This window comes from Roseinatronobacter sp., assembly GCF_051859525.1.
Classification (GTDB): domain Bacteria; phylum Pseudomonadota; class Alphaproteobacteria; order Rhodobacterales; family Rhodobacteraceae; genus Roseinatronobacter.
The window spans coordinates 174049-289391 of record NZ_JBHYFM010000001.1 but is presented as its reverse complement, the minus strand read 5'-3'; the positions used below and the strand labels follow the sequence as shown (position 1 = coordinate 289391).

Annotated in this window: 104 protein-coding genes and 4 tRNA genes (1 of these 108 running past the window's edge); 46 read left to right on the top strand and 62 right to left on the bottom strand. The window is 59.3% G+C overall.

Translation table 11 applies throughout. The features are described 5' to 3' along the window. Positions 1-11 precede the first annotated feature (11 nt). The 4 genes from ACTIE1_RS01395 to ACTIE1_RS01380 are packed head-to-tail and all read left to right on the top strand — an operon-like array spanning position 12 to position 3197. On the top strand, positions 12-1160 hold the full coding sequence (locus ACTIE1_RS01395) for a Ppx/GppA phosphatase family protein (protein ID WP_439560166.1): 1149 nt from the start codon (positions 12-14) through the stop codon (positions 1158-1160). Between the two features lie 17 nt (positions 1161-1177). Beyond that, entirely contained in the window at positions 1178-1915 is a 738-nt protein-coding gene (locus ACTIE1_RS01390) for an RlmE family RNA methyltransferase (protein WP_439560167.1), read from the top strand. After that, positions 1912-2388, top strand: coding sequence for a TrmO family methyltransferase domain-containing protein (locus ACTIE1_RS01385; protein ID WP_439560168.1), 477 nt, complete (start codon positions 1912-1914; stop codon positions 2386-2388). The genes ACTIE1_RS01390 and ACTIE1_RS01385 overlap by 4 nt, the downstream gene beginning before the upstream one ends. Positions 2389-2405: 17 nt before the next feature. After that, a complete protein-coding gene (locus tag ACTIE1_RS01380; RefSeq protein ID WP_439560169.1) occupies positions 2406-3197 on the top strand; it encodes a hypothetical protein in 792 nt (263 codons plus the stop codon). Between the two features lie 26 nt (positions 3198-3223). Here the strand turns inward: ACTIE1_RS01380 and ACTIE1_RS01375 are convergent, their stop codons facing one another. Both ACTIE1_RS01375 and ACTIE1_RS01370 read right to left on the bottom strand, forming a co-directional pair. Next, positions 3224-3613 carry a cell division protein ZapA gene (locus ACTIE1_RS01375; protein ID WP_439560170.1) on the bottom strand — a complete coding sequence of 130 codons (390 nt, stop codon included), beginning with the start codon at positions 3611-3613 and terminating at the stop codon, positions 3224-3226. Next, a complete protein-coding gene (locus ACTIE1_RS01370; RefSeq protein ID WP_439560171.1) occupies positions 3606-4103 on the bottom strand; it encodes a hypothetical protein in 498 nt (165 codons plus the stop codon). Before ACTIE1_RS01370 ends, ACTIE1_RS01375 begins: the two co-directional genes overlap by 8 nt. A 218-nt stretch (positions 4104-4321) precedes the next feature. Between ACTIE1_RS01370 and tkt the strand changes: the two genes are divergently transcribed. Beyond that, positions 4322-6340, top strand: coding sequence for a transketolase (gene tkt / locus ACTIE1_RS01365; RefSeq protein WP_439560172.1), 2019 nt, complete (start codon positions 4322-4324; stop codon positions 6338-6340). 209 nt (positions 6341-6549) lie between these two features. Here the strand turns inward: tkt and ACTIE1_RS01360 are convergent, their stop codons facing one another. Next, positions 6550-7311, bottom strand: coding sequence for an NAD kinase (locus ACTIE1_RS01360; protein ID WP_439560173.1), 762 nt, complete (start codon positions 7309-7311; stop codon positions 6550-6552). Positions 7312-7534: 223 nt separating this feature from the next. Between ACTIE1_RS01360 and glyA the strand changes: the two genes are divergently transcribed. Beyond that, the gene (gene glyA / locus ACTIE1_RS01355) at positions 7535-8830 is read left to right on the top strand and encodes a serine hydroxymethyltransferase (RefSeq protein WP_439560174.1); all 1296 of its coding nucleotides are present in this window, start codon (positions 7535-7537) and stop codon (positions 8828-8830) included. 39 nt (positions 8831-8869) lie between these two features. After that, positions 8870-9634, top strand: coding sequence for an alpha/beta fold hydrolase (locus ACTIE1_RS01350; protein ID WP_439560175.1), 765 nt, complete (start codon positions 8870-8872; stop codon positions 9632-9634). Here the strand turns inward: ACTIE1_RS01350 and ACTIE1_RS01345 are convergent, their stop codons facing one another. Together ACTIE1_RS01345 and ACTIE1_RS01340 are read right to left on the bottom strand one after the other, a co-directional pair. Beyond that, positions 9635-9817 (bottom strand): CTP synthetase, encoded by a 183-nt coding sequence (locus tag ACTIE1_RS01345; RefSeq protein ID WP_439560176.1) that lies wholly within the window; start codon positions 9815-9817, stop codon positions 9635-9637. 104 nt (positions 9818-9921) lie between these two features. Then, positions 9922-10107, bottom strand: a complete 186-nt coding sequence (locus tag ACTIE1_RS01340) for a hypothetical protein (protein WP_439560177.1) — start codon at positions 10105-10107, stop codon at positions 9922-9924. 220 nt (positions 10108-10327) lie between these two features. Between ACTIE1_RS01340 and ACTIE1_RS01335 the strand changes: the two genes are divergently transcribed. Beyond that, positions 10328-10403: transfer RNA gene (locus ACTIE1_RS01335), tRNA-Val, on the top strand. Between the two features lie 120 nt (positions 10404-10523). Here the strand turns inward: ACTIE1_RS01335 and ACTIE1_RS01330 are convergent. The 7 genes from ACTIE1_RS01330 to ACTIE1_RS01300 all read right to left on the bottom strand — a co-directional run bounded on the left by ACTIE1_RS01330 (position 10524) and on the right by ACTIE1_RS01300 (position 20085). Continuing rightward, positions 10524-12863: a mechanosensitive ion channel domain-containing protein gene (locus ACTIE1_RS01330; protein WP_439560178.1), complete on the bottom strand. Its 2340-nt coding sequence runs from the start codon at positions 12861-12863 to the stop codon at positions 10524-10526. Between the two features lie 241 nt (positions 12864-13104). Beyond that, the gene (locus ACTIE1_RS01325) at positions 13105-13536 is read right to left on the bottom strand and encodes a PaaI family thioesterase (RefSeq protein WP_439560179.1); all 432 of its coding nucleotides are present in this window, start codon (positions 13534-13536) and stop codon (positions 13105-13107) included. A 611-nt stretch (positions 13537-14147) separates the two neighbouring features. After that, positions 14148-16358, bottom strand: coding sequence for a methyl-accepting chemotaxis protein (locus tag ACTIE1_RS01320; RefSeq protein ID WP_439563233.1), 2211 nt, complete (start codon positions 16356-16358; stop codon positions 14148-14150). A gap of 97 nt (positions 16359-16455) precedes the next feature. Further along, the gene (locus tag ACTIE1_RS01315; protein WP_439560181.1) at positions 16456-18111 is read right to left on the bottom strand and encodes a methyl-accepting chemotaxis protein; all 1656 of its coding nucleotides are present in this window, start codon (positions 18109-18111) and stop codon (positions 16456-16458) included. Beyond that, the gene (locus ACTIE1_RS01310; RefSeq protein ID WP_439560182.1) at positions 18102-18452 is read right to left on the bottom strand and encodes a hypothetical protein; all 351 of its coding nucleotides are present in this window, start codon (positions 18450-18452) and stop codon (positions 18102-18104) included. The genes ACTIE1_RS01315 and ACTIE1_RS01310 overlap by 10 nt, the downstream gene beginning before the upstream one ends. Before the next feature lie 110 nt (positions 18453-18562). Further along, positions 18563-19081 carry a chemotaxis protein CheD gene (locus ACTIE1_RS01305; protein ID WP_439560183.1) on the bottom strand — a complete coding sequence of 173 codons (519 nt, stop codon included), beginning with the start codon at positions 19079-19081 and terminating at the stop codon, positions 18563-18565. Then, the gene (locus tag ACTIE1_RS01300; RefSeq protein WP_439560184.1) at positions 19078-20085 is read right to left on the bottom strand and encodes a CheB methylesterase domain-containing protein; all 1008 of its coding nucleotides are present in this window, start codon (positions 20083-20085) and stop codon (positions 19078-19080) included. The genes ACTIE1_RS01305 and ACTIE1_RS01300 overlap by 4 nt, the downstream gene beginning before the upstream one ends. A 213-nt stretch (positions 20086-20298) precedes the next feature. Here ACTIE1_RS01300 and ACTIE1_RS01295 point away from each other — a divergent pair, with 213 nt between their 5' ends. The 8 genes from ACTIE1_RS01295 to ACTIE1_RS01260 all read left to right on the top strand — a co-directional run bounded on the left by ACTIE1_RS01295 (position 20299) and on the right by ACTIE1_RS01260 (position 26164). Beyond that, on the top strand, positions 20299-20574 hold the full coding sequence (locus ACTIE1_RS01295; protein WP_439560185.1) for an STAS domain-containing protein: 276 nt from the start codon (positions 20299-20301) through the stop codon (positions 20572-20574). After that, complete coding sequence (locus tag ACTIE1_RS01290; RefSeq protein ID WP_439560186.1) at positions 20571-20939, top strand: response regulator; 369 nt, start codon at positions 20571-20573, stop codon at positions 20937-20939. The genes ACTIE1_RS01295 and ACTIE1_RS01290 overlap by 4 nt, the downstream gene beginning before the upstream one ends. Positions 20940-20944: 5 nt before the next feature. After that, on the top strand, positions 20945-23047 hold the full coding sequence (locus ACTIE1_RS01285; protein WP_439560187.1) for a chemotaxis protein CheA: 2103 nt from the start codon (positions 20945-20947) through the stop codon (positions 23045-23047). Between the two features lie 4 nt (positions 23048-23051). Beyond that, positions 23052-23522, top strand: coding sequence for a chemotaxis protein CheW (locus tag ACTIE1_RS01280; RefSeq protein ID WP_439563232.1), 471 nt, complete (start codon positions 23052-23054; stop codon positions 23520-23522). Between the two features lie 5 nt (positions 23523-23527). Continuing rightward, on the top strand, positions 23528-24373 hold the full coding sequence (locus tag ACTIE1_RS01275; protein WP_439563231.1) for a protein-glutamate O-methyltransferase: 846 nt from the start codon (positions 23528-23530) through the stop codon (positions 24371-24373). A gap of 116 nt (positions 24374-24489) precedes the next feature. Then, positions 24490-24879: a response regulator gene (locus tag ACTIE1_RS01270; RefSeq protein ID WP_439560190.1), complete on the top strand. Its 390-nt coding sequence runs from the start codon at positions 24490-24492 to the stop codon at positions 24877-24879. Further along, a complete protein-coding gene (locus ACTIE1_RS01265) occupies positions 24876-25277 on the top strand; it encodes a hypothetical protein (protein ID WP_439560191.1) in 402 nt (133 codons plus the stop codon). The genes ACTIE1_RS01270 and ACTIE1_RS01265 overlap by 4 nt, the downstream gene beginning before the upstream one ends. Before the next feature lie 389 nt (positions 25278-25666). Continuing rightward, the gene (locus ACTIE1_RS01260) at positions 25667-26164 is read left to right on the top strand and encodes a Hint domain-containing protein (RefSeq protein ID WP_439560192.1); all 498 of its coding nucleotides are present in this window, start codon (positions 25667-25669) and stop codon (positions 26162-26164) included. Between the two features lie 48 nt (positions 26165-26212). Here the strand turns inward: ACTIE1_RS01260 and tpiA are convergent, their stop codons facing one another. The 12 genes from tpiA to ACTIE1_RS01200 all read right to left on the bottom strand — a co-directional run bounded on the left by tpiA (position 26213) and on the right by ACTIE1_RS01200 (position 39736). Then, the gene (tpiA, locus tag ACTIE1_RS01255; protein WP_439560193.1) at positions 26213-26947 is read right to left on the bottom strand and encodes a triose-phosphate isomerase; all 735 of its coding nucleotides are present in this window, start codon (positions 26945-26947) and stop codon (positions 26213-26215) included. Between the two features lie 54 nt (positions 26948-27001). Beyond that, entirely contained in the window at positions 27002-27391 is a 390-nt protein-coding gene (locus ACTIE1_RS01250; protein ID WP_439560194.1) for a HesB/IscA family protein, read from the bottom strand. Beyond that, on the bottom strand, positions 27391-27957 hold the full coding sequence (locus ACTIE1_RS01245) for a sugar O-acetyltransferase (RefSeq protein WP_439560195.1): 567 nt from the start codon (positions 27955-27957) through the stop codon (positions 27391-27393). Before ACTIE1_RS01245 ends, ACTIE1_RS01250 begins: the two co-directional genes overlap by 1 nt. Beyond that, on the bottom strand, positions 27957-28313 hold the full coding sequence (locus tag ACTIE1_RS01240) for an SUF system Fe-S cluster assembly protein (protein WP_439560196.1): 357 nt from the start codon (positions 28311-28313) through the stop codon (positions 27957-27959). The genes ACTIE1_RS01245 and ACTIE1_RS01240 overlap by 1 nt, the downstream gene beginning before the upstream one ends. 96 nt (positions 28314-28409) lie before the next feature. Continuing rightward, entirely contained in the window at positions 28410-29714 is a 1305-nt protein-coding gene (hslU, locus tag ACTIE1_RS01235) for an ATP-dependent protease ATPase subunit HslU (RefSeq protein WP_439560197.1), read from the bottom strand. Beyond that, positions 29711-30262, bottom strand: a complete 552-nt coding sequence (gene hslV, locus ACTIE1_RS01230) for an ATP-dependent protease subunit HslV (protein WP_439560198.1) — start codon at positions 30260-30262, stop codon at positions 29711-29713. The genes hslU and hslV overlap by 4 nt, the downstream gene beginning before the upstream one ends. A gap of 109 nt (positions 30263-30371) precedes the next feature. Next, entirely contained in the window at positions 30372-30692 is a 321-nt protein-coding gene (gene trxA, locus ACTIE1_RS01225) for a thioredoxin (protein WP_439560199.1), read from the bottom strand. Positions 30693-30729: 37 nt separating this feature from the next. Then, positions 30730-34095 (bottom strand): double-strand break repair helicase AddA, encoded by a 3366-nt coding sequence (addA, locus tag ACTIE1_RS01220; protein ID WP_439560200.1) that lies wholly within the window; start codon positions 34093-34095, stop codon positions 30730-30732. Then, positions 34092-37046, bottom strand: coding sequence for a double-strand break repair protein AddB (gene addB, locus ACTIE1_RS01215; protein ID WP_439560201.1), 2955 nt, complete (start codon positions 37044-37046; stop codon positions 34092-34094). Before addB ends, addA begins: the two co-directional genes overlap by 4 nt. Beyond that, positions 37043-37552, bottom strand: a complete 510-nt coding sequence (gene tsaE / locus ACTIE1_RS01210) for a tRNA (adenosine(37)-N6)-threonylcarbamoyltransferase complex ATPase subunit type 1 TsaE (protein WP_439560202.1) — start codon at positions 37550-37552, stop codon at positions 37043-37045. Before tsaE ends, addB begins: the two co-directional genes overlap by 4 nt. A 42-nt stretch (positions 37553-37594) precedes the next feature. Next, entirely contained in the window at positions 37595-39331 is a 1737-nt protein-coding gene (locus tag ACTIE1_RS01205; protein ID WP_439560203.1) for a PAS-domain containing protein, read from the bottom strand. 81 nt (positions 39332-39412) lie between these two features. Then, entirely contained in the window at positions 39413-39736 is a 324-nt protein-coding gene (locus ACTIE1_RS01200) for a 2Fe-2S iron-sulfur cluster-binding protein (protein ID WP_439560204.1), read from the bottom strand. A 150-nt stretch (positions 39737-39886) separates the two neighbouring features. Between ACTIE1_RS01200 and ACTIE1_RS01195 the strand changes: the two genes are divergently transcribed. After that, entirely contained in the window at positions 39887-40357 is a 471-nt protein-coding gene (locus ACTIE1_RS01195) for a peptidoglycan-binding domain-containing protein (protein ID WP_439563230.1), read from the top strand. Positions 40358-40478: 121 nt separating this feature from the next. On the opposite strand, the gene ACTIE1_RS01190 is transcribed toward ACTIE1_RS01195, so the two are convergent. From ACTIE1_RS01190 to ACTIE1_RS01160, 7 genes are all read right to left on the bottom strand, one after another. Next, positions 40479-41954 carry a Do family serine endopeptidase gene (locus ACTIE1_RS01190; RefSeq protein WP_439560206.1) on the bottom strand — a complete coding sequence of 492 codons (1476 nt, stop codon included), beginning with the start codon at positions 41952-41954 and terminating at the stop codon, positions 40479-40481. A 225-nt stretch (positions 41955-42179) separates the two neighbouring features. Continuing rightward, positions 42180-42380 (bottom strand): DUF2065 domain-containing protein, encoded by a 201-nt coding sequence (locus ACTIE1_RS01185; protein WP_439560207.1) that lies wholly within the window; start codon positions 42378-42380, stop codon positions 42180-42182. A 12-nt stretch (positions 42381-42392) separates the two neighbouring features. After that, positions 42393-43397, bottom strand: a complete 1005-nt coding sequence (hflC, locus tag ACTIE1_RS01180) for a protease modulator HflC (RefSeq protein ID WP_439560208.1) — start codon at positions 43395-43397, stop codon at positions 42393-42395. Continuing rightward, positions 43397-44524, bottom strand: a complete 1128-nt coding sequence (gene hflK, locus ACTIE1_RS01175; RefSeq protein WP_439560209.1) for an FtsH protease activity modulator HflK — start codon at positions 44522-44524, stop codon at positions 43397-43399. Before hflK ends, hflC begins: the two co-directional genes overlap by 1 nt. 70 nt (positions 44525-44594) lie before the next feature. Continuing rightward, positions 44595-45962 (bottom strand): glutathione-disulfide reductase, encoded by a 1368-nt coding sequence (gene gorA / locus ACTIE1_RS01170; protein WP_439560210.1) that lies wholly within the window; start codon positions 45960-45962, stop codon positions 44595-44597. Positions 45963-45971: 9 nt separating this feature from the next. Beyond that, positions 45972-46760 carry a ribose-5-phosphate isomerase RpiA gene (rpiA, locus tag ACTIE1_RS01165; protein ID WP_439560211.1) on the bottom strand — a complete coding sequence of 263 codons (789 nt, stop codon included), beginning with the start codon at positions 46758-46760 and terminating at the stop codon, positions 45972-45974. 79 nt (positions 46761-46839) lie between these two features. Then, entirely contained in the window at positions 46840-47271 is a 432-nt protein-coding gene (locus ACTIE1_RS01160) for a c-type cytochrome (protein ID WP_439563229.1), read from the bottom strand. Positions 47272-47402: 131 nt separating this feature from the next. Between ACTIE1_RS01160 and ACTIE1_RS01155 the strand changes: the two genes are divergently transcribed. From ACTIE1_RS01155 to ACTIE1_RS01115, 9 genes are all read left to right on the top strand, one after another. After that, positions 47403-48773, top strand: coding sequence for an L-serine ammonia-lyase (locus ACTIE1_RS01155; protein ID WP_439563228.1), 1371 nt, complete (start codon positions 47403-47405; stop codon positions 48771-48773). A 129-nt stretch (positions 48774-48902) separates the two neighbouring features. After that, positions 48903-49892: a hypothetical protein gene (locus tag ACTIE1_RS01150; RefSeq protein ID WP_439563227.1), complete on the top strand. Its 990-nt coding sequence runs from the start codon at positions 48903-48905 to the stop codon at positions 49890-49892. A 90-nt stretch (positions 49893-49982) separates the two neighbouring features. Beyond that, positions 49983-50924, top strand: coding sequence for an Hsp33 family molecular chaperone HslO (locus ACTIE1_RS01145; protein WP_439560214.1), 942 nt, complete (start codon positions 49983-49985; stop codon positions 50922-50924). Next, a complete protein-coding gene (locus tag ACTIE1_RS01140) occupies positions 50914-51525 on the top strand; it encodes a CoA pyrophosphatase (RefSeq protein WP_439560215.1) in 612 nt (203 codons plus the stop codon). The genes ACTIE1_RS01145 and ACTIE1_RS01140 overlap by 11 nt, the downstream gene beginning before the upstream one ends. Continuing rightward, positions 51513-52649 (top strand): CCA tRNA nucleotidyltransferase, encoded by a 1137-nt coding sequence (locus ACTIE1_RS01135; RefSeq protein WP_439560216.1) that lies wholly within the window; start codon positions 51513-51515, stop codon positions 52647-52649. Before ACTIE1_RS01140 ends, ACTIE1_RS01135 begins: the two co-directional genes overlap by 13 nt. A 121-nt stretch (positions 52650-52770) precedes the next feature. Further along, the gene (locus tag ACTIE1_RS01130) at positions 52771-54603 is read left to right on the top strand and encodes an ABC transporter ATP-binding protein (protein WP_439560560.1); all 1833 of its coding nucleotides are present in this window, start codon (positions 52771-52773) and stop codon (positions 54601-54603) included. Between the two features lie 49 nt (positions 54604-54652). Next, the gene (locus ACTIE1_RS01125; RefSeq protein ID WP_439563226.1) at positions 54653-55867 is read left to right on the top strand and encodes a class I SAM-dependent RNA methyltransferase; all 1215 of its coding nucleotides are present in this window, start codon (positions 54653-54655) and stop codon (positions 55865-55867) included. 37 nt (positions 55868-55904) lie between these two features. Continuing rightward, complete coding sequence (locus tag ACTIE1_RS01120) at positions 55905-56684, top strand: ion transporter (RefSeq protein WP_439560218.1); 780 nt, start codon at positions 55905-55907, stop codon at positions 56682-56684. 94 nt (positions 56685-56778) lie between these two features. Continuing rightward, a complete protein-coding gene (locus ACTIE1_RS01115; RefSeq protein WP_439560219.1) occupies positions 56779-57360 on the top strand; it encodes a L,D-transpeptidase family protein in 582 nt (193 codons plus the stop codon). An 81-nt stretch (positions 57361-57441) separates the two neighbouring features. Here the strand turns inward: ACTIE1_RS01115 and ACTIE1_RS01110 are convergent, their stop codons facing one another. The 4 genes from ACTIE1_RS01110 to rnd all read right to left on the bottom strand — a co-directional run bounded on the left by ACTIE1_RS01110 (position 57442) and on the right by rnd (position 62026). After that, positions 57442-57681, bottom strand: a complete 240-nt coding sequence (locus tag ACTIE1_RS01110) for a sulfurtransferase TusA family protein (protein ID WP_439560220.1) — start codon at positions 57679-57681, stop codon at positions 57442-57444. After that, complete coding sequence (locus tag ACTIE1_RS01105) at positions 57678-57929, bottom strand: hypothetical protein (RefSeq protein ID WP_439560221.1); 252 nt, start codon at positions 57927-57929, stop codon at positions 57678-57680. Before ACTIE1_RS01105 ends, ACTIE1_RS01110 begins: the two co-directional genes overlap by 4 nt. Continuing rightward, positions 57913-60732, bottom strand: a complete 2820-nt coding sequence (gene glnE / locus ACTIE1_RS01100) for a bifunctional [glutamate--ammonia ligase]-adenylyl-L-tyrosine phosphorylase/[glutamate--ammonia-ligase] adenylyltransferase (protein WP_439560222.1) — start codon at positions 60730-60732, stop codon at positions 57913-57915. Before glnE ends, ACTIE1_RS01105 begins: the two co-directional genes overlap by 17 nt. 127 nt (positions 60733-60859) lie before the next feature. Continuing rightward, positions 60860-62026 (bottom strand): ribonuclease D, encoded by a 1167-nt coding sequence (gene rnd / locus ACTIE1_RS01095; protein ID WP_439560223.1) that lies wholly within the window; start codon positions 62024-62026, stop codon positions 60860-60862. A 151-nt stretch (positions 62027-62177) separates the two neighbouring features. On the opposite strand from rnd, the gene ACTIE1_RS01090 reads away from it, so the two are divergent. From ACTIE1_RS01090 to ACTIE1_RS01075, 4 genes are all read left to right on the top strand, one after another. After that, positions 62178-62254, top strand: a tRNA-Pro gene (locus tag ACTIE1_RS01090). A gap of 116 nt (positions 62255-62370) precedes the next feature. Further along, the gene (locus ACTIE1_RS01085) at positions 62371-63375 is read left to right on the top strand and encodes an aldose epimerase family protein (RefSeq protein WP_439560224.1); all 1005 of its coding nucleotides are present in this window, start codon (positions 62371-62373) and stop codon (positions 63373-63375) included. 144 nt (positions 63376-63519) lie between these two features. Beyond that, the gene (locus tag ACTIE1_RS01080; protein ID WP_439560225.1) at positions 63520-63777 is read left to right on the top strand and encodes a PepSY domain-containing protein; all 258 of its coding nucleotides are present in this window, start codon (positions 63520-63522) and stop codon (positions 63775-63777) included. A gap of 450 nt (positions 63778-64227) precedes the next feature. After that, on the top strand, positions 64228-64941 hold the full coding sequence (locus ACTIE1_RS01075; RefSeq protein ID WP_439560226.1) for a response regulator transcription factor: 714 nt from the start codon (positions 64228-64230) through the stop codon (positions 64939-64941). A gap of 48 nt (positions 64942-64989) precedes the next feature. Here the strand turns inward: ACTIE1_RS01075 and ACTIE1_RS01070 are convergent, their stop codons facing one another. The 5 genes from ACTIE1_RS01070 to ACTIE1_RS01050 form a co-directional block, all read right to left on the bottom strand. Continuing rightward, positions 64990-65601: a response regulator transcription factor gene (locus ACTIE1_RS01070; RefSeq protein ID WP_439560227.1), complete on the bottom strand. Its 612-nt coding sequence runs from the start codon at positions 65599-65601 to the stop codon at positions 64990-64992. Between the two features lie 98 nt (positions 65602-65699). Further along, positions 65700-69425, bottom strand: a complete 3726-nt coding sequence (locus ACTIE1_RS01065; RefSeq protein WP_439560228.1) for a PAS domain-containing protein — start codon at positions 69423-69425, stop codon at positions 65700-65702. Continuing rightward, positions 69422-71527: an ATP-binding protein gene (locus tag ACTIE1_RS01060; RefSeq protein ID WP_439560229.1), complete on the bottom strand. Its 2106-nt coding sequence runs from the start codon at positions 71525-71527 to the stop codon at positions 69422-69424. The genes ACTIE1_RS01065 and ACTIE1_RS01060 overlap by 4 nt, the downstream gene beginning before the upstream one ends. A gap of 131 nt (positions 71528-71658) precedes the next feature. Continuing rightward, on the bottom strand, positions 71659-72165 hold the full coding sequence (locus ACTIE1_RS01055; RefSeq protein ID WP_439560230.1) for a molybdopterin-dependent oxidoreductase: 507 nt from the start codon (positions 72163-72165) through the stop codon (positions 71659-71661). 128 nt (positions 72166-72293) lie between these two features. Continuing rightward, positions 72294-74558 carry a response regulator gene (locus tag ACTIE1_RS01050; RefSeq protein ID WP_439560231.1) on the bottom strand — a complete coding sequence of 755 codons (2265 nt, stop codon included), beginning with the start codon at positions 74556-74558 and terminating at the stop codon, positions 72294-72296. A 319-nt stretch (positions 74559-74877) separates the two neighbouring features. Between ACTIE1_RS01050 and uvrA the strand changes: the two genes are divergently transcribed. After that, on the top strand, positions 74878-77730 hold the full coding sequence (gene uvrA / locus ACTIE1_RS01045) for an excinuclease ABC subunit UvrA (RefSeq protein WP_439560232.1): 2853 nt from the start codon (positions 74878-74880) through the stop codon (positions 77728-77730). 123 nt (positions 77731-77853) lie between these two features. Here the strand turns inward: uvrA and ACTIE1_RS01040 are convergent, their stop codons facing one another. Then, positions 77854-78423 (bottom strand): TIGR00730 family Rossman fold protein, encoded by a 570-nt coding sequence (locus tag ACTIE1_RS01040; protein ID WP_439560233.1) that lies wholly within the window; start codon positions 78421-78423, stop codon positions 77854-77856. A 119-nt stretch (positions 78424-78542) separates the two neighbouring features. Between ACTIE1_RS01040 and ACTIE1_RS01035 the strand changes: the two genes are divergently transcribed. Both ACTIE1_RS01035 and ACTIE1_RS01030 read left to right on the top strand, forming a co-directional pair. After that, positions 78543-79799, top strand: a complete 1257-nt coding sequence (locus ACTIE1_RS01035) for a LysM peptidoglycan-binding domain-containing protein (RefSeq protein ID WP_439560234.1) — start codon at positions 78543-78545, stop codon at positions 79797-79799. 106 nt (positions 79800-79905) lie between these two features. Then, positions 79906-81759, top strand: coding sequence for an ABCB family ABC transporter ATP-binding protein/permease (locus tag ACTIE1_RS01030; RefSeq protein WP_439560235.1), 1854 nt, complete (start codon positions 79906-79908; stop codon positions 81757-81759). Between the two features lie 36 nt (positions 81760-81795). Here ACTIE1_RS01030 and galU read toward each other — a convergent pair whose 3' ends face one another. Further along, complete coding sequence (gene galU, locus ACTIE1_RS01025; RefSeq protein WP_439563225.1) at positions 81796-82764, bottom strand: UTP--glucose-1-phosphate uridylyltransferase GalU; 969 nt, start codon at positions 82762-82764, stop codon at positions 81796-81798. Positions 82765-82783: 19 nt separating this feature from the next. Next, positions 82784-82859 (bottom strand) — tRNA-Thr (locus tag ACTIE1_RS01020). A 174-nt stretch (positions 82860-83033) separates the two neighbouring features. On the opposite strand from ACTIE1_RS01020, the gene ACTIE1_RS01015 reads away from it, so the two are divergent. After that, complete coding sequence (locus ACTIE1_RS01015) at positions 83034-83909, top strand: hypothetical protein (RefSeq protein ID WP_439560237.1); 876 nt, start codon at positions 83034-83036, stop codon at positions 83907-83909. Positions 83910-84026: 117 nt separating this feature from the next. On the opposite strand, the gene ACTIE1_RS01010 is transcribed toward ACTIE1_RS01015, so the two are convergent. Then, complete coding sequence (locus ACTIE1_RS01010) at positions 84027-84284, bottom strand: DUF2312 domain-containing protein (protein WP_439560238.1); 258 nt, start codon at positions 84282-84284, stop codon at positions 84027-84029. A gap of 200 nt (positions 84285-84484) precedes the next feature. Here ACTIE1_RS01010 and hpaR point away from each other — a divergent pair, with 200 nt between their 5' ends. After that, positions 84485-84967: a homoprotocatechuate degradation operon regulator HpaR gene (hpaR, locus tag ACTIE1_RS01005; RefSeq protein ID WP_439560239.1), complete on the top strand. Its 483-nt coding sequence runs from the start codon at positions 84485-84487 to the stop codon at positions 84965-84967. Positions 84968-85101: 134 nt separating this feature from the next. Here the strand turns inward: hpaR and ACTIE1_RS01000 are convergent, their stop codons facing one another. The 3 genes from ACTIE1_RS01000 to ACTIE1_RS00990 form a co-directional block, all read right to left on the bottom strand. Continuing rightward, positions 85102-86313, bottom strand: coding sequence for a beta-ketoacyl-[acyl-carrier-protein] synthase family protein (locus ACTIE1_RS01000; protein ID WP_439563224.1), 1212 nt, complete (start codon positions 86311-86313; stop codon positions 85102-85104). Beyond that, positions 86310-86597: an acyl carrier protein gene (locus ACTIE1_RS00995; protein ID WP_439560241.1), complete on the bottom strand. Its 288-nt coding sequence runs from the start codon at positions 86595-86597 to the stop codon at positions 86310-86312. Before ACTIE1_RS00995 ends, ACTIE1_RS01000 begins: the two co-directional genes overlap by 4 nt. A gap of 150 nt (positions 86598-86747) precedes the next feature. After that, the gene (locus ACTIE1_RS00990) at positions 86748-88295 is read right to left on the bottom strand and encodes a L,D-transpeptidase family protein (RefSeq protein WP_439560242.1); all 1548 of its coding nucleotides are present in this window, start codon (positions 88293-88295) and stop codon (positions 86748-86750) included. Between the two features lie 492 nt (positions 88296-88787). Here ACTIE1_RS00990 and ACTIE1_RS00985 point away from each other — a divergent pair, with 492 nt between their 5' ends. The 3 genes from ACTIE1_RS00985 to ACTIE1_RS00975 all read left to right on the top strand — a co-directional run bounded on the left by ACTIE1_RS00985 (position 88788) and on the right by ACTIE1_RS00975 (position 92057). Then, positions 88788-89357 (top strand): YcbK family protein, encoded by a 570-nt coding sequence (locus tag ACTIE1_RS00985; protein WP_439560243.1) that lies wholly within the window; start codon positions 88788-88790, stop codon positions 89355-89357. Positions 89358-89557: 200 nt separating this feature from the next. Further along, positions 89558-90211: an ABC transporter ATP-binding protein gene (locus ACTIE1_RS00980; RefSeq protein ID WP_439560244.1), complete on the top strand. Its 654-nt coding sequence runs from the start codon at positions 89558-89560 to the stop codon at positions 90209-90211. Beyond that, positions 90195-92057 carry a capsule biosynthesis protein gene (locus ACTIE1_RS00975; RefSeq protein WP_439560245.1) on the top strand — a complete coding sequence of 621 codons (1863 nt, stop codon included), beginning with the start codon at positions 90195-90197 and terminating at the stop codon, positions 92055-92057. Before ACTIE1_RS00980 ends, ACTIE1_RS00975 begins: the two co-directional genes overlap by 17 nt. A gap of 72 nt (positions 92058-92129) precedes the next feature. Here the strand turns inward: ACTIE1_RS00975 and ACTIE1_RS00970 are convergent, their stop codons facing one another. The 5 genes from ACTIE1_RS00970 to queA all read right to left on the bottom strand — a co-directional run bounded on the left by ACTIE1_RS00970 (position 92130) and on the right by queA (position 98063). Continuing rightward, positions 92130-93308: an NAD(P)/FAD-dependent oxidoreductase gene (locus ACTIE1_RS00970; protein WP_439560246.1), complete on the bottom strand. Its 1179-nt coding sequence runs from the start codon at positions 93306-93308 to the stop codon at positions 92130-92132. A gap of 99 nt (positions 93309-93407) precedes the next feature. Continuing rightward, positions 93408-94802 carry a dihydrolipoyl dehydrogenase gene (gene lpdA / locus ACTIE1_RS00965; RefSeq protein WP_439560247.1) on the bottom strand — a complete coding sequence of 465 codons (1395 nt, stop codon included), beginning with the start codon at positions 94800-94802 and terminating at the stop codon, positions 93408-93410. 123 nt (positions 94803-94925) lie between these two features. Next, positions 94926-95504 (bottom strand): DUF924 family protein, encoded by a 579-nt coding sequence (locus ACTIE1_RS00960; RefSeq protein WP_439560248.1) that lies wholly within the window; start codon positions 95502-95504, stop codon positions 94926-94928. A 137-nt stretch (positions 95505-95641) separates the two neighbouring features. Beyond that, positions 95642-96895 (bottom strand): MFS transporter, encoded by a 1254-nt coding sequence (locus ACTIE1_RS00955; protein WP_439560249.1) that lies wholly within the window; start codon positions 96893-96895, stop codon positions 95642-95644. 115 nt (positions 96896-97010) lie between these two features. Then, positions 97011-98063 carry a tRNA preQ1(34) S-adenosylmethionine ribosyltransferase-isomerase QueA gene (gene queA / locus ACTIE1_RS00950; RefSeq protein ID WP_439560250.1) on the bottom strand — a complete coding sequence of 351 codons (1053 nt, stop codon included), beginning with the start codon at positions 98061-98063 and terminating at the stop codon, positions 97011-97013. Positions 98064-98152: 89 nt separating this feature from the next. Here queA and bcp point away from each other — a divergent pair, with 89 nt between their 5' ends. From bcp to ACTIE1_RS00930, 4 genes are all read left to right on the top strand, one after another. Beyond that, positions 98153-98614: a thioredoxin-dependent thiol peroxidase gene (gene bcp / locus ACTIE1_RS00945; protein WP_439560251.1), complete on the top strand. Its 462-nt coding sequence runs from the start codon at positions 98153-98155 to the stop codon at positions 98612-98614. Then, positions 98611-99423: a ferritin-like domain-containing protein gene (locus ACTIE1_RS00940; protein ID WP_439560252.1), complete on the top strand. Its 813-nt coding sequence runs from the start codon at positions 98611-98613 to the stop codon at positions 99421-99423. The genes bcp and ACTIE1_RS00940 overlap by 4 nt, the downstream gene beginning before the upstream one ends. A 286-nt stretch (positions 99424-99709) precedes the next feature. Beyond that, entirely contained in the window at positions 99710-101035 is a 1326-nt protein-coding gene (locus tag ACTIE1_RS00935; RefSeq protein WP_439560253.1) for a DUF5930 domain-containing protein, read from the top strand. After that, entirely contained in the window at positions 101025-101621 is a 597-nt protein-coding gene (locus ACTIE1_RS00930) for a bactofilin family protein (RefSeq protein WP_439560254.1), read from the top strand. The genes ACTIE1_RS00935 and ACTIE1_RS00930 overlap by 11 nt, the downstream gene beginning before the upstream one ends. 158 nt (positions 101622-101779) lie before the next feature. On the opposite strand, the gene ACTIE1_RS00925 is transcribed toward ACTIE1_RS00930, so the two are convergent. Beyond that, positions 101780-101863 (bottom strand) — tRNA-Leu (locus tag ACTIE1_RS00925). 226 nt (positions 101864-102089) lie between these two features. Here ACTIE1_RS00925 and ACTIE1_RS00920 point away from each other — a divergent pair. Further along, the gene (locus ACTIE1_RS00920) at positions 102090-103538 is read left to right on the top strand and encodes a DEAD/DEAH box helicase (RefSeq protein WP_439560255.1); all 1449 of its coding nucleotides are present in this window, start codon (positions 102090-102092) and stop codon (positions 103536-103538) included. 82 nt (positions 103539-103620) lie between these two features. On the opposite strand, the gene ACTIE1_RS00915 is transcribed toward ACTIE1_RS00920, so the two are convergent. The 5 genes from ACTIE1_RS00915 to ACTIE1_RS00895 form a co-directional block, all read right to left on the bottom strand. Continuing rightward, positions 103621-104712, bottom strand: a complete 1092-nt coding sequence (locus tag ACTIE1_RS00915) for an ABC transporter ATP-binding protein (protein WP_439560256.1) — start codon at positions 104710-104712, stop codon at positions 103621-103623. Between the two features lie 22 nt (positions 104713-104734). Then, positions 104735-106387, bottom strand: a complete 1653-nt coding sequence (locus ACTIE1_RS00910) for an alpha-amylase family glycosyl hydrolase (RefSeq protein ID WP_439560257.1) — start codon at positions 106385-106387, stop codon at positions 104735-104737. Between the two features lie 14 nt (positions 106388-106401). Continuing rightward, positions 106402-107553 (bottom strand): carbohydrate ABC transporter permease, encoded by a 1152-nt coding sequence (locus ACTIE1_RS00905; RefSeq protein ID WP_439560258.1) that lies wholly within the window; start codon positions 107551-107553, stop codon positions 106402-106404. A 20-nt stretch (positions 107554-107573) separates the two neighbouring features. Beyond that, a complete protein-coding gene (locus tag ACTIE1_RS00900; RefSeq protein ID WP_439560259.1) occupies positions 107574-108551 on the bottom strand; it encodes a carbohydrate ABC transporter permease in 978 nt (325 codons plus the stop codon). Between the two features lie 130 nt (positions 108552-108681). Beyond that, the gene (locus ACTIE1_RS00895) at positions 108682-110034 is read right to left on the bottom strand and encodes an ABC transporter substrate-binding protein (RefSeq protein ID WP_439560260.1); all 1353 of its coding nucleotides are present in this window, start codon (positions 110032-110034) and stop codon (positions 108682-108684) included. 279 nt (positions 110035-110313) lie between these two features. On the opposite strand from ACTIE1_RS00895, the gene ACTIE1_RS00890 reads away from it, so the two are divergent. Both ACTIE1_RS00890 and ACTIE1_RS00885 read left to right on the top strand, forming a co-directional pair. Beyond that, positions 110314-111339: a LacI family DNA-binding transcriptional regulator gene (locus tag ACTIE1_RS00890; RefSeq protein ID WP_439560561.1), complete on the top strand. Its 1026-nt coding sequence runs from the start codon at positions 110314-110316 to the stop codon at positions 111337-111339. A 215-nt stretch (positions 111340-111554) separates the two neighbouring features. Beyond that, on the top strand, positions 111555-112523 hold the full coding sequence (locus ACTIE1_RS00885; RefSeq protein ID WP_439560261.1) for an ROK family protein: 969 nt from the start codon (positions 111555-111557) through the stop codon (positions 112521-112523). Here ACTIE1_RS00885 and ACTIE1_RS00880 read toward each other — a convergent pair. Beyond that, positions 112505-113131 (bottom strand): Pr6Pr family membrane protein, encoded by a 627-nt coding sequence (locus tag ACTIE1_RS00880; RefSeq protein ID WP_439560262.1) that lies wholly within the window; start codon positions 113129-113131, stop codon positions 112505-112507. The two genes, ACTIE1_RS00885 and ACTIE1_RS00880, sit on opposite strands and share 19 nt — an antisense overlap. A gap of 104 nt (positions 113132-113235) precedes the next feature. On the opposite strand from ACTIE1_RS00880, the gene recO reads away from it, so the two are divergent. After that, positions 113236-113946 (top strand): DNA repair protein RecO, encoded by a 711-nt coding sequence (recO, locus tag ACTIE1_RS00875; protein WP_439560263.1) that lies wholly within the window; start codon positions 113236-113238, stop codon positions 113944-113946. 35 nt (positions 113947-113981) lie between these two features. Here recO and acpS read toward each other — a convergent pair whose 3' ends face one another. The 3 genes from acpS to ACTIE1_RS00860 all read right to left on the bottom strand — a co-directional run. Beyond that, positions 113982-114389 carry a holo-ACP synthase gene (gene acpS / locus ACTIE1_RS00870; protein ID WP_439560264.1) on the bottom strand — a complete coding sequence of 136 codons (408 nt, stop codon included), beginning with the start codon at positions 114387-114389 and terminating at the stop codon, positions 113982-113984. A 6-nt stretch (positions 114390-114395) separates the two neighbouring features. Continuing rightward, entirely contained in the window at positions 114396-115151 is a 756-nt protein-coding gene (locus ACTIE1_RS00865) for a pyridoxine 5'-phosphate synthase (protein ID WP_439560265.1), read from the bottom strand. Positions 115152-115235: 84 nt separating this feature from the next. Then, positions 115236-115343: the 3' portion of a DUF2062 domain-containing protein gene (locus ACTIE1_RS00860; protein WP_439560266.1), read on the bottom strand. 519 nt of this gene lie beyond the right edge of the window; 108 of the gene's 627 nt are visible here — the last part of the coding sequence; its start codon lies off the right edge, out of view; it ends in the stop codon at positions 115236-115238.

Sequence of the window (115343 nt, the reverse complement as noted above, 5' to 3'; positions counted from 1 at the left end):
GAGGGCGAAATATGACGCCCGAGCGTCCCGCAGGCGTGGGCGCTTTCCCGAACTCGACACACGGCGCGGCACCCGCTGCCGCTGCCCGAAAATCGGCAAAGGCACCGCGCCACCCCAAGCCAAGGCCGCCGCAATTATATGCGGCACTTGATTTGGGGACGAATAGCTGTCGCATGTTGATTGCCCGCCCCCATGGCGGGCACTTCGAAGTGGTGGACAGCTTTTCAAAAGCAGTCGAACTTGGCACCGGCCTGAAATCGTCGGGCCTGCTGTCCTATCACCCCATGCAACGCACCTTGCAGGCGCTGCGTATCTGCCGCGCAAAGCTGGAACGCCACAAGGTGACGCGCATGCGCCTTGTGGCGACCGAAGCATGCAGGCGGGCGCGCAACAGCCGCGATTTCATTCGCCGCGCCCAGGCTGAAACGGGCTTGCGTCTGGACATCATCACCGCCGAGGAAGAGGCGCGCCTGGCCGTGGTGTCCTGCGCATCGCTGGTGGCGGTTGAAACCGAACAGTTGCTGGTGGTCGATATTGGCGGTGGGTCAACCGAACTGGTCTGGATCGACCTGTCACGCGTCGCCCCCGAAAAGCGGCGCAACGCCATCATGGGCATGTATCGCGGCGCGTTCAACCGCGACCCCGTCCCCGACAAACCGCAGGTCATTGACTGGATCAGCGTCCCGCTGGGGGTGGCAACACTCAAGGATTACTTCGCGGATGTGGACGATGACGCCGCCCGCTTCGCCTTGATGAGCTGGTATTTCGAAGAACAACTTGAAGCCTTCACCCCCTATAGCGACCTGAAACAGCATAAAGGGTTTCAGATCATCGGCACATCGGGCACAATCACGACAGTTGCGGCGTCCTATTTGCGGCTGAAACGCTATGACCGCTCCAAGGTGGACGGGCTGGTGATGAATTCGGGGCAGGTTGACAAGGTCATCCGCGAATATCTGGCGCTTGGGCCCATCGGGCGCAGGCAAGACCCCAGCATCGGGCGCGACCGGCACACGCAAATCATGTCGGGGGCCGCGATTTTGACCGCATTAATGCGCGTCTGGCCCACAGAACGCATGTCCGTGGCCGATCGCGGGTTGCGCGAGGGGTTGCTTTACGCGCAGATGAGCCGCGATGGCGCGCTTGACATGAAAGCCTGACGAAAGGCGCAAGACAAATGAAAACACCAAATACATCCGGTCGCGGAAGCCGCGAATTGAAGGTCAAGGTCAAGACCGCGCGCGGGCGCAAATTGTCGTCCACGCGCTGGCTGGAACGGCAGTTGAACGACCCCTATGTCGCGGCAGCGCGGCGCGACGGGTATCGCGGGCGGGCGGCCTATAAGCTGCTGGAACTGGACGACAAGTATCGTTTTCTTGTGCCCGGCGCACGGGTCGTCGATCTGGGCTGTGCACCGGGCGGCTGGCTGCAAGTGGCTGTCGCGCGGATCAACGCCCTGGGCGAGAAGAAGGGCAAACGCATCGGCACTGTGCTGGGCGTGGACTTGCAAGAGGTTGAACCCCTGCCCGGTGCCGAAGTGCATGTGCTGGATTTTCTGGACGAAGGCGCGGACGATCAGGTCAAGGAATGGCTTGGCGGTCGGGCGGATGTCGTGATGTCGGACATGGCGGCCGCGTCCAGCGGACATAAACAAACCGACCATATGCGCATCATGGCCCTGTGCGAAGCTGCGGCCCATTTCGCCTTCGATGTGCTGGAAGATGGCGGGACATTCGTGGCCAAGGTTCTGGCAGGCGGCGCTGAAGGGGAATTGCAGCACCTGTTGAAGCAGAATTTCAAGAAGGTTGCCAATGTCAAACCCCCCGCCAGCCGGTCGGACAGTTCGGAAAAATACGTTGTTGCCCAAGGGTTTCGCGGTCGTTCTGAACGTGATGATGAAAGCGGGGGCGAATGACGGGCCGCTTTGCCACACGTCCGGGCGAAGAACAGCTTGACGCGCCTTTGGGCATGCAGGCCGAAATCACCTTTATCGGCCATATCGATAGCGGCTGGTCACTGGAGGATTGCCCGAAAAACATCGCCCAAGCGCGCGAAGCGGCCAAACCCGCCCTGCTGCGGATAAAGCCGCAATTCATTGCGGGGCTGGACGGGATCGCGGCAGGCGACGGTCTGGTGCTACTCTATTGGATGGACCGCGCGCCGCGCAACCTGATCCGGCAGATGCCGCGCCACCGTGATGCGGCCACTGGCACATTCAACCTGCGTTCACCGGCACGCCCGAACCCGATTGGCATGGGCGTGGTGCGGGTTGTTGCCGTGGACATGGCGGCAGGTCAGGTCACGATTGACGCCATAGATGCGATTGACGGCACCCCGTTGATTGACATCAAACCGCATATGCCCCGCGCCGACCAGCTTCCGGCCTAGCCGGAATGGGCGGGGTCGTGAAACTGGTTCTGGTTGCGGTCGCGCTTTATGCGGTGGTCGTGACCTGCCTTGCGTTGTTCCAGACTGCCATGATTTTTCCGCGCGCGCTGACGGGGGCGGCCCCGTCCCTGCCCGTTGACACCACACGCATGACACTGACAACCCCTGACGGCGACACGCTGCATGGTGTCGCCATACCGGGCCGCCGCAATGATACGGCCCTGCTGTTGGGGTTTGGCGGCAACGCATGGAACGCCGAAAGCATGGCATTGTTTCTGCACCAACACGCCCCCGATCACACGGTCGCGGCATTCCATTTCCGCGGCTATGCCCCCAGCACCGGCAGCCCGTCTGCGCGCGCCTTGCGCGATGATGCTGTGCTGATTTATGACCATCTGGCACCTGATGCATCAGGGGTTATTCCCGTTGGATTCAGCATTGGCGGCGGGGCGGCTGCATATCTGGGCGCGCACCGAGATGTGAAGGGGCTGGTCCTGGTCACCCCTTTTGACAGCCTGCGCAATGTGGCACGCGACAGCCTGCCATGGGCCCCCGTGAAATGGCTGCTGCGCCATGACATGGACCTGCTGGCCGATCTGCAGGGCACGCGGCTGCGGATTGCCATCCTTGCCGCCACCCGTGACGAGGTGATCCCCCCTGCCCGCACCGATGCGCTGGTGTCGGGACTACAGGCACCGGACCGTGCCGTGCTGCAGACGGCACGGATTGCGGCAGGGCATAACGATATTTATTCCCATCCGGATTTCAGTACAGCATTACAGGATGCCTTGCGCCATATCGCGCAATAGCCCCTGCATAATACCAGAATAGAAGTTTACTTGCCCTGCTCCAGATCATCGGCAACCGCTTCGGCGCGCGCTGCCAGTTCGGTCAGCGCGTCCGTTATGTCCTGCGGCACAACCGGCACTTCGATATGACGCGGTTCCGGCATGGGGCGCGCATGCAACCGCGAAATTTCTTCGCGCAGGGACGCCAGCTCGGCCTCGGCGGCTTTCAGCTTGTCTTCGACGCCCGCAGTGCGGTCGGCCAGCATCAGGCCCGACATCAACAGCATGCGTTCTGCGGGAACGCGGCCGATCTGGTCAAGAAGGGTCCGCGCCTCGGCGTCCAGCATCTCGGCGGCGGCCAGCAGGAACCCTTCCTCGCCCGGTTGGCAGGCGACCTGAAATTCCTTGTGGCCAATAATGATTGTCTGCTCAGGCATGGTCATCCCCTGTCGCGATCAAGGGCTTCAATTCCCCAAGTACATCTTCCATCTCGACCATGTCAGCCGCGCGCTCGGCGCGCAAGGCTTCCAGTTCAGCCAGAAGCGACCGGTTGATTGCGCTGGGTTCGATCACCATGGCCTCATGCCCGTCGCGCAACTGGCGGTTCGCCTCTATCAGTTTGGTATTGGCCTTTTTCAGTCGCAGCATTTCAAGGCTTTGCAAATCCAGTTGTTCGGTCATGCGGGCCAGACGGCGTTCCAGCGATGTAAAGGAACTTTCCTGACGCTGGCGGACCGCGTTGACACGTTCGGTCAGTTGGGCATTCTTCGCGCGTTCCGCGTCCAGCTGGGCGCGCAAGTCCGACGTGTCCTGCGCGGGTGGCGGGGTCTGCTGTTGGACCGGCGCGGCGCGCACGGCGTCCACATTACGCGAAATCCGGTCGAGCGCGCGAAGAATGCGCTGCTCCAGATTTTTTATATCGCTCATATATGTCCTGCTTTCTGTCGCCCTGTTCCGAATTTTCTTTTTGTCATGCCGAATCACGTCTGGCAAGTCAGGCCATGCTATCTTCCGGAGCCTACAACCAAACCGGCGATTTTCCAACATTGCCCTGCCAATACTGCGCGTCTTGCTGCCTTTGCTTGAACTTGCGGCCCAGACTGCTATTGAGAGCGCGAACATTGCCCCAATAAGGACCGATGCCTGTGGATATTGCCGCCCTTCGTCAAGCCAACCCAGACCACTGGAAAAAAGCCACCGCAATTCGCACGCTGGCCATGGATGCGGTGCAGGCCGCGAATTCAGGCCATCCCGGCATGCCCATGGGCATGGCCGATGTGGCGACCGTGCTGTTTGAAAAGCACATGAAATTCGACCCCAAAGCCCCTGATTGGGCTGACAGGGACCGCTTCATCCTGTCGGCCGGTCACGGGTCCATGCTGATCTACGCACTGCTGTTTCTGACCGGCTATGAAGACATGACGCTGGAGCAGATCAAGAACTTCCGCCAGTCGGGGGCGATTACGGCAGGCCACCCCGAATATGGCCATGTGAAGGGCGTGGAAACCACAACCGGCCCGCTGGGTCAGGGCATTTCCAACGCTGTGGGTTTCGCCATGGCCGAGGAAAAGCTGCGCGCCGAATTCGGCCCCAAGATCGTGGACCACTACACCTATGTCATCGCGGGTGACGGCTGCCTGATGGAAGGGATCAGCCACGAAGCCATCGGGCTGGCAGGCCACCAGAAGCTGGGCCGCCTGATTGTGCTGTGGGACAATAACGACATTACCATTGACGGGCGCGTCAGCCTGTCGGATTCCACCGACCAGCGCGCGCGTTTTGCCGCCGCTGGCTGGAAGGTGCTGTCGTGTGACGGGCATGACCCTGCCGATATTGACCGCGCCCTGACCGATGCCAAAGGGTCGGACCGTCCCGTGCTGATTGATTGCAAAACCATCATCGGCTTTGGCAGCCCCAAGAAGGCCGACACCAACGGCGCGCACGGTTCCCCCCTTGGCGATGCGGAAATTGCCGCGACCAAGGAAATCTATGGCTGGCCGCATGGCGCATTCGACATTCCTGCCGATATTCTGGACGCATGGCGCAGCATTGGCGCCAAAGGGGCCGAGGCCCGTGCCGCATGGCAGGACCGCTTTGCCAAACTGTCCGGCACCAAACAGGCCGAATTCACCCGCCGCATGGCAGGAGAGGCCCCCAAGAAGCTGGAATCGGCCATCCGCGCGCTGAAAAAGCAGATCAGCGAAACCGCCCCCAAGGTTGCCACGCGCAAGTCATCAGAAATGGTGCTGGAGGTTGTCAACGAAATCATGCCCGAAACCATGGGCGGATCAGCCGACCTGACAGGGTCGAACAACACCAAGACCGCTGGTCTGGGCGTGTTCAGCGCCGATGACCGCAAGGGGCGCTATGTCTATTACGGCATTCGCGAACATGGGATGGCGGCGGCCATGAACGGCATGATGCTGCATGGCGGCGTGAAACCCTATGGCGGCACATTCATGTGCTTTACCGATTATGCGCGCGGGTCCATGCGCCTGTCGGCGCTGATGGGCGCGCCTGTGACCTATGTTATGACGCATGATTCCATCGGCCTTGGCGAAGACGGGCCAACCCACCAGCCGGTCGAGCATCTGGCCATGTTGCGCGCCACGCCCAACACCTATGTGTTCCGCCCCTGCGACACGGTGGAAACCGCCGAAGCCTGGGAAATCGCGCTGACCGCACCGGCCACGCCGTCGGTGCTGGCGCTTAGCCGCCAGAACCTGCCCACGCTGCGCCTTGATCACAAGGTCAAGAACCAGACCGCGCAAGGGGCCTATGTGCTGGCGGACGCTGAGGGCAAGCGTCAGGCCATCCTGATGGCAACAGGGTCCGAGGTGGAAATCGCCATGGCCGCGCGCGACTTGTTGCAGGCCGAAGGGATCGGCACGCGGGTGGTGTCCTTCCCCTGCTGGGAATTGTTCGAGGACCAGCCCGAATCCTACCGCCGCAAGGTTCTGCCCGCAGGCCCCGTGCGCGTGGCAATCGAGGCTGGCGTGCGCTTTGGCTGGGACCGCTGGTTGTGCGATGAACGCGGCCGCCGCGAGAAGGCCGGTTTTGTGGGCATGCAGGGCTTCGGTGCCTCTGCGCCCGCGCCCGAACTTTACAAGCAGTTCGGCATCACCGCCGAAGATGTGGCCCAAAAGGTCAAGGCGCTGTTGTAAGCCGCCGCTGCGGGCGCGTGCCAGTCATGCGCCCACAGACTGCAACAAACATGAAAGCCCCGCTGCACCTGCGCGCGGGGCTTTTTACAGCATGTTGCCCAAAAGTGGGAACCGGTTTTGAGCTTCTCGAACATGCAAAGCCAATATGTTAGAGCATGTCGCGTGAATACGAATGAATGCGACACGCTCTAACGGCCTGCGTTGGGGGATCAGACAAATTGTTCGCGGATCAGGCGTTCTTCCAGCCCGTGGCCGGGGTCGAACAGCAGCTTGTGCGAAATCCGGTTGTCAGACCTGATATCGACACTTAGCACATTGCGCACCGACCGGCTGTCGGCATCGGCCATAACGGGGCGTTTGGCGGGGTCGATAACCTCAAAGCGCACATGGCTGTCCTTGGGCAACAACGCCCCGCGCCACCGCCTTGGCCGGAAGGCGGCCACCGGCGTCAGGGCCAGCACATCGGACCCGATGGGCAGGATCGGCCCATGTGCGGAATAATTATAAGCGGTCGAACCGGCAGGTGTGCTGAGGATGACACCATCACAGACCAATTCATCCAACCGCTGGCGGCCATCCACCACGATCCGCAGCTTCGCAGCCTGCGCGCCCTGCCGCAACAACGACACTTCGTTAATGGCCAGCACATCGGCGCTGGTCCCGTCAATGCGTGTCGCACTCATCCTCAGGGGGTTCAGCACGGCCATTTCGGCCTGTGCCAGCCGCGCCAGCAACCCGTCTGTGCGATAGGCATTCATCATGAAGCCCACAGTCCCGCGGTTCATGCCATAAACAGGCGTGTCCAGCGATTGTGTGGAATGCAGCGTCTGCAACATGAACCCGTCACCGCCCAACGCGACAATCACCCCCGCGCTGTCCAGCGGGCAATTCCCGTATTGCGCGCTCAACTCCGATAGCGCGGCTTGCGCGTCAGGGGCCGCGCTGGCCAGAAAGGCGATTTGTGCAGACATGCTATCCTCTGCGGTGTCGGGGTCCGTCGCGCCATGTGACCTGTAACCGCACCGATTGGCAAGGGCTGGTTCCCATGCCGGACCAAGCGCGCCAATAGGAAACCCGCGCAGGCAGATGGGTCGCTGAACCGCACCGTTGCGCCGCAATCAAGCCTTTCCCAATGGCCACTCTTGCGCTAATTGATCCCCAAACCCCTGACCAGACCCTGCCGGAGGCTGCATAATGGATACGACACCACGCGATACAGGCTTTTTCACCGAAACAATCGAAAGCCGCGATCCGGAACTTTTTGCCGCAATGCAGTCCGAACTGGGCCGCCAGCGCGACGAGATCGAACTGATCGCATCAGAGAACATTGTTTCCAAGGCCGTGATGGATGCTCAGGGTTCGGTGATGACAAACAAATATGCCGAAGGGTATCCGGGACGGCGTTACTATGGCGGGTGCCAATATGTGGACGTGGCCGAAAATCTGGCGATCGAACGCGCCTGCAAATTGTTCGATTGCAGCTTTGCCAATGTGCAGCCCAATTCGGGATCGCAGGCCAATCAGGGCGTGTTCACTGCCCTACTGAAACCGGGTGACACCATTCTGGGCATGTCGCTGGATGCGGGCGGTCACCTGACGCATGGCGCAAAACCCAACCAGTCGGGCAAATGGTTCAATGCCGTGCAATATGGCGTGCGGCAGGAAGATTACGCCATCGATTACGACCAGATCGAAGCGCTGGCCCTTGAGCACCAGCCCAAGATGCTGATCGCGGGCGGGTCTGCCATTCCGCGCATCATCGATTTTGCGCGCATGCGCCAGATTGCCGACAGCGTGGGCGCGATCCTGCTGGTCGATATGGCCCATTTCGCCGGTCTGGTGGCTGCGGGGCTGTATCCCAGCCCGTTCCCGCATGCCCATGTGGCCACCACCACCACGCATAAAACCCTGCGCGGCCCGCGCGGCGGCATGATCCTGACCAATGACGAGTCCATCGCCAAGAAGGTCAATTCGGCCATTTTCCCCGGCATTCAGGGCGGCCCCCTGATGCATGTCATCGCGGCCAAGGCCGTCGCCTTTGGCGAGGCGCTGCAACCGGGGTTCATTGATTACCAGAAACAGGTCATCAAGAACGCACAGGCACTGGCTGATCAACTGGTCAAGGGCGGGCTGGATATTGTGACCGGCGGCACGGATTCGCATCTGCTGCTGGTGGACCTGCGCCCCAAAGGGGTAAAAGGAAACGCCACCGAGAAGGCACTGGGGCGCGCGCATATCACCTGCAACAAGAACGGCATCCCGTTTGATACCGAAAGCCCCACGGTCACCAGCGGCATTCGTCTGGGCTCGCCCGCGGGCACAACGCGCGGCTTCACCGAGGCCGAGTTCCGCCAGATCGGGGACTGGATCGTGGCTGTGGTGGACGGGCTGGCCGCCCATGGCGAGGATGGCAACGCCGCTGTCGAGGCCCGCGTCAAGGCCGAGGTTGCAGAGCTTTGCGCCCGCTTCCCCATCTATCCGCAGCTGTAATACAAGGGGCCTGCGCGCCGGACGCGCAGGCCGTGCCCCATGCTGAACATCCTGCGCAACGGAACCCCGACTGACCTGCCGCCCCTGCTGGTTGTGCATGGCCTGTTCGGGTCTGCGCGCAATTGGGGGGCCATTGCCAAACGGCTGTCAGACAGCCGGCAGGTTGTCAGCGTGGATATGCGCAACCACGGCGAAAGCCCTTGGTATGACAGCCACGGATATGATGATCTGGCCCGCGATCTGGCGCAGATCATCAAGGCCGAAGGCACGCGCATGGATGTGCTGGGCCATTCCATGGGCGGCAAGGCGGCAATGGTTCTGGCGCTGACGCAGCCCGATCTGGTGAACCGCATGCTGGTTGCCGATATCGCACCCGTTACCTATGGGCACAGTCAGTCGCACCTGATCGCGGCAATGCGTGCGCTGGATATTTCCGCGCTGACGACCCGCGCGGATGCTGATGCAGCACTGGCGGCAAGTGTCGCGGATGCAGGTGTGCGGGCGTTTCTGCTGCAATCACTGGACCTGCGCGCGTCACCACCGCGCTGGCGCCTGAATCTGGACGTGCTGGAGCAGGAGATGGACCGCATCACCGGCTGGCCCAAGGATGTGACAGGCAGTTTCCCCCGCCCTGCCCTGTTCCTGAGCGGGGCAAAGTCGGATTATGTCCTGCCCGAACACCGCCCCGCCATCAAGGCGCTGTTTCCGGACGCAAAATTTGCCAAGCTGCCGGACGCGGGCCATTGGCTGCATGCCGAGGCCCCGCGCCCCTTTGAAGCGACCGCGCGCGTGTGGTTCGATTGATCAGTTCTCAATCAGTTTACGCGCAATAATCCAGCTGGCAACCACACCAACCACCGCACCACCAGCAGCCCATGCAAGGATCGGCTGCAACGTGTCCTGTCCGATACTCAGCGCGACAACCACGCCAATACCTGCACAGGTCACACCGACAATACTGTAGATCAACGGAAACATTCTAATCATGGCGCCCTCTTGAAACATGAATGCCCTACAGCAACCATGATTGTGACGATGCAACCTTGATTTGGCGCAAACTGGGGTATTTTTCGTGCCGATTGCAGGGCAATCTACCCGCAATCCACCATGGCGCGCAAAACACCGCTATCGCCTTCCAGCGTGCCCTGACGGATCTGGCAGCCCGTAACATCAACAATCGCGGCAGCCATGGCAGGACGCAACAGTGGCTGGTCGCGGCGGGGCGCATAGCCATGGCGAATAACCTCGACCCGGTCACCAGCCTGCCAGACCGTCATGGCATAACCCGCCCGATGGACAGAAGTAGACGTGCCATGCGCCAACCAAGGCGAGGGGGAATCGCATGCCGCAAGACATAATCCGGCGATGATGATGCGCATAAACATGGTCAACAGCATCACAGAAGATCGTTAAAATTAAATTAACCACAATCTTGCGAAAAACAGTGACATTCCGATATTGCAGCCGCGCGCGAATCTGGCTAGATGCAGTGCGTAAGGGTGATTAGCTCAGTTGGTAGAGCGCTTCGTTTACACCGAAGATGTCGGGAGTTCGAGTCTCTCATCACCCACCATTCCCCCTACACGCATAGTTAGAACAGCTTGCCATGGCGACGTCATGCGCCTGCTGAAGTCGGCCTGTTGGCAGGCAGGCCCGGCGCGACGGCGGGTTTGGAACCGTCGCGCCTTTGGGTTCAGTTTTGTTCAGCCTCATCCGCGCCGGGTTGGTGGCGCGCGATCTGGTCACCGCTGTCGGTGCGGCCCTTGTGCTGGCGATCAGACCCCTTTGCCTGTGTGTTCTGCCCCACCGCATCGGGCTTTTCCACATCCTCGGGCGATGCAGCAATGACCTTCGGCGCGGAGGCATGATGCAGGTTCAATGGCGGGGCGCTGCCGTCTTTGTCCTGCCCCATATACAGCGTCATATGCGGGAAGGGTATTTCCACACCGGCCTCATCAAGCACCTGTTTGACAATCTCGGTATAGGCACGCCCGACCGCCCATTGCATGCCAGGTCGTGTCTTGATCCGGCCCCGCACCACAACGGCGGAATCCCCCAGCGACACCACGCCCTGAATGTCCAGCGGTTCCAGTATCGCGCTTGCGTGTTCCCCCTGGGCCAGTATGTCGTAGGCGCGGTGCATAAGGCGCCGGACCTCGGTGATATCTTCACGATAGGCGACACCGATCTCGGCCACATGAAAGGCGAAATCCTTCATGAAATTCGACACCATATCAACCGAACTGAACGGAATCAGGTGATAGGTTCCGCTTACATCCCGCAGCCCGACGGACCGGACTGTCAGCTTTTCAACCACGCCGGTTGTCCCGCCTGCGGTCACGACATCCCCCTCGTTCATGGCGTTCTCGAACTGGATAAAGGCCCCTGTGATAATGTCCTGAACCAGCTTTTGTGCGCCAAAACCGATGGCCAGACCCAACACCCCTGCACCCGCCAGAAGTGGCGCAATATTCACGCCCAGCTCTGCCAATGTCAGCATGGATGCAATCACCACAAGCGCAATGGTCAGGGCATTGCGCAGCAATGCCAGCAATGTGCGTTCGCGTGCGGTGGGAATGGTGCCCACAGCCGGATTCAGGCGGTATTCGACAAAAGATGACAGCGCAAGCCAGACCGCCATTGCCATCAGAACCACGAATGCAGCCGAGGCCAGCCGCCCCACAACATCGCGGCCAACTTCGGATGCGGCCCAACTCAGGAAGTCCATGAACTGCCAGCTTTGCGCAATGGAAATCAGCACGGCTATGACAACCAGAACCCGTACCACGCGCAAGATACTCGGGACAAAGGCGTTCAAACGGTCCTCCAGCAGGGGCAATTTGGCGCGCAGATCGGCGGGAACCCGCATTCCGCCCGTGATTGCACGCGATATGAAGGCCATCACCAGCACACCGATGACAATCGCAACCACGGAATTCAGCGTGGCCATAAGCATGAATTGCAACGCATCCGTGGGCCGCGTCACCCAGACAACGAACAACGCCACGACATATGCAATCGCCAGCCAGTGCCATATGCCTGCTGCCATCGCCTCAATACGGCCAATCACATCACTCGGGTCACGCTGATGGCGGGCGCGCAGCGCCTCTGCGACGGCATCACGGCTTTGCAGGATGATCAGCATTGTGATGACCAGTGCGGTCACAACCAGCAATATCAACACACTGTGCCCCACTGCAAATGACACCGCCGCGTTGATGATTGGCACGACCAGCAGCGCGCCATATCCCAGCAGGCTGACCAGACGCGAACTCCAGAAATACCAATAGGCGGCGGTTTCATCGCTCATGGGCGCGAAGCGCAGGTTTGCATAGCGCGGGGACAGAATGCCCCGCAGGACAACCTTGCCCATCTCGACAAGCAGGAACGCGTTCAGAAACAGGCTTTGGCGGAAATCCATACTGCCAGCCTCGCCGGTCAGCAGCGCGAACCCGTAGCCGCCGCCCCATGCCAGCAAGATAATAAGCGCGTCAATCAGGCTTGACCCGACCAGCCAGACCGCAGACAGCACCCAGCCGCCCCCGGTGCGTCGTGACATCGCCGCAAAAACCCGTTGGCCGATATGACGCAAGCCAAAGAACAACCCGATCGTGACCGCCATAACCAGCGCCAGCGCAAATGCGGCGTCAGACAATTCGGCCCAGTTCACGCGGCTTTCGCCAGTGAATACACCCAGCAGATCATTCACATTTCCCAACAAGCCAACTGCAATATTGGTGGCGTTTTCAGCCACATCCCGCGTCTGTTCCGCAACCTGCCGCGCGAATGACATCTGTTGCGGGGGGGGTGGTGCAGTGTCCTGTGCAGCCGGGCTTGCAGGGCCTTCGGCCGCCGCCTCAAGCTGCCGAAGAAGGGCATCGCGGGCCGCATCATCGCGCAGGATTTCCGCAAGCATGCCAGCAACATCGCGCTCGACCACGGCGTCTGCGCCATCATTGCTTGGCGTGAAGGCCGTTTGCGCCATAACGGGAACGGCAAACGCCAGCCACCACAAAACCACGCGCAATAACATAGGGACTCCTTGGTATTCATCATAAGTTAAGAAGAACTTAGGACAATTTTCCAGAAGTTAAAAGTTTTCGGCAAAATTGCCGTCTTTTGCTGATGAAAATCTTTGTATCTTGACGCAGCCGCGCCGGATACAGCGGTCAACTGCGCATCATGCGGGTGGGGTCTTCAGGGCTGGTCCCGTGTCTGGAAAACACGCCCCGACATGAACGAAAACAAAGCTGCGCCCCCTGACGCTGCCCCCCTCACGACCTGCGGTCTTGGGCGGTCAGTATCATCTGGGTTTGGGTGACAACCGCTGCCAGCTTGCCGTCACTGCGGAAAAACCGCGTTGTCCATATCTGTGTCCTGCGGCCACGATGGACAGGTGTCGTTTCGGTCGAAAGCGTGTCGCCGATTGCGACACCCCGCAAGAAATTGGTCTTGCTTTCAATCGTGGTTGTCCCCTGCCCCTCTGAAAGGTTCAGAAACGTCGCGGTGCCGCCCAGATTGTCGGCGATCCCCATGATGGCCCCGCCATGAAGCACACCATTGCGATTGCCCAGCGCCTCGGTCACCTCGAACTCTGCGCGCAGGCAATCAGGATGCGCTTGACGGATACGCAAACCGAAATGTTGTGCAAAAGGTGGTTGTTCGCCCGCTATTTTATCATAGCGCTGTTGATCCGGGTTTTGCATTCATGCTTTCCTTCTGCCACCTCCCGCGAAAAACCGGGGCCTTCAAGCGCAGTACAGCACGGGTCATACCTGCCCTGCTACACCAGTTAACAAGTGCAATGGAACGCCGTGAACTGCAAGCAAGCAGTGCTATCTGATGCGCAAAAGTGCCGTCAGACGCATGGCTGCCTTGCCTCTCCTTTGTGTTCCAGGCGCCTGATCACGCACGGGCAGATCCACGAGTTCATAGGAAAATGGGCAGGGCCATAGGCCATGTTACCCGCGGCCCTGCCTTGTCCATGGCACAATATCCCGCAACAGGTTCTTGCACGCCGCAACCGCCGATCCGGACGGACAGGATGTCCCAGAAGGCCAGTCTATCTTGCGCCCTTGCGAAGATTGAACAGGACTGCTTTGGACATGTCCGTAGCGCCAGACCGTTGGCCAGAATTCAGACTGCTGGTCAGAAAAATTCAAAACACGGCCACGCTATTGGTGGCATGGCCGTGTCCGTTTTCAAACGCTGCGCCGCGCTGCAACCGGCCTGTCAACCATGATCAGTGCAGATCCTGCCAGGCATTGGCCCCAGATCGCGAAGTGCCAGTCCTGACACTCCGCGGCGATGCGCGGCCTTAGAACTCAAGCAGCCGGGCCTGTGCCCCATCTGCTTGCGTTCCTCCCGCGCGTTTGGACTGGAAACCAACCACAGAGGATGCCTTTTCCGCCTTTGGCATCCGCAACACATTGGCAACCGAACCAGAGGATTTGCTGAACTTGAATTTGGACAGTTCGCCCAGCAAGATATCGGCCTGTTGCTGCAAGGAACCGGCAGCGGCGTTGGTTTCCTCTGCCACAGCGGCGTTTTGCTGTGTCACCTGATCAAGCTGGTTCACACCTGAGTTGATTTCCCCCAAGGCGCTGGACTGGTCCGCAGCGGCAATCGCGATCGAGGATGCCTGATCGGACACATCTTTTGCCTTGTGCAGAATCTGTTCCAGGCTGCCACCTGTCCGTGTCACCAAGGATGACCCCGCCTCCACCTGCTGTGCGCTCTCCGAGATCAAACCCTTGATCTCTCTTGCTGATTCCGAGGCACGCTGGGCAAGACCGCGGACTTCCGACGCAACCACGGCAAATCCCCGGCCAGCCTCGCCCGCGCGCGCGGCTTCCACACCGGCGTTCAACGCCAGAAGGTTGGTCTGGAACGCAATATCATCGATTACCCCGATGATACGGTTGATCTGGTCAGAGGACTTCTCGATTTTTTGCATTGCCGCAATCGCATCGCGAACAATCTCGGTTCCTTCTTCTGCGATATGGCGGTTGTCACGCGTCACATTCTCGGCTGTTTTTGCCAGCGCCGCCGTCGAACGCACACTTTCCGTAAGCTCGTTCAGCGCCGCTGCGGATTGCTCCAGCGTCGCCGCCTGTGTTTCAGCACGACCTGACAAATCCTGTGCAGCGGATGTAATCTCCTCCGATCCACCGCGAACCTGTTCAGCAACAGAAACGATACGCGACATCGTGTCCGCCAGATTTGCTGCAACTGTGTTGAACGCGGACCGAAGTTCCTCATACTCCGCAGGGAAAGGGTCATGCGCGGGGCTCGGGATGGCATGCGTCAGTTCGCCTTGCGCCAAGCGCGTCAAGGCATCTTCCACATCGCGCACAACACGCGTCTGGCGACGCCGCTCCTGTTCTTGTTTTTCGTTGGCCAGTGCTTCCGTGCGGCGCGCTTCCTCCTCTGCGTGAAGTCGCGCAGTTGCATTGTCTTTGAATACCGACAACGCCCGTCCCATTTGCGCAAGATCACCGGAACCATCGGCATCCGTGATCTCGACCGACAGGTCACCTTCTGCCAGACGTGTCGTCTGCTGAACAAGATTGCCCAACCGGCGCGACAGCGAATAGGACAAGGTTGCGGCAATCAGCGCACCCAAAATCACGGCAAACGCCACACCCGCAAGAACAGAGAACACAGTCCTGTCGATCAGATCATGCGCAGACTCTTTCAGCGCCGTTCCCTCGGCCAACACTTCGGCGCGCACGCGGGCCAGTTGCGCCATCACTTCTGTTGTGGTCGCATTTACAACATCCAGTGCCGCGCGGCTGGCCATTTCCACCTCGCGAATTTCACCGGTGTTTGCCCAGAACTCGGCCAGGCCGCGCTGCGTAACACCAAGAAGCGTCCGTTCGTCGCTGGTCAGGCCTGCTGTGGCCAGACGCGACAGATAGCCGAGCGTGGCCTCGTATGGCGCGGTGGCCGTGTCGAGTTCTGACGGGGGCATACCGTCAATGAAACGGTCAACCCGGACCCGCGTGACAAGAAAATTCTCGGAGGCGCGCAAGGCAAGATAGGCTGCCGAATCGGCCTCACGCTCTTCCAGAATACTGACAAGGCGGCCAAGGTTTCGACGATGCTCGATCCCCAGATCCTGCAGGTCGGATTTCAGTATCTCGCGCTGGTCGTAGAACCCGACAAAGGTCGAAAGCTCCTCCAGATGGCGGTCGTTCAGGATCGCCATGTCCAATCCGGAGCGGAAACCACTTTGCGCAAGCGCTTGGGCCGCGTCCCGAACCTGCTGCATTTCGATGGCCACGCGCTCTGCATCGGCCGGGTCGGCCGTGCGTCTGTATTGCTCCAGCGCCAGGCCAGCTTCGGTAACCTCGCGGCCCAGATCAACGGCAGATATTGTCACGTCCGTTGCGGTTTCGATTTCGGAAACCGCCCCGGTCATTGATGTCAGCCGTTGCCAGCTAAACATGCCCAATGCGACGATCAGGATGATAATAATTGAAAAACTGCTGGCGATTTGTGTAGCTGTCTTGGTGTTTTTTAACATGATGACCCTCGGGGCTTAGCTGTAGTGTTTGGTTGTTTCAGGCGCAGATTGCCGTCAGGGACGGAACCTGCCCATGTGCCGGTTGGTTGAAATGTGACTATGATGCACTCCTCGCGAAACGGATTTCGGGGGACGCGTCGGAACGGTCTGCCATATCCTCGATGTCAGACCAGTCCATCTTTCCTGGTGTGGTCAGATAGGATTGCAAGGTGGCGACAAGTTCATCAGCTTGCTTGCCAATTCTGATTGCCACTGCCTGGGTATCTTGTGCGGCATCCTGTGTCTGGGTATTGCCAGCTTCCGCCTGCACCATGACCGCGTCTGTGCGGTGCAGCCCAGCCAGCTGGTCCGTGGATGCGGCGCTGATACCATCCATAAGCACGCGCACCTGAGAGGCACGTTCAACAATTCCGGACAGGGCCTCTTTCGTGCGGCGCACCAGGCTGGACCCGTCACTGACATGACCGGAGCCTTGTGCAATAAGGGTGCGGATCTCCCTTGCGGATCCGGACGCGCGTTCTGCCAGACCGCGCACTTCTGCGGCAACAACGGCAAAGCCGCGCCCTGCTTCCCCCGCCCTGGCCGCCTCGACCCCTGCGTTCAGGGCAAGAAGGTTGGTCTGGAAGGCGATATCCTCGATCACGCCGATAATGCGCGAAATCTGCTCGGAGCTTTCTTCGATGGCGCGCATTGCCTCGACGGCGTCTTCCATGATGCTGCGCCCTGCCGTGGCCTGACTTTCGCTTTCGCGGCTTTCTTCGGTCGCTTTGCGGGAATCCGAATGGCTGGAGTCCACGAGTTCAATCACCCTCTGAAGGGCGGTGCGGCCGTCACGCAAGCTGCTGGACTGGGCTTGCGCGCGCTCGAACAATTGCTGGGCAGCGCGTTCAATCTCGACCGCTTCGGACCGAACTGCCCCAGCCACCAGATCAACGCGGACCAGAAGGTCGTCTTGCAAAAGCAATGTCTGGTTATAGGCCTGCCGGATACTCTCGTATTCCACGGGGAATGGATCATGCTCATCGCTGTCGATGGGCGTTTTCAGGTTCCCTTCTGACAACCGCAGCAGACCGGCTTCAAGTTCACGAACAACACGTTGTTGGCGTGCCGCTTCCGCCGCTTTCTGCTGGGCAAGGGTTTCAGCCTGTTCGGCCTGAACCCGTCGCAGGTTTTCTGCGTCATGACGCGCTGTTTGCGCCTTTGCGGCCGAGTCTGCGGCTTGCAGCAAGGCCCTGCGGACAAGCAACGCAATTATGACAAGCGCGGCCGCCTCGACCAGAAGAATAGCGGCATGTAGCAATACGCGCCCGATATCTGTGCCACCGGGCAGCACGGCAGCGGGCAAAGCCAGCGTCAAGGCCAGATGGTGAACGGCCACCAGCGCTGTATAAAGAACAATCGCGCGCCAGTTGCAATATATCCCCAGAACCGCCAGCGCCGCGAAAAACTGCATGTGCATATCCGGCTGCCACGGATGTCCGGCAAACTGCGCCACCGGCAATGCAACCCCGATCGCCAGCGCCGCCGCCGAGGTCAGTTGCACACTTTCGCCGGCCGGATTGCGTTTGTATTCAAAGGTCGTGACCCCAGCAAGCGCGACCATAAGCACAAGGATGTAGGTCGAGGGCACCGCCAGCACCCACGCGATTATGGCCACTTGTGCGACCATTCCCCATAACAGCAGGCAAATTCCGAATGCGCCGCGCTTGCGGATTTCAAGAAGCATGTCAGGCGCTGTAGTGGTTATCGCCATTGCTGGTTTTCCTTTGATATAGGGGGGGGCGCGCATAGCACAGCAGACCGCAGGGAAAGCTGGACGGCAGGTTGGGCAACAAGGCCCGCCAGACCCGTTTTCATATGTTCCGGCAGGTCGGATATATCGAGTTCCACCAGATAGCCGTTCCAGTGCAAATTCCGTATTGGCAGGCCAAGCGCGGCGGTTTCTTGTAAAACAGTTGCCTGTGACAGCATCGGAGAGAATAGCAGGGCTGTTACGCTGTCCTGCGGGGCGGGCGACAACTGCATTACGCCCAATGCGACAAGTCCCGTTAGGGAAACCGCGACTGGAAAAATTTTTTCAGACTGCCCAAGCATTTCTCTGGCCCTTTAACTTTACGCCATAATAGCGCCTGCATGTTAATGAGTGCTTATCGCCCACGGGCTTAGGCGCCATTCTTCGCGATGTTCAGACCAATGCGCTGCATTCAGAACAGCTCAACCTCGCCGGATTGCGGACGCACAGGCTTTTCGACAAGCGGCGGCGCCTCGTTTCCAAGGAGTTGAACCTGAACACGCCCGCTTGTCGGCCAGAACCGGACGCGCCGGGCCTCGTTGCCACATAGATCGCCATTCACAATGCGAATCCCGTCATTCTGAAGGATACGCTGGGCCGCGTCCGCATTCCGCCGCCCGATATCCGGCAAGGAGGGCATCATCCTTGCGCCACCGAACAGCTTGGCCTGCATACGAGAACGCATCGCCCCCTGGCGTAGCAATCCGTTGATCAGTGTCTCCATAGCTGCAGCGGCATACCGTATGTCGCCCGACCCGGATATCGGGTCCGGCAGCAGAAAATGGTTCATGCCGCCGATCCCCCGTTCGGGATCGAAGATGCAAGCGGCCACGCACGACCCAAGGACTGTTGTGATCACAACATCCGGCTGCTCGGAGATACGATGTTCCCCCTGGACGATATGAATGACCTTCTTGTGCAGATCAGTCATGGCATGACCCTTCCCTGACGCAGGGCCGTGCGTGACTGCGCGCGCAGCAGCGCCTTGCCAATAAATGCGAGGGGAAGCACATCGACCACCGCGCCCAGTTCAACGGCGACACGCGGCATGCCCCAGACGACCGAACTGCCCTTGTCCTGCGCAACGGTATAGGCGCCCGCCGCGCGCAGACTGCGCATGCCCGCGGCACCATCAGCCCCCATGCCGGTAAGGATGGCAGCACTGATGGAAATTCTGTCCGCAAGCTGCGCTGCCTGTTCGAACAACACATCCACAGACGGGCAATGGCCCGAAACCGCGTCCCCTTCTATCAGGCGCGCCTGCAACCCGCCGCGTTGGACAACCCCAAGGTGGCGGTCATTTCCTGCGGCCACATAGACGTTCCCAACACGCAGCGGCGCCCCGTTTCCGGCGGCAACAACATTCGGGCGGACAGTTTCATTCAGGCGGCGGATAAACCCCTCCGCGAATCCGGGGCGGATATGTTGCACCACCATCGTGGGCGGGCAATCCTCGGGGAAACCGGACAAAATTGTTTCAAGCGCGGTAATTCCGCCCGTCGATGCACCAATCAGCACCAGCTTGTTCGCCACCGGCCCCGCCGGCGCAGACATGATTCTTGTGACCTTGGGTTCTGCCGCAACGGGGCTGGCAGCCACCAGCCCTGCAGATAACAAGGTTACAAGCCGCCCGGCTGATTCGCGGCCATCAAGCCGGAACACCTTGTAGGGCGCATCAACCATCCCGTCGCCATAGATCAGCACCTGTGCTGAAATCATTTGCAGCATATCCATCAGGACGGAAAATTCCGTCACGCGCACAAAATCCGCAGCGATTGCAACACGTTTGGGCACATGCTGTTCAGCAAGCTGATAGGTTTCGCCAAGCGTGCCAGCATCAATGACGCAATCAACCCCGGCGTCGGCGCAATGTGCCAACAGCATTGCGCGTCTGGCGCGATTCGGGTCTGCAATAAGAATTACCGGATCAATCACAAGAAGCTCCTTCCGCATCTGCGTCCAAGCTACTCCAGACTGTTTAAGAAATTCTGTGCGTCGGCCTGTCATCAGGATTAAAAGAACCGACGCGCTCGAAACCAATTCTTAAGAGAGCGATGCTACCCCTCGGACAGATGCGAAGAAAACGTCGCATGTCGTATTTGGAACGACTTGTCTGAAATTATCGCCAGATTGCGAAATGGGGGTGCCATGCCAGAATTGAAACTGCCAGAGGTTCTCGACCAGCGGGGTGCGCAGCTTGTTGCCACGCAACTTCTGGACAGATTGGGAGAGGATATTGTCCTTGACGCAAGTGACGTCAGGCGGCTTGGCGGTGCCGGTTTGGAAATGCTGATCTCCGCCCATCGCCAATGGCACGAAGACGGCCTGCAATTCGAAACACGACACTGGCCCGACACCATATTGAACGCTTTTGAAATTCTGGGCGTGGACCCAAAGGTATTGAATGTAGAGGTGCAGAAATGACGGCGCGTATTCTGGCTGTTGATGATTCTCCGACGATACGCGGCCTTGTCGCGAATGTGCTGCGCAAGGCCGGCTTCGAGGTGTATCTTGCCTCGGATGGTGTTGAAGGCGTGGGAACCCTGTCAGACGCGGATCCGGATCTTATTATCACGGATATCAACATGCCCAAAATGGATGGCTTTGGCCTGATTGAGACTGTGCGCGCCACCGGAAGCTATTCCAGCATCCCGATTCTGGTGCTGACAACCGAAAGCAGCACCGATCTTAAGACGCGTGCACGCAACGCGGGCGCGACCGGCTGGATCGTCAAACCCTTCGATGATGAACGCTTGCTGGCCGTGATCAACCGCGTATTGGGGAGGTAGGCGCAATGCCCGATATGGACGAATTTCTAGAGATGTTCTTTGTCGAGTGTGATGAATTGCTCGACAATCTGGCGACCGGCCTGCGCGAGATGGAACTGCCCGATCACGAAATGGAAACCGTTCACTCCGTGTTCAGGGCGGTTCATTCGATGAAAGGGGCCGCAGCCGCATTCGGGTTGGCCGATCTGGTGACATTCGCGCATCGTTTCGAAACAGTTCTGGACCTTCTGCGTTCTGACCGGCTGGTCGCGAATGAGGACGTGATGGCCGTTCTGCATCGCTCCTCGGATTTGCTGACCGATCTTGTCGCGGCCGCGCGAAACTCGGCCCCGGCAGACCAGACCCGCATTGAAGACCTGCTTGGCGAGTTGGACCGCCTGATCGGTGATGAGGGGGATGATGACGATCAGGAAATAGAATTCGTTCCGCTGACACTGGATTTTGCCCCCTTGGGCGCACCGGTCGGGCAGTCCACTTACATGATTATGTTCACTCCGGACCCGGAGATGTATCGAACCGGCAACGACCCTGTCGCCTTGCTCACTGCGATTGGGCAACTCGGGGATGCATCGGTTTCGGTGAATACCGCGAATGTCCCCAGGCTGTCTGACTGGTCGGTCGAAGAAACACGCCTGAGCTGGCAAGTCGAGCTGACCACAGCCGCACCATTGGCAGATATACAGCAGATTTTCGAGTTTGTTGTCGATTGTTGTCAGGTCGATATCAATGAACATGGCCCCGGCCTGCTGCCGGAGGATTGCGGGGTTTCAGCTGATCCACCGGACCAAATTGCAGCAAGCCCCCAAGGCGTGGAGACGCGTCTGCCGGAAACGGATGATAGCGTGAAACCTGGCGCATCTGCCGGAACACCGTCCGTTCAGAACACGCAAACCAACGCGCAATCTGCGACCATAAGGGTCAGTCTGGACCGCGTGGACAAGCTGATGAACATGATTGGCGAGTTGGTCATCAAAGAGGCAATGCTCTATCAGGTCGTGGAAACCGCAGGCTTCACAGAAGAACCCGATGTCGTCACAGCGCTGGAAGGTATTCGGCAACTGGCCGGCGACATTCAGGAAAGCGTCATGTCCATCAGGGCACAACCCCTGAAACTGGTATTTCAACGGATGCATCGCATTTTGCGCGAAGCTGCAGACGCAACCGGAAAGAAAGTAAGACTGGAAACCTTGGGCGAAAACACCGAGGTTGACAAAACCATGATCGAAAGGCTGATCGATCCTCTGACGCATATGATCCGCAACTCAATCGATCATGGTCTGGAAGACGCGGTAACCCGCCAGCGTCGCGGAAAGCCGCAAGAAGGTACGATTACCTTGTCTGCGGCACACAGGTCCGGACGTGTTCAGATCGAGGTGTCCGACGATGGCGGCGGTATCAATCGTGAACGCGTCCGCAAAATCGCCGAGGATCGTGGCTTGATTCCACCCGGTGCCGTGCTCTCGGCGAACGAAGTGGACTCCCTGCTTTTTCTTCCGGGCTTCTCGTCCAAGGAAGAAGTCTCTGCACTGTCAGGGCGCGGCGTCGGGCTGGATGTCGTGCGCCGCGAAATTATGTCGCTTGGCGGCCGCGTGATGATTCAGTCCAAAGAGGGCGAAGGAACAACCTTCTCGATCGCACTTCCGCTGACACTCGCTGTTTTGGAAGGCATGCTTATTCAGCTGCGCGACCAGACGATGGTCCTGCCGATCACTGCGGTTCAGGAAACATTGCGGCCAACTTCGGCAACCCTTCACGGGATCGGCAAGAATGGCAGGGTGCTCTCAAACCGGGGGGAACTGATTCCGATAATCGACCTGGCCTGTTCCTTCGGGCTTCGCCACACCCCCGCTACGCTTGATGGCGGCGTTCTTATTGTGGTCGAGACCGACACACATAAACGGGCCGCCTTGCATGTCGACGGAATATTCGATCAGCGACAGGTCGTCATCAAAAGTCTGGAAGAAAACTACGGACGGGTGCCAGGTGTGTCCGCCGCAACAATTCTGGGCGATGGAAATATCGCCCTGATCATCGACCCGGAAGAAATCGTCCTTTCGTCATTGTCCGAGCAAGGTCGCTCTGCAATGCCCTTCGCAGCAAACGGATAACAAGATGCTAGAAACCATGTCCCACAGTTCAGCCGGCAAACAAGAAGTTGTCGCATTCAAACTTGCAGAACAGGACTTCTGCATTGATATCAATCTAGTACGCGAAATTCGCGGATGGACACCAACCACGGTCCTGCCTCATGCACCCAGCTATGTGAAGGGGGTGATCAATCTGCGCGGGTCCGTTGTCACGGTTGTCGACCTTTCCGCGCGGCTGGGCTTCGGGCCGTCAGATCCCTCGCAACGCCATGTCGTGATCATCGCCTTCCATGAGGGCAGGATCGTTGGCCTGTTGGCAGATCTTGTGTCAGACATCGTAACGATTGAGGATGAGAACATTCAAGCTGTTCCCGATATCGCATCCGACCCGTCCCGAGAGTTCATCACGGGCATGATCACCTTCGACGATGGCCGGATTCTGCGCAAAATCGACCTTGCACAGCTGCTCCCTGCCCCGCAACTTGCCCATGCGTGAACCATATGCTTGTTGAAACACAGCCTTCACTGACGCCGGACCAATTCAACCGGATTGCAAAAATCGTACATGACGATTCGGGTATTGTCCTGACAGAAGCAAAGCGCGGTTTGCTGATGGCACGCCTGAACCGGCGCCTTCGCGTGTTGGGCCTGTCCGAGTATGGTGCATATTGCACCCTGCTGGACGGCCCTGACGGGTCAGAGGAACGTCGGAAAATGTTGTCGGCTGTCACGACGAATGTGACAGCATTTTTCCGGGAAGCCCATCATTTCGAAAGCCTGGCAAGCCAGGTCCTGCCGCCATTGATCGAAACCGCACGCAAGGGCGGGCGTGTCCGGCTTTGGTCTGCAGCGTGTTCGTCTGGCGAAGAAGCCTATTCAATCGCCATGACGGTGCTGGAAGCCTTTCCAGATGTGGCACGCTATGATCTTCTGATTCTTGCTACCGACATTGACCCGCTGATGGTTGAGAAGGCCGAAACCGGCATATATTCAGAGGCATCGCTGCAAGGGCTGGACCCGACAAGGCTACGGACACATTTCAGCCCTTCAGGAAATTCCTACGAGATACGCGCATCACTGCGCAACATCATGCGTTTTGCAGAACTGAATTTGCATCAGGATTGGCCGTTTGCGGCAAAGTTCGACGTCATTTTCTGCCGCAATGTGGTGATCTACTTTGATGGCAATGCGCGCAGGCTGCTGTGGCAGCGCTTTTCAAACCAGCTTCATCCAGGCGGACATCTGTTTATTGGCCATTCCGAACGGCTGGACGGATCGGCAAGTGCGATGTTCCGTCTGGCAGGGCCAACGCACTATATCGCGACAACGCCGGAATCGGCGCGTTAGGTCATGTCGGGCATGCACGGACCATTCGTCCCGCAGGCAGGGGCGCGAAAATTCACGCCTGCGTCGATCCATGAATAACGAAACCCGTTCCAAGACGAATAACAAAGGAAACCCCGATGCTTCTAAAATCTCAGCTTCATGTGATGGTCGTTGATGACATGTCTGTCAGTCGCGGCCTCATAGAACAAGCGCTTGACTGGGCAGGAATTTCGAATGTGCAATATGAGGCAAATGGAGAAAGCGCGCTGAAACGGCTTGTGGCATCGCCGGTTCATCTTGTGATTTCGGATTATAACATGCCCGGAATGGACGGTATCACCCTGCTTGAGGCATTGCGTTCCAACAAATCGACCCACCGAATGGGGTTCATTCTGATTACCGGCAAGGCAGATCGCGCCCTGCTGGAACGCGGCCAACGCGCGGGCATGAACAATTTTCTGACCAAGCCTTTTACCAAGGAAGCATTGCTGCGCTGTATTGAATCCGTGACGGGCAAGCTGCAATGACATGCTCAAGAGCGCTTGCCAGAAAATCCGAAGTGTCACATCCGCATGAGGAGACCCGCGTATCAATTTCCGAAGGGCTGTTGCGCGCAGTGGATGAAGCCAGGTTCCTGTCCCTGGAAGCGGAGTGTCTGGACGCCACGATCGGGGCTGCATTCGCGCAAGTCGGCAGAGCCGATGCAACGCGCTTGCAAAATGCAGACCTGTTACGTCAGGGCCTTGATGGATTGGCGCAATATCTGGAGGCGCTCACCAGCACAATCGACGACAAGGGGACCTGTTGCCCTGCGGCTGCGGCTGCGGGGTTGCTGATGGCGGCACAATCGAAACGGCTGCAGAAGGCCGCCCCTTCGGAACAGAAATCCACGGCACAAGATTGTAGCGAGTTCTGGGGGGACTGAAACGGGGTTGTCAGGCCTTGAAGCAGTGCCAACTTGCAGGCTGTAGCGAACAGATCAAGCTGCCCTGCCGGCATAGTGCTGTTTAGAAAACTTTGCAGTTGTCACAACAGTTGTCTGGTGTGACGACACGCAAGCAAAGGGTAAATTGGAACACTGTATTTCAGCCAGAATTTCCCTGCCCTGCCAGCCAAAACGCCCGTCCGATAAAGAGATCAGGATCGAAGCAGCGCGAATTAACCTTGCCAGATGGACATATGCTTTCCGCGTTTTGAACAAAATACTGCCATATTCTCGGTTGATTGTCTCTGAATTGGAAACACTTGCGAAATATGACCGTGTTAACCCTGTCCTTACCTATTTCCGGCATATTTTAGTCAGGAGATTCGAAAATGTTTGAAAATGCAGTCACATTAGCGCCGGCATTGCGCAAGCCACCGCACCCGGCGTCGAAACGGAAGGTGCCCGTCCCTGCGGGTTTGGCCGCTGGCACACATATCCGGACCATCACGGGTCCGCGCCGGATTGAAACGCTTATGGCCGGGGATTTGTTGCTGGACATTGACGATCAGATTGTCGAAATCCGGTCGGTTCGAAAATTCACAGTCCAAGGTGACGAGCTGGTCCGAATAGCACCTTCCACTTTTGGGGCGCGCGCATCACACAACCCTGCGGATACGCTTCTTGTCACCCGGGATCAGAAACTTGCGGTTCAGGATTGGCGCAGCCATATAATCTTTGGCAAGCCGGTCCTCAGCCCTGCCGATGCGCTTGTTGACGGTATTCAAGTGTGCACGGTGAGGGTTAAAAACATACAGTTCTGCGCGCTTTCTTTCGACACACCGACCGTCATCGAAGCAAACGGAATCTATGCATTGGCAAGCGCATAGGCGCCGCGCATCAGACGACCCAATCTACCGCGACGATCAGGGACGGTTTCAGGCAGCCCCCAAAGCCGCAACAATCGCGCCAAAATCGCTTGCATTCAACGAAGCCCCGCCAACAAGCGCGCCATCCACGTTCGGGATCGCAAAAATCTCGGCCGCGTTCGCGGGCTTGACCGAACCACCATACAAAAGCGGGATTGCGCCATCGGGCACATGCGCACGCAACGCATCATGGACCTCGGCAATCTGTTCCAGCGTGGGTGTGCGCCCCGTACCGATCGCCCAGACAGGTTCATAGGCCACAACAGTATTTGACGCCGTTGCCTGTTCGGGCAATGATTCGGACAATTGCGACAGAACGACATCAAGGGTTTCCCCTGCATCGCGCTGCGCTTCTGTTTCGCCAACGCATATAATCGCAACCAGCCCGGCTTCATGCGCGGCACGCGCCTTTTGTGCAACCAGTCCGGATGTTTCCCCATGATCGGCGCGCCGTTCGGAATGGCCCAGGATGACATGATGCGCACCTGCATCAAACAGCATTGCGGCCGAAATATCACCTGTATGCGCGCCCTTGGCGGCGGTATGGCAATCCTGCCCGCCCACACGGACAGAGGTGCCGACCAAACTGGCCGCCATCGCCCCGATCAGGGTCGCGGGGGGGCATAATACGATATCCACTGAGGAGGACGGAAACTCCGCGGCCAGTTTGCGGGCCTCCTGCACATCAGCGCGAAGACCATTCATCTTCCAATTGCCAGCGGCCAGCTTGCGCGGAGCATTCATACCTGTCCCTTTCGATATTTCGTCCCAGATACCGGCTCTCGGCAGATGATGCAATCAGCCGCTGCGCGCCGAATTCATGCGTTCGGTCAATGTCTCGACATCGTCGAATTTTATCGATTCACCGCATCCGCACGCATCCGTCACATTCGGGTTGCGGAACCGGAACGCGCTTTCGATCAGGCTGATCTCGTAATCGATTTCCGTCCCGAACAAGAACATCTGCGCCATGGGCGCGATGATCACGCAGGCACCGTCCTGTTCGACCAGTTCTTCATTGTCCTGAACATCCTGTGCGGCTTCCATGGTGTATTCCATGCCCGCACAGCCGCCTTTTTTCACGCCCACGCGCAGCCCTTTGGCACCTTCGCGGTCCATAAGGCGGCGAATTTGACGCACGGCAGCAGGCGTCAATGTGACAGGGGATTTACCGGGAATTGCGAACATCAGTTTCTATCCTTGCAGTTCAGGGTGCGCGCCGGATTTCCGGCAACAGTTACGCCCGCCGCGACATCACGGGTCACCACTGCGCCTGCGCCAATAATGGCGCCGTCACCGACGGTCACACCGGGAAGTATGATTGCACCACCCCCGATCCAGACATCGGCGCCAATGGTGATCGGGCGGCCCCATTCCTCAAGACGGGCGCGCGCAGCCACGTCGCGCGGATGATCGGCCGTCAGTATCTGGACATTCGGGCCAATCTGCGTGCGCGCGCCAATGCGCACGTCGCACACATCCAGAATGACGCAGTTGAAATTCACGAAACACCCTGGCCCGAAATGAATATGCGCCCCGTAATCAACATGAAAGGGCGGGCGAATGACGGCCCCGTTCCAGCTGCCCAGCAGCGCGGTCATCAGCCCTGCGCGGTCCGCATCGCCCATGATCGTCTGGTTGTAATCACGCATCAGCGATTGCGCCTTGTGGCGCATGGCCTTCAGTTCGGGGCAGCCCGGGTCATAGGGGGCGCCCGACAGCATCTTGTCACGTTCGGACAAGGCAGCATCCATTACATGAACCCCAGTTCCAGCCGCGCCTCATCCGACATCATGTCCATGCCCCATTGCGGGTCGAAGGTCATTTCCACATTGACCGATTGCACCCCTGGCACCGCACTGATCGCGTCATGCACCCAGCCGGGCATTTCACCAGCCACGGGACAGCCGGGCGCGGTCAGGGTCATGATGACATCCACCTCGCCCGCGTCAGAAATCGTGATTGTATAGATCAATCCAAGGTCGAATATATTGACCGGAATTTCCGGATCATACACCGTTTTGCACGCCTCGACGGCGGCATCATACAGCGCGTGGTCCGTGCTGGACGGTTTGATCAGCAGATCGCCTTGATTTTCTTCCATGCTCATGCGCCCCGCGCCTTCCTGACTGGCGGTTAAGAACCGCAATACCTGACCAGATATATAAGATAACTTGCCAATCCGTCCAGTGGCGATGCGCAACTGTTACAGAACGTAGCGGCTCAGATCGGTGGATCGGGCCAGATCGCCGATATTCGTTTCAACGAATGCGGCATCCACGGTTACCCCTTGCCCCGCCCTGTCGGGCGCGTGAAAGGACAACTCCTCGAACACACGTTCCATCACTGTATAAAGCCTGCGCGCGCCGATATTCTCGACCGCGTGGTTCACATCGGCGGCAATCTTGGCCAGTGCGGCGATCCCGTCTTCGGTGAAGGTCACCTCGACCGTCTCGGTCGCCATCAGGGCAGTGTACTGGCGTGTCAGCGCATTGTCGGTTTCGGTCAGAATACGCACGAAATCCTGTTCGGTCAGGGCGCGCAGCTCCACACGAATGGGCAAACGCCCTTGCAATTCCGGCAGCAGGTCCGACGGTTTGGCAATATGGAACGCACCAGAGGCGATGAACAGAATATGGTCTGTCTTGACCGGCCCGTGTTTGGTGGACACGGTCGTCCCCTCGATCAGCGGCAGCAGGTCCCGCTGCACCCCTTCGCGGCTAACATCCCCGCCGCGCATATCGGCACGCGCACAGACCTTGTCAATTTCGTCCAGAAAGACAATGCCGTTTTGTTCCACCGCTTCCAGCGCGGCGCGTGTTACCGCCTCATCATCCAGCAGCTTGTCGGCCTCCTCGGCGACCAACAGGTCATGGCTCTCAGAGACGGTCACCTTCTTGCGGGTGGTGCGCCCGCCCATTGCCTTGCCAAACAGATCGCCCAGATTCATCATCTGGCTGCCGGGCTGGCCGGGAATGTCGAACATGGCCCCCATCGGGTTCGATGTGTCGGCCAGCTCTATTTCAATCTCGGTATCATCCAGCTCGCCCGACAGAAGTTTGCGGCGGAACATCTCGCGGGTGGCTTCGCGGGCGTCCTTGCCAGCAATGGCTTCGATCACGCGGTCCTCGGCGGCTTTGTGCGCGCGCGCTTTCACGGCCTCGCGCATATGATCGCGGGTCATGGCAATGGCCGCATCGACCAGATCGCGGATGATTTGTTCAACATCACGCCCGACATAGCCCACTTCGGTGAACTTCGTGGCCTCGACCTTGATGAAGGGCGCGCGCGCCAGCTTGGCCAAACGGCGGCTGATTTCTGTCTTGCCCACACCTGTTGGGCCAATCATCAGAATATTCTTGGGATAGACTTCCTCGCGCAGGTCGGCGGCCAGTTGCTTGCGCCGCCAGCGGTTGCGCAGCGCCACAGCGACAGCGCGCTTGGCATCCTTCTGGCCAATGATGAACCGGTCAAGTTCGCTGACAATCTCGCGCGGGGTCAGGTCGGTCATGGGGTGATCTTCTCCACCGTCAGGTTGCCATTGGTATAAACGCAGATATCGGCAGCAATCGCCATGGCGCGGCGGGCCACATCTTCGGCGGGCAGGTCGGTTTCCATAAGCCCGCGCGCAGCCGCCAGTGCAAAATTCCCGCCAGAGCCGATGGCGGCCACATCATGTTCCGGCTCCAGCACATCGCCCGCGCCGGTAATCACAAACAGGTCGCGCCCGTCCGTGACAATCAGCATCGCTTCCAGCTTTTGCAAATACTTGTCCGTGCGCCAGTCCTTGGCCAGCTCCACCGATGCGCGTGCCAGCTGTCCGGGTGTGGCTTCCAGTTTCGCCTCCAGCCGTTCCAACAGGGTAAACGCATCCGCCGTAGAGCCGGCAAAACCGGCCACCACCGGATAGCCGCCGGGCGACAGCCGCCGCACCTTGCGCGCGCTGCCCTTGATCACCGTCTGGCCCAGCGACACCTGACCATCCCCCGCAACGACCACCTCACCACCGCGGCGCACCGCAATAATGGTGGTCCCGTGCCATCCCGGAAAATCGCTCATCGCGCCCTCTTCATCTTGCTAAAAATACTCTGCCGAAGGCCCCGCAGCCGGCGGGGTCGCGGGCGCGGCAAGGGGCGCGCATCATCTGCGGCCCCTTGCGGCCACAAGATCAGATTTCGCCGCTGATCCAGCTGTCCAGCGCGGATTTCGGCGCTGCACCAACCTTGTTGGACACGACCTGACCGTCCTTGAACATGAACAGCGCCGGAATGCCGCGAATCCCCATCTGGGCGGCAGTGCCGGGGTTTTCATCAACATTGACCTTGGCGATTTTCACACGGCCCGCATACTCTGTGGACAATTCTTCCAGTGCGGGGCCGATCTGTTTGCACGGGCCGCACCATTCGGCCCAGAAATCGACAACTACGGGAATATCGGACTGGCGCACTTCGGCGTCAAAGGTGGCATCGGTAACAGCAACAGTGGGCATCGGCCCCTCCAGATTTTGTGTTTCGGTTGCGCCCTAGTTATGCCTCCGCGCGCGGGGTTTCAAGCGCTGCGCGGTCCAGCGCGGCAACAACCAGATCGTCGGGCAACCACATCAGTTGCGCAGATGTCGTCCACAACAGCCCCGTGCGTATGGTCCGGCCCGGAAAAACCTGTTTCAGGGCATGGGCATAGGCCCCCATCTGGCGCAACAACCCTTCGGGCACCTCGGCTGCGTTTTGCGGGACAATCGCGTTCGATTTGAAATCAACCGCCTGCACCTCGTCCTTTGATATCACCAGCCGGTCGATAATGCCCGCAAGCGGCCTGCCAAACAGGGTTGCGGCGATTTCGACCTCGGCCAAAGTGCCTTGGGCGAATATGGGCGCAAGGTCCGGCATGGACAGGACCCTGCCCACTTCGCGCAGCATGGTGTCCAGATCGTCGGGCCGGCCTGTCGCGCTGCTTGACAGCAGGTCTGCCGCGCGCATGGACCAGTCTGCCTGCGGCCACAGGGGCAGATGCTCCAGCAACAGGTGGATCTGTTGCCCACGCGCCAAGGCCGCGTCTTCGTCAAGGCCCGCATCACCTGGCAAGGCCTTGGCCCCGCCCAACCGCGACGGGGAAACCACCGCCAGTGCGGGCGCGGCCATGCCGACCGGCGCCCACATGAAATCCGGCACCTGCGCGGCCGCTTCATCCGCCCCGCGCGTTGCGGCATCCGGCAGCGCGTCGGGCCAGTCCTGATGCTGATGGCGCATGCCCTGCCCTGTGGGCATGGCGCACGGCACGGCACCCGCATGGGCCAGCCCCTGCGCGACCATATTATGCCAGCATGCCTCGCGTTTGGTGGTCCCTGCGCCCGCGACGATCAACCAGCTTTCAGCGCGCGTCATGGCCACATATAGCAGGCGCGCATCCTCCTGGGCGCGGGCATCGGCCAGATTGTCCACCGCCGCTTGCAATTCGGGCGGCGTGTCCCCTTTGGTCCCGCGCCACGCGACGGTGCCCGCCACAGGGAAAATCTGCCTGCGTTCGGTGGGCGAGATATCGGCGGTATCGGGCAGAATGACGACAGGCGCTTCCAGTCCTTTGGCCCCGTGCACCGTCATCACGCGCAACCGCGCACCAGCGCTGTCCAACTCGCGTTTGATCTGGACATCGCCATGTTCCAGCCATGACAGGAACCCCGTCAGGCTGGGCGTTTCCAACTGCTCATAGGCCAGCGCCTGCGACAGGAACGCGTCGATCCCGTCCTCGGCCTCGGGGCCAAGACGGGCCAGCAGGCGCCTGCGCCCGTCATGGCGCGTCAATATCCGTTCCACCAGATCGAAGGGGCGCAGGAAATCGGTCTGGCTGCGCATATCATCCAGTATGGCCAGCGTACCGGCATCGCCCCTCTCGCGCAGGCGGGTCCATAAGAATGCCCCCGCGCGCCCGTGGGCCAGCCTGAACAGCGCATCATCAGACCACCCGAACAAGGGCGAGCGCAGACAGGCCGCCAATGACAGTTCATCTTCCGGCGTGGCCAGAAAGGACAGCAGCGCCGTCAGGTCGCGCACCGCCATTTCACCGCCCAGCCGCAACCTGTCCGCACCGGCCATTTCCAGCCCTGCCGCCTTGCAGGCGCTTATAATCTCATGAAACAGCGGGCCGCGACGCCGCACAAGGATCAGCACATCCCCTTCATTCATGGCCCGCGCGCCCCCCTTGGCGGGGATCGGCGTGCGCATGTCGATCATCCGGCGCAGTTCACCCGCTATGGTTTGCGCCAGCTTTCGCGTGTGGTGTTCTTCGGCCATGATATCGACCGGCTGGAACCATTCGGGGTCTTCGGGCTTGTCCGGTTTCTCGATCACCGGCCAAAGGTCAACCCGCCCCGGCATCGTGTTGAAAAACGCAATATGATCCGGCACCCCGCCCAAGCCCTGATCATGCGGCGGGCGGAATGTCTGGTCAACGCTGCGCAGCACGGCATCGGATGACCGGAAACTATGCGCCAGAAGCGCTTCGTTCAACTGAACCTCGACGGCGGCCAGCCGGTCACGGAACTGGGACTGCATGCGGTCGAATACCTGCAAATCCGCCCCCTGAAAGGAATAGATGGACTGCTTTTTGTCGCCAACGACAAACAAGGTGCGCGACCCGTCGCGCGCGCCCAGACCTGCGGTGAATTCCTGCGCCAGCTGTTCAATCACCCGCCATTGGCCGGGGCTGGTGTCCTGCGCCTCATCGACCAGAATATGGTCAACCCCGCCATCGAGTTTGAACAACACCCATTGCGCAACCGACGGGTCGGTCAGCAACTGGCCGGTGCGGGTGATCAGATCATCGAAATCCAGCCAGCCCCGCGCGGCCTTGGCCTGGGCATAGGCGGGCACAAACGCCCGCGCAAACCGGTGCAGCGCCAGACTGCGGGTCAGGCAGGCCAGCGCGACGCGGCGCGCGCGCGCGCCTTCCACGCGCGCCATCAGGTCATTTAACGGCTGCATCAGCGCGCCCAGCGCCGCTTGGGTGCCTTTGGTCGGAAAACTGCCGATCTTGGCCGTAAAGGGTTCCTTGGCACCGCTGCCCGTCAGCACGACATCTTCCAGAACCTGCAAGGCGGCGCTGCGCCCGTCATCAAGGTTCAGATTGTGCAGCTTGACCGCGGCTTTCTGGTCGGTCTTGCTGCCTGCGGCCAGCACGGGCACCACCTGCGCCAGCAATTCCTGCTCGGAGCCTAGAAACACCTCTCGCCACAACGCATCTGCATCATATCCGGCAGGCAGGCCAAAGGCGGCACGCAAATCCGCGTCTGGAACCGCGCCTGCAAACGCGTCGGCATTCGCGCAGATTTCCATCAGAAGTGCATCGATTTCAGCGCCGGTAAAGACCGCAGCCAGTTGCGCGAACACGTCCTGATCCTGCGGCATCTCGGCCAGCCGGTCCAGCACGTCGGCGCGCAGGGCATGCGCTGAACGGTCGTCCATTTCCTTGAAGGCCGGTGACAGGCCCGCTTCCAGTGGAAAGCGGCGCAGCAGGGACGCGCAGAACGAATGGATGGTCTGGATTTTCAGCCCCCCCGGTGCCTCGATCGCGCGGGCGAACAGGCGGCGGGCCTGCGCCAGACTGTCGGGGCTGGCGGCCACCTCGCCTATCTTGTGCAACTCTGCCGACAGGGCCTGATCGGGCAGCATGGCCCATTTGCCCAGCAGGTTGAACAGGCGGTTCTGCATCTCGCTGGCGGCTGCCTTGGTATAGGTCAGGCACAAAATGCGCTGCGGTGACACCCCGCGCAGCAACAACCGCGCCACACGGTCGGTCAGAACCTTGGTCTTGCCCGACCCCGCATTCGCCGACAACCATGTAGACGCAGCCGGATCTGATGCACGGTTCTGGGACAGTGTTGCGTCATCAAAACTCATGCTGTGCTGTCCTTGTCATCGCGACCGACGGGCACCACGACAGGGGCGTCCTGCATACTCCATTCACCATAGCGCGACAGATGGTCGTAATCGGATTGGTCGCGTTCCATAAACAGCATGCGGCGCGCAGCAAAGCCCTGATCAGGTGACAGATAGGCGCGCATGAGTGTTTCAAATTCTTCGCGCGTGGCGGCGTTCAACTCCTCGTTCACGTCCATTTCCTCGCGCTTGGGGGTTGCGCCAAGGCCCAGATATGTGATGCGCGCAACCGGCAAGGGGCCAAGTTCGGCGAAGGCGCCCGCCTCGACCATCACGGCCTGAAGCAGAAGCTGCTTGTCAAAATTGGCCTGCTGCGCCTGTGTGGGCGGCGTGCCGGTCTTGTAATCAATCACATGCGCCTGACCGTCAGGTCGCAAATCAACGCGGTCGGGCTTCGCGGTCAGGGTAAACCCGATTTCGGGAAACTGCATCGCGCCTTTGGTTTCCTGCAACACGATCCGGCCCTGTTGCGACAGATGGAAATCAAGAAATGCCTGCGCGGCACGGCCCAGCCGCGCCCGCCATAACGCGCGCGCCGCAGGCCATGGCACTGTGCGCGCCAGCACATCATCAGCCATGCCCAACAACTGCGCCAAGGGGTCGGGGTGCAACGGGGCTTTGGTAAAGGATTCCAGAACCTTGTGCAGGACAGTGCCGCGCAGCAAGGCATCAGCAGCAGGGTGCAACGGGTTCAGCTTGCGCAACTGCAAGACATATTTCGCATACACTTCGAACGGGTCACGAATAAGCCTGCTGATGGCGGTGACAGGCAATTCGCGCGGGCGCGCATCCGCGGGGGGGGCAGGTGCTGGGCGCTGCGCGGGCCGGTCCTGCGCAATGGTGCGAAAATCCCCCTCGAAGGCGGCGGCGATATCCAGCCAGCGTTGCCCGCGGGCGCGCATATCTTCCAGCGCTGTCTTGCCGCCCTGTTCGGGCAAGCCGCCCAGCAGGTTGGTCAGCCGGTTCAACCAGCGCGATGGCACGGTTTTTGCCTCCGCATCGCGGATGGCACGACACAGCACCACCTGCGGCGCGGCGATGGCTTGTTGAAAATCATGGGCCGACAAGCCGATCTGGCGTTCCGGCAGCAACAGCCCCGCATCAGCGCGCATGCGCCGGTTCAGCCAGGGGTCGGGGTCGGGCGCTTTTGGCCAGACGCCCTCATTCAATCCGGCAAGGATGACCAGTTCGGCCCCTTGAACGCGGGCCTCCAATGTGCCCCAGATCATGACACGCGGGTCGGCATTCACCGCCTCCCGAACGTCCTGCTGTTGCAGATAGGAGGTTACAAACCCTTCGTAATCTGCGGGTGTCATGGCCCCGCCATGCGCCGCCTCGGCCGCCAGTTCGGACATTGCTGCAAGGGCTTGTTTGCCCGCCGCCTGAAGCCACAATTCACCGGTGCCCGCTTGCAGGCCACGCGCCAGCCCCTCGGCAAGGGCAATGTGATCTGCCACCAAACCGGCCAGCGGGCGCGGTGTGTCTGACACTGCGGGCAAGACCTGCGCCAGCCAGTCGGCCCACGCCCCGGCCCCAGCCGCCTGCCCCCATGCCCGAAGATATGCGCCATCAGGAAAGGCCACGGCCTGCCGCCGCAGGTGCAATTCCAGATTGCGCGTGTTCAGCAAATGCGGCCCGCGATCCCCCGCGCTGTGACATAGCGGGTGTTTCAGCACGCCGAGCAGGGTCTGCCCCTCCAGCCGGCGCGCCATCAGACCCGCGCAATGCCGCAGAAACCGGCCCGGCGCCGACAGCGCCAAGGGGCGGCCCGCACTGTCATCGGGCACAATACGCCAGCGGTCCAGCGCGGCGGTGACCATACGGGTCAGGTTGCGATCAGGCGTGACCAAGGCGGCGGACTGCCCGTGTTGGACCGCATCGCGCAACCGTGCGGCAATGGCCTGGGCCTCCATGCGGGGGGACGGCGCTTCCAGAAGGGACAGACCCGCAGTCGCGCTTGCGATATCTTGCAGCAAGCGCCCTTCATGCATCCATTGGTCGGTCACAGGTGCTGGACGCAATGCCAATGACACCAGACGGTTGCGCGCAGGTGCCGGCGCAGGTGCCGCAGACCAGTGCCGGACCTGCGCAGGCGACAGATCCAGTTGCGACATCAAACGCCGATACCGGTATTGCGGGTGGTCCTCGCTGCTCAGGCTGTCGTCCAGACTGTCCCAGATCGCGGGCGGCATATCAAAATCGAACCCCGGCAGGAGTATGGCCCCTTGCGGCAGGTCTGCAACAGCCTGCATCAGCAAGGCCGTGGTCCCGCGTGATCCGGTAGACCCCGCAATAATGACCGGATCGTCGGGGGGCGTGGCGTGCCATTGGGCAATCAAGGCCAGTGTTTGCGCACGCAGCCGCCCCTCGGCGTCGGGCGTGTCGGATGTGATGACCGTCTGCACCAGACGGATGAAATTCAGCGAACGCTGCCAATGGCCCGAATGACTGCTGACATCAAGCGCGTCCAGCACGTCAAACGCCACCCCCTCGGCCTGCATTTCTGTAAACAGCCGCGCAAGGCTGTCGGCCAGATCATACAGCGCGGACCGCGGCGCAAGCGTCGGGTCGGCCACCAGAAGCCGGTCGACAAGCTGCGCGATTTCCAGACGCCTGCGCAACGGGGGCACTGGTGGCGGCAGACCTGCGGCCCCCGCAAGCGTCAACGGTTCAGTGACAAGCCGGATACGGGGCAAAACAGCAGGGCCATGCGCAGCAAGACAGCTGCGCAGGCGTCGTTGCATCCGGCCGGAATTGACCAGCACGGTGACCCTTGCGCGCGCTTCGGGCGCCAGCGGGGCCAGCCGTTCAACAAGGCCACTGGCCAGAAGGGCAGGAAAATCCGCGCCGGGCGGCAGGGCAAAAACCCGCGGATGGTCCTGCGGTGCAAAAATTGAAACCCCGCCCGTCATGCGAAACCATCCTTGGGCAGTTGCGCAAGAAGCCCGCGCCAGCGATCCGCAGTTGCACTGAATTCCAGATGGCGCGTGTCGGGGTCATCTGCCTGACGAAAATTCACGGTCAGCGCATCTGTCGGGGCATGTCCGGCCAGTTGGTCCGGCCATTCGATCAGGCAGATGGCGGTTTCAAACGCATGATCCAGCCCCAGCTCAAGGCAGTCATGCGGATCTGACATTCGGTACAGGTCTGCATGCCACAATTCGACCGTATCCAGATCATAGGTTTGCACCAGCGTGAATGTCGGGGACGGCACATCCTCGACGCGGCCAAGATCCGCCAGCCGTGCCTGAATCAGTGCGCGCGCGAAATGGCTTTTGCCTGCACCAACGGCGCCATTCAGCAAAAGGACATCGCCACCGACAAGCAATCGCCCCAGATGCGCAGCAAGTGTTGCTGTCTGTTCGGGACTGACTGTCGTGACTGTCAGGAATGGGGTCTGGTATCGGGTATCGCACATATCTGCGACACTGCCATGTCGCAACCGCCTGCACCAGTCCCGTCACGCACGAATACGGCTGCCCTTGTGTTTGACCGAACGGAATTTGACCGGCGTATCATGGTGCATGGACACAGGTTCGGGACCGGGCGCGCGTGCAGCGGGCGCAGCGCCCTGAACCGGCCACATGCTGCGGGGGTTTGCAGAATCGGGGCGGTTTATCCGGTCGCGGTGCTGCGCCAGTTCTGCCTTGGGCACGCCACGTTGCGCCACGAGTTGCCTGAAGGTTATGACGACCCCGCCGCCAATCAGCCTTTGGGCACGCAGCGCAATCGGCACGCCCGATTTCAGCGTGCTGGTGCCCGTCAGTTCCGCATCCGGATCTGGGCTGGCAACGAAACCGGCCAGTCGCACCCAGAAATCCGTCGCCTCGCAGCGTTGCGCCCAAATGGTGATGGCGTGTTCCAGTCCGGCATCCGACATATCGGTGCACGGGTCGTTGCCCCACAGCGCCACATAGCCCGCATTTGCAAAGATCGCCTGCCCCGCAAGGTTGAATGCGGCCACCCCGTCCGGCAGGACATCAAGGATGTTCTGTGCGGTTTCAATTTCCGCCTTGTAGCCGCGCATCAGTCCGGCCTCGGATGTGATGTCCTGAATGAAGAAGGCCAGCGCGCCGTCAGGCTGCGGTGTTGCGGTCACATGATAGATGCGCCCGGCCTCAAGGTGCCATTCCTCGCTGAAACTGCCCGAAGCGGCCGCTTGTTCCATCTTGATGATTTCATCGCGCCATGTCCCGAAATCCTTGGGTTCCGGCACCATGCGCAATTCACGAAGATTATGCAGCATTTGCCCCAGATCAGGACGTGCCGCCAGAAAAAACGGGTCCAGCCCCGTCAGGTCAACCAATGCGGGGTTGAACACCTGCAATCTGCGATCAGCGTCGAACAGGGCCAGACCGATTGGCAGCGTTGCAAAGGTGCGCGTCAGCATCTGCATCATTTCGCGTCGTGCAAATTCGGATTGAACAGTTGCGTCAATCGGTGTTGCGAAATGCAAAACCTGCTGACCCGCCGGAACGGTCGTATAAGAATACCATCGCGGGCCGTCATCGAACTCCAGTGCCAGACGGCACGGCAGGTCGCCACATGAAAATAATGCCGGCAAGGGCCATGTCAGCGCGTGCTGTTCGGTTCGTCCGCTGTCATGCAGGGCCGCGATATAGGCCGTGTTCGCCCAAGTGATTTGCCCCTGTTCATCACTTTGCCAGATCAGCAAGGGGGCCGCGCGTGTGACATCGCGCAGATTGTGCAATTCCTTATGCAGCGCCTTGTAGCTAAGCCGGTCCATCGCAACCAGCCCCCCTTCTGCACTGGTGTCGCAGATCCGCAGATGGGCCAGCCCGCACCGCCATTGCGCCTTCAACCGCAGGCCACTGTCATCAGCCGCTTGCAGTTCCAGAACGCCATTTTGTGCCAGCTGCGCAAGCTGGCCCCGCAGGTCGGGAAAATGCGGCGCCAGATAGCCCAATAGCGCATCAAGCACACCAGTGTCGGTTTGTCCGGCATCAACCATCACGCTGGCATTGCCAATTTCCGACAGCAGTTGACGGCCCCGATCAGAGCAATCAACCATAGACCCGTCACGGAACACGAACACCGCGTCCTGGTCTTCAATATCGGGCGAGAAGACAGGCGGGGTCCGTCGCCTGGACAGGCCTGACATAATCATCAGCGCGCCCAAAACGGCCAATGCAGAGCCGACAGAAACCGTCAATCCAAGAATCAGCGCTTCTGTCATGGGTCAATTCCTTCTGGAAAACCGAAACTCGTTTCCAGAAGGCTGCCAGATATTGGTTAAATCTGTGTTAAGGCAAACCTGTCAAATCTGCTTTTCGGGCATGAATACCTTCAACCCGTCCAGATCATCCGTCACCTTGACCTGACAGGTAAGGCGCGAGCGTTGCGCATCCGGTTGAAAGGCGAAATCCAGCATGTCTTCTTCCATCGGGTCTTTGGGCGGCAGTTTCTCAACCCAGTCCGGCGCAATATAGACATGGCAGGTCGAACAGGCACAGGCGCCACCACAATCCGCTTCGATACCGGGAATCCCGTTGTCGCGCGCACCTTCCATGACGGTCAGGCCCGCGGCAACATCCACCACATGTTCAGTCCCGTTGAATTCGACATAAGTGATTCTGGCCATGATACCCTCTGATAAGCTCGATACGGTACGGACATAAAATAGCACTGCCGCTTTGGCCAGATGTGAATTCTGTGGCAGCTGGGTCAAGTTTTATCGCGGTATCGTCAATTTTTTGCCCGAATCGGTTGGTATTGTTGCAGAATGAGAAACATGACCCGCACAGGCAACCATTTCAAAGCTTCTCTGCTGTCCCTGTCCACAGGGGCAAAGTTTGGTGTCTGGATGGCCGCAATGCTGGCAATTACAGCACCCGCGCTGGCCAATCCGGTGGAGACAAGCCGCGCGCGTATTGAGCAGTCCCATCTTGCCCTGCCCCAGACAAACAGCCGCTTGTGCTGGGCGCGCTATGCAACGCGCGGCGCGCAAAACAGCGATACAATCGAGGAAGTCGCTTTTCGCGTCCCCTGTCCGGAGCATATGACGCCCGAATTCATGTCCACGCTGCAACGCGCCCTAAAAGCGCGGGGCCATTATGATGGTCCGGTCACCGGCATGGCCGACGGGCCGACGCGCGACGCCGTGCGGCGGTTCCAGCGTGCGCAGGGGTTTGACAGTCCCATCCTGACACTGGACACCGCGCAGCACCTTGGGCTTATGCCCATCGAACTGGGCCGGAATTAGGGCAGTCCACCCGCTTTTGCAGTCGCTGTCCTGTTCCGGATCTGCACGTTTTGACAACATAAAAGGCGCGCACAAAGTTTGCGCGCGCCTTGTTGTTTAACACAGATGAGCCGCAGTGTCGTCAGTCGTCCAGTGACAGCGCCAGAAAGCGTGGATCGCCCCCGCGACGCAACAACACCAGCAAGGACCGGCGCCCTGCCTCGCGGGCCTCTTCGGCGCGCTGGCGCAATTCTTCCGGCGTGGTCACAGCTTGCTGGTTGGCCTCGGTGATCAGATCACCCGGCATGACACCCTTGGCTGCGGCGTCGCTGTCGTCATCGACACCGCGCACGATAAGCCCTTGTGCGGTTGCAGGCAGGTCAAGCTCCGCGCGCAGCGCATCCGTCAGGCCCTGCAATTCCATGCCCAGAACGCTGGCGGGTTCAAGGGTCTCGGACGGGGCACCACGTTCGGGCGCGGCTGTTCCTTCGGCAAGTTCGCGCTGGCCCAGAACCACACTCAGCGTGACCTCTTCGCCGCCGCGGAACACCACGACATCGACATCGCTGCCGACAGGCGCTTCGCCCACACGGCGCACCAGCATGCGCGTATCCGCCACGCGCCCCCCATCGAACCGCAAAATCACATCACCAGCCTGCATTCCGGCCTCAAGCGAGGGGCCTTCCATGACTTCGGTGACCATTGCGCCTTCGGCAGCGTCAAGGCCGATCGCTTCTGCCATTTCGTCATTCAGGTCCTGAATACGGACACCCAGCCAACCGCGGCGGGTGCTGCCGAATTCGCGCAACTGATCGACCACATTCACCACCACATTGGACGACATCGCAAACCCGATACCGATCGACCCGCCTGTGGGTGACAGAATGGCGGTATTCACGCCAATGACCTCGCCGTCCATATTGAACAGCGGCCCGCCGGAATTGCCACGGTTGATGGCGGCATCCGTCTGGATGTAGTCGTCATAATTGCCCTGCAAGGCACGGCCACGGGCAGAAATAATCCCCGCGCTGACAGAAAACCCCTGCCCCAACGGGTTGCCCACCGCAATAACCCAATCACCGACGCGCGCGGTTTCCGCATCGCCCCATGGCACGAAGGGCAAATCATCACTATGATCGACCTTCAGCAGCGCAATATCTGTCGCAGGGTCGGTCCCGATCAGTTCGGCCTGCAATTCCAACCCCGAGAAGAACTCTACCCGGATTTCATCAGCTCCGTCGATGACATGGTTGTTCGTCACCAGATACCCGTCCGCCGAGATAACGAACCCCGATCCCAGTGCCTGACTTTGCCGCGAACGGTTGCGGTTCGGTCCTTCGGGTGTGTCAAAGAAGTCGCGGAAGAAATCCTCGAACGGGGACCCTTCGGGCAGGCGCGGCATGCCGTCATCGAGGCGTGAGGCCACTGTGGTCGTCGTTGTGATATTAACCACAGCAGGGCTGACCCGTTCGGCCAGATCGGCAAAACTTTCCGGACGGTCCTGTGCGGCCAGCATGGCAAGTTGTGCCATCAACAAGACAAATGCCAATGTCAGCAACTTCAGGCCATATAACGCTGAAGGCCGGGGCAAGGCAGATTGCGCGGCGCGTGAGATCATTTCTTTCGCTCCCTCTCGGATACGGATTACGGACTGCGTGTCAGGTACGACTATCATACCGGAATAGATAAAGATGAAGTGTTGAAACGCAAATAATGTGTCAGCTTTTCAATCATATGTGAAATCATGTCAGGAAAACAGGGGCCTGCGGGTTTGCCGCACATGTCTGCTGGCGGCATTCCCGAACGGCAGAGAGTACAAGCCACGACATGCCGCGCCCCTGTGTCAGCCGGCGATAACCCGCGCCAGGGCTATCAGCACCGCCCCGAAGGCCAGCGCCACCAGCCCGATCAAGCGGCGCGTTTCGACCGGCAAGGCCGCGAAAAGGCGCAGCAATTCTTCAATACGCCGAGGGGCCAGTACAAAGACCAGCCCCTCGAAGATCAGCACCAGCCCGAAGGCCAGAACCAGTGTCGATACGCTCACGCGATGCGCCCCTTAGTTGCCAATGATGGCTTCCAGTTCGCGCACGGCCTCTGGTTCGTCGGAATCCGGTTCGGGGGCGCGCTGGCGCACCAGATCGGGGTCGCGGGCAATATCTGCCGCCGCTGCGTCTGCCGTGTCCAGAATGGCTTGGGTCATGCCGTCCCCGCGCAGGAAGGTGAAGAATTCGCTGTCAGGGCGCAGAACCATCGTGGAATTGTCGCCGCGCAGCGAACGCTCGTAGCTTTGCATGGAGCGCGTGAACGCGAAGAATTCAGGGTCCAGACTGAACGCATCGGCATAGACACGGTTGCGTTCCGCATCGGCTTCACCGCGCACGATTTCAGCTTCGCGGCGCGCCGAGGAGACAAGCTCGATCACGGTCCGGTCCGCCAGTGCGCGCACCCGTTGGGCCGCCTCGTTCCCGCGGGCGCGTTCGTCAGCGGCTTCGCGTTCACGTTCCGCGCGCATCCGCGCGAAGGTGGCTTCAAGGTTTTCCTGCGGCAGGTCAGTGCGTGTCAGGCGCACGTCAATCACCTCGATGCCCAGTGACAGCGCTTCGCGGCGTGCCAGATCACGAATACGGTTCATCAAGGATGTACGGTCTTCGGACAGCACCGTGTTGGATGGCACGGACCCCAGAACCTCGCGGATGGCTGCATTCATGATGCGGTCCATGCGGCCCTGTGCGGCACGCACACCGTCCACGCCAACGGCTTCGCGGAAGCGGCTGACATCTTCCAGACGCCAGCGCAGGAACGCGTCGACAACCAGACGGCGGTCATCCAATGGGGTGACTTCCAGCGGTTGTGTTTGCAGGCCCAGAATCCGCGCGTCATAGCGGACCACTTCCTGAATGAAGGGAATCTTGAACCCAAGGCCCGGGTCACTGATTTCCTGTTTCACCTGACCGAATTGCAGCACCAGAACATTCTCGCGCTCGTCCACGATGAACAATGCCGAAAATGCGGTGACAATCACCACGACCAGAACCGGCAGTAGAATACCTGCTTTTTTCATCAGTTGGTGCTCCTCTGGCGGGTCAGTTCATTCAAGGGAAGATACGGCAACACACCGCTGCCGCCTGCCTCGTTGCCGGTGACATTGTCCAGAATTGTCAGGTTCATGTCGCCTAGCACACGTTCCATGGTTTCCAGATACATACGTTTGCGTGTCACCTCAGGCGCGTTCACATACTCGGAATAGACAGACACGAAGCGCGCGGCTTCACCCTGGGCGTTGTTCACCACTTCGGCGCGGTAGGCTTCGGCTTCTTCCTGAACCTGCGCGGCCTGACCGCGTGCCTGCGCCAGAACGCGGTTGGCATATGCATCGGCTTCGCGTTCAAGCCGGTCGCGTTCCTGACGTGCCGTCTGCACGTCGCGGAAGGCGCTGATCACCTGTTCGGGCGGGTCGGCCTTGTCGAAGTTCACGCGGATCACGTTGATGCCGGATTCGTAGCTGTCCAGCAGTTCCTGCACTGCAGCGCGCAAATCGGCCGCGATCGAGCCGCGGTCACGGTTCAGAATTGGCGACAATTCCGAGCGTGCGATAATGTCGCGCATCGCGGATTCGGATGCGGCGCGCACGGTTTCGCGAGGGTCGGCCAGATTGAACAGGAAGCGCGCGGGATCGGTCACGTTCCACACCACCTGAAATTCGATATCAACCACCGCTTCGTCGCGTGTCAGCATCAGGCCGGTGTCCAATGCGCTGCGACCGGTGCCCACTTCGGTGACACGTTCGGTCGTAACCTGCACCACTTCGTGCGAAACCACTGGCCACGGCGCGAAGTTCAGGCCGGGATTGCCGGTTTTGTAATACTGGCCGAACAGCAGTTCGACAGACCGTTCTTCCGGACGCACAGTGTAGAAGGACGCGACCGCCCACATCACCACCAGTGCAACAAGCCCCAGCAATACGCCGCGCTTGGAAAAACCGGGCCCGCCGGTCCCGCTACCGCCGTCATTGCCACCGCGACCGCCCATCAGGACGCGCAGTTGTTCCTGGCCCTTTTTTACAATCTCTTCGATTTCGGGCATTTGTGGCTGGTCACCGGGACCCCGTCCGCCGCCACTTCCATTGCCACGGTTACCGCCACCGCGATTACCGCCGCCTCCCCAAGGTCCACCGTTGTTTCCAGACATCTGGACTCCATTTTGTTTGATTACGTTAGTTTATATCATCAAGTGGTCTTACCCACCACGAATTCAACCCTTAGTCACCCCAAGAGCGCGTGAGCGTGCGCATCGTTACCAACTCCTCTGCCATGGTCGGATGCACTGCCAGGGTGCGGTCAAAGTCAGCCTTGGTTGCCCCCATGGCGATGGCAACACCGGCAAGCTGGATCATCTCACCCGAATGATCCGCGACAATGTGACACCCCAGAACCTTGTCACTGCGCGCGCAGACAATCAGCTTCATCAGCGCGCGGCCCTGCCGCCCCGCGAACAGGCTGTGCATGGGACGGAAGGCCGCAGCATACACGTTTATCGGCCCTTTGTCGCGGGCATCCTCCTCGGACAGGCCGACAGTTCCGAATTCGGGCTGTGTGAAAATGGCTGTCGGGATAAGCCCGTGATCGAAATAGGTGGGCTTGCCCCCGAACACTGTATCAGCAAACGCATGCCCTTCGCGGATGGCCACCGGCGTCAGATTGGCGCGGTCGGTCACATCACCCACGGCATAGACAGACGGAACCGCGGTCTGGCTGTATTTGTCGACAGGTATGGCCCCGCCCCGCCCCAGTTCAAGCCCCAGCGCGTCCAGTCCCAGCCCGTCAGTATTGGGCTTGCGGCCCGTGGCAAACATGACGGCATCATAGGTTGCATCATGCCCTGTGGTGGATTTGACCCATGTGGTGCCATCCTCGCGGCGTTCCATTTCCAGAACATCCGTGCCCAGACGCAGATCGACACCATTGGCGCACATCTCATCCGAGATATGGCCGCGCGCTTCTTCGTCGAACCCGCGCAGGATTTGCGCACCACGGTAAAACTGTGTTGTCTTGACGCCAAGCCCGTTGAAGATGCAGGCAAATTCACTGGCAATATAGCCCCCGCCCACAATCAGGATGGATTTGGGCAGGCGGTCCATCAAGAACACCTCATTCGAGGTCATGGCCCCCATGTCACGCCATTTTTCGGGCACGACAGGCGTGCCACCTGTGGCGATCAAGATATGGCGCGCCGTCACCTTGCTGCCATCGGCCAGTTGCACAGTATGCGAATCAGCCAGCGTGGCGCGGCTGTCGAATACAGTGACGCCCGCACGGTCCAGACCGGCGCGGTAAATCCCTTCCAGCCGCGCCAGTTCCGTATCCAGCCGGCTGCGGAAGGCGGGCCAGTCAAACGCGCCGATTTTTGCGTCCCACCCATATGCCTGCGCATCGGCCACAGCACCGGGGAACCCGGAGGCGAAAACCATCAGTTTCTTGGGCACGCAGCCGCGAATGACACAGGTGCCCCCCATGCGGTATTCTTCGGCAAGCGCGACTTTGGCCCCGTATTCGGACGCGGAAATACGCGCGGCACGCACACCGCCCGACCCGCCGCCGATTACAAAAAGATCATAGTCAAAACTCATGCCAGCCCCTTACAGATCACTGAAAATATTGCGCGTGTCCGCCAGATCGACCTGCGACATTGTCACTTCGGCAACACCGCTGGACAGATCGCGGGTTTCACATGTGCCGTCTGCGTGGCCAATGACAACCTGATCCGCGATATCCACAAACAACCCGTTTTCCACCACACCCGGCACCTGATTCAGCACCATTGCCAATTGCCGCGGGTTGCCGATACGCCCCAGTGCCAGATCCAGAATATAATTCCCTTCATCCGTCACATAGGGCTGGTCGCCATTCATACGCAGGCTGGATTGCCGCCCCATCACATCCATGGAGGCCAGAATTTCCTCAACCAGTGCCTTGGATGCCTGCCAGCCGAAGGGAATCACCTCGACCGGCAAGGGAAATGCGCCCAAGGCCGCCACTTCCTTGGCGGCGTCGGTGATCACGACCATCTGGTCTGATGCGGTGGCCACGATCTTTTCTTGCAACAGCGCCCCGCCGCCGCCCTTGATCAATGTCAGTTCGGCGTCAAATTCATCGGCCCCGTCAATGGTCAGGTCCAGCCAGCGCGCCTCATCCAGCGACACGACATTAATGCCCACTTCGCGCGCCAGTTGCGATGTGCGCGTGGATGTGGGCACGGCGATGATGCGCAGACCGTCCTGTCGCACGCGCTGCCCCAGACGGCGCACCAGCCATGCCGCTGTCGATCCGGTCCCAAGCCCCACGCGCATACCATCCTGCACGAAGTCAGCGGCACAATGGGCGGCCGCGAATTTCGCGCAGTCAACAGGGGTAAGCTGGTCGGTCATGGCAAGCCCTCAATACACGGTTTGCGGCCTTATAGGCGGTTTGTGACCGAGTTTTAAGGGCAAATCGCGCGCAAAAACCCTATTGCTGAATCGACTGTAAATAAGCGTCCAGCGCAACAATCGGTTCGGGCAACGGACGTGACAGGCCCTGACCCGTCTGCACCCGCGTCAGCCGCCCTGTCAGCAGGTGGCCGAATTCCGGCATTTCAGCCCCCGCATACACCGTCTGCCCGCGCGCATACCCGTCCAGCTTGTCCAGCACCAGCATCTGCGGATAGTCCCCGCCATACCGCCGCGCCAGCGCGGTCAGGTCCGGCACCTGCGCACCGCCGCGCGCATCCGTGCCATGACAGGCCGCGCAGTTCTGGTCATACAGCGCGCGCCCGGCCTGCGGGGTGGTGAACGGGGTGCAGCCAGCCAGGACGAGCAAGGCACCGGCGAAGGTCAGCGTTCTAAAATGCGTCATCATCGCCATATGATGCCAGAAATCACGGGCAGGACAATGATTCACGTCAACCCTTGGCCATTGCAGTCGACAGGATGTCAAAAAGCGCAAGTTACATGTCGCATTAAAGCTGCCCCATGGCCTGTGCCTTGGATAGCTGTCATAGTCATGCAAAACCAATGGGAAAAGGCCGGAATATGTTTCTTTCCGTATTCGACATGTTCAAGATTGGCATAGGTCCGTCATCGTCACACACAATGGGGCCAATGGTGGCGGCGGCGCGGTTTCTGGACCATCTGCGCGGTCTGCCCTTTGGCGTGGCGGGGTTGCGCGCCAGTCTGCATGGATCGCTTGCGTTTACGGGGGTTGGCCATGCCAGTGATCGCGCCGTTATTCTGGGCTTTGCGGGCTTCACGCCCGACAGCTATGACGCCGCGCGCGCCGAGAGCGCACTGGCACTGATCGACCGCACCGGAACTGTGGAGGCGCAGGGGCTGGGCCAGTTGCGTTTTGCCCCCAAAACCGACCTGATTTTCGACTATGGCCCGCCCCTGCCCGGCCATGCAAACGGGCTGATCCTGATGGCGACCGACGCGCAGGGCGATGTGATTGCGCAAGAAACCTATTTCTCGATCGGGGGCGGGTTTGTTGTAACCAAGGACGAATTGGGCGCCCCACCGCCCGCGCCTGCCGCAGATTTCCCCTACCCGTTCGAAAGTGCTGCACAAATGCTTGAGATGGCGCGCGCCTCCGGCAAAAGCATCGCGGCCATGAAACGCGCGAACGAATTGAAACTGCGCAGCCCCTCGGATCTGGACCAGGGGTTGCGCCGGATCTGGCAGGTGATGAACGAGTGTATTTCCCTTGGCCTGACGAAAGACGGCACATTACCCGGCGGGCTGAATGTGCGCAGACGCGCCAAAGGCATCATGGAAGCGCTGAACGCCGAACAGGGCCTGAACCTGACCGCGCCGCATACGATCAACGACTGGATCGGCGTTTATGCAATGGCTGTGAATGAAGAGAATGCGGCCGGCGGGCAAGTTGTGACCGCCCCCACCAACGGTGCTGCGGGCGTGGTGCCCGCGACCATACGCTACTGGCTGGACCATGTCCCCGGTGCAAGCCCCGCAAGGCTGGATGACTTCCTGCTGACCGCTGCGGCCATTGGCGGGCTGATCAAGCATAACGCCTCGATTTCAGGGGCGGAATGCGGCTGTCAGGCAGAAGTCGGGTCTGCGGCGGCAATGGCGGCAGCAGGGCTGGCCGCGGTTCTGGGCGGCAGCCCCGCGCAGATTGAAAACGCCGCCGAGATCGCGCTGGAACACCACCTTGGCATGACCTGCGATCCGGTCAAGGGGCTGGTGCAGGTCCCGTGTATCGAGCGCAACGGGTTGGGGGCCATCAAGGCAGTTTCGGCGGCCAGTCTGGCGCTGCGCGGCGATGGCACCCATTTCATGCCGTTGGACAATTGCATCGAGGCCATGCGCCAGACCGGCGCCGATATGTCCGAGAAATACAAGGAAACCGCGCTGGGGGGGCTTGCGGTCAATATTCCCAATTGCTGAGCCGGTTTCCGCAACAAAAGCAGGGGGCGCTGCCCCCTGCACCCCCGGAGTATTTGAGGCAAGATGAAAGGGCTTTCGCCTGTGCGCGGCGCGCGCTAGGGTCGGGATAGTTCAACAAGGCCCCTGACCGTGAGTGCCATTCGCAATATCTTGATCATTGCCCAGGACGGGCGGCTGCAATATGAGGCGCTGTTATTTGCGGCATCCCTGCGGCATTTTCCACAAAATAGCGCCCTGAACCTGATCGTGGCCGAGCCGCAGCCCGGCCCGCTGTGGTCCTGTGATCCGCGCATCAGCCGTCCGGCGATCCGGCGTGAATTGCGCGCGCTTGGGGCGGATATTGTGCCGCTGCACAACCGGATCTGGGGCGAGGCCTATCCCAATGGCAACAAGATCGAAGCCTTGCGCCTGTTGCCAAAGGGCGAGCCGTTCATATTCTTTGATACAGACACGCTGATCACCGGCGCGCTGGACGGGGTGGACGCCGCGCGCGCCACAGCGTCCGTGATGGTGGAACCTACATGGCCGCGCATCACCTTATACGGTGCGGGATTCGCCGAAATATGGGGGGCGCTGTATGACATGTTCGGGCTGGATATGGACCCGACACTGGACAAACGCTTCGGTGCCGATGACTGGCGGCGGTATATGTATTTCAACGCTGGCTGGTTTACCGGCCCCTGCCCTGTTGAATTTGGACAGATCTACGAGGATTTTGCCCGCAGCATTGCGGCCAGCCCCCCACCGAGCATGGCCACGCAGGCGCTGTTTCCGTGGCTGGACCAGATCGCGCTGCCGCTGGTCATTGCGCGTCTGAAGGGCGGGCGACCGGCAGCGGGCGTGGGCCTGGACGGGGGGCTGGACGGGGAATTGTCACTGCATTACCGCGCGTTGCCGGTTGTCTATGCCACAGGCACCCCTCACGCGGTCGAGGTGCTGGAGCGTGTCACGGGGGCCCCGCATTTGTGGGATATTTTCAACCAGTATGTGGCGTTCCGGCGCATGGTGTTCAAACATCAGGGGCGGGATCTGCGCGCGCGCATGCAAAGCGCCCATCTGCCGCGAACTTACGGCAAACTGCAACGCCAGATCCGCGAGATGGGCCACTGGGTGCGTTGACCCCCCTTGGCCATTGGCCAAAGGTTCCTATATGACGGGGCTAATTGCCATACGGGCAACGTATGGCCAGCAAATGCAAGGAACACTGCTATGAGTATCGGGGGCCAGATCGCCTGGGATGATACGGTTTTGCCGTTTCAACTGGACCGAAGCGACATTCGCGGGCGCGTGGCGCGTCTGGACACAGCGCTGGAGCGCGTGCTGTCGCGCCACGACTATCCCGAACTGGTCGAGACGCTGGTGGCCGAGGCCTGCCTGCTGACCGCGATGATCGGCCAGACGATCAAGCTGCGCTGGCGCTTGTCGCTGCAGATTCGCGGCGACGGGCCTGTGCGCCTGATTGCCACCGATTATTTCGCCCCGACCGCAGACGGTGCACCGGCGCAGATCCGCGCCTATGCCAGTTTCGACCGTGACCGGCTGCAAGATACCGTGGACCCGTTTGCCCAGATCGGACGGGGCTACTTCGCGATTGTCATTGATCAGGGCAAGGGCATGACACCCTATCAGGGGCTGACGCCACTAAGCGGGGCATCGCTGACCGATTGCGCAGAAGCCTATTTCGACCAGTCCGAACAATTGCCCACCCGCTTCGCGCTGTCCTTCGGGCGGTCTGTTCTGCCCGGACAGGACGCAAAATGGCGCGCGGGCGGGGTGATGTTGCAGCACATGCCGCAAGCATCGGGCACCGCCCCGCGCGAACGCGACGCGCTGGACGAAGACTGGGGCCGTGCAAACCTGTTGCTGGACACGGTCGAGGAGCTGGAGCTGATTGGCCCGAATGTGCAGCCGCCCGAATTGCTGCTGCGTCTGTTCCACGAAGAGGCCCCGCGCGTGTTCGACCCGCAGGCGGTGCATTTCGGCTGTTCATGTTCCGAAGAAAAGGTCCGCAATTCGCTGTCCATCTACTCGGCCAAGGATATCGCCACCATGACCACGCCCGAAGGAACGGTCACGGCCGATTGCCAGTTTTGCGGCGCGCATTACATCATGGACCCCGCAACCCTTGGGTTTGAAGGCAATGGCGGCTGATCTGACCCAGCATCTGCGTGCAGCACTGGACGCAGCGCAGGGGGGGGCGTCAAGCGATTTTGACCTGAACCCGCCGGTTATCCTGCCCGAAAACCGCGTGTTGCGCCCCGCATCCGTGCTGGTGGCCATTCAGGACGGGCCGCAGGGGCCGCAGGTCATTCTGACCAAGCGCGCATCGCATCTGCGCCACCATCCGGGGCAAATTGCCTTTCCGGGCGGACGGCAGGACCCCAATGATGCAAATGCCGTGGACACAGCCCTGCGCGAGGCGCGCGAGGAAATCGGGCTGCCCGATGGCGCGGTCGAGATACTGGGGCGTCTGCCGCCGCATGAAACCGTGACCGGATTTCAGGTCACCCCGATTGTGGCGCAGATCACGCGCGCGTTCACCCCCCGCCCCGAACCGGGCGAAGTGGCGGAAATATTCCGTGCGCCCCTGTCGCACCTGACCGATCCTGCGCGTTTCCGGATCGAGCGGCGGATCTGGCGCGGCACATGGCGGAATTATTATATTGTGCCATGGGGACCGTATTACGTCTGGGGGGCGACTGCGCGTATTCTGCGCGGGCTGGCCGACAGGATGGACCGATGCAGACCATAAGCGGGGCATGGCTGCGCAATCCGGGCACGCAAACTGTGCTGTCGCTGTTGGCGGATGCGGGGCATCAGGCGTTTGTGGTGGGCGGCTGTGTGCGCAACGCCTTGTTGGGCGTGCCGGTCACGGATGTGGACATCGCGACTGACGCCCGCCCCGAACGCGTGCTGGAAATGGCGCAGGCTGCGGGGCTGCGCGCGGTGCCAACGGGTCTGGATCATGGCACGGTCACCCTTGTTACGGGTGGCGAAGGATATGAAGTCACAACCTTTCGCCGCGATGTCGCAACCCATGGCCGCCACGCGACTGTGGCCTTTTCCACGGACGTCACCGAAGACGCCGCGCGGCGCGATTTCACCATGAACGCGCTTTATGCCGATGCGCGCGGTCGGGTGATTGACCCGCTGGGCGGCATGGCGGATTTGCGCGCGCGGCGGGTGCGGTTTGTGGGCGATGCACGCGCGCGCATTCAAGAAGACTATCTGCGTATTCTGCGATTCTTCCGTTTTCACGCCCAATATGGCGATCCCGCACATGGGTTGGACGCGGACGCATTGGATGCCTGTGCACGCGGCGCGCAGGGTATGGGGCAGTTATCGGCGGAACGGATCGGGGCGGAAATGCGCAAATTGCTGGCGGCAGGCGACCCTGCGCCTGCGGTTGCGGCCATGGCGCAATGCGGGGTGCTGGCACAGGTGGTGGCTGGCGCGGATGCGCGGGGACTGCCGCGTCTGGTCCATCTGGAAGGGGACATGCCGCGCCGGTGGTTGCGGCGGTTGCTGGTGCTTGGTGGTGACAGTGACAGGCTGCGCCTGACGCGTGCGGAGGCGCGCAATCTGGCGCAGATGCGCGCGGCGGTTGGCACGCTGCAAGGCTCTGCGCAGCTTGGGTACTTGCTGGGCGCGGATCAGGGCGCAGATGTCATTGTGGCGCGCGCCGCGCTGATGGAAACCCCGCTGCCCCCAGACTGGCAGGACGAATTGCACCGTGGCGCGGCGGCCCGTTTTCCCGTCCGCGCCGCCGATCTGCCGCATCTGCAAGGCCCCGAGCTGGGCGCATGCCTGAAAGCGCTGGAAACCCGCTGGCTGGCCTCCGGCCTGACGCTGACGCGCGAGGAATTGCTGGGCTGACTGGCCAACGCCCCCGCCTGCCCCTATATGTTTGCAAAAGCGAATGAGGGGCCATGTGCTGCAACGAACCGACATAGATCCGCCAAAGACTGCCCGTCATGGCGCGAATGGCACACAATGGCTGGCGGGGCTGATTGACGCATTCGCCCCTGCCGACACGGCCCCGCCGCACAGCCTGTGGCGGTTCATCCTGTGGTCGGTGCGCGGGGCATGGCCGGTTTTGCTGCTGGCGGCGGCAATCTCGGCGCTGGTCGGCACGACCGAGGTCATCTCGGCGCTGTTGATGGGCTGGATCATCGATGCGGTTGTCGACACTGGCCCCGCCGGCTTTTTCGGCCAGCACTTGGCGTTGATTGCGGGTTTTGTGCTGTTCTTCATCATCCTGCGCCCGATGGCTTTCGGGTTGTCATCGGCGGCGAACGCGATTGTGGTGCAGCCAAATGTCTATGTGCTGGTGCAATCACGCCTGAACCGCTGGACATTGGGCCAGCCCGTCACGTTTTTTGACAATGATTTTGCAGGCCGGATTGCGCAGAAACAGGTCCAGACGGCGCGCGCGCTGACAGATGTGGCCAATGAAACCATCAACACGATGGCCTTTGCGCTGGCATCCATTCTTGGCTCGGTCATCTTGTTGCTGACGATTGACCTGCGGATCGCGTTTGCGTTGTCGTTCTGGCTGGTGGGGTATCTGGCCCTGATCCGGTATTTCCTGCCGAAGGTCCGCAAATCGGCAGGCGCGCGGGCGGGGGCACGCGCGCAGGTCAGCGGGCAGGTCGTGGACACCATTACCAATATCAAAACCGTCAAACTGTTTGCCCATGCCGATTTCGAGGATCGCGCCGCGTTGAACGCGATGGGCATTTTCCGCAACCGCGCGATTGAATTCGGCGAAGTGCAGGCGCTGTTCCGGTTCTGGCTGATGGTGGTGGCGGGGTTGTTGCCGGTCCTGCTGATCGGGGGCACCATCTGGCTGTGGACCATGGGCGCGGCGACACCTGGCGGGATTGCCGCAGCCGGTGCCGTGGCCATTCGCATTGCACAGATGACCGGCTGGGTCAGTTTTGTTCTGATGGCCATTTATGGCAATCTGGGCGAGATTGAGGATGGCATGAAAACCCTGACCCCTGCCCCCGACCTGACCGACGCGCCAGACGCGGTCGATATTGGGCGCGCCAAGGGTGATATCCGGCTGGACGGCGTGGATTTTGCCTATGGGCGGCGCACCGGCGGGGTAACAGACATGTCGCTGCATGTGCCTGCGGGCCAGAAGATCGGCATCGTGGGTGCCTCGGGTGCGGGAAAATCGACATTGGTGGCGCTGTTGCTGCGGCTGTATGACGTGGAAGGGGGGCGCATCACGCTGGACGGGCACGATATTCGCGCCCTGACGCAGGAAAGTTTGCGGCGCAATATTGCCATGGTCACGCAGGAAACGGCCATGTTCAACCGCTCGGCGTTCGAGAATATCCGCTATGGCAGGCCAGAGGCCACGCGCGAACAGGTCGAGGCCGCCGCCCGCGCCGCAGAAGCACATGAGTTCATTCTGGGCCTGCGGGACCATGAAGGACGCAAGGGATATGACGCGCATCTGGGCGAGCGCGGGGTGCGCCTGTCGGGCGGACAACGCCAGCGCATCGCGCTTGCGCGCGCGTTTTTAAAAGATGCCCCTGTTCTGGTGCTGGACGAAGCAACATCCGCGCTGGATTCCGAAGTGGAAGCCGCCGTGCAATCCGCACTGGAGCCGCTGATGGAGGGCAAGACCGTTCTGGCCATCGCGCACCGGCTGTCGACCATTGCGCAACTTGATCGCATTATTGTTCTGGATGACGGGCGTATTGTCGAGCAGGGCACCCATGACGAATTGTTGGAAAAGGGCGGCACCTATGCCCGTTTCTGGGAACGGCAGTCAGGCGGGTTTCTGGGCTGCGATGATGACTTGCCAGCAACGTAACCGCACCGTATCTGGCACAGGATTTCAGCAATAGCGGATGCCCCCTGCCATGGCGACATTGACCATCACCCGATTGGGCCATCAAGGCGACGGCATTGCCGACGGTCCGGTCTTTGTGCCGCGCACCTTGCCGGGGGAAGTGGTCGAAGGCGACGTTGCAGGCGGGCGTATGGCTGCGCCGCGCATCATAACGCCGTCAGACCAGCGCATAAAAGCGCCCTGTCCGCATTACCGAAGCTGTGGCGGTTGCGCGCTGCAGCATGCGCGGGACGATTTTGTCACCGGCTGGAAACACGACATCGTGCGACAAGCCCTTGCCGCACAAGGGATCGAGGCCCCGTTTCGCGCCCCCCATATCACGCCCTTGCACAGCCGCCGCCGCGCCACATTTACCGGACGCAGGTTGAAAACCGGGGCTTTGGTGGGGTTTCATGCCCGCGCATCGGATGTCGTAACGGCGGTTCCGGATTGTCTGATCCTGCACCCCGAATTGACGGCCGCCCTGCCCCTGCTGCAAGATCTGACAGCGCGCGAAGGGTCGCGCAAGGGCGAGTTGTCGCTGGCGCTGACACTCTCGGATGCGGGGCTTGATCTGGCGGTCACCGGCGGCAAGGCCCCGGATGGGCCGCGACGGGCAAATCTGGGGCAATGGGCCGGACAGGCAGGTCTTGCGCGACTGGCATGGGATGGCGAGGTGATTGCGCAAGAGCACCCGCCCTTTCACAATATCGGGCGCGCACGTGTCACGCCCCCGCCCGGCGCATTCCTGCAAGCCACAAAACCCGCAGAAGCCGCATTGCAGGCAGCGGTTGCGGATGCTGTCGGCACAGCCGGACATATTGCCGACCTGTTTGCGGGCTGCGGAACCTTCGCGATACCATTGGCAGAACACGCAGAGGTTCATGCCGTGGAGGGGGACGGCGCGATGCTGGCGGCGCTGGACGCGGGCTGGCGCCATGCAACCGGACTGAAGCGGATTACCACACAGACCCGCGACCTGTTTCGCAACCCCATTCTTCCGGAAGATCTGGCGCGCTTTGATGCGGTGGTCATCGACCCGCCCCGCGCGGGCGCAGACGCACAGGCAAGGGCGCTGGCAAACAGCAATGTGCCCGTGATTGCCGCTGTGTCCTGCAACCCCGTGACATTCGCACGCGACGCAAAATCGCTGATACAGGGCGGGTATCGCCTGAATTGGGTGCAGCTTGTCGATCAATTTCGCTTCAGCCCCCATGTGGAGCTTGCAGCCCAGTTCCTGAGATAGCATATCGCAGCCAACAACACCGATTTGGGAAAAGACAATGTTCAGCCGCGAAAAGACAGCCGCATTTCTGGAACAGGCATGGGTGCGCAACGGCATTATCGGGGTCATTGTATTCAATGCCGTGCTGTTGGGCATGGAAACATCTGACACATTGATGGGCGCTGCCGGCCCGTTGATCCTGACGCTGGACAAATTGTGCCTGACGATTTTTGTGCTGGAAATCACATTGAAATTCCACGCGCACAGGTTGTCGTTTTTCCGGTCGGGCTGGAATGTGTTCGACTTTCTGATTGTCGGCATTTCACTGGTGCCCGGTGCACAAACCTTCAGCGTGCTGCGCGCCTTGCGCATTCTGCGGCTGCTGCGCGTGGTGTCTGTCAGCCCAAACCTGCGCCGTGTGGTCGAGGGGTTCATCAAGGCCCTGCCCGGTATGGGGTCGGTCTTTCTGCTGATGGGCATGTTGTTCTATATCGGCGCGGTCATGGCCACGAAACTGTTCAAGGACAGTTTTCCCGACTGGTTCGGTGATCTGGGCAATTCGGCCTATACGCTGTTCCAGATCATGACGCTGGAATCGTGGTCCATGGGGATTGTGCGCCCTGTCATGGAAGCCTATCCCTATGCATGGGCATTCTTTGTGCCCTTCATCATGGTGACCACCTTCGCGGTTGTGAACCTGCTGGTCGGTCTGATCGTCAATTCCATGCAGGACGCCCATGCCGCCGAGAGCAATCAGGCGACCGAGGATTACCGCGACGAGGTTCTGCGGCGCCTTGCCGCCATCGAAACCCGCCTGAACCAGCAGGACAAATCCTGAGGCAGGGATAACACAGCCGCGTGATCGGTTTGGCGAAATTTCTTGGCAGACGTCCGGAATTCAGGCAAAGCTGCAAGAAAAGCCAGAGGCAGTGATGCAGTTATTTCGTTTGATCGCAGCTTTGACGGTGCTGGTCGCAGTCGCGGCATGTTCCACAAAGCCCAGCAAGTTCCGCACCTATAACGGTCCGGAAGTCACGCAAGTGATGGTCTACAAGGCCAGCAGGCGCATGGAATTGTGGCACCATGACCGGTTGCTGCGTGTGTTTCATGTGGATCTGGGTGGCAACCCGTATGGTCACAAGGAACGCGAAGGCGACCGCCGGACGCCCGAAGGCAACTACATCATTGACCGCCGCAACCCCAACAGCCGCTTCCATTTGTCCATCGGGCTGGATTATCCCAATGAAGCCGACAAGGAACACGCCCGCGAGAATGGCTGGCGTCCGGGTGGCGATATCTTCATCCACGGGCGCGGCCCGGAATTCCAGAACGCACGCGGTGACTGGACTGACGGCTGCATCGCCGTCAGTGACCGCGAGATGGAAGATATCTATGCCATGGTCCGCGATGGCACCCCCATCCATATCAGCCCCGGCCCCGCGCCCATGCTGGCCGCTGCTGCCAAACCCGGTCGCGGCATGGCGCCCGCGCGGCTAAGGTTCTGGAACCGCTGAGCGCCAGCACGCGGGCGGCCTTGATGCAAGTGGGTAAACAAGATTGCATCAGGCCAGCATCCGCAGCAGGATTCGCCACATTCAACGGCAGCGAATAAAATAGGCGGTTGCCGCGCCGGTGCTTTCCGAATGCATCAGGCAATGGCCTGATTGCTGGCAGAAATGCGGAATATCAATCACCGCTGCCGGATCAGAGGCAAGCACCCGTAATACCTGACCCGGTTGCATCTGTTGCAACCGCTTTCGCGCCTTCAGCACCGGCAGCGGACACAGCAGGCCAACTGCATCAACCTCCAGATCCGCGACAATCGAACCTGTCATTTGCCGCGCCCCTTGCGTGGGCGTGGCGGGCGGGGTGTCAGCCCTTCTTGCAACAATGCGGTCATAGGGTGATCGGGCGCATCATTGCCATATTGGTCCAGCATTGCACGCAAGGCCAGCACGGGGTCCTGACCGGCAGGCAGGCTTAGCGCCCAATCTATCAGGATCGAGCGGCACTCCCCCATACTGATCCCCTCGATCCGGTAGCTTTCGCGGATCAGCCCCTTCGGGTCATGCATCTGTGTCATTTCTGGCCTTACCCTGCTTTTCATGATCTTGCGGGAAGATCATATCTATCACTGTTTCAGACATCGTGCACATTTCTTTCAGCCTGTCCGCCAAGACCGTCACAGTTTCACACCCGACAGAATTCAGGATGAATTTTTGCCCGCCGCGGCCAAGATCGGCAATATCGGAAATCTGGTCGGCCAGTTGCCGCCCCGTGGCCTGCATTGTCCAGCACAAACGATACGCCGCCAGCAAACGCGCTTCGTCCTTGTCGGTGATGACGCCAGCCTTCACACCGGCGCGCAACTGCTGCTCGACGCGGCGGCCATGGTGGCCCGCAGCAAGCGCGCAGAACTGCGCCGCCAGTTCGATATCCATCAACCGGCCCGGACCGGCCTTCGCATCCCAAAGGCCGTGGGCGGGCTTGGCCTCGGACAATCTGGCGCGCATATCGGCCACGTCCTTGCGGATATGCGCGCCAGTGGATTTGTCCTGCAACAGGGCACGGCGCACAGCCTCGATGCGGTCGCCAAGCGCCACCGCGCCAGCAACCCGCCGCGCCCGCGTCAGCGCCAGATGTTCCCATGTCCATGCATCATTGAACTGATAGTCACGAAACGCTGTCAGACTAGTGGCAACAGGGCCTTGCCTGCCGGACGGGCGCAGCCGCATGTCCACCTCGTACAGGCGCCCTTCGGCAGTGGGCGCGCTGATCGCTGTCAGGAATGCCTTGGTCAGACGTGCATAATAGCTGCGCGTATCCAGCGGGCGCGGGCCGTCCGAATTGTCCGACGGGTCGGCATCATAAATCACGATAAGGTCCAGATCGGATGCCGCATTCAACCGCCCCGCACCAAGTGACCCCATACCCAGCACAACCGCGCCCTGTCCGGGTGGCGGGCCGTGCTTGCGTGAAAACTCTGCCACCACCACCGGCCATAAGGCCGCCAGCGTGGCCTCTGCCAGCGATGCATATTCCACGCCTGCCTCGAACGCGTCGATCAATCCGCGCAGATGATGCACGCCCACCTTGAAATGCCATTCCCGCGCCCAGACACGCGCAGCGTCCAGCTGGCGTTCATAATCATCCAATTCCGCAAGACGGTCGGCCAGATCACGTTGCAGCGCGGTCGTTCCCGGCCAGGGCGCAAAGAACCCGCCGCCAATCACAGCATCGAACACCGCCGCATTGCGCGACAGATAGCTTGCCAGTCGCGGTGATGTCGCGCAGATATCGACGATAAGATCGATCAATTGGGGGTTGGCCTCGAACAGGGCGAAAAGCTGCACACCCGCAGGCAAGCCGCCCAGAAAACGGTCGAACTGGACCAGTGCCGCCTCCGGGTCTGCGGCATCTTGCAGCCGCGTCAGCAGCGCGGGGCGCACGCGCTTGAACAACTCTTTCGCGCGCTCGGAGCGCAGGGCGGCATAGCTGCGCCAGCCGTCGATAATGTCTTGCTGCGCGTCCGACAGGTCGGGCTCATCCAGATCAGGGGGCGTGTCTGATGCAAAAAAGCCTTCGGTCAGGTCAGCCACATCGCGCAACCTGTGCAGCAGATGGTCGCGAAACACCTGCGTATCCTCCAGCCCCGTGAACCGCGCAATCCTGTCCATTCCGTCCGCGCTGGTGGGCAGTTTCTGGGTCTGGGCGTCCTGCACCATTTGCAGGCGGTGCTCAATCTCGCGGTGCTCAACATAATGGGCCGTCAGTTTTTCAGCCACATCTGCGGGAATCCAGCCCTTGGCGGCCAGCGCAGCCAATCCGTCAACAGTGCGCGAGCAGCGCAAGTCGGGATCGCGCCCGCCTGCAATCAACTGGCGTGTCTGGGTGAAAAACTCGATCTCTCGGATGCCGCCCTGCCCCAGTTTTATGTCATGCCCTTCCAGACACAGCGCACCGCCCAGCCCCTTATGCGCCTTGATGCGCAGGCGCATGTCATGCGCATCCTGAATGGCCGCGAAATCCAGATGCCTGCGCCACACGAAGGGGCGCAGCGTTTCCAGAAACCGCCCCCCTGCGGCCAGATCACCGGCACAGGGCCGCGCCTTGATATACGCGGCGCGTTCCCATGTCCGCCCAAGACTTTCGTAATAGCGTTCCGCCGCATCCATCGACAGGCACACCGGCGTGACTGACGGGTCGGGGCGCAGGCGCAGATCGGTGCGGAACACATAGCCTTCGTCCGTATGGTCGGACAGCAGCCCGCACAGCTTGCGCGTGACACGAATGAAGCTGGCGCGTGCATCCAGATAATCCTGCGGACTGAAGCGCGTCTCATCAAACAGGCAGATCAGGTCGATGTCAGACGAATAATTCAGTTCGCGCGCGCCCATCTTGCCCATGGCCAGCACCACCATGCCCGCGCCTGTTGCCGCATCTTCGGGCTGCGCGCCGGGCAGTTTCTTGCGCCGGATTTCATCACTGACCAGCGCAGTCAGCGCGACATGGGTGGCGCGGTCGGCCAGATCGCTAAGCGCCCTTGTGACCTGATCCAGCGACCACACACCGCCCAGATCGGCCAGCGCTGCCAGCAGCGCAACCCGCCGTTTGGCCTGCCGCAAGCGCGCAGACATGTCGGCCAGCGCAAGACCGTCCAGCGCATCCAGTTCGGTTTGCAAATAATCCCAAGGGTCATTATCAAACGCAGCCACCATCCAGTCGCGTTCGCGCGTCATCAGTGTTTTCAGATAGGGGCTGCACCCTGCCGCACCGGCAACCAGACCGGATTGCGCGTCGGACAGATCGGAAAACAGCGCGCGCGCCTCTTGACCGGCGGCGCGGTCGAAGGGAATCGGCGATCGGATGATTGGCCAGGGCTTCATTACCCGAACATGCCCCTGGTCCGGCACAAGGTCAATTCCAGCCCCCCTGAATTACGGCGCTCACGCGCCAGTCGCATATCCGGCAACCGGCGATGCACTGCCAATCCCGCGTTTACCAATCCCGCGTCTACAGCTCGAATACATTGACCTTGTCACCCTTCACCGCAAGCCCGACCTGCCCGTCGCACAGGCGCAGCGCATCTGCGCCAAACACCTCGGCGCGCCAGCCGACCAGTGCGGGAATGTCGCGAAACCCTGCGGCCAGCGCATCAAGATCAGACGCCGACGCAATCAGCTTCGCCGCGACATCCGTGCTGTCGGATTTGGCCTTCAGCAGCACGCGCAACAAATCGGCAAGGGCCGGATTTACCTGCATATTCTCGCGCACAGTCTGGGGTTGCGGGAAATCTGCGGGATCACAGGCCATACCACGCGCAACAGATTCCAGAATGCCCTTGGCAATATCACCTTTGCGGGCCTCGCGCATCAGCAGGCGCGTGCGCGACAAGTCATCGGGAACAACAGGCTTGACAGAGGCCAATTCCAGCAGCGCATCATCCTTGAACACCCGCGACCGCGGCACATTGCGCCCTTGCGCATACGCCTCTCGGAAGCTGGCCAGTTCACGCACGATTGCCAGAAAACGCCCTGAATCGTTTCGGGTGCGCACGCGCATCCATGCCTCATGGGGGCGCTGGATATAGGTTTCGGGATCGGACAGGGTTTGCAATTCTTCCGCGACCCAAGGTGCACGCCCCGTGGCCTGAAGTTTCTGCGCCAGCTTTTCATAAACAACCCGAAGATGCGTGACATCGGCAAGGGCATATTTCAACTGTGCCTCGGACAACGGGCGGCGCGACCAGTCTGTGAAACGTGACGTCTTGTCGACCTGACCCTTGGCCAGCTTGCGCACCAGCGTTTCATAGCCGACCTGATCGCCGAACCCGCACACCATCGCGGCGACCTGCGTGTCGAACAAGGGCGTAGGCAACACGCCCCCGTCAATAAAGAATATCTCAAGGTCCTGACGGGCGGCATGCAGCACCTTGATGGTGCTTTCATCGCACAGCAACTCGTAAAACGGCTCCAACGACAAGCCCTCGGCCAGCGGGTCAATCAGCACCGCAGGCCCGGATGCCGGCCCGTCCGCGCCGGGAAGGGCCATTTGCAGCAAACACAGCTGCGCATAATAGGTGCGCTCGCGCAGAAACTCCGTATCCACGGTAACATAGGGCGCAGCGCGCGCCGCCGCACAGAATTCGGCAAGCGCCGGTGTTGTTGTAATAAGCTGCATCAGCCTGCCATATCCGTTTTTTTACAGGTTACTCATAGGCAAAAACCCATGCCTTGGAAAGCCCTTGGGCACCTGTGTTGATTGTCTGCATTTTCCACCGCAACGCCCCCTTGTCAAAACCGCCGACCAACCGTATACGCACGCCATTGGACGGAGTGTAGCGCAGCCTGGTAGCGCACCTGCTTCGGGAGCAGGGGGTCGGAGGTTCGAATCCTCTCACTCCGACCAATCATTTCATCACTCACATCCCACAGTGAATTCGCAGCCGTGGATGGGCGTTTGCGCCCGAATTTCATTGGTGTTAGCGTCTGTCATTCATCAAGATATGGCGAAAGGCACAGTCAATGTCCCATCCTGCGCGCAACGTGTTCGGTCACCTTCCTGACGGGCGGACCATTGAACAGATCACTTTGCGCGGTGGCGCAATGGTGGCGCAGGTGCTGACGCTTGGGGCCATTGTGCAAGACCTGCGGCTTGACGGGACGCCGCACCCTTTGGTCCTTGGGGCCGAGGCGGCCGCCCCCTATCTGGGCAATATGCGTTTTTTCGGTGCGATCGTGGGGCGGTTCGCAAACCGCATTGCAGGTGGGAAATTTGACCTGAATGGCCAGACCTACCACATTCCGCATAACAGTCCCGGCGGGCATGCCTTGCATGGCGGGCCGGTTGGGGCCTCGCAAAAACTGTGGCAGGTCAAACAGCAAACCAGCGCCAGTGTGACCCTGTGCCTGCGCTTGCCGGACGGGGATATGGGATTTCCGGGCAATATGGATGTTTGCGTGACGATATCGCTGCCCGAAACCGGCGTGTTACAGTTCGAGATTGACGCTGCCACAGACCGCGCGACACCGTGCAGTTTTGCGCATCATGGGTATTTCATTCTTGATGACACGGGAACACTGGCGCAGCATGATCTGCAAATCGCGGCCGATCACTACTTGCCTGTTGACGATGCGCTTATTCCAACGGGTGACATTGCCGCTGTCGCAGGCGGGCCGTTCGACTTTACCGCCCCGCGCCCCCTGTCCGGTGTGGCGCTGGACCATAATTTCTGCCTGTCGCGCGAACGCGTGCCCCTGCGCCCCGTTGCAACCCTGCGCAGCGCGGCATCGGGCCTGTCGATGCGTATGGACAGCACCGAACCAGGGCTTCAGGTCTACACCGGTTCCCAAATCCCGACCGAAGGACTGGACGGGCTGGACGGGCGGCGCTATGGGCCATTTTCCGGTATCGCGCTGGAAGCGCAGGCATGGCCGGATGCACCCAACCGCCCCGCATTCCCGCCAGCGATCCTGACCCCGGACGCCCGATACAGACAATGCACGCGCTACATTTTTTCCAAGCCCTAGGGGCGGGGCATGCGCAGGGCTGGACAGATCAACTTCGATAAGGGGGATGGCAGAAACCCGCGCATTGCGGAATTCAGTCAAGCCGCGGCATTGAAGGCTGGCGCATATTACATACCTGCATGCCATAACATGCAGGAGTGACGTATGAAATTGCGCTATATTTTCCCCGTTGCATTGGCCATGAGTGCGGGTGCCGCATGTGCCGACAGCCCCCCGCCAAAGCAAGCCCTGCCGCTGTCGGAAATTGTCACAAAGCTGGAAAGCCAATACGATATTGCATGGATCGACGAGATAGAATGGGATGATGACGGGTATTGGGAGGTCGAATTCTATGCCCGCGATGGCAGCAAGGTTGAAGTGAAAATCGATCCTGTGACCGGACAGCCCCATATGCACCCGTAAACGCGACCCCGATCATGCTTCGCGCGGGGACACGACATGACCGATCTGCCAATGACAGGCCCACCCTGTTTGAACGCATGATGCAGCGCCAGAACCCAAAAGCAGCCTCATGACGTAACCCGGACCGGCAGTCACAGACCTTTTGAGACAAGGTGCGCGACCGTGATTTTCGGTGCGCAGAACCGATTCGGGGTGGCCTGCCAAAACTGGCGAGCCGTCACGAATAAGGCTGAAATGTGGCGAAAAATGGCGAAATTATGGCAGAACTTTCGTTTCAAGTCATACACTTCGCCGGTTTCTTCGTAGCCCACCTACCCGTTCGGGTAGGGCCTTTCCCATACGGGTAGCGCGGCCGTTTTGTTGCCACATTTTTTATCCTCTTTCCCTTTTGAGAAAATTTGCACGATGCGTCACAGTTAAGAGAGGGTGAACTGCCAATGGAGAATTAAGATGAAAGTCCTTATCGTAGAAGATGATGGTTTGATGGCGCAGACCATTGCGGCCTTGTTGGGTCAACGAAAATTCAATGCGACAATTGTGTCCGATGGCCGGTCCGCGTTGGAAATGATGGAGTTGTATCCGTTTGACGCGGTTTTGCTGGACATGCGGTTGAAGCGTGAAACCGGACTGGACGTCCTGCGCGAGGCGCGCCGCAAGGGCATAACCTATCCGATTCTGGTGCTGTCGGGCGATATGGAGATCCAGACAAAGGTTGCCGCATTGGGTGCCGGCGCGGATGATTATGTCACCAAACCCTTCAAGATTGATGAACTTAGCGCCAGAATTCTGGCGGTGGTGCGCCGCACGAACGGGCATATCAATACCAAGGTCACAATCGGCGATCTGGTCATCGATCTTGATACACGCACAGCTACGGCCCACGGGAAAATGCTGACGCTGACCAGCAAGGAATATGATATTCTTGAAACGCTGGCCCTGCGCAAGGGAAGAACCCTAAGCAAGGACATGCTGATGAGCCAGCTTTATGGCGGCGTGGATGAACCCAGCATCAAGATCATCGATGTTTTCATCTGCAAGCTGCGCAAGAAACTGTCCGATGCGCTGGATGGAAACTGTCCGATCCAGACTGTCTGGGGCCGCGGCTATCTGATGAAGGACCCTGCCGAGTCAACGACTTCGGAAGACTATGCTATGTCCGCATAACTGTTGGGCATCGCCCAACGGGCGAATATCTGCACGTTCCGGCAGACCCTAATTAAACCCAAGGTCGCGCGCAATCATCGCGGCCTGGGTCCTGTTTGCCACGCCAAGGTGACGATAGATCGTCTTGACATGCAGCTTCACAGTGGCCTCGGAAATTGACAGATCAAGTCCGATTTCCTTATTGGATTTCCCGTCACACAGCCCGCGCAAAACCTGCGCTTCGCGGCGGCTCAGGTCTTGGAGCACCGGATCGGTGCGCGTATCGACGTCTTGCAGGAAACCTGCCGGCATGTAGGTTTCGCCCATCAACATGAAGGCAACCGCATTTCGCAAGGATTTTGCAGGCAATGTCTTCGGGACAAAGCCCGCGGCCCCTGCCTCAAGCGCTTCTGCGATAACGGATCTGGGCGCATCGCCTGACATAAGGGCCACACGGCCCGCACGATCATGTTCCAGCGCGTCCTTCAGTCCGTTCAGCCCGCTCATTCCCGGCATCCGGTAATCCAGCAACAGCAGGTCATACCGTTCCTGTTGTTCCATCAGATCGACAGCAGCGGCGTAACTGCTTGCGCCGTCAACTGTCATCTCACCGGTGCTGGACAAGAACATGACAAGGGTATCACGCAACAGATCATGGTCATCAGCGATCAGAATAGGCATACGCTCCCCCAGTCCTTCGTGATACATGCGCAATGCGAGGTCCGCAGTCGCACCGTTCATCCGAAACATAATAGTTCAAATTATAACTCAACACATGTTTATGATTTCAACAATTGCATAATTGCCGACAAAAGCCTGGAATTATCCGCTGGCGTCTGCAGAACCACGCCGATTCCACCGTCATCAAGGACAGAAGCACCCTCATCTGCCAGCACAACGGCAGGCAGATCAGCCCTTGATGCATGACTGGATGCGATGATCTTGCGGGCCGCGTTTTCCCGAATGCCGCCATCCAAAAGCACCATATCCCAGCTGCCAATCTCGGCCAGAAGGAACTCTTCTGCATCGAGGGCGCTGTCACACGGCACCACCAAACCCCCCGCAGCCTCTAGCAGGCCGGTCAGGCTGCGCAATTTCTGCACGTCTTCGGAAATAACCAGAAATGATGCCCCATTCAGCCCATGTGGTTGTGCACGATCACGGTCTGCACCATCTGCGGTCTGGACCGGCCACATGATGGTGAAGACCGTGCCCTGCCCTGGCGCAGTATCGAGGCGCAGCGCGCCGCCATGGTCCGTTATGGCCCCGACAACGATAGGCAAACCCAAACCCGTGCCACGTTCCCCTTTCGTCGAAAAATAGGGGGTAAAGATATTCGCGCGCGTTTCGGCATCCATACCCGGCCCGTCATCGGACACCTGAATTTTCGCGTATTCCAGACCGCCCTGACAGGTGCCGATGTCAAACGCCTGATCGGCATCATCACATGTGGCGGGCATCACTGTGACCGATATCGTCCCATCGGTGCCGTCATCAGTCGCTGACGTGATCGCATCGCGCGCATTGATGCACAGGTTCAGAATGGCCTGCATCACCGCCGTCTGGTCAACCATGCACAACACCGGTTCCGGTGGCACGGACAGATTCAGCTGAACGGGCGGGCGCAAACCCGCACGGACAAGATCAATGGCGTCCTGAACGGGGTCGCGCAGGTCTATGCTGCACTTCTCAACTTTCTTTTTGCCCAAAGCCATCATGCGCCGCACCAGTCCCGAAGCCTGCTCAACTGCGGAGCCGATATTCTCGGCCAAGGCGCGACTGTCGGCTGCGCCCGTCTCCTCGATCAGGCTGGCTGCGCCGGAAATAGCCGCCAGAAGATTGTTGAAATCATGCGTCAATCCCGCAGCAATCTGTCCAACCTCCTCGCGGCGGCGGGCAAGCGCCAGTTCCTCGCGCAGGCGTTCCTGTTCCGCGTCCGTACGCAATTTTTCGGTGATATCGCGCAAAATGCACAGAATGCCGCCGTCACTGGCGCGGGTTGCGGAAATTTCCACATCGCGCACAGTGTCATCACCGCGCCGGACGGCGGCCTGCCCTTGCCAGAACCCGTCTGTAACGAAGGCTGGAACAGCAAGCTGGTCCAAGGGTTCGCCGGTCCTGCTGGAAATCAGGTCACGCCATTGTCTGCCCAGAACCAGATCGGGCGTTGAATGGTCGAATATTTTCGCCGCCGCCGCGTTCGCATATGTGACAACGCCTTCTTCGGTAAGCAGCGCAATTCCATCGCGAGAGGCGTCCATGGCGCGCGCACGATCAGACAACGCACGCAGTTCGGCATCTTTCAGGTCGGTAATGTCGGACAACATGGCGATGCGACCGCCATCAGGCGTTGGTTGCTGGATGTAGCGATACCAGCGCCCGCCGCGCTGCATCACGTCGGATTCGGTATATCGAAGGTGGAATCCCCGCAGCTGGGCCGCGATCCACGCCTGTTTATCCGGTGCGTCCTGCGCGAAACAGCCGGTTTCCACGCCCGCGGCCAGAATATCGGACAAACTGGTCCCCGGCACCAGCACCGTCCGAAGTTCGCGGAACAAGTCGCGATACTTGTCGTTGCACAATACCAGCTTCTGATCGGCATCATACTGGATGAACGCATCCTGCATGATGGCGACCGCTGTTTTCAGCTGCGAACGGGCCGCTTGTTCCGCTTTCAGCGCGGATTCCAGATTGCGCGCGTGAATGCGGTACTCCGTCAGGTCCGTCTGCACCGACATGAACCCTGTCAGGTCACCGGCTGCATCGAAAATCGGCTGGATCGCCAGTTCCACCCAGTATAATTCGCCGGATTTGGTACGGTTCAATATCTCGCATGTTATGGCGCATTCCGACGCAAGCGCCTTCCGGATTTTCGCAATGGTGGTCTGATCGGTCAGCGGCGATTGCAGGAATTCCCCCGGCTTCATGCCTGCCACATCGGCAAGCCGGTAGCCTGTGCGCTTCTCGAATGCGGGGTTGGTCCATTCGATCCGCCCTGCCGCATCCGTGATGACCACAAGGTTGGTTGTGTTCATTGCAATCTGTCCAAGGCGCTCAATCTCAAGGCGCTGGATATGCGAGTCTGTAATATCGCGCACCACGGCAACATAACCGCCGCCACGCCCGTCAATGCCATCAGGCCTGCGCGCGGCGGACACGGAATACCAGTATTGCCGCCCCCCGATGTCAAGCGAGCACTGATAGCCGGTAACCATTTGCTTGTCTTGCAATTCCAGCCGGATCTGGGCGGCAAGGGCACCGAAATGCGCAGGTAGACATTCCTGCAACTGCTTGCCCAGAAGCGTATCCAGAACAATCGGCAGGTTCATCTGGTTGTTCACATGATACCCAGTAACCCGCAAATCCTTGTCAAATTCCAGCAAGACATCAGGCAACACGCTTAATGTTGCGCGCAACTTCTGTCGTTCCAGCTCCTTCTGGCGCAGCGCATCGTCAACCTCGGCCTCTGTCTTGCGGCGCATCAACAATGTTGCGATGACATTCGCCACGGATTTCAACAAATGGATTTCACCGCGCAGGAACGCGCGCTTCTGGCGCACAGCGTCATAGCCCACGAACCCCAGAACGCGCCCGTCATGTTGCAATGGCACCGACAACAGCGATTTGATGCCCTGCGCTTGCAAGGTGATGCGCAACTCATCACCTTCGGGAAGCGCCAGAACATCCGGAATATAGACATGTCCATCGGCCTTGAACCCTTGCCACCAAGGGTCTGCAACCTTGGCCGGAATGTCCTGAAGCTGCTCCATTGCCGTGTCTATGCCAGCGGCACACCATTCATGGGTATTTGAAATCTGGTCGGGCGCGGTTTCCTGAAACACATAGGTCCGGTCTGAACCGCAAAACTGGCCCATCCGCAGCAGTGCGGCATCAATGGTCGTGTCCAGATCGGCCAAGGGCGCCGCCAGCAGGCTGTCAATCAACTCGACACTCAGCGCCTGAGCCTCGGTCAGGCGGTGCAGCGCTACACCCAGAATATCGCGCGCGCCCTTTTCCCATGGCGGCCCAATCGGGGTTCCCAGAAACGCAGTGTCCTTCAGCGAGGACAGCATGACACTGCGTTTCACCTCTGCCTGACGCGCAACGGCCAGATCAAGCAAGGCAGTCACATCTTTCAGGGCCTTGCGGCCTGTATCGGAAAGCGACCCAATGCCCGGCATGTCAACAAGAACAGCAAGCGGCTGAACGGTATCATCAAGCCCCCTGACGATGGCCGTGAATTTTCCGGCAGGCAACGGGTTTCCCGCCCATAGCATCAGGCTGTCAATCGCATCCAGATCAGCCTCATAGGCGCTGTCGGATGCACATAGGCACACAAGCGCTTCCCCTTGCAGCGCCATCAACGCACATGATCTTGCCCCGATCACATGCGACAGATCGGTCAACAGATCAACAACCGGCGATAGCGTGCCGTGCTGCGCACGCGACGCCTGCAAAAAACGCGACATGGCATCAGGCCAGTTCTTGCGGAAACCTTTGGTCATGCCACCTCTGCTCGGATCAAGGCGCGCCGCGCAAGTTTGACATCATCGCGGGCCAGTTCCAGCAAATGGTCCATCTGCGCCCCCTGCAATGGCAATGAACCGCGGATTGTCTGCGCATAAGTGCCCGAACGCATCATGCCCAAGGTCAGGGCCCCCCCTTTGAACGTGTGCAGCATGTCATCCTGTTCCACGGTATCGCCTGCGTGTAATGCAAGGCCCAGATCATGGCGCAACACATCGATATCGCTTTCGAAACGGTCCACGAGGGTCGTCACCATCTCGGTGCCCAGCGCCGCAACAAGGTCATGCAGCTGGAGGTTGGCCTCATCACCCTCAGGTGCCGGTTCGGACGGGGCAAGCGGGTCATCGCCGGACCGGGCACCGGCGGTATTCTCCGGGGTGGTGGCAGGCGCGGCTTCCGTCGCGGGGGCGAACTGTGTCAACACCGCCGCAAGGATGGCATTCGTGACGGGTTTGGGCACAAAAGCGTCCATACCGGCCGCCAGACATGCGTCACGATCCTCGGAGAAGGCATTGGCGGTAACCCCGATGATCGGCACCGCCACCCCGTCCGCGCGAAGCTGGCGCGTCGCCTCTACGCCATCCATGATTGGCATCTGCATATCCATCAACACAATATCGGGCCGGGCATTGCGCAGGAACGCGACAGCTTCCTGGCCATTGCGCGCCTCCGAGCACCGATGCCCCAAATTCTCTAGTATTCCTTTCATCACCTCAAGGTTGATCTCGTTATCCTCTGCAATCAGGACATGTAGCGGTGCGTTTGAAACTGCCGTTTTTGCCGGAACCAGACTGGTATCTGGCAGGCGCTCGGCCTCCGTGAGTCTGCGGGCGGGTATTTCGAACCAGAACAGGCTGCCTTTGCCCAATTCACTTTGCACGCCAATCTTGCCCTGCATGCCGTCGACAATGCGCTTGCAGATCGCCAGCCCCAGCCCGCTGCCCCCGTATTTTCGGGAAAAAGACCCGTCAAGCTGGCTGAATTCCCGAAACAGGCGCGGCAGATCATCTTCTGAAATACCGATACCATCATCCTCAACCTCGATCCGCAGGACAGAATCGTCCTGCAACTCTCCACGAATCCGAACCCGTCCGGCCGGTGTGAATTTTATTGCATTGCCGACAAGGTTGATAAGCACCTGCCGCACGCGCGTATCGTCCGTCCGGACAATTCCGGACGGCAGATCCACGTCAAGCACCAACCCCGCGTCCTGCGCCTGATCGCCGAATGCCTGAATAATCAACGCGCGCAGGTCATCGAGATCCAGTTCCGAGGCCCGCCCCTCGAATGCGCCAGCTTCCAGTTTCGAGAAATCCAGAATTCCGTCGATCAGGTCGCGCAACAATGCCGCCGATGCGCGGATTGTGTCCAGCCGGCGCATATGCTTGTCCGGCATCGACGCCAGCGACAACAAATCGGCCGATCCGATAATCCCGTTCAGCGGCGTTCGTATTTCATGGCTCATGGTTGCAAGGAAGGCCGATTTGGCGCGGCTTGCAGCTTGCGCGCGCAATGTTTGCCTGCGACTGCGTTCCTGCAACAGGGCCATATGCCGGTTGGACCTGCCGATCCTGCGCAACTGCATCATAAGCAGTGCAAAAATACCCAAAAAGGCAACGATCAGCACCAGCGCGAGATAGGCAAGCTGGTCCTGAATTTCCCGCCGGACGGCACGATCCTCCACCCGCAAGGCATTGATGGCAGCGTTGGTTCCCAGCACAATATCATTCGAGAGGCGGGCATGCTGTTGCAATTCCGTGGCCAGAACAGTGATGTCATCCAGATAGGCGGGTGCATTCGGATCAAGGGCATCAATGCGCGGCGCAAGGCCCAGCACCATATCGTTGAAAGAGCTGACCTGCTGCGACAGCGTTTCATCGCCACTAAGGTCAAGGAAAAACGTCCCCCCCCGCATCAGGCCGACACGGCTGTAGAGAATGTCATAATTATGCACGAAGCGGTGATGCAGCCCCGCATCGCGCGTCTCGACAATGACGAAAGCAAGGTTTTCCAACTGGCGCAAATGCCGGTCGGACTGGAAGATTGCCCACATCGCATCCTCGCGCACCACAGAATCCATTTCGCGTTCTGTATCCAGAAGCCGCGAAAACAGCATCCACGCAGCAAGGACGCTAAGAAGTGCAACAACACTTAGAATTACGACGCCAACACGATCGCGCCAAGGGCTCGATTGTTGGCGTCGCGGGAATTTCAAGGCAGCACCTGAATCTCTTTTACCTGCCAGACCGAACGGCCATAGAACACTTCGTTGCGCAGGTCGGGAACGTCATTGAACGGATAGATCACGAACAGCGGCCCCTTGTCACGCACCGACATTGTATCGCCATTCTGCCGAGTGGCGAGGATGACATCATAGGTTTCGATATCTTCCCAAGGCATATTCGCGGCATAGTCATTGATGGCCACGAAACGCAGTTCCGCGCCTTGCGCCCCCACTGCCGCCATCAGGTCCACAATCCGCGGGCCCGTGAATTGTTGCGGCCCTTCATGCCATGGGGTTTCCACATCGACGACATGCTGCTCCAGCCCTTCGATCATCGCAAGATCGAAGCGCGCGGCACCATCATGGGACGCCGCGACCTGTCCGGTCACTTCCAGAATGACCGGCCCTTGTGGTTCCGGAAGGGATTGCGCGGCAGCGGCACTGGCGAAAACCATCAAAAAGAGTGGAAAAACAAAACGGTTCAACAGGGTCATTCATCAAATCCTTGCACATGTTGTCTCGAACACCTGCCTGCAATCCGTGCACAGACAGACCATATTCATCTGTGCCATTAGAAACTTAACCAAATCTAAACCAAGTTTCTTTTTCTGCACAGGGGGCACTATGCGTGATGCAAAATTTCACGCAAAGCCGTGGTCAGCGTGGCACGGGTGAAGGGCTTGCCCACGCAGCCGTCAAAACCGACATTCCTGTAATGGGCAACTTGTTCAGGCATCGCATTCGCCGTGACAGCAAGCGCCGGAACAGGGGGCAAGGCGCGCAGCGCCTCGCGTTGCCGGACGCTGCGCATCACATCGGTGCCCGCCACTTCGGGCATGTTTATGTCAAGCAGCAACAAATCAAAACGCTGCGCCTGCCACATTCCAAGGGCTTCGTGACCATCAACGCACAAGGTGACATCGGCCCCCATCTTGCGCAGCATCACATCCAGAATCTTGCGGTTGGCGCGGTTGTCATCAGCAACAAGAATATGCTGCCCGCTGAGATCAAGGTCAGCATCATCGTCTTGCGCAATATCAACCACCGGCAGGGGCACGTCCAGAATTGCCGTTGTGCCCTGACCATATACCGAGTCCAGTTGCAGACTGCCGTTCATGGCCGTGCACAGCCACCGCGCAATACTTAACCCAAGTCCACTGCCACCATAGCGGCGCGCGGTTCCGTCATCGGTTTGCACAAAGGGCTGGAATGACGCTTCCACTTCTTCCGCCCTCATTCCGATGCCGGTATCCGCCACCCTCAGGACCAGCCGGTCGGGCGCTGACAGGTCGAGGGTGACATTCACCCGCCCCTGCGGGGTGAATTTTACCGCATTCGACATAAGATGATGAATGATCTGGCGCAGGCGCGGTCCATCACCCGAACGCAGGCCCCGCGTTTCGCCTGTGATCTGGCACATGAATTCCAGCCCCTTGACCTGCGCGTCCTGCCGGTGAATGCGCATGACCCTTTCCAGCGCCTCCACCGGGTCGAATTTGACGGAGTTCAGCGCAAGTGTTCCGCTTTCCATGATCGCCACATCCAGCAGATTGCCCAGCACATCCGACAAGTTCATCGCCGCATCGGTGATCATACGAAGATTCCCGCGCTGTTCTGTGTCGGAAATGTCGCGCATCAACAGTTCCGACATGCCCATGATCGCCGTCAAGGGCGTGCGCATTTCATGACTCATCGTCGCAAGAAAGGCGGATTTGGCGCGACTGGCCCGCGCGGCAATGTCGCGCGCCTGCGCAATGTCGCTGACGTCACTTGCATAGCCGCGATATCCCGCAAACTGCCCTTCCGGGTTTTTGAACGGGACGATATTCACCTGTACCGCGCGGATCTGACCGTTTGACAACCGGAAGGTCAGAAGCTCGTTTTCGACAGGCTTGAACGCTGGCCCGAATAACGCGCTCAGCGGCTGGTCCTTGCGGGCGGGCGCGGCGAACCGCCCCCCCAGTTGGTCAACATGCACCCCCTGCACCATCGATATCGATGCACCCAGCGCAGATGCCATTGCGTCCGACACATATGCAATGCAGCAGGCTGCATCAATCTCGAAGAACCAGGCGCCGCTGATGCGGGCAATATCACTCATCCGTGCGGCCAGCCTGTCATGGGCTGCGCGAATTTCGACCATGTCCGAAATGTCGCTAAGGGTTATGACCAAAAAACGCGCACCTGCGCCGCTGTCAGGCACAGGCCTAAGCGCTACTTGCGTCCAGGCGCGTGTGCCATCATGTTGGATCAACTCTATGCTGCAGGCACCCGCATGGCGTGACGCGATTGCCGCCTCCAGATCTTCCATGGCCGGCGATCGCCCGTCTTCGTGAAACAGAACATGCGGCCCCTGGCCAAGAATGTCACCAAGGGCGCGCCCACAAAATCTGGCCAAAGCGTCACTGGCAAACAGGATGGGCGCATCGGGTTTTCTGGCATCGGCAACGGCAATACAGGTGCCTGCTGCGGAAATCACTGTTTCAAGAAGCCTCTCGCGCTCCTCCGATGTTTTTTGCGCATCGTGCAGGGCAAGCAGGTTGCGCACGCGCAGCCGGAATTCGTCAATATTCACGGGCTTTTGCAGGAAATCAGTCGCGCCCGCCTTGATTGCATCCAGACGTGTGCGCGCGTCATTGTCGCCGGTTATCATGATGATGGGCAAATGACGTGTGCGGTCATCCTCGCGCAGGATCTGGACAGCCTGTGTGCCCGTCGCATCAGGAAGGCGGTAATCGAACACCGCCAGATCGGCCCCGTCACGACAGGCCGCAATCCCGTCGGATGCACAGGTGCAGCCGATCACGCTGTATTCCGGCATCGCCGAAAGTGCCGCAGTCAGCACCTGCAAGATCATGGGATGATCTTCTACAATGACAATACGCATCGGTATCCGTGACTTGGGTTTTGTTGATGCGATCCTAATAGGAAGAACTTTACAATATATTTATGGAACACCCTGCCGAAGACATTGATTGATCGTCAGAAGTTCAACCGTTCCGGTCCACGGGCGCAGCACCTGTGCCGCCCTTGTCGCGGCAGGGTGGTTCCAGAAATCCGGCAACACATGGCACTGGCACGACGCCGTGAACCACAAAAGACGCGTTTCGCAGGAATCCGCGCCCGTTCCCCAATTGTTCCTGTTTTTCGCTTGGCGTTCCACCATCACAGGACTATGTTAACGCGAAGTGGCGTTGGGGATGCACATGGCCGAGCAGAAATTCATCGAAGTGCGCGGTGCGCGCGAACACAACCTGAAAAACATCGATGTGGATATCCCGCGCGACCAGCTTGTGGTCATCACCGGGCTGTCTGGGTCGGGCAAGTCGTCGCTGGCGTTTGACACCATTTACGCAGAAGGGCAGCGGCGCTATGTCGAAAGCCTGTCGGCCTATGCGCGCCAGTTTCTGGATATGATGCAAAAGCCCGATATGGACCATATTTCCGGCCTGTCGCCCGCGATTTCGATTGAACAAAAGACCACCAGCAAGAATCCGCGCTCCACGGTTGGCACAGTCACCGAAATATATGACTATCTGCGCTTGCTGTTTGCGCGTGCAGGCACCCCCTACAGCCCTGAAACCGGCCTGCCCATTGAGGCGCAGCAGGTGCAGGACATGGTTGACCGCATCATGGCGATGGAGGATGGCACGCGCGCCTATTTGCTGGCCCCGATCGTGCGCGACCGCAAAGGGGAATACCGCAAGGAATTTCTGGAACTGCGCAAGCAGGGGTTCCAGCGGGTCAAGGTTGACGGGCAGTTCTATGAACTGGACGAACCGCCCACCCTGGACAAGAAATTCCGCCATGACATTGATGTGGTGGTGGACAGGCTTGTCGTGCGTGCCGGTATGGAAACGCGGCTGGCCGACAGTTTGCGCACCGCCCTTGATCTGGCTGACGGAATTGCCGTGCTGGAAGAGGCGCGCGAAGATGGCGCACGCATGACGTTTTCAGAAAAATTCGCCTGTCCGGTCAGTGGCTTCACCATTTCCGAAATCGAACCACGCCTGTTTTCGTTCAACGCCCCGACAGGTGCCTGCCCTGCCTGCGACGGGTTGGGGGTGGAATTGTTTTTTGACGAACGCCTTGTCGTGCCCGACCATGCCCTGCGGTTATATGACGGCGCGATTGCGCCATGGCGCAAGGGCAAATCGCCCTACTTCCTGCAAACCATTGAATCGCTGGCCAAACATTATGAATTCGATGCCCGCGCCCCGTGGAAGGACCTGCCTGCACATGTGAAGCAGGTTTTGCTGTATGGCTCCAACGGCGAGGAACTGCCCTTCCGCTATGATGAAGGCGGGCGGGTGTATAACGTCACCCGCGCCTTTGAAGGTGTCGTGCCGAATATGGAACGGCGCTACCGCGAAACCGACAGCGCGTGGATTCGGGAAGATTTTGAACAATACCAGAACCACCGGGATTGCGGGGTCTGCGGGGGATACCGGCTGAAACCCGAAGCGCTGGCGGTCAAGATTGGCGGGCTGCATGTCGGGCAGGTCACGCAAATGTCCATCAAGGAGGCGCTGGACTGGGTCAAGGGCGTGCCCGACTCCTTAAGCGGGCAAAAAAACGAGATCGCCCGCGCTATACTTAAGGAAATCCGCGAACGTCTGGGGTTTCTGGTCAATGTGGGGCTGGATTACCTGACACTGGGGCGGCATGCGGGAACATTGTCCGGCGGGGAAAGCCAGCGCATCCGGCTGGCCAGCCAGATCGGCAGCGGGCTGACGGGTGTGCTGTATGTGCTGGATGAACCCAGCATCGGCTTGCACCAGCGCGACAATGACCGGCTGCTGGTGACATTGCGCAACCTGCGTGATCAGGGCAATTCCGTGATTGTTGTAGAGCATGACGAAGAGGCCATCCGCACCGCCGATCATGTGCTGGATTTTGGTCCCGGTGCCGGTGTGCATGGCGGGCGCGTGGTGGCCAAGGGAACGCCTGCACAGATCATGGCCGACCCCGCCAGCCTTACCGGACAATACCTGACCGGCGCGCGGCAAATTGAAGTGCCGAAAACGCGGCGCAAGGGCAATGGCAAGAAGCTGAAAGTGGTCAAGGCCAGCGGGAACAACCTGCATGATGTCACCGTGGACTTTCCCTTGGGCAAGTTCGTGTGCGTGACGGGTGTGTCGGGGGGCGGCAAATCCACCCTGACGATTGAAACGCTGTTCAAGACCGCCAGCATGCGGCTGAATGGTGCACGCCAGACACCGGCACCTTGTGAAACCATCAAGGGGCTGGAGCATCTGGACAAGGTGATTGACATCGACCAGCGCCCCATCGGTCGCACGCCACGGTCCAACCCTGCCACCTATACAGGGGCGTTCGGTCCCATCCGCGACTGGTTTGCGGGCCTGCCGGAATCAAAAGCGCGCGGCTACAAGCCGGGGCGGTTTTCCTTTAACGTCAAGGGGGGCCGCTGCGAGGCCTGTCAGGGCGATGGCGTGCTGAAAATCGAGATGAATTTCCTGCCTGATGTCTATGTCACCTGCGAGACATGCAAGGGCGCACGCTACAATCGTGAAACGCTGGAAATTCTGTTCAAAGGCAAAAGCATAGCCGACGTTCTTGATATGACAGTTGAAGAAGCGCAGGGCTTTTTTCAGGCTGTTCCATCCATTCGCGACAAGATGGATGCGCTGATGCGGGTGGGGCTGGGTTATATCAAGGTCGGCCAGCAGGCCACCACCCTGTCCGGCGGCGAGGCACAGCGCGTGAAACTGGCCAAGGAATTGTCGCGCCGCTCGACCGGGCGGACCCTCTATATTCTGGACGAACCGACAACCGGCCTGCATTTCGAGGATGTGCGAAAATTGCTGGAAGTGCTGCATGAACTGGTGGATCAGGGCAACACGGTGGTGGTGATCGAACACAATCTGGATGTGGTGAAAACCGCCGACTGGATCATCGATATCGGGCCAGAGGGCGGCGATGGCGGCGGACAGGTTGTGGCCACCGGCACCCCCGAACAGGTGGCCAAGGTCGAGGGCAGTCACACAGGGCATTATCTTGCGCCAATGCTGAAACAACGGCGGGTTGCGGCAGAATAGCGGGACGCGGTTTTCTGCGGCCATGTTCCGCCCCTTGGGGCAAACCGAATGTCCGTGTCACGCCAGCGCCACGCTTAGGCCAAGTGTTTCACACCAGCCCCCGCCACCTTACGGCACCCTGTTTCAGGACATCAGGCTGTTAAAATGGGCATCCAGCGCCTGCCCCGCCGTGTCAACCGTGTCAACAACGCTGAAAAAACTGCGCACATTCGCCTCGGCGAAACCGTGATCGATCACATGATCGATCAGGCTGGCAAGTGGTGCCCAGTAGCCCTGTGTATTCAACATCAAGATCGGCTTCTTGTGCAGGCCAAGCTGGCGCCAGGTCAGCACCTCAAAAAACTCATCCAGTGAGCCCGCACCGCCCGGCAACACGACAATCGCATCGGAATTGGTGAACATCACCTTCTTGCGCTCGTGCATGGTCTCGGTCACGACCAGTGTTGACAGGGATTGCCTGCCCTGTTCGGCCTGCATCAGGTGGGTGGGAATAACCCCGAAGGTCGGCGCGCCGCCTGTTTGCGCTGCGCGCGCCACCTCGCCCATGATGCCGATATCGCCCGCGCCATATACCAGCCGCCAGCCGCGCTGCGCGATCAGCTGGCCCATATCACGGCCAGCTTGCACATATGCCGGATCATTTCCCGCGCGCGCACCACAAAAAACACAGACGGACCGGGGTAAAACGGACATGCAACGCCACCTTTTGTCGGTTTTCTTTTGCCCTGCGATACCCTGCTTGGTATGGTCATGCAAGGTAAAGGCGGCGTTCGACATGGACCACAGGACCATTCACGCCCAAGGGATCGATCATGCTGAAATATCTACCCAAAGATACGCTGGCACAATGGGCCGTGGGTGCTGTTGCAGTCGCGGGCGCGGCGTCGGTGGCCTATATCGTGATATTTCCGCCGGATTCTACGGAACCCGAAGCGCTGCCGCCGCGCCTTGGTGCCACATCAGAACCGTTTGTCGCGGATACCCCCGCTGCGGAACCTGACGCGGATATGCGCATGGCCATGGCCGAGCAGCACAACGATGCAGCGCCGCGTTTCGATCTGGTGCGCGTGACCGATATCGGTGATGTGCTGATTGCCGGCAAGGCCCCCCCCACCAGCACAGTCGCCGCCCTGATTGACGAGGCGCAGATTTCCCAGACCATCAGCACGGCCGCAGGTGAGTTCGTGATGATGTTCGACCTGCGCCCCAGTGCGGTTCCGCGCATTCTGGAACTGGAAGTGCATCTGCCCAGCGGGCACCGCGTGCGCTCGCAGGATACGTTGATGCTGGCACCGCGCAGCGAATTGCTGGTCGGGCAACGGGACACGGACGGCACCACCTATCCGGTGCACAGCGCACAACAGGTCGAGACAGCGCCGCTGTTTCCCGAACTTGCGGCATCGCCCCCGCCACGTCCACAACTGGACAGTGGCACGGAAACAGCCGGACTGCCCGCATTGCCGGAAATCGCGGACACCCCCGACATGCCATCAGGCGAACCCGCCATCGCACAGGCACAAACACAGGATATGCCCATGGCGATCCTGATGCGGTCTGACGGCAGTGTGCAGGTTCTGGGCGAGGCCGCGCGCCTGCCCCAGACGCAAAGCACCGGAAATGTCGTGGTAGATAGCGTCGTCTATGATGCCGAGGGGGAAGTGGCTGTTGGCGGGCGCAGCCAGTCTGCGGGAACCGAGATCCAGATATATCTGGACAACCAGCCCATCATCCGCACCCGCGCCAGCGCCGATGGCAACTGGCAGGCACAACTGGCAGGGATCGAACGCGGCGTATACCGGCTGCGCGTTGATGAACTGAACGACGCATCACAAGTCGTGTCCCGCGCCGAAATTCCCTTTGAACGGGTCACACCGCAGATTGCGCGCGACAGCGATGGGCCGCAGGCGCTGATTGTGCAACCGGGCAACACCCTTTGGGCCATGTCCCAAGCCCGTTTTGGTGACGGACAGCGCTATATGCGGATTTTCGACGCCAATCGTGACCAGATCCGCAACCCTGACCTTATATTCCCCGGTCAGGTATTCATCATTCCACCGCCCGAGGGGTGACTGCGCCCATTGCCCGCGTATAGGGGGCGACCGGTTGCAGGAAACGCAACTGGTCAATCCCCACAACTGTGACTAGATTGCGCGCAGACAAGAACGAAGGCACATCATGTCACCATCTTATCGTGCGCCAGTCTCGGGCCAGACTGACGGCGCGTCGACTTCTGGAACCCCGTCCAGCGGTTTACGCATTATCCGGCGTGTTATCCCCTATCTGTGGCCCCAAGGCGAGGGCTGGATAAAACGGCGCGTTGTGCTGGCGCTGGTGATGCTGGTTGTTGCCAAACTGGTCGCGGTTGGGACGCCGTTTTTCTACAAGGCCGCTGTTGATGCCCTGGCGGGCGAAGGGGCGGCGTGGATGCTGGCGCTTGGCGCAGTGGGCTTGACCGTCGCCTATGGCGTGGCGCGCCTGATGGAAATCGCCTTTCAGGAATTGCGCAATGTGTTGTTCACCCGCGTCGGGCAGCGCGCGCTGCGCAAACTTGCGCTGGAAACCTTCGCGCATATTCACAGGCTGTCCTTGCGCTATCATATCACCCGCAAGACCGGCGGCCTAAGCCGGATTATCGAACGCGGCGTCAAGGGCGTGGAGTTCTTGCTGCGCTTCTTGCTGTTCTCGATTTTTCCGCTGATGCTGCAGCTTCTGATGATCGCGGTGATCTTCTTCGTGATGTTCGATGTCTGGTATCTGGCGGCTGTCATCGCAACAATTTCGCTATATGTGTGGTTCACATTCCGCATTACCGAATGGCGTGTGAAACAACGCCGCGAAATGAACCGGCAGGATACAGATGCCAACCAGAAGGCGATTGACAGTCTGCTGAACTTTGAAACGGTCAAGTATTTCAACGCCGAAGACATGGAAGCGCGCCGCTATGACAGCGCAATGGCACAATACGAGACTGCTGCGGTTGCCACCAACTATTCCCTTGCCTTCCTGAATTTCGGGCAGGCCTTTCTGATAACCACAGGCTTGGTGGTGGTGATGGTCATGGCCGCGGTCGGCGTGCAGAATGGCGCGCTGACGGTGGGCGATTTCGTGCTGGTCAACGCCTATATGATCCAGATCACAATGCCCCTGAACTTTCTGGGCACCGTCTACCGAGAGATCCGGCAGGCGCTGGTCGATATGGGCGAGATGTTCGACCTGCTGGACCAGCCCGCAGATGTGACCGACGCACCGGATGCGCGCCCCTTGCAGGTATCGGGGGGTGAAATAAGGTTTGAACAGGTGCAGTTCGGATATGACCCTGCGCGTCCTATCCTGAAGGGGCTGGACCTGACGGTGCGCGCCGGACAGACTGTCGCGGTTATCGGGCCGTCGGGGTCGGGAAAATCAACGATCGGCCGCCTGTTGTTCCGGTTCTATGATGTGACCGGCGGGGCCGTCTTGATTGACGGTCAGGACCTGCGCAGCGTGACCCAGTCCAGCCTGCATGCGGCAATCGGTGTGGTCCCGCAAGATACAGTGCTGTTCAACGACACCATTGCCTATAATATTGCCTATGGCCGCGATGGCGCCACACAGCAGGACATCGAGGATGCAGCGCGTGCAGCGCGCATTCATGATTTCATCTGTTCGCTGCCCGAAGGCTATGACACGGCAGTCGGCGAACGCGGGCTGAAGCTGTCGGGCGGGGAAAAACAACGGGTCGGCATTGCACGGACCTTGTTGAAAAACCCGCCCATCCTGCTGCTGGACGAGGCCACATCGGCGCTGGATACAAGAACCGAACAAAGCATTCAGGAAAGCCTTCGCCAGATGGGCCAAGGGCGCACCGTCATTACGATTGCACATCGGCTGTCGACGGTCGTGGATGCCGACCTGATTGTCGTACTGGATGACGGGCATATCGTGGAAACAGGCACGCATAACCAGTTGTTGGCACGCAATGGCCAGTATTCGGAAATGTGGGCGCGGCAGCGAGCCGATACCCCCGATACCCAAGGCGCAACCCGTTAGGCGCAGGCCAGTTTATGCGCTGGCCTGCGTGGATCGTTATACCTGATCGGCCTGAAGTTTCTTGCGCATCAGCGCAAGCAGGAAGTCACGGTATTTCGGATCATCCAGCGCGACGTCCAGGATCGCTTCCAGATAGCCATGCTTGGACCCGCAGTCGAAGCGGTGGGACTGGTTAACGATGGCGGAAACCTTGCCCTGTGCGGCCAGAATGTCGATCGCATCCGCCAGTTGAATTTCACCACCCGCCCCGGGTTTCAACTCTCTCAGGATCGCGAACACCTCGGGCTGGAACACATACCGGCCATAAGACGCAAGATTGGACGGCGCATCTTCCAGCTTCGGTTTCTCGACCAGTCCCTTGACAGCCAGCGTGCCGTCCGCCTGCCTGTCACCGGGCCGCAGAATACCGAATTTAGACACGTCCTGTGGCGCAACCTCGCCGACCGAAAGCAATGTTTGCGGCTTGGCCTGATACGCCTTGATCAATGCTTCTGTCGGCAGTGGCGCCCCTTTCATGAAGTCGTCGGCCAGTAGCACCGCAAAAGGGGCATCGCCCACAGCGGGCGCGGCACATAGAACCGCATGCCCAAGGCCCAGCGGCGCGGGCTGGCGCACAAACAGGCATGACACACCTTCGGGAACGATGTTACGGACCATGTCGCGCATTTCGGTCTTGCCGGATTCCTGCAACTGGTTTTCCAGTTCAAGATTGGCGTCGAAATGGTCCCCGACCGCGCGCTTGTTGCGACCCGTCACAAAAATAAGCTCGGTTACGCCCGCTGCGACGGCTTCTTCTACCGCGTATTGCACAATCGGCTTGTCAATAATCGGCAACAATTCTTTTGGCATCGCTTTGGTTGCGGGAAGAAAACGTGTTCCAAGGCCCGCAACAGGAAAGACGGCTTTTGTGATTCGTGTCTTCAAGGCGTGATCACCTCCTACATCCGGGGTTGACGTTGCAATGTCAGATACTGGGCGCTTACGCCTGAACCTACAACCCTGCACATGTAAGGAAATCTTGAAATGGTGCCGGCTGAGGGACTCGAACCCCCGACCTTCGGTTTACAAAACCACTGCTCTACCAACTGAGCTAAGCCGGCCACTTGCGCCTCTATTATTTGCTATCGCAGCAATTCTCAACACCGTTTTTATCTATAGGCCCGCAAAACACAAATTTTCTGTCAGTTCGGCGTGTCTAACGATTTTCGTCTCATAAGTGACTAAAATCTGACATAGTTTTAGGTAAAACCGTTCTCAGAACAGGGGGTTTGTAAATGGATATTGCGTTACACTTGGGCGCTCACCTGACAGATGAAGGCCGGTTGCTGCGGTGTCTGGCAAAGAATCGCGCCTTGCTGGCAAAGCAAGGCATCGACGTGCCGGAGCGCGCAAATTACCGTGATTTGCTGCTTAAACTTGTGGCATCCCACCCCGAAACCCCCATCGCACCCGATACCGACCAGCTTATTCTGGATGCTGTGGTTGAAAACGACGACGCAAAACGCGTGATTCTGTCCGACCCTGACCTACTGGCATGGCAGGGGGGCGCTGTGCGCAGCGCGCATTTCTATCCCGCCGCGCCGCAACGCCTTGCTGCATTGCGCGATTGCTTCAAAGGGCATGATGTGACGCTGTTTGTTGCCATACGCAATCCCGCATCATTTCTGCCTGCACTGCTCGACAGGGTGAAGCGGGGGCAAGCGGAAAAGATCCTCAACTCTGTCCAGCCGGAAAAACTGCGTTGGTCCGCATTCGCCCAGGCACTTCAATCGGCATGGCCAGAGGCGAAACTGACAATCTGGTGCGACGAGGATACGCCCTTTATCTGGCACAGGTTGCTTCAGGTTGTGGGGGGGTACACACCGGATACACCGGTCACGCACAGCTTTGAATGGTTCGATGAGGTGATGGTGCCGGGCGGGGCTGCGAAGCTTGAACACTATCTGACAGCGGCCCCACCTGTGGATGACACGCACAGGCAACGGGTGATTGGCGCGTTCCTTGACAAGTTCTGCGATGAAGCAAAGATCGAGGTGGATGTCAGCGTCGCCGGCTGGAGTGAGGAAAAAGTCGATCTTCTGTCGGAACTTTATGAAGAAGATGTCATTACACTTGCGTCAATGGGCGGTGTCACCTTCATTCAGCCCTGACGAGATTTCATAGGCCCGAACCTGTGGGTTTCAGTGCCGGAGCTTGCGATCAGGCAGCCTTGGAAACGGGGCACCGCGACGACCGGCAACAGGCGCGCGCGCAGTGCCCGTGAAGTGTCAAACCATGCCAAGGGCGGCTTTGTACAAATCAAGGACCGCTTCTTCCTCGGCAATCTCGTCGGGTTTGCGTTTACGCATGGCAATGATCTTGCGCAGGACCTTGGTGTCATAACCCCGCCCCTTCGCTTCGGCCATAACTTCTTTCTGTTGGTCGGCTATGTCTTTTTTCTCGGCGTCCAGATGTTCGAAACGCTCGATAAACTGGCGCAATTCGTCAGCGGTCACGTTATACGCATCATTGGAAATGTCGGTCATTGTCGGTCCCCGTTCTGGGCTGGTTCACAGTTGCGCTGTGATGCCCAATCCGGCCTACAGGCGCAACCCCTGACACCGCAACGCTATCGTGAATTCCTGTATTCCGGAAAAGGCGCGATTTGCCGCAGCTGCAAAATAATTTTCATTTTGAAATATCCGGCAGTCTTGATAAGGTAGCAAAAATACAGACAGGCGGAGTAATGCACCAGACACCCGAACGCGACCTGCGCAAATTTGAGAAATCCCTTCCCATAGCCCTGTTGCGCACGAGAGAGGCGACGACGCGGCTGTTCAAGCCCTTTATCGACGACCATGATCTGACCATGCCGCAATGGCGGGTTCTGCGCGCCCTTGCGGAAGCGGACGCGCTTGATGCGCGCACATTGTCTGAACGGTGTGTAATTTTGCCGCCATCCCTGACGCGTATTTTCCGCGCCATGACCCAGCGGGGCCTGATACGGCAAGTCGCCTGCGCAGATGCCCGACGGCATATGGTCGCGGTGACAGAGGAAGGGCGTGCCTTGTTCGAGCAGGTTCTGGAGGAGTCAGAGCCGGACTATATGCGTTTGGCAGGGGCATTCGGACCGGAGCGTCTGGATTTGCTGCTGGACCTTCTGAACGAGTTGCGGGACACGGCACAAGGGCTGGTGGATTCCCCCGCACAGCCCGCCCCGAAAGAATAATCGCGCGGCCCAAGGCATGCGGCAAAGTGTTTCGATCATCACGACCGCGCCGGAACACTTTTTTCCATTTTCTGCCGGACACTTAGGCTAGAGCGTGTTGCGCAAAACCGGTTCCCACTTTTGAGCAACATGCTCTAGGCATACCGGCGCAGAACAAGCACAGCATTCAGCCCGCCAAACGCAAAAGCATTGCTGATTGCGACATTGATGCGCACCTGCCTTGCGTCATTTGGCACCGGATCGGGCACGCAGTCGGGGTCAAATTCACTGTGGTTTATGGTCGGTGCGATGCAATCCTCGTTCAGCGCCATCAGGCAGGCCAGCAGTTCGACCGCGCTGGTCCCCCCGATAATATGGCCATGCATAGACTTGGTGGACGACACCGGAAGTGTGTCCAGACGCGCGCCCATCACCTTGCGCAGCGCCTGCGATTCAACCCTGTCATTCGCTGCGGTTCCCGTGCCATGGGCATTCACATATCCCACATGGTCGGGCGTGACCTGCGCATCGGCCATGGCGGCTTGCATGGCGCGGACCGGCCCGTCAACATCGGGCATGACAATATCGCCCGCATCCGCGCTTAACCCGAACCCTGCGACTTCTGCCAGAATATTTGCGCCGCGCTTGCGGGCATGTTCCAGTTCTTCGAACACGAAAACACCGGCCCCTTCGCCCTGAACCATGCCGGTGCGATCACGCGAGAAGGGGCGGCATGTGTCGCGCGCCATGACGCGCAGACCTTCCCATGCCTTGATACCACCGAAGCCCAGCATCGCCTCTGACCCGCCGGTGACCATGACATCGGCCATACCGCAGCGCAGCATCTGGAACGCCTGCCCCATCGCGTGATTGGCCGATGCGCATGCGGTGGACACCGTGAAGGCTGGCCCCTTCAGTCCCAATTCCATCGAGATATGCGATGTTGCCGCATTATGCATCAGGCGTGGCACAACGAACGGATGCACGCGGTTCTTTCCTTCGGCATAGACAGTGCGGTAATTGTCATCGACAGTCAGGTTACCGCCGCCCGCAGTTCCCATGATCACACCCGCACGCAACCCCAGCGCTTCGTCAATATGCAATCCGGATTGCGCGACCGCCTCGCGCGCGGCAACAAGCGCTAACTGCGAAAAACGGTCCAGCAAAGGAAGTGTATTGCGGGTAAAATGCTGCGCCGGATCGAGACCGGAAATCTCCGCGCCGATTTGCACGCTTAGGCGGTCTACGTCACGGCAGCTTAGCGGTCCAATGCCGCAACGCCCTTCGCGCATGGCAGCAAAGGTTGCGGCCACATCCGGACCCAGCGCGTTCACCGTGCCGGAACCTGTTATGACCACGCGCCTCATGCGGCTTGTCTGGCGATCAGCTTTTCAACCTCTGATATGATCGCGCCGACCGATGAAATATCGAATCCTGTCTGGTCGGGCGCGTTGGCATTGAAGGGAACTGATATATCGAAGGCTTCTTCTATGCCGAAAATGCACTCGACAAGCCCGAGACTGTCCAGGCCGAGTTCTGCCAGAGACATCTCCATCCGAACCTCGGAGGTGTCGACCATCGCCTGTTCCGCGATGATGTCAATCACGCGCCGCGCCGTCTCATTGGTATTCTGCATATAGTCCAGTCCCATCGGGAACACTCCATATCGTGGCAGATATGTTCCATATCACGACAGAATGTAACAGCTTCGCAACAGAGGGCAACTCAAATCAGTTTGAGTCACCCGCGATTCAGGCAATCAGGGGACCTGCATACCGTATGCCAGACAGCTGGCCCTTCGTCAGCTTCTGACACCCCCGTTGACCGCACCTGCGCGTTCCAAGGCGTCAAAGATACGCGCATCACGGCCATACATATCCTCGCGGAAGTTCAACTCGCCACGGACATTGGTGAAGGCGGTGCGATAGACCAGATGAATCTGAACCGGATCATCCAGATAAACGCGGGTCTGTTGTCCGGTGTTCAGCACTGAATGATACAGCCGACGCGGATCATCGCTTTGGCGGGACAACAATTCATAGGCGAAATCACGCGGGTCATTCAGCCGCACACAACCAGACGAATGGGTCCGCACTGTCGTATTGAACAGATGACGTTCAGGTGTGTCGTGCAGATAGATTGCATAGGGGTTCGGGAACATGAACTTCACCTCGCCCAATGCATTCGTAGGTCCCGGCGGCTGGCGCACGTTGAAGGGAAAGTTTGCTGGCGTGTAGCGCGCGAAATTTATCGCTTCGCGGGGAACGACACGGCCTTGGGCGTCCACGACTTGCAGATGCCGCGCCCCGCCCGATGCCAGCGCCCCCCAATAGGACCGCGCAATAATGGATCGCGGCAGCGTCCAGTCAGGGTTGATTTCCAGATAGGTCATCCGGTGGGAAAATTCGGGGGTCTGCCGGTCACCGGCCTGTGCCCCGACAACCGCGCGTGTTTCAAAGGTTACCTGATCAAAATCGACAATCTGTGCGCTGTAATCCGTAAGATTGACCCAGATATGACGGTCACCGCGGGGAATGTTCAACCACCGCTCGCGCTCCATGGCGACGACAACGGATTTCAGCCGCTCTTCCGGGCTGACATTCAGCGCCCGAATGGTCGCCGGTCCCGCGATTCCATCGGCATCGATGCCGTGATTTACCTGAAAATTCAGAACTGCTGTTTGCAAGGCCGCATCGTAGCTGGCTGCCGCCGAGCGATCCAGATAGCCCATCGCGATCAGCCGGTTCCGCAAGGCGATGACCGCGTCGCTGGACGTGCCCGGTGTGAAGCGCACATCCGGCACGCGCGGCCCCCACCCACCAGCCGCGACAACCTGCTCAAGGCTTTGCTTCGCACGGAAAAGCCGCGAATATTCCGGCGCGGTCGGGGCAAGGTTGCGTATGAACGCTGCGGGCGGCGCCTCCGCAAATTCGCTTAGCAGCGTTTCGGCATCAGGCCGCGGCAATTCGCGCACAAAATTCCTGTCAATCCTGCCGGGATCGATAACGCCGCTTGTCAGGTCTGTTGCATAGCGCAGGAATACACGCGTGACCTTCGCTTCCAGTAAGGCGCGGTCACGCTCGCTCTCGACGGCATCGAAGGCAGCAAGTACCGCAGGAAGATCATAGCGGGAGGCAGGCAAGCCGTGATCGCTGGCGCGCGACAAGGCATTGATCAGGGCGGTGCGCCGGTCCGCATGTTCAGCGCCTGTCCAGATTGGCGCGAAATCGCGCGCGCGATAGAATGCCGAAACCCCGCTATCAAACGACGCCCCTTCGGCCAGTGCCTGACGAAAGGCCGGAAACTGCTGTGCAGCAGCGGGCAACGCGCCCCCTGCCCCAATGGCCATAACCAGACACAATCCGCAGACGCCGGAACAAAGCCTTGATAGCAAATTATTGACAAACAATGCGCACCTCCTGCGGGGAATCATAAATTGGTGATCACAAGGGTGGCAAAATACCGCCGATCAGGTCCATTCACAAGGCTGCGAGCAGGCTACTTCAAGGGACCGTGTGTTGCTTTAAGGTTTCTTTTAGCAAACCCTGTCAGGGTGATGGTATGAAATGTGCAATTGTTCCGACCAGAATGTCGCCTGCTGATGAAACTACCGTGACGGGTGCGCCGACGCTATTGGCAAGTTTCCGCTTAGTTTTATGCAGCCATGGAACCAATCCGCGATCTTTGCTTGGGTTGATGCGCCAAATGTGGCACAAAGCTGACAATATCGATACATGCCATGTGAATTGTCCACAAATTCAAGAAGGGACAGCGCAGGTATGGGGAATATCGGTTCATAATAAAAATGACCGTCAGGACAGGAAAAGGGACAGCCATTCAGATGACTGAGAGCGATTCCAGCCGGATAACACGCCGTTCAATTCTTGGTGCTTTCGCGGCAACCGCGATTTCTGCAGCCCCGTTTTTCCCGGGTGTGACAGCCTATGCACGCGGGTCGGGCGACATTCGCAGATTGCATTTCTACTCTGGCAGAACGGGCGAGCGTATCAACCTTATCTATTGGATTGACGGAAGCTACATCCCCGAGTCGCTGGCCGAGATTAACCATTTCTTCCGCGACTGGCGCAACAATGCCGTGCACGGCATCGACACCCGCACGATCGACTTTCTTGCGGCGGCGCATAACATGCTGCGGGTGAACGAACCCTATATGCTGTTGTCCGGCTATCGTTCGCCGCAAACCAATGCAATGCTGCGCGCCCGCTCGCGCAATGTGGCGCAAAACTCCTTGCACCTGACGGGCAAGGCCGCAGATGTGCGCCTGCAATCGCGTTCGGTCTCGCAGATTGCCCGCGCAGCGGAAGCCTGCAATGCCGGGGGCGTTGGCCGTTACTCCGGGTCCAATTTCGTGCATTTCGATTGTGGTGCGAACCGCAGCTGGGGCCGCTGATCGTTCTACGCATTTCCTGCGGCCAGATTATACGTCCGCATCCCGACCTTAAGGCGCACGGTTTGTGCGCCTTTTTCATGTTGTGACCGCCCCCCACTCATATTTTCGCCGCATTACTGTACTAACTTGTCTATAGTCAGACTTCGTAACCTCCGACTGCGTTCGTAAACGTTAGGCCATAGTTCCAGGTGAATACAGGCATGTTAACCTTCGAGAATGTCAGCAAGTCCTATTGGACGGGCACCCAGCACAAAGTCATTCTGGCAGATGCCAGTTTCACGATTACACCGGGTATGCGTCTGGGGGTTCTGGCCCAGAACGGAACCGGAAAAACGACTGTCATCAATATGATGGCTGGCCTTGAAAAACCCGATAGCGGGAAAATCCATCGCCATTGCAGCGTGTCCTTTCCATTGGGGTTCATGGGCGGGCTGATCACCAAACACACGGCAACTGAAAACATTCGCTATATTGCAACGCTTTACAGTCTGGACCCCGACTATGTAGAAGCCTTCTGCCGTTGGATGTGCGATATCGGGGAATATTTCGATATGCCCCTTGGCACCTACAGCGCCGGAATGCGGTCACGCCTTGCGCTGGCCTTGATGCTGGCCATGAATTTCGACCTGTATCTGGTGGACGAGGGCATGCCATCAACAACGGATACAGCGTTCAACAAACGCGCAGGAACCGTCATGCAAGAACGTTTCGCGCAATCCGGCCTTGTAATTGTGTCCCATCAGGTAGAAACCTTACAGCAATTCTGTAGTGCCGCTGCGGTGCTGCGCGATGGGAAAATGTATTTCTTCGACACGCTTGAGCAAGCGAAAGAACTGTATGACTACTCCAGTTAAATCCCAGCGGTTTCGTCTGCGCAAAACAGCGCAATCCGCAACGCTGTCGGCAGTTGCGGGCACAAATACCCCGCCTGCGTCAAACAGCGCCGCAGACGCCCAACGCAGCCATCGTCCGGTCGCAACGCTCAGCGTGCAAAAGCGCCCAAGGGCCGCCACCACCAACGCGGACACGGCCAAACCTGCTGAACAGCTGGATGACGGGCCTGTCACCCAGAACGACACCGACGGTTCTGCCGAAAGCGGGCAGGCGTCCCGAATTCAAGCGCAGGATCCCGCCCCGCCGCGCGATGATGCGGCAATCGTGGATGCAACAGACGCCACCATCGTGCACGATAACGATGCGCCCCGCGCGCCGGAGCATTCGGCAGATGTTGAAGGGACCGCCAGTGTCGGGCAAAGCATTGAGGCTATTCGCAGTGAAGGACTAACCGCACGGCAATTGCGCATGGCAATGCGGGTTGCACAAAAGCACGGAATCCGCGCCACATCCGCCTATGAGGCGGTGCTGATCCTGCGCGACCGCGGAATTGACCCTTTCGCCCGCGCGACAATGCTGGAATTGTTCGAGGATGGCGAAAAACCGGCGTCCAGGGAACTTGCCCTGCGCGGCGAGAACGTGCCCGCTCAGGTCGTCAATGACCCGCTGAATGCGGCACAATCGCGCATGGCAAAAATCGCGGCTGATCGCGAACGTGAACTGGCCAAGGTGCGCCGTGACATTGCGAAACGACGCCGCAAACGCATGGCCTTGCTGGGCGCACGGTTGCTTGCGTTCGTTACATTGCCGACATTTCTGGTGACATGGTATTTCTATGTCATCGCGACCCCCATGTATGCCACACAAAGCGAATTTGTGATCCAGCAGGCGGACAGCCAATCGGGCATGGGCGCGCTTTCCGGTGTGCTGCCATCGGCGGGCGGTATGGGTATGGGCGGCCAGAACGAGGCAACTTCGGTGCAAAGTTTCCTGCAATCGCGCGGGGCGATGCAAAGACTGGATGTCGAGGAAGGGTTCAAAGACCATTTCCGCGCCCCAGAGATTGATATTCTACGCCGCCTTGCCGAGGATTCGACTGACGAGGCCGCCTATAAGCTGTATCAGCGACAGGTGCAGATCGGGTATGACCCGACCGAAGGCGTTGTGCGCATGGAAGTTATCGCGGCAACACCGGAAGACAGCGAACGCTTCGCCCGCGCGCTGATCAGCTATGCCGAAGAACATGTTGATATGATGACCCAGCGCTTGCGTGACAGCCAGATGCGCGAGGCCCGCGCCAGCCTTGAGGAAGCACAGCAAAATCTGGTCGAGGCACGGCAAGCCGCCATAACCTTGCAGGAAGCATCCTCCATCATATCAGGAGAGGTTGAACTCTCCTTGCTGTCGCAGCGCATTGTCGCACTTGAGACGGAACTGACCCAGACACGGCTGAGCCTGCAGGAAATGCGGTCAAACGCAAGGCCAAGCGCCGCACGCCTGCAACCGCTGGAACGCCGAGAGGAAGCCCTGCGTGCCGAGATTGAAACGATGCGCAATTCCATGACCCAAGGCACCAGCGAAGGTGCCTCATTGGCGCGCGTTCAAAGCGAATTGATCATGGCCGAGGCCGAAGTGCAGACCCGCGAGATGATGCGCGCGCAAGCCATGCAGCAACTTGAAAGCGCGCGTATGGAAGTCAGCAGGCAGGTCCGGTATCTGGCACTGTCGGTTGAACCCATCGCCCCGGACGAGGCGACCTATCCGCGCAAGCTGGAAAACTCGATCGTGGCGTTCCTGATTTTCCTTGGCATCTATCTGTTGCTGTCGATGACCGCATCTGTGCTGCGTGAACAGGTGTCTGGCTAGGTTATGTGCGCAAGAATGGCGCGCGGTTTTGCCTGTGAAAAGGCACCGTAAAAATGGCTGGCACGGGCAGGCTCAGACCGCCTGCCCCGCGGCCCAGCCCGATGACCACGCCCATTGAAAATTATACCCCCCCAGCCATCCGGTGACATCCACCACCTCGCCAATAAAATACAGCCCAGGAACCGAACGCGATTGCAGGGTCTTGGCATCAAGGCCCTTCGTGTCCACACCGCCAAGTGTAACTTCTGCTGTGCGGTAGCCTTCGGTTCCAACCGGACTGACTTGCCATGCATGCACGGCGTCGCGCAAACGCTCCAGCGCCCCTTTCGATTGATCGCCCAGATTGCCCTGCACCTTGGCGCGCTGCACGATTTGCCGCGCCAGTTTGTCCGGAACAATCGCCCCTAGCGCAGTGTGCACGGCCTGACGACCATTGCGGTGTTTTTCCCCGTCCAGCAGCGCACGGGTGTCGGATTCGGGGGCCAGATCAATAACAATCGCCTGCCCTTCGCGCCAATAGCTTGAAATCTGCAAGATCGACGGGCCGGACAATCCGCGATGGGTGAACAGCATCCCCTCTTGAAACCGTGTTTTCCCGCAGCCCACGGATGCCTGAAGCGACAGCCCCGCCATTGGCTTCATGTCCGCCAACTGCCCGTCCGAGAAGGTCAACGGCACCAGTGCGGGGCGGGTTTCGACAATGGCGTGGCCGAATTGCTGTGCCAGATCATAGCCGAAACCGGTCGCCCCCATCTTGGGGATCGACTTGCCCCCTGTGGCAACCACAAGTTTCGGGGCACGGAAAACGCCTGCGCTGGTCTGCACGCTAAATCCGCTGTCATGGGACACCGCACTGACAGATGTGCCCAGATAAAGCTGCACGCCCGCCTGGGTCATGTCATGGCCCAACATGGCGATGATCTGGCGTGCGGAACCGTCGCAGAATAACTGGCCAAGGGTCTTTTCGTGAAATGAAATCCCTGCCTGAGTCACACGGTCAATAAAATCATGCTGTGTGTAGCGACGCAGTGCGGATAAGGCGAAACGCGGGTTTTGCGACAGGAACCTGTCCCCAGTGATATTCAGATTGGTAAAATTACACCGCCCTCCGCCGGAAATACGAATCTTCTCACCCGGTGCGCGGGCATGATCGATCAACGCCACACGCAGGCCCCGCCGGCCGGCCTCGATCGCGCAAAACATTCCTGCGGCCCCCGCCCCAAGAACAACAACATCAAACACTTGCTTCATACTCTTCCCATCCGCCTGAGAACGCGCCAAACAGGAACGCCCTGCCGCAGGCAGGGCGTGACATATAGGCGTGCGGCGCAGCCGCGCAATCTGGCAAGATCAGAAATGCAGCGCACGCCCATAGGCATCAAGCACGGATTCATGCATCATCTCGCTTAGGGTCGGGTGCGGGAAGACAGTGTTCATCAGGTCTTCTTCAGTGGTTTCCAGCGCACGGCCAATAACATAGCCCTGTATCAGCTCTGTCACTTCGGCGCCGACCATATGCGCCCCCAGCAATTCGCCGGTTTTTGCATCAAACACGGTCTTTATCATGCCTTCCGCCTCGCCCAGCGCGATGGCCTTGCCGTTTCCGATGAACGGAAACCGCCCGACCTTGATCTCATGGCCCTGCTCTTTTGCTTTCGCCTCGCTCAGCCCGACAGACGCAATTTGCGGATGGCAATAGGTGCATCCCGCAATGCTGGAGGGGTCGACCGCATGGGGGTGCTTGCCCGCGATCAATTCGGCGACCATAACCCCTTCGTGACTGGCCTTATGCGCCAGCCAAGGCCCGTTGGTCGCATCCCCGATCACAAACAGCCCCTCAACACCCGTGCGGCAGTATTCATCTGTCACAACGAAAGAGCGGTCGATCTTTGCACCCAGTTTTTCCAGCCCCAACCCTTCGGTATTGGCCACGATTCCAACGGCTGAAATAACCGTGTCGAATTCTTGCGTTTCTGTCTTGCCGCCGCGTTCGATATGGGCCGTCACTGTGCCCTTGGCGCGGTCCAGCTTCTTGACCATCGCTTTGGACATGATTTTCATGCCCTGCTTTTCAAACTGCTTTTGCGCAAATGCACTGATTTCGGCGTCTTCAACCGGAAGGATACGGTCCATCACTTCCACAACCGTCACATCGGCACCAAGCGTGTTGAAGAAGCTGGCGAACTCGATCCCGATGGCACCCGACCCGATGACAAGCAGCTTCTTTGGCATGCGCTTGGGTTGCAGGGCATGCTTGTAGGTCCAGACCAGATCGCCATCCGCTTCAAGACCCGGCAATTCGCGGGCGCGCGCGCCTGTCGCCAGAACGATATTTGGTGCGCTTAGCGTTTCGGTCCCTTTGTCGGTCTTGACGCTGATTTTGCCCTTCGAGGGGATGGTCGCTTCGCCCATCACCACGGTGATCTTGTTCTTTTTCATCAGATGGCCGATCCCGCCGGACAGTTGCCCCGCCACCTTGCGCGAGCGTTTGACCACCGCATCCAGATCAAACCCGATCTTTTCGGCCGTCAACCCGAATTCCTTGGCGCGGTGCATCAGGTGGAACACTTCCGCAGAACGCAACAAGGCCTTGGTCGGAATGCAGCCCCAGTTCAGGCAGATACCGCCCAGATGCTCGCGCTCGACGATCGCTACGGATTTGCCCAATTGGGCTGCACGAATGGCCGCAACATAGCCCCCTGGCCCGGCACCGATTACGACGACATCAAACGATCTGTCGGCCATATGCATTCCTCCTGCTGCAGGCAAATATGAAAGTAGTTTGCCATTAAACTATTCACCGGCACATCGCAACGCGCAAGCAGAAACCCCGCCATGCGTCCGGATCATAACTTGGTCAAACCACAATCATGCTGCTTTTTTCAGGTCGTTCAGTGCATTCATATACCCGCCGCGCGCCAGAAACGCACGTTCAGGGGCGGTGCTGACACGGCCCAACGCCTCGTTCCGGTAGGGGAATCGACCGAATTCGCGAATAACGGCACGATGCGCACGCGCATGCAGCAGGTTGTCCGCGCCGGTTTCCGGCATGCGCAACAGGAACATGCGCACGCAACGGTCCTGATCCATCTGGCTTTCGGAATGCATCAACGGCAAATAGAAAAACTGCCTCGCGGGTTCCTCGATCTGGCAATCAAATCCCAGATGGCAGGCCCGCGCGGCGACACGGCGCGCAAGATCGTCTGTGGCAAATGCGCGCGCGTCATTGCGGAACATGTTGCGCGGGAACTGGTCCGTGACAATCAGGAACGCCAATGCACCACGCGGACAGAACACCCAGTTCAGCAAGCGCCCGTCACGCGCCTTTTCCCAAAGCGGCAAATAGCGGTCGCGGATTTGCGCATCCAGCGCATCGCTTTGCGCATACCACCCTTGCGGGCCGATTTCTTCGACCCAGAACGAAATGACATCATCGACGCTAGACATGTTTTTTTCCTTGTGCTGCCCATGGGGTGCTGCCTGTGGAAAAATCGTGCCAGCCTTGGGACCGTCAGGCAAGACATTTACCGTGTTTGCTGGCAAAGACAGCAATTTCTTGCTGTTTTTACAACAGATTCAGGGCATCACGGCGTATTGTCCTGCTCCGAATTCTCGCTCATCTCGGTATAGACAGCCTCGACCGTTGCCGCCGACACCACCGGAGAGACGGGCGCGAACGGGCCGGTCTGGTCCACAGGCACCGCAGGGCGCTGGGTCATGCGCCACATCGCATAGATCGCAAGCGCCAATGTCAGAAGGATAATGAACAGGAAGAACCCTGACGGGCCGATCACCCCCATCAGCCACCCGATGCATAGCGGGCCGACGACTGCGCCCACACCGTTGACAAACAGCAACCCGCCGGACGCCGCCGCCATCTGGTCGGTATCCAGATAATCATTCGTATAGGCGACAAGCAGCGAATACAGCGGGTTGGAAATGCCCCCGATGATAAGCGCCACCACCAGAAGCCAGATGAAGCTCAGGTCGAAGACGACCGCCATCGCGCCGCCCAATGTGCCCACAAGTGCCACATAAACAACCAGTTTGCGCCGGTCCATCCGGTCGGACAGCCAGCCCAGCGGGAACTGGAACACCAGCCCGCCAAAATAGATCGCCCCCGTAAACAGCGAGATTTCAAGCACGCTAAGCCCTGCCTGCGTGCCCCAAACGGCGGTCATGCCAAACATCGCGGCAAACACGCCGCCCATCAGGAAAATACCCACCACACCCAGCGGCGACACCTCATAGAGCTGGCGAATGCTCATGGATTTTGTGGTGCCGAATGTAGGGGCCGGACTGACAGACAGCAAAATCGGTGCAAAAGCCAGCGACACCAGAACCGATGGAATGACAAACAACAAAAATCCAGCAGGATCGGCAAAGTTGATCAGGGCTTGCGCACTGATAATCCCGACCATCTGGACAATCATGTAAAGCGACAATGTCTGCCCGCGGTTTTCATTCGTGGAGGCATTGTTCAGCCAGCTTTCGGCCGTGACATAAACCCCCGAGAAGCAGAACCCGATCAGCACACGCAACAGCGCCCAGACAATCCAGTCTGGAATTGCCGCATAAAGCACAAGTATGGCCGAAATCAACGAGCCCAATGCCGCGAACACGCGCACATGCCCAACCCGCCTGATAAGTTCAGGGGCAGCACGCGATCCGAACAGGAAACCAAGGAAATAGGCCGACATGACGATCGACATCTGAAAGGTTGAAAACCCTTCAATCGCGCCCCGAATCCCCAGCAACGTGCCCTGCACGCCATTGCCGACCATCAGCAATAGCATACCCAGCAAAAGCGCCCAGGATGCGGTAAATACATGCAACATTGTCATTCCAGTCTGTTCAGATCCGGCCACAGCTTAGCGGCTGCCCGCCTGTGACAAAACCTATAGTCAGCAAATGGTATCAGAAATATGATCAATGCGACCCTTTGGGGCGCATTCAGTCAGGCAACAGCAACGATGAATCGCCATAGGAAAAGAACCGATACCGTGCTGCAATGGCATGCGCATAGATATCGCGAATGCGTTGCTGGCCCATCAAGGCCGATACCAGCATCATCAGCGTTGATTTCGGCAGGTGGAAATTGGTCATCAGCCCGTCTGCAATCCGGAACCGGAAACCGGGGGTTATGAAGATGTCGGTCTTCCCACTCCAGGGGGCAATCTGGCCGGGGGCGGTGGCCGCAGTTTCCAGCACACGCAGGGCGGTTGTGCCGACCGGAATAACGCGCCCGCCTGCCGCCTTGGTTTCCATGATGGCGGTGGCGGCGGGTTCTGTTATCTGGCCCCATTCCGCGTGCATCTTGTGGTCGCGAATGTCATCGGCCTTGACCGGCAGGAATGTGCCCGCGCCCACATGCAGGGTGACTTCGGCAAATCGCACCCCCCTTGCACGCAGCGCGTCCATCAGGTCTGTGTCGAAATGCAGCGATGCTGTCGGTGCGGCCACGGCCCCTTTGTCGCGGGCGAACACGGTCTGATAATCCTCGCGGTCTTGGGCATCAGCGGCACGCCGTCCGGCAATATAGGGCGGCAAGGGCATCTGGCCTGCGATATCCAGCGCGTGATCAAATGCATCGCCTTGCAGGTTGAACTCCAACACCACATCGTCGGCGGTTTTCTCAACCACACGCGCGCGCAGCGTGTCGGTGAACGCCACATCCTCGCCTATGGCCAGCTTGCGCAAGGGCTTGGCCAGCGCGCGCCAGTTGCCGTCGGGGCACGGCTCTATCAGCGTGACTTCGATTTTCGCGCTGACGGGACCTTGGGCAGTGTTGCGCGCACGCTGTCCAGTCAGGCGGGCCGGAATGACGCGGGTGGTATTGATCACCAGCAGGTCACCGGCGCGCAGAATTTCGGGCAGGTCCTGCACATGGCGGTCGGAAAACGCCCCCCCTTCGGCCAGCAGCAACCGCGCGGCGGGGCGCGGACGCACAGGGCGTGTTGCAATCAGGTCGTCAGGCAGGTCAAAATCGAAATCAGACAGCTTCATGAAACTACCGCGTTTGGTTGGGCTGGCCCCTTTAACTTGCCACAAAGACCGCTACAACAGGACAAGTATCAAAAATGAAGGAAACCGACATGCTTGAGCAAGGCGACACAGCCCCGGATTTCACATTGCCCCGTGACGGTGGCGATGAATTGACCCTGTCCGCGCTGCAACCCGCGAAGGTGGTTTTGTATTTCTATCCGCGGGACGACACCCCCGGCTGCACCACCGAGGCGTTGGAATTTACCGCCCTTGGCGCTGAATTCGCCGACGCTGGCGCACAAGTGGTGGGTGTGTCCAAAGACACTGTTGCCAAGCATGACAAGTTCATCACCAAACATGACCTTGGGGTCGCATTGGTATCGGACGCCGAAGGCGATGTTTGCGAACGCTATGGCGTCTGGGTTGAAAAGAACATGTATGGCAAAATCTCGATGGGGATTGAACGCGCGACATTTCTGATTGGCAGTGACGGCAAGATCATTCGCGTCTGGCGCAAGGTGAAGGCCAAAGGCCATGCGCAAGAAGTGCTGGAGGCCCTTCGCGCGCAATGACGGTATCCTTGCGTGACATGGCCGTGGATGTGCTGAACACATCTGACGGGCGCGAAAAATGCGCCCGATCCCGTCATCACGCGCAAGCGTGGTTTGCGGCCCGCAAAGCTGACGCGCCCCTGCCCCTTGGTCGGGCCGAACCACCGCTACGCCCTGCGCGACCGGACCGGCCCGAACTTCTGGACCCGCGCGACGTGCCGCGCCGCCGCCCCGGCAGCCCGCAAGGGCGTATCGCCATCCTGCATGCCATTGCACATATCGAATTGAATGCCGTGGATTTGCATTGGGACCTGATCGCGCGGTTTCCCGACATCGACATGCCGCTTGGCTTCTATGATGACTGGGTGAAGGCGGCCGATGAGGAATCCAAGCATTTCGGGCTGGTCTGCGATTGTCTGGAAGGGTTGGGCAGTCACTATGGCGCCCTTCCCGCGCATGCGGGAATGTGGCGCGCAGCGGAAGATACCGCGAACGACATTCTGGGGCGGCTGGCTGTTGTGCCGATGGTGCTGGAGGCGCGCGGACTGGATGTAACCCCCGGCATGATCGATATCTTCAGCCGCGCGGGCATGGACGGCGCAGTGGCCGCGCTGAACGTCATTTATGCCGAGGAAGTCGGGCATGTGGCCTACGGGTCCAAATGGTTCAACTTCCTTTGCGGGCGTGGCGGACACGACCCGCAGCCGGTCTTTCTTGATCTGGTGCGAAAATATTTCCATGGCCCCTTGCGCCCGCCCTTCAACGAAGAAAAGCGTGCCCAAGCCGGAATTCCACCGGATTTTTATTGGCCCCTGACGGAACCGGTTTAGCACCATTGCGTTTACGTTCTGTGGCGATAACCCTTCGCCCCCAGCGTGCATCATCCCCCCGCAGCACAGCTTACAGCGTGTTCGGGGGCCCGAAATCGGCGAATTCTCGCTGATTGACGTCACCACAGGTGATGTGATGGCGCAACAGTCCGGAAAATTCTTGCAGCACTGGTTAAGCTTGCGTAATCACGCGGGGGGCACTGGTGCGCGTGTGTGTGATTGAAAGCTGTTTTTCGCTTGCCCCTGACAATGGCGATATGGGAACTCTGCTTTGAAACAAATGCTTATGCAACTGAATCACCGGCTGGAGCGCCACCTACCCGAACAAAGGCTTTTCCTGCGATCCGATACGACGACGCGCTTTGTCCGGCTTCGCCCCATCACACAGGCAGTTGCACTTGCGTCTGTAACCAGTTTTTTCGCTTGGGGAATCATCGCCACATCCATCCTTCTGATGGATGCGATCGGATCGGGAACCCTGCGTGACCACGCGGTGCGCGATCAGGCCAATTATGAACAGCGCCTGAACGAACTTGCCGCCGAACGCGACCGGCGCGCGATTGAGACCGAAGCCGCGCAAGCCCGTTTCTCTGAAGCGATGAGCCGCATTTCAGACATGCAGTTGCAACTGCTTGCGTCAGAAGAACGCCGTCTGGAACTGGAAACAGGCATCGACAATATCCAGCATACCATTCGCCGCGTGGTTCGCGAACGCGACGAAGCCCGCGCCCGTCTGGCAGAAGTGACGAGCACGCTGGAAGCTGAAACGGGCACGACACTGACCACCGCAGACCGGTCGCGCGAAACCGAGGATATGCTGGACTATCTTTTGATTGCCATGGACAAGATGGCCGGATCTACCCGCGAACTGACGCTTGATGCGGAACAATCCGTCAATCAGGCCCGCCATCTGGCGCTTGAAAACGAATTGTTGCGCGACCGCAATCATATGATCTTCAGCCAGTTGGAAGATGCGCTGGAAGTGGTCGTCGAACCGCTGGAACGCGTGTTTCGCGCAGCCGGTGTCACCCCAGACCAGATTCGCCGTCTGGTGCGCCAAGGTGCAAATTCACAGACCGCGTCGCTGCGGCCCATATCTGTATCCACCTCTGGTGTGATGGCGCAGGATCAGGATATTGCGCGCGCCAATGCCGTTCTTCAACGACTGGCCGATATTCACGCCTACCGCCTTGGTATCAACCGTTTACCGGTTGCCCGCCCCGTTTCCGCCAATGTGCGCGAAACCTCGGGGTTCGGGATGCGACGCCACCCGCTGACGGGCCGCAGCACCATGCATAACGGGCTGGACTGGGCAGGCGCACGCGGCACAGCAATTCATGCCACAGCCGATGGCGTCGTGAAATCTGCGGGCCGTCAGGGCGGATATGGCAATCTTGTCATCATTCAGCATGAATTCGGGATTGAGACATATTACGCTCATTTGAACTCTATGGACGTGCGTGCGGGACAAAGGGTATCGCGCGGCCAGCGAATAGGTGGTATGGGCACGACTGGAGCGTCAACCGGTGTGCATTTGCACTATGAAGTGCGAATCAATGGTCGACCTGTAAACCCGCAAACCTACATAAGGGCTGGACAGCATGTTTTCTAAAAGCCGCATCAACGAGACCGGAACAAAACCCTCGAACGAGGCAACACCGGCAACCCCGCCTGCGGAAACCCCGTCATTTCTGCGTCAAGGCAGCGCTGACACCACCCCCACACAAATGTCGAAATCGAAACCGGCAGCATCCGTTCTGGCGTCGGACCTGACAGTCACAGGCAACCTGAAAACCACGGGCGATGTGGTGATCGAGGGGAATGTGGACGGTGACATCCGCGCGCATCTGCTGACGGTTGGTGAAACGGCAACCATTCGCGGTGAGATCGTTGCGGATGATATTGTCATCAACGGTCGCGTGATCGGCCGCGTCCGCGGTTTGAAAGTGCGCCTGACATCTGCTGCGCAGGTCGAAGGCGACATAATCCACAAGACAATCGCAATCGAATCGGGCGCGCATTTCGAAGGGTCGGTGCAGCGTCAGGATGATCCGTTGCAGACCAACCGCGGGGCCGCATCGCAGCCTTCGGCCAGCCCTGCCCCCGCACCACAGCCCCATCAGTCACAGGCCCCTGCGGCCATGTCGGAAGCGGTGAAAAAAGCAGCCGAGCAGAAGAAAAACGCCAGCAACTCCTGATCTGGCGGAATGTGCAACAGGGCCGCGATTGAGATCCCCTCAATCGCGGCCCTTTTCTATGTCTTTCGGTATATCCGACAAAACCGCGACGCGGCGGCGATATGCGCCGCCGGTTCAAGGCAGGCATTCGTCACGACAGCTTATCAAGAATTGAAATCTGGTACGGGTGGGGAGACTCGAACTCCCAAGCCTTGCGGCGGGGGATTTTGAATCCCCTGCGTCTACCATTCCGCCACACCCGCGTGCCAGCAGGGGGTGAATACCGCGCCTTTGCGCCGCCTGCAACTGCGAAGATGCATCGTGTCGAAGTTATTTCACCCCGCTTTTCTGCCCTTAACCCATCAGATTGACTCTCTAAGGTAATTGATCTATCAGGCGATGACTGCCACAGCAGTTTATCCGATCGCGGGGCGCGAAATGTATGCGTCTCTTAACTGTTCCGGCCCGACGCCGAAACCATGGAAACGCATGACCAAATTTTCTGATCTGAAGCTGGACCCCAAGGTCCTTAAAGCCATCGATGAAGCGGGCTATACAGTCCCTACACCTATTCAGGCACAAGCCATTCCCTTCGCGCTGGAAGGGCGCGATGTGTTGGGTATTGCGCAAACCGGCACGGGCAAAACAGCCTCTTTTACGCTACCGCTGATCACGCGCCTTGGGCGCGGTCGCGCGCGCGCGCGCATGCCGCGTTCGCTGGTATTGGCCCCCACACGCGAACTGGCCGCACAAGTGGCCGAGAATTTTGACACCTACGCCAAGCACACCCGCCTGACCAAGGCGCTGTTGATTGGTGGCGTTGCATTCGGCGAACAAGACAAGCTGATTGATCGCGGCGTGGATGTTCTGATCGCAACACCGGGGCGGCTTCTGGACCATTTTGAGCGCGGCAAGTTGCTGTTGACCGGCGTTGAAGTGATGGTTGTGGACGAAGCCGACCGCATGCTGGATATGGGGTTCATACCCGATATTGAACGCATTTTCGGCCTGACGCCCTTTACCCGCCAGACATTCTTCTACTCGGCCACCATGGCCCCCGAGATCGAGCGCGTTACCAACACCTTCCTGTCAAACCCTGCACGCATTGAAATCGCGCGTCAGGCCTCTGCCTCCGAGACGATCACACAGGAACTGATCCAGCTTCAGGCGACGCGGCGCGACACTGCCGCCAAGCTGAAACGCGAGACGCTGCGCACCATCATCGAGGCCGAAGGCGAAAAGCTGGAGAACGCGATTATCTTCTGTAATCGCAAGGTTGATGTGGATATCCTGTCCAAATCATTGATCAAATACAAGTTTGATGCGGCCCCTATTCATGGCGATCTGGATCAGTCCGTGCGCACCCGCACGCTGGAACGGTTCCGCGCCGGCGAATTGCGCTTGCTGATCGCCTCGGATGTGGCTGCGCGCGGGCTGGATGTGCCATCGGTCAGTCATGTCTTCAATTTCGACCTGCCCTCGCACCCTGAAGATTATGTGCACCGGATCGGGCGCACAGGCCGCGCAGGTCGGTCAGGTAAGGCGATCTCGATCATGGTCCCCGCAGACCAGAAATATCTGGACGCGATTGAGGCGCTTCTGCAAAAACCACTGCCACGCGCGGACGCGCCGGAAGTTGCTGCACCCGTACGCGTGCGTCACAAGGACCGGGCAGCGAAACCCGAACAGCCGGAAGACGCCAAGCCCCAGCCGCAGCGGAGTGAGCAGGCTGCAAAGCCAGTTGCGGACGACACCGCACAGAAAGAGGCCGCGCCCGCAGCGCGTGCTGAAAAGCCCCGTCGTGGCGGCCAACAGCAGCGCGCCAACACTGGCCGCGACCATGCCCCGCGCGAACGCAATTCAAACCGCGACGGCAATGTTGTCGGCATGGGGGATCATGTGCCGGATTTCCTGCTGCGGGAATTTCGCAGCGCCTGACGCCACTGGCCGAAGCTGAAACCATGACACCCACGCAAAAGCCGCGCCGTTCTGGCGCGGCTTTTGATATTTACGGCAGTATTCAGCGATACAGTAGTGACACCTTGTTATGAAACAGATGCAGTTTCGCAGGGTCCGCCTTCAGTTTGACAGTCTTGCCACGCAGGTTGTTATGCGTGCCGGCAAGTTTGGCCAGAACCGGCGCCGCACCAGCCTCGTCCGGCTTGAAATACAGAACAGTCAGTTCCCCAAGCGCTTCGACCAGATCGACCTCTCCCTGATACAGGAAGTCATCGCCATCTGTTGCAACCATATCTTCCGGACGCACGCCAAGATTGACGGCCAGCCCCTTATCCGCATCCGTCGTGGGAATATCGGCGCGCGCCTGCCCCCCGCCCGCCAGTTTGACGGCCGTTTGTGCGCCTGTTTCGACCACCTCGCCCTTCAGCAGATTCATGGCGGGTGACCCGATGAACTGGGCAACAAATTCGCCATTGGGGCGTTCATACAGGTCCAGCGGCGTGCCAACCTGCGCAATGCCGCCGCCCGCCAGCACGACGATGCGCGATGCAAGGGTCATCGCCTCGACCTGATCATGGGTCACATAGATCATGGTCGAGTCGGGCATGGATTCCTTGAGTTTTGCAATCTCGATGCGGGTGGCCACACGCAATGCGGCATCAAGGTTCGAAAGCGGTTCGTCAAACAGATACACTTTCGGGTCGCGCACAATAGACCGGCCAATGGCAACGCGCTGGCGCTGCCCGCCTGACAGCGCCTTGGGCAAACGGTCCAGATAGGGGCCAAGTTGCAGGATATCGGCGGCGCGATTTACCGCCGCGTCAATCTCGGACTTGCTTTTCTTGGCGATTTTCAACGCAAAGGCCATGTTGTCGCGCACGGTCATGTGCGGATAAAGCGCATAGGATTGGAACACCATGGCAATGCCGCGCTGCGCAGGCGGTATGTCATTGACGACCATGTCGTCAATTTCCAACGTGCCGCCAGTGATCTTCTCCAGCCCTGCAATCATGCGCAACAGCGTGGATTTCCCGCAGCCTGACGGCCCGACAAACACAATCAGCTCGCCCTTCTTGATGTCGAGATTGACATCGGACAGAACCTTCACCTCGCCATAGGCTTTCTCAACATCTGTCAGTTTCAGATCTGCCATGGTGTCCTCCCCCTTCGTTGTTCTACCGTTTGACGACAAGACAGGGCTGCCATGGCCCCAGATGCACCAAACCGTCCTCTCCAGGGCCAGTGCTGTTCAGGTCCTGCCCGACAGCGACCCAATGCCCATCTGGCAGATAAATCGTCGCCGGATCGTGGCTAAGATTGAATGCACAGAACATCACTTCACCCGCCTCTTCGCGGATGAAGGACAGTGTTTCACCGGAAACGTGCAGATCGCGCAGGCTGCCATGTGTCAATGCGCGATGCGCGCGGCGAAACGCGATTGCGCGGCGGTAATGATGCAACAAGGCATCGGGCGCGCGTTCCTGTGTGTCAACGGCCAGCCCCACATGTTCGCGCGCGACAGGCAACCACGGAACCGCAGTCGAGAACCCGCCATTCACAACCGATCCGGTCCAGACCATCGGGGTGCGGCACCCGTCACGGCCCTTGAATTCCGGCCAGAACTGAATGCCGTAAGGGTCTTGCAAATCGTCGAAATGCAACTCTGCCTCTGGCAGGCCCAGCTCCTCGCCCTGATACAGGCACACGGAACCGCGCATGCACATCATAAGCGTGGCATAAGCCCGCGTTGCTGCGGGACTAAGATCCCAACGTGTGATGTGACGCGGGACATCATGGTTTGAAAACGCCCAACAGGCCCACCCCTCCGGTGCAACATGGTCCAGATGACGCAAAACCGCAGAAATACGCGCCGCAGAAGGTGCGTCTGCCGCCAGAAATTCAAACGCATAGCACATCTGCACCTTGTCGCCGCCAGATGTGTATTCACCAAGGATTTCAAGCCCTTTCTGGGCATCCCCCACCTCGCCCACAGCGCAGGCACCATAGGTGTCCAGCACCGCGCGGAACCGGCGCAGAAACTCCAGGTTTTCCGGCTGGTTCTTGTCGTAGATATGTTCCTGATGGTTATACGGGTTCACCGCAGGTGCAATGGTGGCGTTGCGCTGTTCGGGCGGCAGGGCCGGATTGTTGCGCAACTGACGGTCATGGACGTAGAAGTTGATTGTATCCAGACGAAACCCGTTGACCCCGCGTTCCAGCCAGAACCGCGCCACATTCAGCAGTTCCTCTTGCACGGCAGGTTCATGGAAGTTCAGGTCCGGCTGCGATGCCAGAAAGTTATGCAAGTAATACTGACACCGCGTCGCATCCCATGCCCATGCCGACCCGCCAAAGATGGACAGCCAGTTATTGGGCGGCGTGCCATCCGGTTTCGCATCGGACCAGACATACCAGTTTGCGCGCGCGTTATCATGGCTTGCACGGCTTTCCTTGAACCACGGGTGCTGGTCCGAGGTATGCGACAACACCAGATCAATCAGCACCTTGATGCCCAGCTTATGCGCCATGCCAACCAGCGCATCGAAATCCGACAATGCGCCGAACATGGGGTCAACATCGCAATAATCCGACACATCATAGCCGAAATCCTTCATCGGGGATGTGAAGAACGGGCTGATCCAGATCGCATCCACCCCAAGGCTGGCGATATAGGGCAGGCGTTCAACGATACCGCGCAAATCGCCGATACCGTCGCCATTGCTGTCTTGATAGCTGCGGGGATAGATCTGATAGATCACCGCGCCACGCCACCACTCGGGTGACAGCTCCAGCCCGCGTTCAGGCTGCAACAGGGTTTGAACAGACACGAGGTTCTCTTTCCTTATTTGACGGAGCCGGCCAGCAGACCGCGCACCAGATAGCGTTGCATTGTGAAAAAGACGAGCAGCGGCACCGCGATGGACACAAACGCCGCCGTCGCCAGAATACCCCAGTCCCCGCCACGAGACCCCAGCAGGTCATCGGCAATCTTGACTGTCATGACCTGACTTTCTGCACCCGATGGCAAGAAAACTTTTGCCACAAGCAGGTCATTCCATGTCCACAGGAACTGAAAGATTGCAAAGGATGCAAGTGCGGGAAAACTAAGCGGCAGGATGATCCGCACGAAAATCTGGAAATCCGTGGCACCGTCCACCTTGGCGGATTCGATAATATCGCGCGGCAGGCCGACCATGTAGTTTCGCAACAGATACACCGCCAACGGCAAGCCGAAGCCCGTATGCGCCAACCATATGCCAAAGAAACTTTGCCCGATGCCAATGTCAGTGTGCAGTTTCAACAATGGCACCAACGCCAGTTGCAATGGCACCACCAGCAGCCCGACCACTGCCGCGATCAACAGCCCCCTGCCCGGAAAATCCATCCATGCCAGCGCATAGGCCGCGAAAGCCGCAATCAGGATCGGGATGATCGTTGCGGGAATGGTGACTGTCAGCGTATTGATGAATGCACGGTCCATACCATCGGCGAACAGAACCGTGCGGTAATTGGCCAATGTGAATTTCGGGGCCGTGCGCGCCTCGAAATACAGGGTTGGGCCGCGCGCGATTTCTTCGGCGCTTTCGACCCTGTAGCGTCCGTCACGTTCCACAACCACGGTTCCGCCGCTGCGCAGTTCCGACACCTGACCGGCGGGAAATTCATCCGGCGCGACCGCGCGCGTGCCGTAAGCCGCAACAACGCCGTCACCATCGGGGAAGTTTGCGGCCAGCGCGGGGTCATCAAAGACATTGCCTTCCAGTATGAAGACGCCCCCTTCTTCGCGCGCACCATCCGCCGCCACACGCGCCCGGAAATTCAGATCCACCGAAAAGGGCGCCTGCCACCAACCAGAGTTTGAAATCTGGTCGCGATCCCGGAACGATGACACAAACAAACCGATTGTCGGCAACAGCCACAGCAGCACCAGAATAACCACTGTGATATTGACTGCCAGTTTGCCGCCCTGATTTTGTCCAGCAATATTGTCCATTATCCTGTCCCCCTTGTGCCCTAGCGCATTTCTTTTCTGGCTTGCCGGATGTTCCACACCATCACCGGCAGCACGAGGATCATGATGACGAAAGCAACAGCCGTTGCCCGCCCGTCATCGCGGAACATGTAGGTCATCATGTAGCTGGGCAGGATATGGGTGCCAAAATTCCCCCCTGTCATGGTGTAGACAATGTCAAACACCTTCAGCACCAGAATGGTGATCGTCGTCCATACAACGACAATCGTGCCCATGATCTGGGGCACCTTGATCGAAAAGAACACCTGAAACGGGTTCGCCCCGTCAATAATCGCGGCCTCGATGGTTTCTTCGGGAATGCCGCGCAGGGCGGCCGACAGAATTACCATGGCAAAACCGGTCTGGATCCAGACCAGAATGAACATCAGGAAAAAATTGTTCCAGAACGGCACCTGAACAGGGTCAACCGGCGACAAACCCACGAAATCACGCAACGAATTGATGATGCCAATATCCGGATTTGCGGAATACACGAATTTCCAGATCAGCGACGCGCCCACAAAGGAAATCGCCATCGGCATGAAAATAAGCGATTTCGCGATATTCCCCCAGGACAGGCGGTCCGTCAGCTGCGCGACCAGCAAACCCAGAAATGTGGCCATTGCAGGCACGAACAGCACCCACAGCAAATTGTTGAACACTGCGGTGCGGAACGTCCCTTCGTTCATAAGGTCAAAGTAATTCCCCAACCCTATGAAATTCATGCCGGAACGGTCGAACAGCGACCTGTAGAATGACCCGACAACCGGATAGACCAGATACAGGCCCAACGCGAAAATCGCGGGAAACAGAAACAGCCACGGGCGCACCTTGTTGGCGCGGTTAATGTTGCGGCCCGCTTGCGGCCCGCGTGCGGGGAATATGACCTTGTCCAGTATCATATTGGACGCATAAAAATACCCGACGCACCCACCGACACCGATGATGATTGTCAAGATCCCTTGCAAGACTGGTGACATCTTCCCCCCTTCACTGACGCCCACACGCTCAGGCCCGATAGCCTGTCACGCACCGTCAGCCGCGCTTGCCTTTAGAAAAGCAGTTGCAAAACTGCGGGGCCGCTGCATGCGCGGCCCCGCGAAACTGCACCTAGCGCATCGCGTCCCAGCGCTGCTGGATCGCATCTGCTGCCGCTTGCGCGTCACCTTGGGTGGTGTAATCAACCATACCGGTCCAGAATGCGCCCGCGCCGATTTCGCCCGGCATCACGTCGGATGCGTCAAAGCGGAAAGTGGTCGCATTCAGCAGGATTTCGTTCATCGCGCGCAACGAGTCGTCGCCGAACGTGTCCAGATTTACGCCGGTATGCGGCGTCAGGAACCCTGACTGCGCCATCCAGATTTCATGCGCAATGGGCGCTTTCAGAAACTCGATCAAGCCACGTGTTGCAGGGCTGTCATTGGTGATCGCAAATTGGGTGCCCGCACCCAGAACAGGTTCGCCCAGATCGCCTTCGCCGGATGCCGGGAAGTAGAAGAAGTCATAGTCGATACCAAATTCCGATCCTTCAGGGAAGAAGGACGGAATGAAGGACGCCTGTTTGTGCATGTAGCAAGCTGGCGGAATCTGGAACAATCCCGCAGGGCTGTCGCGGAAATCGGTGGTTGCAGACGCTTCCGGCCCACCCTGCGCCCAGCCATCGGTGCGCACGAATTCGCCATAAGCCTCGATCGCTTCCACCACACGCGGGTCATTGAACGCAACGTCATTGGTGATCCAGCCGTCATAGACTTCCGGTTCATGCAGGCGCAGCATCATGTCCTCGACCCAGTCGGTCGCGGGCCAGCCGGTTGCAGCGCCGGACCCAAGCCCGATGCACCACGGCGTGCCACCATCCTCGACGATCTGCGCAGACAGCGCTTTCAGGTCTTCCAGTGTTTCGGGAATGTCATAGCCCATTTCGTCGAACTGTTCTGGGCTGTACCAGACCAGCGATTTCACATCGACCTTGTAGAAGAAGCCGAACATTTCATGCTCGCCCTCGGGATTGGCGAATGTGCCCAGATCAACCCATGACTGACCGGCGGCGTAGTTTTCCACCATCCAGTCGGCAGTTTCCTGACCCAGCGGCGCCAGTGCGCCGATTGCGGCCATGTCCGATGCCAGTCCGGGCTGCGGGAATACGGCGATATTCGGTGCGGAATTCGCCTGAACCGCGATCACGATATCCTGCTCGAAACTGTCAGAGCCGGAGTAGTTGACGGTCGCACCCGTGGCTTCTTCAAAATAGGCCAGAACATTGCGCAGCATACCCGCATCCGGCTGCAACCACGGACCAGACACAGAAACGGTTTCGCCGCTGAAGTCATGCGCTGCCGAGAATTCCTCGAAGCTGTCCCAGTTGAACCCGTCGGCTCCCGGTTCAATGATCAGGTTTTGCGCGGACGCACCACCAGCCAGCAGGGCAAGCGTTGCAACGCCTGCGTAAAATTTGGTTTTCATTGTCATCCTCCCAAGGTTGACGATCTGTTATGCACAATTTTTTAGCGTGTGCTGATCAGCATCCCAGCAGTTTGGAATCATTTTTCCAAAACGCTTTGGATATCCGGACATTTGCCGATCCGCTGTATCAAGTCAATCGTCTATGTTCGCAATACTCCTTTTTTTATTAGAGTATTTCGCAAGTGCAGCATATTCCCGGACTTAATTTCCACTTTTCAACAGGTGTTTTTTGCGCATACTACATCGATACATCCAATGCGGTTTGACTAAACAATGGGCATAACACTGAAAGAACTTGCGGCCAGTCTGAAGCTGTCGCCAACAACGGTTTCTCGTGCCCTTAACGGTTATCCGGAGGTGAACGCGAAGACACGCAAGCGTGTCTGCGACGCGGCCGAGCGGGCGAATTACCACCCCAACACCCGCGCCAAAAGCCTTGCAACCGGACGCACCCATGCCATAGGGCATGTGATCCCGCTGTCGGACAGCCATGAAATTGTGAACCCTGTTTTCGCCGATTTCATTGCGGGCGCTGGCGAAACCTATTCGCGCGAAGGCTATGAAATGGTGCTTAGCATGGTCCCCGACGCGGATGAGGAACAGGCGTATCGCAACATGATCGCGCGCGGGGCTGTCGATGGCATGATCGTTCACGGCCCCAAGCTGAATGACCCGCGCATCGCACTTCTGACCCAACTACGCGTTCCCTTTGTCGTGCATGGCCGCTCCAGCGGGATCATCGCGCCGTATTCGTGGCTCGATATCAACAACAAGCGGTCATTCCGGCGCGCGACAGAGTTTCTGTTGCAACTGGGCCATCGCAGGATTGCGCTGATCAACGGCCTTGAGAACATGGATTTTGCCATGCGCCGCCGTGCGGGATATCTGCAAGCGCTTCAGGATGCCGGCGTCCCCCATGACCCCGCCCTGATGCGACAGTCCGAAATGACCGAGGTCTTCGGCCACAAAGCTGCGGTCGAACTCATGCGCCTGCCCGATCCGCCTACGGCCTTTTTGTCGTCATCCATGCTTGTTGCCTATGGCCTGCGGCGGGCATTGGTCGACCAGAATATACGTCTGGGGCGCGATGTATCGGTGATTACACATGACGATGACCTGTCATATTTGCCAAACGGCAATGATGTGCCGCTTTTCACCGCAACGCGGTCATCTGTGCGCGAGGCGGGCCGAAAAGCTGCCGAAATGCTGCTTCAACAGATCAATTCACCGGACCAGCCACCGGAAACATGCCTGATGGAAACCACACTTATCGTTGGCGAAAGCACAGGTGCCGCCCCACGATGATGATCACTTCACCACCCCCGCTTGCCCGATACACAAAAGGAAATGGACGCTTTCGCGCATGAATGCGCGCAATCGGCACTTGGTTCACATTGCTAAAACATGACAACCGGCCATGTTGCGACAGGTTGCATCAGGGCTTTATGTCTTGCAGCGCCTGCCAGAAGCGTCCTATCACGCATGCGACCGCGCCAGCTTGACCTGACAAAGGCGAATACATGAGTTCAACACCTGACACAAAACACGCGCCACTTGTTCTGGTCGCAGATATCGGGGGCACCAATACCCGCATGGCGCTTGCACGCGGCGGCGATTTGATTGCAGATACGACAACGCGCTTCCGGAATGCAGAATATTGCGGGTTGGGGGATATCGTCACGCAATTCCTGTCGCGCACGGATGCGAAGCCGGAAAAGGCCGCTTTTGCACTGGCCGGAATCGTTCAGGGCGATCAGGCAGAAATGACGAATCTGGGCTGGACGGCAGATGCGCGCGACATTGGCCGTGAGAATGGTATTGCGCGGGTTCATTTCCTTAATGACCTGCAGGCACAAGGGCATGCGGTTGCAGGCGTGCCGGAAAACCACCTGCGCACGATCCGGCGCGGGCAGCCTCAGGGGCAGACACGATTGGTTATCGGGCTTGGCACCGGCGTCAATGCCGCGCCTGTTTTTCCGGACGGGGCGGGACATTTCGTCGTGCCTGCCTCGGAATCTGGACATATCCACCTGCCGTTGCGCGGACAGGACGATTACAGACTTGCGGACTGGCTTATTGCGCGACGCGGGATCGCCTCGGTCGAGGATGTGCTGGCTGGTGCGGGGCTGGAACGCCTATACAGCTTCCATGCGGAACAAACGGGCCTTGCGGGTGGCAAGGATGCCGCGCAGATTATCGCTGCCATGAATGAAGGCTGCACATTGGCGCAAACAGTCGGGCGGCATTATGTGCGGCTTCTGGGCCAGACAGTCGCCAGTTTGGCATTGGTCACCCTGCCCTATGCCGGTATCTACCTGATCGGCGGTGTGGCGCGGGCCTTCACCCCATGGCTGGACCGGTTCGGCTTCGAATCTGCCTTTACCGATATGGGGCGCATGTCCACATTGGTGCAGCGTTTTCCCGTTGCCATGGTCGAGGATGACTATGCGGCACTTGCCGGATGCGCCGCTTATCTGGCGTCTCGCTGATTGCGCAACGGCATGCGTTGCCCCAAATAATCCATAAGATACGCTAGGGCCAGAAAACCCGCCAGAAGTCCGGCAAGGTTGGGCAACACCCCTTCCCACCCCAAGCGCGCGACATTCAGGAACGGATACGGGTACCACCCTGTGAAAGCCCCACGCAAAAGTACATAGATGCCATAGCCTAGCGGCCAGAAAATCCATGTCAGCGGGCGCGCGGGCGTGCGCGGGTCGTGGCGCGTGACTTCCATAAGCCAGAACCACAGAACTGCCGCTGGCAGAAGCGTGTGAAAAACCTGATTGGTCCAACCGCGCAGCCCCTGCGGGTTGAACAGATGGGCCAGCATGACATGATAAACCACTGCAACCATAATCATCGACATGGTCAGCATGCCCATCCAGCCATATGGCAAACGCCGCCCCGTCCAAGCGATAAGCAGGAAGGTCGCGGCCGTCAGAACCGCGGTCAGAATGGTGAAATACCCCCTCGACCACCACAAGGCCGACACCAGACCGGAACGGCCGCTGCGCTGTGCGATATGCGCCACCAGCGCCACCAAGGCCAGCGCCCCGATCAGCCCTGCAATGATGCGATATTTCGGGTCTATGGCCAAACTGATGACTCCTGCATTGGGTGCCGGTAAAATCGCGGGAATGCGGATGTCCTGCCGCGAATTCCACTTGCTGAACTTACACCAGCGGGGCAAGGCTTGGCACCATGGATTGGCGAGATCAAGGCATATTGTTATCTGTCCGCAAGCATGGCGAGGCAACCGCCCTGACCGAGGTGTTCACCGCCCTGCATGGCCGTCATGCGGGCGCAGTGCGCGGCGGGGCATCGCGCAAGATGGCGCCGGTGCTGCAACCGGGGGCCCAGCTTGATGTGCACTGGCGCGCAAGACTGGAGGACCAGATGGGCAATTTCACTGTGGAACTGCTGCAGCCGCGCGCCGCACATATTCTGCATGACCGTCTGGCATTGCTTGCGCTTGGATCTGTCTGTGCATTGTGCCGGTTCGCACTGCCCGAACGCGCGCCCTATCCGGTGCTGTATTCCGCGACGGTGGCGCTTCTGGACGCATTGGGCCAGCCCGGCTGGCTGCACGCCTATGCGCTTTGGGAATTGCAACTGCTAGAGGAAACCGGCTTCGGCCTTGATCTGGATCGCTGCGCGGTCACAGGCGCGCAGCAGGGTCTGGCCTATGTCAGCCCGCGCACAGGGCGCGCCGTCACCATTGAAGGGGCTGGGGAATATGCCCCAAGGCTGCTGCCTTTGCCTGCGGCGTTACTGAATGGCAGCGCGTTGGACGCGCGCGACCTGACACAGGCCCTGACAATCAGCGGGTATTTCCTGAACCACTGGCTTGCCCATGCCGTTGGCCTGCGACTGCCCGAAGCGCGTGCCCGCTTCATCGCGGCGCTGGAGTGATCTATTTCAGCCGGCACCGGACAAAACCGCGTCCCTTACGCATCAGATAAGGGGCGTGCTTCTATGACAACGAAGGCGGACGCCCAAGGATGGTCATCAGTCAGGCTGACATGAATGACCGCTTCGTGTCCGGCAGGGGTCATGTTTGCCAGACGGCTGGCCGCCCAGCCTGACACATGCATCACGGGCTGGCCGCCCTTCAGGTTGGTGACCCACATATCACGCCATGAAATGCCCATGGCAAGCCCCGTTCCCAATGCCTTGGAACACGCTTCTTTGGCGGCCCAGCGTTTGGCATAGGTCGCAACGTCATCGCCACGGCGTTGGGCACGGGCCAGTTCCTGCGGGGTGAACACACGGTTGCGGAACCGGTCCCCGAAACGCTGCAAGGTTCCGGCGATGCGGTCAATATTTGCAAGGTCGGTCCCGACACCCAGAATCATGGGCCGCTACATCCGCGCCAGAAGCATTTTCCGGCGCATTTCACGGATCGCGGCATCAAGCCCAATGAACACGGCCTCGCCTATCAGGAAATGGCCGATATTCAGCTCGACCACTTCGGGGATTGCCGCAATTGGCCCGACATTGTCGAAATTCAGGCCGTGTCCGGCATGCACTTCCAACCCCAGTTCATCGGCCAGGGCCGCAGCGGCAAAAAGTTTGCGCAGTTCGGCATTGCGCGCAGCGTCATCCCCCGCCGCGTAATGTTCTGCATATGCGCCCACATGCAATTCGACAACCTGCGCGCCAACACGGGCCGCCGCCTCGACCTGCGCCTCATCCGGGGCGATGAACAGCGACACCCTTGCGCCCGCCTCGCGCAGCGGCGTGATATAGTCGCGCAAGCGGTTGTCATCCCCCGCCACTTCAAGGCCACCTTCGGTCGTGCGTTCCTCGCGTCGTTCTGGAACAAGGCAAACCGCATGCGGCCTGTGCCGAAGTGCGATGCGCTGCATCTCCTCGGTTGCGGCCATTTCCAGATTGATGGGCAGTGTCACCGCCTCCATCACGGCGGACAGATCGGCATCCAGAATGTGGCGGCGATCCTCGCGCAGATGCAAGGTTATCCCGTCGGCACCCGCCTGCTGTGCCAGTCGGGCCGCGCGCGCAGGATCAGGGTCGGCCCCGCCGCGCGCATTGCGCAAGGTCGCCACATGATCAATATTCAAACCAAGTCGCAAAGGATGATCTGTTCGTCCGTTCATTCTGATCCCCGGGAATTCTGTGCACTCGCGCTGAGCACACACAATAGCGGACAAAACACCAAACTCAATGACCCAGCGCTGTAATCACCGTGCGGGATCATTTTTCCGGGCCTGTTCAAACCGTTCCTGTATCTTCTTCATTCTGCGCTTGCGATAGGCCCTGATAAGCGGAAGCGACAGGAAATATGCAGG

Bases quoted from the DNA above. Each gene is read 5' to 3' on its own strand.
- ACTIE1_RS01395 (WP_439560166.1), top strand. From the start codon at position 12: ATGACGCCCGAGCGTCCCGCAGGCGTGGGCGCTTTCCCGAACTCGACA.
- ACTIE1_RS01390 (WP_439560167.1), top strand. From the start codon at position 1,178: ATGAAAACACCAAATACATCCGGTCGCGGAAGCCGCGAATTGAAGGTC.
- ACTIE1_RS01385 (WP_439560168.1), top strand. From the start codon at position 1,912: ATGACGGGCCGCTTTGCCACACGTCCGGGCGAAGAACAGCTTGACGCG.
- ACTIE1_RS01375 (WP_439560170.1), bottom strand. From the start codon at position 3,613: ATGCCTGAGCAGACAATCATTATTGGCCACAAGGAATTTCAGGTCGCC.
- ACTIE1_RS01370 (WP_439560171.1), bottom strand. From the start codon at position 4,103: ATGAGCGATATAAAAAATCTGGAGCAGCGCATTCTTCGCGCGCTCGAC.
- ACTIE1_RS01360 (WP_439560173.1), bottom strand. From the start codon at position 7,311: ATGTCTGCACAAATCGCCTTTCTGGCCAGCGCGGCCCCTGACGCGCAA.
- glyA (WP_439560174.1), top strand. From the start codon at position 7,535: ATGGATACGACACCACGCGATACAGGCTTTTTCACCGAAACAATCGAA.
- ACTIE1_RS01350 (WP_439560175.1), top strand. From the start codon at position 8,870: ATGCTGAACATCCTGCGCAACGGAACCCCGACTGACCTGCCGCCCCTG.
- ACTIE1_RS01345 (WP_439560176.1), bottom strand. From the start codon at position 9,817: ATGATTAGAATGTTTCCGTTGATCTACAGTATTGTCGGTGTGACCTGT.
- ACTIE1_RS01340 (WP_439560177.1), bottom strand. From the start codon at position 10,107: ATGACGGTCTGGCAGGCTGGTGACCGGGTCGAGGTTATTCGCCATGGC.
- ACTIE1_RS01330 (WP_439560178.1), bottom strand. From the start codon at position 12,863: ATGTTATTGCGCGTGGTTTTGTGGTGGCTGGCGTTTGCCGTTCCCGTT.
- ACTIE1_RS01325 (WP_439560179.1), bottom strand. From the start codon at position 13,536: ATGCAAAACCCGGATCAACAGCGCTATGATAAAATAGCGGGCGAACAA.
- ACTIE1_RS01320 (WP_439563233.1), bottom strand. From the start codon at position 16,358: ATGTTAAAAAACACCAAGACAGCTACACAAATCGCCAGCAGTTTTTCA.
- ACTIE1_RS01315 (WP_439560181.1), bottom strand. From the start codon at position 18,111: ATGGCGATAACCACTACAGCGCCTGACATGCTTCTTGAAATCCGCAAG.
- ACTIE1_RS01310 (WP_439560182.1), bottom strand. From the start codon at position 18,452: ATGCTTGGGCAGTCTGAAAAAATTTTTCCAGTCGCGGTTTCCCTAACG.
- ACTIE1_RS01305 (WP_439560183.1), bottom strand. From the start codon at position 19,081: ATGACTGATCTGCACAAGAAGGTCATTCATATCGTCCAGGGGGAACAT.
- ACTIE1_RS01295 (WP_439560185.1), top strand. From the start codon at position 20,299: ATGCCAGAATTGAAACTGCCAGAGGTTCTCGACCAGCGGGGTGCGCAG.
- ACTIE1_RS01290 (WP_439560186.1), top strand. From the start codon at position 20,571: ATGACGGCGCGTATTCTGGCTGTTGATGATTCTCCGACGATACGCGGC.
- ACTIE1_RS01285 (WP_439560187.1), top strand. From the start codon at position 20,945: ATGCCCGATATGGACGAATTTCTAGAGATGTTCTTTGTCGAGTGTGAT.
- ACTIE1_RS01280 (WP_439563232.1), top strand. From the start codon at position 23,052: ATGCTAGAAACCATGTCCCACAGTTCAGCCGGCAAACAAGAAGTTGTC.
- ACTIE1_RS01275 (WP_439563231.1), top strand. From the start codon at position 23,528: ATGCTTGTTGAAACACAGCCTTCACTGACGCCGGACCAATTCAACCGG.
- ACTIE1_RS01270 (WP_439560190.1), top strand. From the start codon at position 24,490: ATGCTTCTAAAATCTCAGCTTCATGTGATGGTCGTTGATGACATGTCT.
- ACTIE1_RS01265 (WP_439560191.1), top strand. From the start codon at position 24,876: ATGACATGCTCAAGAGCGCTTGCCAGAAAATCCGAAGTGTCACATCCG.
- ACTIE1_RS01260 (WP_439560192.1), top strand. From the start codon at position 25,667: ATGTTTGAAAATGCAGTCACATTAGCGCCGGCATTGCGCAAGCCACCG.
- tpiA (WP_439560193.1), bottom strand. From the start codon at position 26,947: ATGAATGCTCCGCGCAAGCTGGCCGCTGGCAATTGGAAGATGAATGGT.
- ACTIE1_RS01250 (WP_439560194.1), bottom strand. From the start codon at position 27,391: ATGTTCGCAATTCCCGGTAAATCCCCTGTCACATTGACGCCTGCTGCC.
- ACTIE1_RS01245 (WP_439560195.1), bottom strand. From the start codon at position 27,957: ATGGATGCTGCCTTGTCCGAACGTGACAAGATGCTGTCGGGCGCCCCC.
- ACTIE1_RS01240 (WP_439560196.1), bottom strand. From the start codon at position 28,313: ATGAGCATGGAAGAAAATCAAGGCGATCTGCTGATCAAACCGTCCAGC.
- hslU (WP_439560197.1), bottom strand. From the start codon at position 29,714: ATGACCGACCTGACCCCGCGCGAGATTGTCAGCGAACTTGACCGGTTC.
- hslV (WP_439560198.1), bottom strand. From the start codon at position 30,262: ATGAGCGATTTTCCGGGATGGCACGGGACCACCATTATTGCGGTGCGC.
- trxA (WP_439560199.1), bottom strand. From the start codon at position 30,692: ATGCCCACTGTTGCTGTTACCGATGCCACCTTTGACGCCGAAGTGCGC.
- addA (WP_439560200.1), bottom strand. From the start codon at position 34,095: ATGAGTTTTGATGACGCAACACTGTCCCAGAACCGTGCATCAGATCCG.
- addB (WP_439560201.1), bottom strand. From the start codon at position 37,046: ATGACGGGCGGGGTTTCAATTTTTGCACCGCAGGACCATCCGCGGGTT.
- tsaE (WP_439560202.1), bottom strand. From the start codon at position 37,552: ATGTGCGATACCCGATACCAGACCCCATTCCTGACAGTCACGACAGTC.
- ACTIE1_RS01205 (WP_439560203.1), bottom strand. From the start codon at position 39,331: ATGACAGAAGCGCTGATTCTTGGATTGACGGTTTCTGTCGGCTCTGCA.
- ACTIE1_RS01200 (WP_439560204.1), bottom strand. From the start codon at position 39,736: ATGGCCAGAATCACTTATGTCGAATTCAACGGGACTGAACATGTGGTG.
- ACTIE1_RS01195 (WP_439563230.1), top strand. From the start codon at position 39,887: ATGACCCGCACAGGCAACCATTTCAAAGCTTCTCTGCTGTCCCTGTCC.
- ACTIE1_RS01190 (WP_439560206.1), bottom strand. From the start codon at position 41,954: ATGATCTCACGCGCCGCGCAATCTGCCTTGCCCCGGCCTTCAGCGTTA.
- hflC (WP_439560208.1), bottom strand. From the start codon at position 43,397: ATGAAAAAAGCAGGTATTCTACTGCCGGTTCTGGTCGTGGTGATTGTC.
- hflK (WP_439560209.1), bottom strand. From the start codon at position 44,524: ATGTCTGGAAACAACGGTGGACCTTGGGGAGGCGGCGGTAATCGCGGT.
- gorA (WP_439560210.1), bottom strand. From the start codon at position 45,962: ATGAGTTTTGACTATGATCTTTTTGTAATCGGCGGCGGGTCGGGCGGT.
- rpiA (WP_439560211.1), bottom strand. From the start codon at position 46,760: ATGACCGACCAGCTTACCCCTGTTGACTGCGCGAAATTCGCGGCCGCC.
- ACTIE1_RS01155 (WP_439563228.1), top strand. From the start codon at position 47,403: ATGTTTCTTTCCGTATTCGACATGTTCAAGATTGGCATAGGTCCGTCA.
- ACTIE1_RS01145 (WP_439560214.1), top strand. From the start codon at position 49,983: ATGAGTATCGGGGGCCAGATCGCCTGGGATGATACGGTTTTGCCGTTT.
- ACTIE1_RS01140 (WP_439560215.1), top strand. From the start codon at position 50,914: ATGGCGGCTGATCTGACCCAGCATCTGCGTGCAGCACTGGACGCAGCG.
- ACTIE1_RS01135 (WP_439560216.1), top strand. From the start codon at position 51,513: ATGCAGACCATAAGCGGGGCATGGCTGCGCAATCCGGGCACGCAAACT.
- ACTIE1_RS01125 (WP_439563226.1), top strand. From the start codon at position 54,653: ATGGCGACATTGACCATCACCCGATTGGGCCATCAAGGCGACGGCATT.
- ACTIE1_RS01120 (WP_439560218.1), top strand. From the start codon at position 55,905: ATGTTCAGCCGCGAAAAGACAGCCGCATTTCTGGAACAGGCATGGGTG.
- ACTIE1_RS01115 (WP_439560219.1), top strand. From the start codon at position 56,779: ATGCAGTTATTTCGTTTGATCGCAGCTTTGACGGTGCTGGTCGCAGTC.
- ACTIE1_RS01110 (WP_439560220.1), bottom strand. From the start codon at position 57,681: ATGACAGGTTCGATTGTCGCGGATCTGGAGGTTGATGCAGTTGGCCTG.
- ACTIE1_RS01105 (WP_439560221.1), bottom strand. From the start codon at position 57,929: ATGACACAGATGCATGACCCGAAGGGGCTGATCCGCGAAAGCTACCGG.
- glnE (WP_439560222.1), bottom strand. From the start codon at position 60,732: ATGAAGCCCTGGCCAATCATCCGATCGCCGATTCCCTTCGACCGCGCC.
- rnd (WP_439560223.1), bottom strand. From the start codon at position 62,026: ATGCAGCTTATTACAACAACACCGGCGCTTGCCGAATTCTGTGCGGCG.
- ACTIE1_RS01085 (WP_439560224.1), top strand. From the start codon at position 62,371: ATGTCCCATCCTGCGCGCAACGTGTTCGGTCACCTTCCTGACGGGCGG.
- ACTIE1_RS01080 (WP_439560225.1), top strand. From the start codon at position 63,520: ATGAAATTGCGCTATATTTTCCCCGTTGCATTGGCCATGAGTGCGGGT.
- ACTIE1_RS01075 (WP_439560226.1), top strand. From the start codon at position 64,228: ATGAAAGTCCTTATCGTAGAAGATGATGGTTTGATGGCGCAGACCATT.
- ACTIE1_RS01070 (WP_439560227.1), bottom strand. From the start codon at position 65,601: ATGCCTATTCTGATCGCTGATGACCATGATCTGTTGCGTGATACCCTT.
- ACTIE1_RS01065 (WP_439560228.1), bottom strand. From the start codon at position 69,425: ATGACCAAAGGTTTCCGCAAGAACTGGCCTGATGCCATGTCGCGTTTT.
- ACTIE1_RS01060 (WP_439560229.1), bottom strand. From the start codon at position 71,527: ATGGATTCTGTGGTGCGCGAGGATGCGATGTGGGCAATCTTCCAGTCC.
- ACTIE1_RS01055 (WP_439560230.1), bottom strand. From the start codon at position 72,165: ATGACCCTGTTGAACCGTTTTGTTTTTCCACTCTTTTTGATGGTTTTC.
- ACTIE1_RS01050 (WP_439560231.1), bottom strand. From the start codon at position 74,558: ATGCGTATTGTCATTGTAGAAGATCATCCCATGATCTTGCAGGTGCTG.
- uvrA (WP_439560232.1), top strand. From the start codon at position 74,878: ATGGCCGAGCAGAAATTCATCGAAGTGCGCGGTGCGCGCGAACACAAC.
- ACTIE1_RS01040 (WP_439560233.1), bottom strand. From the start codon at position 78,423: ATGTCCGTTTTACCCCGGTCCGTCTGTGTTTTTTGTGGTGCGCGCGCG.
- ACTIE1_RS01035 (WP_439560234.1), top strand. From the start codon at position 78,543: ATGCTGAAATATCTACCCAAAGATACGCTGGCACAATGGGCCGTGGGT.
- ACTIE1_RS01030 (WP_439560235.1), top strand. From the start codon at position 79,906: ATGTCACCATCTTATCGTGCGCCAGTCTCGGGCCAGACTGACGGCGCG.
- ACTIE1_RS01015 (WP_439560237.1), top strand. From the start codon at position 83,034: ATGGATATTGCGTTACACTTGGGCGCTCACCTGACAGATGAAGGCCGG.
- ACTIE1_RS01010 (WP_439560238.1), bottom strand. From the start codon at position 84,284: ATGACCGACATTTCCAATGATGCGTATAACGTGACCGCTGACGAATTG.
- hpaR (WP_439560239.1), top strand. From the start codon at position 84,485: ATGCACCAGACACCCGAACGCGACCTGCGCAAATTTGAGAAATCCCTT.
- ACTIE1_RS01000 (WP_439563224.1), bottom strand. From the start codon at position 86,313: ATGAGGCGCGTGGTCATAACAGGTTCCGGCACGGTGAACGCGCTGGGT.
- ACTIE1_RS00995 (WP_439560241.1), bottom strand. From the start codon at position 86,597: ATGGGACTGGACTATATGCAGAATACCAATGAGACGGCGCGGCGCGTG.
- ACTIE1_RS00990 (WP_439560242.1), bottom strand. From the start codon at position 88,295: ATGGCCATTGGGGCAGGGGGCGCGTTGCCCGCTGCTGCACAGCAGTTT.
- ACTIE1_RS00985 (WP_439560243.1), top strand. From the start codon at position 88,788: ATGACTGAGAGCGATTCCAGCCGGATAACACGCCGTTCAATTCTTGGT.
- ACTIE1_RS00980 (WP_439560244.1), top strand. From the start codon at position 89,558: ATGTTAACCTTCGAGAATGTCAGCAAGTCCTATTGGACGGGCACCCAG.
- ACTIE1_RS00975 (WP_439560245.1), top strand. From the start codon at position 90,195: ATGACTACTCCAGTTAAATCCCAGCGGTTTCGTCTGCGCAAAACAGCG.
- ACTIE1_RS00970 (WP_439560246.1), bottom strand. From the start codon at position 93,308: ATGAAGCAAGTGTTTGATGTTGTTGTTCTTGGGGCGGGGGCCGCAGGA.
- lpdA (WP_439560247.1), bottom strand. From the start codon at position 94,802: ATGGCCGACAGATCGTTTGATGTCGTCGTAATCGGTGCCGGGCCAGGG.
- ACTIE1_RS00960 (WP_439560248.1), bottom strand. From the start codon at position 95,504: ATGTCTAGCGTCGATGATGTCATTTCGTTCTGGGTCGAAGAAATCGGC.
- ACTIE1_RS00955 (WP_439560249.1), bottom strand. From the start codon at position 96,895: ATGTTGCATGTATTTACCGCATCCTGGGCGCTTTTGCTGGGTATGCTA.
- queA (WP_439560250.1), bottom strand. From the start codon at position 98,063: ATGAAGCTGTCTGATTTCGATTTTGACCTGCCTGACGACCTGATTGCA.
- bcp (WP_439560251.1), top strand. From the start codon at position 98,153: ATGCTTGAGCAAGGCGACACAGCCCCGGATTTCACATTGCCCCGTGAC.
- ACTIE1_RS00940 (WP_439560252.1), top strand. From the start codon at position 98,611: ATGACGGTATCCTTGCGTGACATGGCCGTGGATGTGCTGAACACATCT.
- ACTIE1_RS00935 (WP_439560253.1), top strand. From the start codon at position 99,710: ATGCAACTGAATCACCGGCTGGAGCGCCACCTACCCGAACAAAGGCTT.
- ACTIE1_RS00930 (WP_439560254.1), top strand. From the start codon at position 101,025: ATGTTTTCTAAAAGCCGCATCAACGAGACCGGAACAAAACCCTCGAAC.
- ACTIE1_RS00920 (WP_439560255.1), top strand. From the start codon at position 102,090: ATGACCAAATTTTCTGATCTGAAGCTGGACCCCAAGGTCCTTAAAGCC.
- ACTIE1_RS00915 (WP_439560256.1), bottom strand. From the start codon at position 104,712: ATGGCAGATCTGAAACTGACAGATGTTGAGAAAGCCTATGGCGAGGTG.
- ACTIE1_RS00905 (WP_439560258.1), bottom strand. From the start codon at position 107,553: ATGGACAATATTGCTGGACAAAATCAGGGCGGCAAACTGGCAGTCAAT.
- ACTIE1_RS00900 (WP_439560259.1), bottom strand. From the start codon at position 108,551: ATGTCACCAGTCTTGCAAGGGATCTTGACAATCATCATCGGTGTCGGT.
- ACTIE1_RS00895 (WP_439560260.1), bottom strand. From the start codon at position 110,034: ATGAAAACCAAATTTTACGCAGGCGTTGCAACGCTTGCCCTGCTGGCT.
- ACTIE1_RS00885 (WP_439560261.1), top strand. From the start codon at position 111,555: ATGAGTTCAACACCTGACACAAAACACGCGCCACTTGTTCTGGTCGCA.
- recO (WP_439560263.1), top strand. From the start codon at position 113,236: ATGGATTGGCGAGATCAAGGCATATTGTTATCTGTCCGCAAGCATGGC.
- acpS (WP_439560264.1), bottom strand. From the start codon at position 114,389: ATGATTCTGGGTGTCGGGACCGACCTTGCAAATATTGACCGCATCGCC.
- ACTIE1_RS00865 (WP_439560265.1), bottom strand. From the start codon at position 115,151: ATGAACGGACGAACAGATCATCCTTTGCGACTTGGTTTGAATATTGAT.